General features: G+C 52.9%; 109 protein-coding genes and 1 riboswitch (1 of these 110 running past the window's edge). Of the genes, 55 read left to right on the top strand and 54 right to left on the bottom strand.

Going from position 1 to position 115343, the window contains the following annotated elements; translation table 11 throughout:
* Positions 1 to 163: 163 nt before the first annotated feature.
* Both mobB and mobA read right to left on the bottom strand, forming a co-directional pair.
* Entirely contained in the window at positions 164 to 688 is a 525-nt protein-coding gene (gene mobB / locus F3J29_RS20480) for a molybdopterin-guanine dinucleotide biosynthesis protein MobB (RefSeq protein ID WP_166868860.1), read from the bottom strand.
* Positions 670 to 1254: a molybdenum cofactor guanylyltransferase MobA gene (gene mobA / locus F3J29_RS20485; RefSeq protein WP_166868861.1), complete on the bottom strand. Its 585-nt coding sequence runs from the start codon at positions 1252 to 1254 to the stop codon at positions 670 to 672. Before mobA ends, mobB begins: the two co-directional genes overlap by 19 nt.
* A gap of 73 nt (positions 1255 to 1327) precedes the next feature.
* Between mobA and F3J29_RS20490 the strand changes: the two genes are divergently transcribed.
* The 3 genes from F3J29_RS20490 (at position 1328) to dsbA (ending at position 3320) form a co-directional block, all read left to right on the top strand.
* Complete coding sequence (locus F3J29_RS20490) at positions 1328 to 1597, top strand: YihD family protein (RefSeq protein WP_039289114.1); 270 nt, start codon at positions 1328 to 1330, stop codon at positions 1595 to 1597.
* Positions 1598 to 1682: 85 nt separating this feature from the next.
* Entirely contained in the window at positions 1683 to 2669 is a 987-nt protein-coding gene (locus F3J29_RS20495) for a serine/threonine protein kinase (protein WP_166868863.1), read from the top strand.
* A 27-nt stretch (positions 2670 to 2696) separates the two neighbouring features.
* A complete protein-coding gene (dsbA, locus tag F3J29_RS20500) occupies positions 2697 to 3320 on the top strand; it encodes a thiol:disulfide interchange protein DsbA (protein WP_039299051.1) in 624 nt (207 codons plus the stop codon).
* A gap of 15 nt (positions 3321 to 3335) precedes the next feature.
* Here the strand turns inward: dsbA and yihG are convergent, their stop codons facing one another.
* Positions 3336 to 4244 carry a 1-acylglycerol-3-phosphate O-acyltransferase, YihG family gene (yihG, locus tag F3J29_RS20505; protein ID WP_166868865.1) on the bottom strand — a complete coding sequence of 303 codons (909 nt, stop codon included), beginning with the start codon at positions 4242 to 4244 and terminating at the stop codon, positions 3336 to 3338.
* 446 nt (positions 4245 to 4690) lie between these two features.
* On the opposite strand from yihG, the gene polA reads away from it, so the two are divergent.
* Together polA and spfP are read left to right on the top strand one after the other, a co-directional pair.
* Entirely contained in the window at positions 4691 to 7480 is a 2790-nt protein-coding gene (polA, locus tag F3J29_RS20510; RefSeq protein ID WP_166868867.1) for a DNA polymerase I, read from the top strand.
* Between the two features lie 165 nt (positions 7481 to 7645).
* A complete protein-coding gene (gene spfP / locus F3J29_RS22970) occupies positions 7646 to 7693 on the top strand; it encodes a small protein SpfP (protein WP_071892919.1) in 48 nt (15 codons plus the stop codon).
* 120 nt (positions 7694 to 7813) lie between these two features.
* Here the strand turns inward: spfP and yihA are convergent, their stop codons facing one another.
* Positions 7814 to 8449, bottom strand: a complete 636-nt coding sequence (gene yihA / locus F3J29_RS20515) for a ribosome biogenesis GTP-binding protein YihA/YsxC (RefSeq protein ID WP_166868869.1) — start codon at positions 8447 to 8449, stop codon at positions 7814 to 7816.
* A 449-nt stretch (positions 8450 to 8898) separates the two neighbouring features.
* Here yihA and yihI point away from each other — a divergent pair, with 449 nt between their 5' ends.
* Both yihI and hemN read left to right on the top strand, forming a co-directional pair.
* Positions 8899 to 9414: a Der GTPase-activating protein YihI gene (gene yihI / locus F3J29_RS20520; RefSeq protein ID WP_166868871.1), complete on the top strand. Its 516-nt coding sequence runs from the start codon at positions 8899 to 8901 to the stop codon at positions 9412 to 9414.
* A gap of 190 nt (positions 9415 to 9604) precedes the next feature.
* Positions 9605 to 10978: an oxygen-independent coproporphyrinogen III oxidase gene (gene hemN / locus F3J29_RS20525; protein WP_166868873.1), complete on the top strand. Its 1374-nt coding sequence runs from the start codon at positions 9605 to 9607 to the stop codon at positions 10976 to 10978.
* A 28-nt stretch (positions 10979 to 11006) separates the two neighbouring features.
* Here hemN and F3J29_RS20530 read toward each other — a convergent pair whose 3' ends face one another.
* The 4 genes from F3J29_RS20530 to glnA all read right to left on the bottom strand — a co-directional run bounded on the left by F3J29_RS20530 (position 11007) and on the right by glnA (position 15384).
* Positions 11007 to 11129, bottom strand: coding sequence for a YshB family small membrane protein (locus tag F3J29_RS20530; RefSeq protein WP_008457389.1), 123 nt, complete (start codon positions 11127 to 11129; stop codon positions 11007 to 11009).
* 112 nt (positions 11130 to 11241) lie between these two features.
* Positions 11242 to 12657, bottom strand: coding sequence for a nitrogen regulation protein NR(I) (glnG, locus tag F3J29_RS20535; RefSeq protein ID WP_166868875.1), 1416 nt, complete (start codon positions 12655 to 12657; stop codon positions 11242 to 11244).
* 8 nt (positions 12658 to 12665) lie between these two features.
* The gene (glnL, locus tag F3J29_RS20540) at positions 12666 to 13715 is read right to left on the bottom strand and encodes a nitrogen regulation protein NR(II) (RefSeq protein WP_008457392.1); all 1050 of its coding nucleotides are present in this window, start codon (positions 13713 to 13715) and stop codon (positions 12666 to 12668) included.
* A gap of 259 nt (positions 13716 to 13974) precedes the next feature.
* Positions 13975 to 15384, bottom strand: coding sequence for a glutamate--ammonia ligase (glnA, locus tag F3J29_RS20545; RefSeq protein WP_039289129.1), 1410 nt, complete (start codon positions 15382 to 15384; stop codon positions 13975 to 13977).
* A gap of 376 nt (positions 15385 to 15760) precedes the next feature.
* On the opposite strand from glnA, the gene typA reads away from it, so the two are divergent.
* From typA to fabY, 5 genes are all read left to right on the top strand, one after another.
* Positions 15761 to 17587, top strand: a complete 1827-nt coding sequence (gene typA, locus F3J29_RS20550; RefSeq protein WP_166868877.1) for a ribosome-dependent GTPase TypA — start codon at positions 15761 to 15763, stop codon at positions 17585 to 17587.
* A gap of 148 nt (positions 17588 to 17735) precedes the next feature.
* Positions 17736 to 18332, top strand: coding sequence for a glucose-1-phosphatase (gene yihX / locus F3J29_RS20555; RefSeq protein ID WP_166868879.1), 597 nt, complete (start codon positions 17736 to 17738; stop codon positions 18330 to 18332).
* Positions 18329 to 19201, top strand: a complete 873-nt coding sequence (locus tag F3J29_RS20560) for a virulence factor BrkB family protein (RefSeq protein ID WP_166868881.1) — start codon at positions 18329 to 18331, stop codon at positions 19199 to 19201. Before yihX ends, F3J29_RS20560 begins: the two co-directional genes overlap by 4 nt.
* A complete protein-coding gene (gene dtd, locus F3J29_RS20565) occupies positions 19198 to 19635 on the top strand; it encodes a D-aminoacyl-tRNA deacylase (RefSeq protein ID WP_008457399.1) in 438 nt (145 codons plus the stop codon). The genes F3J29_RS20560 and dtd overlap by 4 nt, the downstream gene beginning before the upstream one ends.
* 37 nt (positions 19636 to 19672) lie before the next feature.
* Positions 19673 to 20614, top strand: a complete 942-nt coding sequence (gene fabY, locus F3J29_RS20570) for a fatty acid biosynthesis protein FabY (protein WP_166868883.1) — start codon at positions 19673 to 19675, stop codon at positions 20612 to 20614.
* A gap of 13 nt (positions 20615 to 20627) precedes the next feature.
* Here fabY and F3J29_RS20575 read toward each other — a convergent pair whose 3' ends face one another.
* Both F3J29_RS20575 and F3J29_RS20580 read right to left on the bottom strand, forming a co-directional pair.
* On the bottom strand, positions 20628 to 22310 hold the full coding sequence (locus tag F3J29_RS20575; RefSeq protein ID WP_166868884.1) for an AsmA family protein: 1683 nt from the start codon (positions 22308 to 22310) through the stop codon (positions 20628 to 20630).
* A 120-nt stretch (positions 22311 to 22430) separates the two neighbouring features.
* Positions 22431 to 23822, bottom strand: coding sequence for a nucleobase:cation symporter-2 family protein (locus tag F3J29_RS20580; RefSeq protein ID WP_166868886.1), 1392 nt, complete (start codon positions 23820 to 23822; stop codon positions 22431 to 22433).
* A 228-nt stretch (positions 23823 to 24050) separates the two neighbouring features.
* On the opposite strand from F3J29_RS20580, the gene gltS reads away from it, so the two are divergent.
* The gene (gene gltS / locus F3J29_RS20585) at positions 24051 to 25253 is read left to right on the top strand and encodes a sodium/glutamate symporter (protein ID WP_166868888.1); all 1203 of its coding nucleotides are present in this window, start codon (positions 24051 to 24053) and stop codon (positions 25251 to 25253) included.
* Here gltS and recG read toward each other — a convergent pair.
* The 5 genes from recG to gmk are packed head-to-tail and all read right to left on the bottom strand — an operon-like array spanning position 25250 to position 31121.
* Entirely contained in the window at positions 25250 to 27331 is a 2082-nt protein-coding gene (recG, locus tag F3J29_RS20590) for an ATP-dependent DNA helicase RecG (protein WP_166868890.1), read from the bottom strand. The two genes, gltS and recG, sit on opposite strands and share 4 nt — an antisense overlap.
* A 3-nt stretch (positions 27332 to 27334) precedes the next feature.
* Positions 27335 to 28024, bottom strand: a complete 690-nt coding sequence (gene trmH / locus F3J29_RS20595) for a tRNA (guanosine(18)-2'-O)-methyltransferase TrmH (protein WP_166868892.1) — start codon at positions 28022 to 28024, stop codon at positions 27335 to 27337.
* A 4-nt stretch (positions 28025 to 28028) separates the two neighbouring features.
* Positions 28029 to 30149, bottom strand: a complete 2121-nt coding sequence (gene spoT / locus F3J29_RS20600; protein WP_166868894.1) for a bifunctional GTP diphosphokinase/guanosine-3',5'-bis pyrophosphate 3'-pyrophosphohydrolase — start codon at positions 30147 to 30149, stop codon at positions 28029 to 28031.
* A gap of 18 nt (positions 30150 to 30167) precedes the next feature.
* A complete protein-coding gene (rpoZ, locus tag F3J29_RS20605; RefSeq protein WP_008457417.1) occupies positions 30168 to 30443 on the bottom strand; it encodes a DNA-directed RNA polymerase subunit omega in 276 nt (91 codons plus the stop codon).
* A 54-nt stretch (positions 30444 to 30497) separates the two neighbouring features.
* A complete protein-coding gene (gmk, locus tag F3J29_RS20610; protein ID WP_039299088.1) occupies positions 30498 to 31121 on the bottom strand; it encodes a guanylate kinase in 624 nt (207 codons plus the stop codon).
* A 257-nt stretch (positions 31122 to 31378) separates the two neighbouring features.
* On the opposite strand from gmk, the gene ligB reads away from it, so the two are divergent.
* A complete protein-coding gene (gene ligB, locus F3J29_RS20615; protein WP_166868895.1) occupies positions 31379 to 33070 on the top strand; it encodes an NAD-dependent DNA ligase LigB in 1692 nt (563 codons plus the stop codon).
* Here the strand turns inward: ligB and F3J29_RS20620 are convergent.
* Complete coding sequence (locus tag F3J29_RS20620) at positions 33064 to 33681, bottom strand: trimeric intracellular cation channel family protein (protein ID WP_061276271.1); 618 nt, start codon at positions 33679 to 33681, stop codon at positions 33064 to 33066. The genes ligB and F3J29_RS20620 overlap by 7 nt on opposite strands.
* A 186-nt stretch (positions 33682 to 33867) precedes the next feature.
* On the opposite strand from F3J29_RS20620, the gene F3J29_RS22795 reads away from it, so the two are divergent.
* Complete coding sequence (locus tag F3J29_RS22795) at positions 33868 to 34023, top strand: hypothetical protein (protein ID WP_286175462.1); 156 nt, start codon at positions 33868 to 33870, stop codon at positions 34021 to 34023.
* 279 nt (positions 34024 to 34302) lie between these two features.
* On the opposite strand, the gene F3J29_RS20630 is transcribed toward F3J29_RS22795, so the two are convergent.
* Complete coding sequence (locus tag F3J29_RS20630; RefSeq protein WP_166868897.1) at positions 34303 to 35166, bottom strand: YicC/YloC family endoribonuclease; 864 nt, start codon at positions 35164 to 35166, stop codon at positions 34303 to 34305.
* Between the two features lie 125 nt (positions 35167 to 35291).
* Between F3J29_RS20630 and rph the strand changes: the two genes are divergently transcribed.
* Positions 35292 to 36008, top strand: coding sequence for a ribonuclease PH (rph, locus tag F3J29_RS20635; RefSeq protein ID WP_166868899.1), 717 nt, complete (start codon positions 35292 to 35294; stop codon positions 36006 to 36008).
* Between the two features lie 65 nt (positions 36009 to 36073).
* The gene (gene pyrE / locus F3J29_RS20640; RefSeq protein ID WP_166868901.1) at positions 36074 to 36715 is read left to right on the top strand and encodes an orotate phosphoribosyltransferase; all 642 of its coding nucleotides are present in this window, start codon (positions 36074 to 36076) and stop codon (positions 36713 to 36715) included.
* A 37-nt stretch (positions 36716 to 36752) separates the two neighbouring features.
* On the opposite strand, the gene slmA is transcribed toward pyrE, so the two are convergent.
* The 3 genes from slmA to coaBC form a co-directional block, all read right to left on the bottom strand.
* Entirely contained in the window at positions 36753 to 37349 is a 597-nt protein-coding gene (gene slmA, locus F3J29_RS20645; RefSeq protein ID WP_016538879.1) for a nucleoid occlusion factor SlmA, read from the bottom strand.
* A gap of 120 nt (positions 37350 to 37469) precedes the next feature.
* Positions 37470 to 37928 (bottom strand): dUTP diphosphatase, encoded by a 459-nt coding sequence (dut, locus tag F3J29_RS20650; RefSeq protein ID WP_034808728.1) that lies wholly within the window; start codon positions 37926 to 37928, stop codon positions 37470 to 37472.
* A complete protein-coding gene (gene coaBC, locus F3J29_RS20655) occupies positions 37906 to 39117 on the bottom strand; it encodes a bifunctional phosphopantothenoylcysteine decarboxylase/phosphopantothenate--cysteine ligase CoaBC (protein ID WP_205246872.1) in 1212 nt (403 codons plus the stop codon). Before coaBC ends, dut begins: the two co-directional genes overlap by 23 nt.
* Positions 39118 to 39282: 165 nt before the next feature.
* Between coaBC and radC the strand changes: the two genes are divergently transcribed.
* The 4 genes from radC to mutM all read left to right on the top strand — a co-directional run bounded on the left by radC (position 39283) and on the right by mutM (position 41477).
* On the top strand, positions 39283 to 39960 hold the full coding sequence (gene radC, locus F3J29_RS20660; protein ID WP_166868905.1) for a RadC family protein: 678 nt from the start codon (positions 39283 to 39285) through the stop codon (positions 39958 to 39960).
* A gap of 214 nt (positions 39961 to 40174) precedes the next feature.
* Positions 40175 to 40411: a 50S ribosomal protein L28 gene (rpmB, locus tag F3J29_RS20665; protein ID WP_008457442.1), complete on the top strand. Its 237-nt coding sequence runs from the start codon at positions 40175 to 40177 to the stop codon at positions 40409 to 40411.
* Positions 40412 to 40431: 20 nt separating this feature from the next.
* Positions 40432 to 40599, top strand: coding sequence for a 50S ribosomal protein L33 (gene rpmG / locus F3J29_RS20670; RefSeq protein WP_002436700.1), 168 nt, complete (start codon positions 40432 to 40434; stop codon positions 40597 to 40599).
* A gap of 68 nt (positions 40600 to 40667) precedes the next feature.
* Positions 40668 to 41477 (top strand): bifunctional DNA-formamidopyrimidine glycosylase/DNA-(apurinic or apyrimidinic site) lyase, encoded by an 810-nt coding sequence (gene mutM, locus F3J29_RS20675; protein ID WP_166868907.1) that lies wholly within the window; start codon positions 40668 to 40670, stop codon positions 41475 to 41477.
* On the opposite strand, the gene coaD is transcribed toward mutM, so the two are convergent.
* Both coaD and waaA read right to left on the bottom strand, forming a co-directional pair.
* Entirely contained in the window at positions 41478 to 41957 is a 480-nt protein-coding gene (coaD, locus tag F3J29_RS20680) for a pantetheine-phosphate adenylyltransferase (RefSeq protein WP_166868909.1), read from the bottom strand.
* Between the two features lie 8 nt (positions 41958 to 41965).
* Positions 41966 to 43243 carry a lipid IV(A) 3-deoxy-D-manno-octulosonic acid transferase gene (gene waaA / locus F3J29_RS20685; RefSeq protein ID WP_166868911.1) on the bottom strand — a complete coding sequence of 426 codons (1278 nt, stop codon included), beginning with the start codon at positions 43241 to 43243 and terminating at the stop codon, positions 41966 to 41968.
* A gap of 433 nt (positions 43244 to 43676) precedes the next feature.
* Here waaA and F3J29_RS20690 point away from each other — a divergent pair, with 433 nt between their 5' ends.
* From F3J29_RS20690 to F3J29_RS20705, 4 genes are read left to right on the top strand one after another with little or no spacing between them, the layout of a single operon-like run.
* A complete protein-coding gene (locus F3J29_RS20690) occupies positions 43677 to 44801 on the top strand; it encodes a glycosyltransferase family 4 protein (RefSeq protein WP_166868913.1) in 1125 nt (374 codons plus the stop codon).
* Complete coding sequence (gene rfaP / locus F3J29_RS20695; RefSeq protein WP_166868915.1) at positions 44794 to 45591, top strand: lipopolysaccharide core heptose(I) kinase RfaP; 798 nt, start codon at positions 44794 to 44796, stop codon at positions 45589 to 45591. Before F3J29_RS20690 ends, rfaP begins: the two co-directional genes overlap by 8 nt.
* 43 nt (positions 45592 to 45634) lie before the next feature.
* Positions 45635 to 46657, top strand: a complete 1023-nt coding sequence (locus F3J29_RS20700; protein WP_166868917.1) for a glycosyltransferase family 8 protein — start codon at positions 45635 to 45637, stop codon at positions 46655 to 46657.
* Positions 46658 to 46699: 42 nt separating this feature from the next.
* The gene (locus F3J29_RS20705) at positions 46700 to 47701 is read left to right on the top strand and encodes a glycosyltransferase (protein ID WP_166868918.1); all 1002 of its coding nucleotides are present in this window, start codon (positions 46700 to 46702) and stop codon (positions 47699 to 47701) included.
* A gap of 47 nt (positions 47702 to 47748) precedes the next feature.
* Here the strand turns inward: F3J29_RS20705 and F3J29_RS20710 are convergent, their stop codons facing one another.
* From F3J29_RS20710 to rfaD, 7 genes are read right to left on the bottom strand one after another with little or no spacing between them, the layout of a single operon-like run.
* Positions 47749 to 48693, bottom strand: coding sequence for a glycosyltransferase family 8 protein (locus tag F3J29_RS20710; RefSeq protein WP_166868920.1), 945 nt, complete (start codon positions 48691 to 48693; stop codon positions 47749 to 47751).
* Positions 48686 to 49747 carry a lipopolysaccharide core heptosyltransferase RfaQ gene (gene rfaQ, locus F3J29_RS20715; protein ID WP_166868922.1) on the bottom strand — a complete coding sequence of 354 codons (1062 nt, stop codon included), beginning with the start codon at positions 49745 to 49747 and terminating at the stop codon, positions 48686 to 48688. The genes F3J29_RS20710 and rfaQ overlap by 8 nt, the downstream gene beginning before the upstream one ends.
* Before the next feature lies 1 nt (position 49748).
* Entirely contained in the window at positions 49749 to 50759 is a 1011-nt protein-coding gene (locus F3J29_RS20720; protein WP_166868924.1) for a glycosyltransferase family 2 protein, read from the bottom strand.
* Positions 50752 to 52044 (bottom strand): O-antigen ligase family protein, encoded by a 1293-nt coding sequence (locus tag F3J29_RS20725; protein ID WP_166868926.1) that lies wholly within the window; start codon positions 52042 to 52044, stop codon positions 50752 to 50754. The genes F3J29_RS20720 and F3J29_RS20725 overlap by 8 nt, the downstream gene beginning before the upstream one ends.
* A 19-nt stretch (positions 52045 to 52063) precedes the next feature.
* A complete protein-coding gene (gene rfaC / locus F3J29_RS20730; protein ID WP_166868927.1) occupies positions 52064 to 53032 on the bottom strand; it encodes a lipopolysaccharide heptosyltransferase RfaC in 969 nt (322 codons plus the stop codon).
* Positions 53032 to 54081, bottom strand: coding sequence for an ADP-heptose--LPS heptosyltransferase RfaF (gene rfaF, locus F3J29_RS20735; RefSeq protein WP_166868929.1), 1050 nt, complete (start codon positions 54079 to 54081; stop codon positions 53032 to 53034). Before rfaF ends, rfaC begins: the two co-directional genes overlap by 1 nt.
* A 16-nt stretch (positions 54082 to 54097) precedes the next feature.
* Complete coding sequence (gene rfaD / locus F3J29_RS20740) at positions 54098 to 55030, bottom strand: ADP-glyceromanno-heptose 6-epimerase (protein WP_166868931.1); 933 nt, start codon at positions 55028 to 55030, stop codon at positions 54098 to 54100.
* Positions 55031 to 55245: 215 nt separating this feature from the next.
* Between rfaD and kbl the strand changes: the two genes are divergently transcribed.
* Positions 55246 to 56442 (top strand): glycine C-acetyltransferase, encoded by a 1197-nt coding sequence (gene kbl, locus F3J29_RS20745; protein WP_166868933.1) that lies wholly within the window; start codon positions 55246 to 55248, stop codon positions 56440 to 56442.
* Between the two features lie 10 nt (positions 56443 to 56452).
* Positions 56453 to 57478: an L-threonine 3-dehydrogenase gene (tdh, locus tag F3J29_RS20750; RefSeq protein ID WP_166868935.1), complete on the top strand. Its 1026-nt coding sequence runs from the start codon at positions 56453 to 56455 to the stop codon at positions 57476 to 57478.
* Positions 57479 to 57517: 39 nt separating this feature from the next.
* Here tdh and F3J29_RS20755 read toward each other — a convergent pair whose 3' ends face one another.
* Genes F3J29_RS20755 through gpmM form a run of 3 tightly spaced genes read right to left on the bottom strand, consistent with a single transcriptional unit; the run spans position 57518 to position 61276 of the window.
* Positions 57518 to 58408 carry a divergent polysaccharide deacetylase family protein gene (locus F3J29_RS20755; protein ID WP_286175465.1) on the bottom strand — a complete coding sequence of 297 codons (891 nt, stop codon included), beginning with the start codon at positions 58406 to 58408 and terminating at the stop codon, positions 57518 to 57520.
* Positions 58409 to 58456: 48 nt separating this feature from the next.
* Positions 58457 to 59719 (bottom strand): murein hydrolase activator EnvC, encoded by a 1263-nt coding sequence (gene envC / locus F3J29_RS20760; RefSeq protein WP_166868939.1) that lies wholly within the window; start codon positions 59717 to 59719, stop codon positions 58457 to 58459.
* A gap of 9 nt (positions 59720 to 59728) precedes the next feature.
* The gene (gene gpmM / locus F3J29_RS20765) at positions 59729 to 61276 is read right to left on the bottom strand and encodes a 2,3-bisphosphoglycerate-independent phosphoglycerate mutase (RefSeq protein WP_166868941.1); all 1548 of its coding nucleotides are present in this window, start codon (positions 61274 to 61276) and stop codon (positions 59729 to 59731) included.
* A 247-nt stretch (positions 61277 to 61523) separates the two neighbouring features.
* Here gpmM and F3J29_RS20770 point away from each other — a divergent pair, with 247 nt between their 5' ends.
* The 5 genes from F3J29_RS20770 to cysE all read left to right on the top strand — a co-directional run bounded on the left by F3J29_RS20770 (position 61524) and on the right by cysE (position 64665).
* Positions 61524 to 61955 carry a rhodanese-like domain-containing protein gene (locus tag F3J29_RS20770; protein ID WP_166868943.1) on the top strand — a complete coding sequence of 144 codons (432 nt, stop codon included), beginning with the start codon at positions 61524 to 61526 and terminating at the stop codon, positions 61953 to 61955.
* A 21-nt stretch (positions 61956 to 61976) separates the two neighbouring features.
* Positions 61977 to 62228: a glutaredoxin 3 gene (gene grxC, locus F3J29_RS20775; RefSeq protein ID WP_008457480.1), complete on the top strand. Its 252-nt coding sequence runs from the start codon at positions 61977 to 61979 to the stop codon at positions 62226 to 62228.
* A 56-nt stretch (positions 62229 to 62284) separates the two neighbouring features.
* Positions 62285 to 62752 (top strand): protein-export chaperone SecB, encoded by a 468-nt coding sequence (gene secB, locus F3J29_RS20780; RefSeq protein WP_008457481.1) that lies wholly within the window; start codon positions 62285 to 62287, stop codon positions 62750 to 62752.
* Positions 62752 to 63771: an NAD(P)H-dependent glycerol-3-phosphate dehydrogenase gene (gene gpsA / locus F3J29_RS20785; RefSeq protein ID WP_166868944.1), complete on the top strand. Its 1020-nt coding sequence runs from the start codon at positions 62752 to 62754 to the stop codon at positions 63769 to 63771. The genes secB and gpsA overlap by 1 nt, the downstream gene beginning before the upstream one ends.
* A 78-nt stretch (positions 63772 to 63849) precedes the next feature.
* Positions 63850 to 64665 carry a serine O-acetyltransferase gene (cysE, locus tag F3J29_RS20790; RefSeq protein ID WP_008457483.1) on the top strand — a complete coding sequence of 272 codons (816 nt, stop codon included), beginning with the start codon at positions 63850 to 63852 and terminating at the stop codon, positions 64663 to 64665.
* Here cysE and trmL read toward each other — a convergent pair.
* From trmL to cpxR, 3 genes are all read right to left on the bottom strand, one after another.
* A complete protein-coding gene (trmL, locus tag F3J29_RS20795) occupies positions 64662 to 65135 on the bottom strand; it encodes a tRNA (uridine(34)/cytosine(34)/5-carboxymethylaminomethyluridine(34)-2'-O)-methyltransferase TrmL (protein WP_166868946.1) in 474 nt (157 codons plus the stop codon). The two genes, cysE and trmL, sit on opposite strands and share 4 nt — an antisense overlap.
* Before the next feature lie 102 nt (positions 65136 to 65237).
* Positions 65238 to 66608, bottom strand: coding sequence for an envelope stress sensor histidine kinase CpxA (gene cpxA / locus F3J29_RS20800; RefSeq protein ID WP_008457485.1), 1371 nt, complete (start codon positions 66606 to 66608; stop codon positions 65238 to 65240).
* Positions 66605 to 67303 (bottom strand): envelope stress response regulator transcription factor CpxR, encoded by a 699-nt coding sequence (cpxR, locus tag F3J29_RS20805; protein ID WP_008457487.1) that lies wholly within the window; start codon positions 67301 to 67303, stop codon positions 66605 to 66607. Before cpxR ends, cpxA begins: the two co-directional genes overlap by 4 nt.
* Before the next feature lie 151 nt (positions 67304 to 67454).
* Here cpxR and cpxP point away from each other — a divergent pair, with 151 nt between their 5' ends.
* The 9 genes from cpxP to F3J29_RS20850 all read left to right on the top strand — a co-directional run bounded on the left by cpxP (position 67455) and on the right by F3J29_RS20850 (position 77088).
* On the top strand, positions 67455 to 67964 hold the full coding sequence (gene cpxP, locus F3J29_RS20810; protein ID WP_008457489.1) for a cell-envelope stress modulator CpxP: 510 nt from the start codon (positions 67455 to 67457) through the stop codon (positions 67962 to 67964).
* A gap of 123 nt (positions 67965 to 68087) precedes the next feature.
* The gene (gene fieF, locus F3J29_RS20815) at positions 68088 to 68990 is read left to right on the top strand and encodes a CDF family cation-efflux transporter FieF (RefSeq protein ID WP_166868950.1); all 903 of its coding nucleotides are present in this window, start codon (positions 68088 to 68090) and stop codon (positions 68988 to 68990) included.
* A 182-nt stretch (positions 68991 to 69172) separates the two neighbouring features.
* Positions 69173 to 70135: a 6-phosphofructokinase gene (gene pfkA, locus F3J29_RS20820; RefSeq protein ID WP_008457500.1), complete on the top strand. Its 963-nt coding sequence runs from the start codon at positions 69173 to 69175 to the stop codon at positions 70133 to 70135.
* Between the two features lie 151 nt (positions 70136 to 70286).
* On the top strand, positions 70287 to 71276 hold the full coding sequence (locus tag F3J29_RS20825; RefSeq protein ID WP_039299158.1) for a sulfate ABC transporter substrate-binding protein: 990 nt from the start codon (positions 70287 to 70289) through the stop codon (positions 71274 to 71276).
* Between the two features lie 363 nt (positions 71277 to 71639).
* Positions 71640 to 72974, top strand: a complete 1335-nt coding sequence (locus F3J29_RS20830) for an MFS transporter (protein WP_166868952.1) — start codon at positions 71640 to 71642, stop codon at positions 72972 to 72974.
* A gap of 10 nt (positions 72975 to 72984) precedes the next feature.
* Positions 72985 to 73962: a PfkB family carbohydrate kinase gene (locus F3J29_RS20835; RefSeq protein ID WP_166868954.1), complete on the top strand. Its 978-nt coding sequence runs from the start codon at positions 72985 to 72987 to the stop codon at positions 73960 to 73962.
* Positions 73952 to 74992 carry an ADP-ribosylglycohydrolase family protein gene (locus F3J29_RS20840; protein ID WP_166868956.1) on the top strand — a complete coding sequence of 347 codons (1041 nt, stop codon included), beginning with the start codon at positions 73952 to 73954 and terminating at the stop codon, positions 74990 to 74992. The genes F3J29_RS20835 and F3J29_RS20840 overlap by 11 nt, the downstream gene beginning before the upstream one ends.
* 59 nt (positions 74993 to 75051) lie before the next feature.
* A complete protein-coding gene (locus tag F3J29_RS20845) occupies positions 75052 to 75774 on the top strand; it encodes a GntR family transcriptional regulator (protein WP_166868958.1) in 723 nt (240 codons plus the stop codon).
* 9 nt (positions 75775 to 75783) lie between these two features.
* The gene (locus F3J29_RS20850) at positions 75784 to 77088 is read left to right on the top strand and encodes an SLC13 family permease (protein ID WP_166868960.1); all 1305 of its coding nucleotides are present in this window, start codon (positions 75784 to 75786) and stop codon (positions 77086 to 77088) included.
* Between the two features lie 48 nt (positions 77089 to 77136).
* Here F3J29_RS20850 and tpiA read toward each other — a convergent pair whose 3' ends face one another.
* Together tpiA and F3J29_RS20860 are read right to left on the bottom strand one after the other, a co-directional pair.
* The gene (gene tpiA, locus F3J29_RS20855) at positions 77137 to 77904 is read right to left on the bottom strand and encodes a triose-phosphate isomerase (protein ID WP_008457509.1); all 768 of its coding nucleotides are present in this window, start codon (positions 77902 to 77904) and stop codon (positions 77137 to 77139) included.
* A 108-nt stretch (positions 77905 to 78012) separates the two neighbouring features.
* Positions 78013 to 78612 (bottom strand): DUF1454 family protein, encoded by a 600-nt coding sequence (locus tag F3J29_RS20860; protein WP_166869002.1) that lies wholly within the window; start codon positions 78610 to 78612, stop codon positions 78013 to 78015.
* A gap of 117 nt (positions 78613 to 78729) precedes the next feature.
* On the opposite strand from F3J29_RS20860, the gene F3J29_RS20865 reads away from it, so the two are divergent.
* On the top strand, positions 78730 to 79149 hold the full coding sequence (locus F3J29_RS20865; protein WP_008457512.1) for a DUF805 domain-containing protein: 420 nt from the start codon (positions 78730 to 78732) through the stop codon (positions 79147 to 79149).
* A 1-nt stretch (position 79150) separates the two neighbouring features.
* Here the strand turns inward: F3J29_RS20865 and fpr are convergent, their stop codons facing one another.
* The 4 genes from fpr to F3J29_RS20885 form a co-directional block, all read right to left on the bottom strand.
* Positions 79151 to 79897 (bottom strand): ferredoxin--NADP(+) reductase, encoded by a 747-nt coding sequence (gene fpr, locus F3J29_RS20870; protein WP_166868962.1) that lies wholly within the window; start codon positions 79895 to 79897, stop codon positions 79151 to 79153.
* Positions 79898 to 79996: 99 nt separating this feature from the next.
* Entirely contained in the window at positions 79997 to 81007 is a 1011-nt protein-coding gene (glpX, locus tag F3J29_RS20875) for a class II fructose-bisphosphatase (RefSeq protein WP_166868964.1), read from the bottom strand.
* 105 nt (positions 81008 to 81112) lie between these two features.
* Positions 81113 to 82627 carry a glycerol kinase GlpK gene (glpK, locus tag F3J29_RS20880; protein ID WP_166868966.1) on the bottom strand — a complete coding sequence of 505 codons (1515 nt, stop codon included), beginning with the start codon at positions 82625 to 82627 and terminating at the stop codon, positions 81113 to 81115.
* A 21-nt stretch (positions 82628 to 82648) separates the two neighbouring features.
* A complete protein-coding gene (locus tag F3J29_RS20885) occupies positions 82649 to 83503 on the bottom strand; it encodes an MIP/aquaporin family protein (RefSeq protein ID WP_045780930.1) in 855 nt (284 codons plus the stop codon).
* A 436-nt stretch (positions 83504 to 83939) separates the two neighbouring features.
* Between F3J29_RS20885 and zapB the strand changes: the two genes are divergently transcribed.
* Positions 83940 to 84179 (top strand): septal ring assembly protein ZapB, encoded by a 240-nt coding sequence (zapB, locus tag F3J29_RS20890; protein ID WP_008457532.1) that lies wholly within the window; start codon positions 83940 to 83942, stop codon positions 84177 to 84179.
* 63 nt (positions 84180 to 84242) lie between these two features.
* Here the strand turns inward: zapB and rraA are convergent, their stop codons facing one another.
* The 7 genes from rraA to priA all read right to left on the bottom strand — a co-directional run bounded on the left by rraA (position 84243) and on the right by priA (position 92318).
* Complete coding sequence (gene rraA / locus F3J29_RS20895) at positions 84243 to 84728, bottom strand: ribonuclease E activity regulator RraA (protein WP_008457535.1); 486 nt, start codon at positions 84726 to 84728, stop codon at positions 84243 to 84245.
* 95 nt (positions 84729 to 84823) lie between these two features.
* A complete protein-coding gene (gene menA, locus F3J29_RS20900; protein WP_166868968.1) occupies positions 84824 to 85750 on the bottom strand; it encodes a 1,4-dihydroxy-2-naphthoate polyprenyltransferase in 927 nt (308 codons plus the stop codon).
* 77 nt (positions 85751 to 85827) lie between these two features.
* Positions 85828 to 87162 carry an ATP-dependent protease ATPase subunit HslU gene (hslU, locus tag F3J29_RS20905; protein ID WP_008457542.1) on the bottom strand — a complete coding sequence of 445 codons (1335 nt, stop codon included), beginning with the start codon at positions 87160 to 87162 and terminating at the stop codon, positions 85828 to 85830.
* A gap of 9 nt (positions 87163 to 87171) precedes the next feature.
* Positions 87172 to 87702, bottom strand: a complete 531-nt coding sequence (gene hslV, locus F3J29_RS20910) for an ATP-dependent protease subunit HslV (RefSeq protein WP_166868970.1) — start codon at positions 87700 to 87702, stop codon at positions 87172 to 87174.
* 89 nt (positions 87703 to 87791) lie between these two features.
* Positions 87792 to 88835, bottom strand: coding sequence for a cell division protein FtsN (gene ftsN, locus F3J29_RS20915; RefSeq protein ID WP_166868972.1), 1044 nt, complete (start codon positions 88833 to 88835; stop codon positions 87792 to 87794).
* A gap of 88 nt (positions 88836 to 88923) precedes the next feature.
* The gene (gene cytR, locus F3J29_RS20920) at positions 88924 to 89958 is read right to left on the bottom strand and encodes a DNA-binding transcriptional regulator CytR (protein ID WP_166868973.1); all 1035 of its coding nucleotides are present in this window, start codon (positions 89956 to 89958) and stop codon (positions 88924 to 88926) included.
* Positions 89959 to 90119: 161 nt separating this feature from the next.
* The gene (priA, locus tag F3J29_RS20925) at positions 90120 to 92318 is read right to left on the bottom strand and encodes a primosomal protein N' (protein WP_166868975.1); all 2199 of its coding nucleotides are present in this window, start codon (positions 92316 to 92318) and stop codon (positions 90120 to 90122) included.
* Between the two features lie 206 nt (positions 92319 to 92524).
* Between priA and rpmE the strand changes: the two genes are divergently transcribed.
* Positions 92525 to 92740, top strand: coding sequence for a 50S ribosomal protein L31 (rpmE, locus tag F3J29_RS20930; protein ID WP_008457552.1), 216 nt, complete (start codon positions 92525 to 92527; stop codon positions 92738 to 92740).
* 105 nt (positions 92741 to 92845) lie between these two features.
* Here rpmE and metJ read toward each other — a convergent pair whose 3' ends face one another.
* On the bottom strand, positions 92846 to 93163 hold the full coding sequence (gene metJ, locus F3J29_RS20935; protein ID WP_008457553.1) for a met regulon transcriptional regulator MetJ: 318 nt from the start codon (positions 93161 to 93163) through the stop codon (positions 92846 to 92848).
* Between the two features lie 276 nt (positions 93164 to 93439).
* Between metJ and metB the strand changes: the two genes are divergently transcribed.
* The 3 genes from metB (at position 93440) to metF (ending at position 98155) form a co-directional block, all read left to right on the top strand.
* Positions 93440 to 94600 (top strand): cystathionine gamma-synthase, encoded by a 1161-nt coding sequence (metB, locus tag F3J29_RS20940; RefSeq protein ID WP_166868977.1) that lies wholly within the window; start codon positions 93440 to 93442, stop codon positions 94598 to 94600.
* 2 nt (positions 94601 to 94602) lie between these two features.
* Positions 94603 to 97035, top strand: a complete 2433-nt coding sequence (locus F3J29_RS20945; RefSeq protein ID WP_039289183.1) for a bifunctional aspartate kinase/homoserine dehydrogenase II — start codon at positions 94603 to 94605, stop codon at positions 97033 to 97035.
* A 229-nt stretch (positions 97036 to 97264) separates the two neighbouring features.
* A complete protein-coding gene (metF, locus tag F3J29_RS20950) occupies positions 97265 to 98155 on the top strand; it encodes a methylenetetrahydrofolate reductase (protein WP_166868979.1) in 891 nt (296 codons plus the stop codon).
* 70 nt (positions 98156 to 98225) lie between these two features.
* On the opposite strand, the gene F3J29_RS20955 is transcribed toward metF, so the two are convergent.
* From F3J29_RS20955 to argE, 3 genes are all read right to left on the bottom strand, one after another.
* A complete protein-coding gene (locus F3J29_RS20955) occupies positions 98226 to 99959 on the bottom strand; it encodes a phosphoethanolamine transferase CptA (RefSeq protein WP_166868981.1) in 1734 nt (577 codons plus the stop codon).
* A gap of 340 nt (positions 99960 to 100299) precedes the next feature.
* Positions 100300 to 102951 (bottom strand): phosphoenolpyruvate carboxylase, encoded by a 2652-nt coding sequence (gene ppc / locus F3J29_RS20960; RefSeq protein ID WP_166868983.1) that lies wholly within the window; start codon positions 102949 to 102951, stop codon positions 100300 to 100302.
* 235 nt (positions 102952 to 103186) lie between these two features.
* Positions 103187 to 104338, bottom strand: a complete 1152-nt coding sequence (gene argE, locus F3J29_RS20965; protein WP_166868985.1) for an acetylornithine deacetylase — start codon at positions 104336 to 104338, stop codon at positions 103187 to 103189.
* Positions 104339 to 104524: 186 nt separating this feature from the next.
* On the opposite strand from argE, the gene argC reads away from it, so the two are divergent.
* The 5 genes from argC to oxyR all read left to right on the top strand — a co-directional run bounded on the left by argC (position 104525) and on the right by oxyR (position 110182).
* Complete coding sequence (argC, locus tag F3J29_RS20970) at positions 104525 to 105529, top strand: N-acetyl-gamma-glutamyl-phosphate reductase (RefSeq protein ID WP_166868988.1); 1005 nt, start codon at positions 104525 to 104527, stop codon at positions 105527 to 105529.
* A gap of 16 nt (positions 105530 to 105545) precedes the next feature.
* A complete protein-coding gene (gene argB, locus F3J29_RS20975) occupies positions 105546 to 106322 on the top strand; it encodes an acetylglutamate kinase (RefSeq protein WP_166868990.1) in 777 nt (258 codons plus the stop codon).
* Between the two features lie 30 nt (positions 106323 to 106352).
* A complete protein-coding gene (locus F3J29_RS20980) occupies positions 106353 to 107570 on the top strand; it encodes an argininosuccinate synthase (protein WP_039289189.1) in 1218 nt (405 codons plus the stop codon).
* Between the two features lie 78 nt (positions 107571 to 107648).
* Positions 107649 to 109022, top strand: coding sequence for an argininosuccinate lyase (argH, locus tag F3J29_RS20985; protein ID WP_166868992.1), 1374 nt, complete (start codon positions 107649 to 107651; stop codon positions 109020 to 109022).
* 242 nt (positions 109023 to 109264) lie between these two features.
* Positions 109265 to 110182, top strand: a complete 918-nt coding sequence (oxyR, locus tag F3J29_RS20990) for a DNA-binding transcriptional regulator OxyR (protein WP_166868994.1) — start codon at positions 109265 to 109267, stop codon at positions 110180 to 110182.
* On the opposite strand, the gene sthA is transcribed toward oxyR, so the two are convergent.
* Positions 110165 to 111565, bottom strand: a complete 1401-nt coding sequence (gene sthA, locus F3J29_RS20995; protein WP_061276369.1) for a Si-specific NAD(P)(+) transhydrogenase — start codon at positions 111563 to 111565, stop codon at positions 110165 to 110167. The two genes, oxyR and sthA, sit on opposite strands and share 18 nt — an antisense overlap.
* 196 nt (positions 111566 to 111761) lie before the next feature.
* Between sthA and fabR the strand changes: the two genes are divergently transcribed.
* Both fabR and F3J29_RS21005 read left to right on the top strand, forming a co-directional pair.
* Positions 111762 to 112403 carry an HTH-type transcriptional repressor FabR gene (gene fabR / locus F3J29_RS21000; RefSeq protein ID WP_039289193.1) on the top strand — a complete coding sequence of 214 codons (642 nt, stop codon included), beginning with the start codon at positions 111762 to 111764 and terminating at the stop codon, positions 112401 to 112403.
* Positions 112404 to 112414: 11 nt separating this feature from the next.
* Positions 112415 to 112771: a YijD family membrane protein gene (locus tag F3J29_RS21005; RefSeq protein ID WP_166868996.1), complete on the top strand. Its 357-nt coding sequence runs from the start codon at positions 112415 to 112417 to the stop codon at positions 112769 to 112771.
* Between the two features lie 40 nt (positions 112772 to 112811).
* Here the strand turns inward: F3J29_RS21005 and trmA are convergent, their stop codons facing one another.
* A complete protein-coding gene (gene trmA, locus F3J29_RS21010) occupies positions 112812 to 113912 on the bottom strand; it encodes a tRNA (uridine(54)-C5)-methyltransferase TrmA (RefSeq protein ID WP_166868998.1) in 1101 nt (366 codons plus the stop codon).
* Between the two features lie 124 nt (positions 113913 to 114036).
* Positions 114037 to 114224: riboswitch (cobalamin riboswitch) on the top strand.
* A 69-nt stretch (positions 114225 to 114293) separates the two neighbouring features.
* On the opposite strand from trmA, the gene btuB reads away from it, so the two are divergent.
* Positions 114294 to 115343, top strand: the 5' portion of a protein-coding gene (btuB, locus tag F3J29_RS21015) for a TonB-dependent vitamin B12 receptor BtuB (RefSeq protein ID WP_166869004.1). 792 nt of this gene lie beyond the right edge of the window; the window shows 1050 of its 1842 coding nt (coding positions 1-1050); it begins with the start codon at positions 114294 to 114296; its stop codon lies beyond the right edge, outside the window.

A 115343-nucleotide genomic window follows, 5' to 3' on the forward strand; every position in this document is an offset into this window, starting at 1 on the left:
TCGGGAACGGATTTGCACAGCCGGAGGCTGCCCGAAGGGTGACGGGCAGGACAGCCCGGCATACAACTGCCAGGCATCAAATTAGCATTAACCCCGACCGAAAGGCCGGGGTTTTTTGCTTTTTGTAGATTAAAACATGCCGCAAGTGGCATGTTTCTCCCCGTTACTGCAAATTTACCCATTCATAGATAAAATCAGCAATATCCTCTACATTATTAAGATCCAATACAGGGACAGAAGCCGTGAGCGGAGTATCGCTGGCTATCGCAATGACATGCGGATCGATCTCTAATGCTTCAGCTTTATGGCCAGTTTCCTGCCTGAATAAAAGAATCTTCGCCACGGCTTCATGTTTGAAACCTTCGACCAGAATTAAATCCAGTTTGCGGTTATCCATTCTTGAGGCGAGATAATGCAAATCCACATTAGGTTCTTCAGGGGTTTCCGTCATTAATGCCCAGCGTTTTCGGCTGGCGACAATGGTCTGTGCGGCGCCAGCTTTACGGAGCTCATAGCTATCCTTCCCTGGTTTATCCACATCCATATCATGATGCGTGTGCTTAATGAGTCCGGGCCTGATACCTTTGTCCAACAGAAGCGGAATAAGCTGCTTCAATAATGTGGTTTTTCCTGTCCCGCTCCAGGCCGCAATAGCCAGTAAAGGCGGCGTTATTCTTTTTTCTGCCATTGTGAAAGCTCATCGAGAGTATTTATATTGGTAAAACAAGCAGCCTGGCCATCAAAAGTGACTGAATGCCCCCCTACGCTAAGTAAGAAATGCATCACTCGCCTTTCGCCAGCGAGAAGATATTTTCTTAGCGGTAAATGAAGTGAATGATGAAGCAAGGCTACGCCAGGATGATCCCGTAGACCATCATTTGCCCATATTGCCAATGCGTTCCCACGCGCTTGCCAGAGCGTGTGGGCAAGATCGACGGGAATATTGGGGGTATCGCAAGGGCAGAATAGCAGCCACTCACTTTCAGTTTGTTCCATCACGGCTAACATACCGGCCAGCGGTCCCTGGTAATCACTCATTGAATCCTGAATAACCGAAATCCCGCTTTGCTGATAAATTTCAAGGTTCCTGTTGGCACTGATTACAATATCACCGACCTGAGGTTTTAATGCTTTGAGGACGTGCTGGAAAAGTGGCTGACCGTTAAGCAGGGCTAACCCCTTATCATTGCCGCCCATCCTGCTTCCCCTGCCACCTGCTAATACAACGCCGGTGACTTCTGTTAATCGCTGCACGAATATCGCCTCTTTTAATGTGGGTTTGAGCCTGCTAACGTGTTGCCTTTCACATGTGATAAGGAACACCAACATGAAATGTAAGCGCCTGAATGAACTTCTTGAACTGCTTCAGCCTGCATGGCAGAAAGAACCTGATCTCAACTTGATACAATTCTTGCAGAAATTGGCCGCTGAGTCAGGCTATCGCGGTGAACTGGCCGATCTCACTGACGATGTACTGATCTACCATCTGAAAATGCGCGATTCTGCAAAGGATGATGCGATCCCGGGCCTTAAAAAGGATTATGAAGAAGACTTCAAAACGGCATTGCTGCGTGCTCGCGGTGTCATTAAGGAGTAAAAGAGTAAAAGCTTGTAAGCCGAAACACTTAAGCGGCTTTGAAATGTTATCCTGAAAGCATTCGTATTTACTTCCGGTTGCCGGGATGACAGACACCGCATTTAATTTCCAGACGCTACATCCGGATACTATCCTCGATGCTCTTTTTGAACAGGGTATACGGGTGGATTCGGGGCTGACGCCGTTAAACAGTTTTGAAAACCGCGTTTACCAGTTCCAGGATGAAGAGCGCCAACGTTTTGTCGTGAAGTTTTATCGCCCTCATCGCTGGTCAGCGGCGCAAATTGAAGAAGAGCATCAATTTGCGCTGGAACTGCAGGCCGATGAGGTGCCTTTAGCCGCACCTCTTCACTTTGCAGGAAAGACCCTCCTCCATCATCAAGGGTTTATGTTTGCCGTGTTTCCTAGTTTGGGTGGGCGACAATACGAAACCGATAACATCGATCAAATGGAATGGGTGGGCCGTTATCTTGGCCGCATTCATCAAACGGGTCGTCAGCAGCTCTTTCAGCATCGCCCAACCTTTGGCCTGGATGAATATCTTTTCCAACCGCGCGAGTTATTTGAATATAGCGAGCTTATTCCCCGCGCCCTTAAGAAAGATTTTCTGGCGGCAACGGATGCGCTGATAGAGGAAGTTAAACGCACCTGGCACACTGATTTTGAACCACTGCGTCTGCACGGCGATTGTCACCCTGGCAATATCCTCTGGCGCGATGGGCCGCTGTTTGTTGACCTCGATGATGCCCGTAATGGTCCAGCTGTGCAGGATATCTGGATGTTGCTTAATGGCGATAAAGCCGAACAGCGCATGCAGTTAGAAACCATTATTGAAGCTTATGAAGAATTTTCATCATTTGATACCAGTGAGCTAACTCTGATTGAACCGCTGCGCGCTATGCGCATCGTCTATTATCTCGCGTGGCTAATGCGACGCTGGGATGATCCCGCATTCCCCCGAAATTTCCCGTGGTTTAATGAAGAAGATTTCTGGAGAAGACAGACTGTAACTTTTACAGAGCAGGTCCGGGTTCTGCGAGAACCACCATTACAATTAACGCCAATGTATTAATCAGTAAAATTCAGGAGAGAGTTGATTATGAAGAAGATTTGGCTGGCGCTGGCGGGTATGATCCTGGCATTTAGCGCTTCTGCTGCACAATTTACCGACGGTAAGCAGTATGTCACCCTGGATAAGCCGGTTGCCGGTGAACCACAGGTATTGGAATTTTTCTCATTCTATTGCCCACATTGCTACCAGTTCGAACAGGTTCTTCATGTTTCTGACAACGTGAAGAAAAAGCTGCCGGAAGGCACCAAAATGACCAAGTACCACGTTGAGTTCCTCGGCCCATTGGGCAAAGATCTGACTCAGGCGTGGGCCGTCGCGATGGCTCTGGGTGTAGAAGATAAAATATCATCCCCAATGTTCGAAGCGGTTCAGAAAACACAAACCGTGCAGAATGATGCCGACATCCGCAAAGTGTTCATCGACGCGGGCGTGAAACCGGAAGAGTATGATGCGGCCTGGAACAGCTTTGTGGTGAAATCTCTGGTTGCTCAGCAAGAGAAAGCGGCGGCCGATCTTCAGCTGCAGGGCGTGCCGGCTATGTACGTCAACGGTAAATATCAGCTGAACATGCAGGGAATGGACACCAGCAGCATGGATATCTTCGTGCAGCAGTATGCTGACACGGTGAAATACCTGGTTGAGAAGAAATAAGATTAAAAAAGCCGGTCATTGACCGGCTTTTTTGTCCCCAGCGAGCAGCGTTTCCAGTTGTTTATCTTTCTCGCTCCACAGCATATTTAGCCAGAGCTGGAAACGGCGCTTAAAGCTTTTATCGTTCACATAATCCCCATGCAGTTCTTCAGTAATTGGCACTAAAGAAACCCGCACAACGATTTTTGTCATTTTGCCTGAAAGCATATCGTAAAACGGCAGAAGACTATTCTCCGGGTAACACAGCGTGACGTTCAGCATCTTATCAAACTGCTTGCCCAGCACATTCATCGCCATTGCTATACCGGCCGCTTTCGGCGGTAGCAGGTAGTTAAACGGCGAGCGGGTCTGCTTCTTTTTCTCTGGGGTGAAGCGTGAGCCCTCAACGAAATTCACAATAGTGGTAGGGTGAGCACGAAACTTCATACATGAACGACGCGTCGTTTCGACATCTTTACCCCTGCGTTCCGGATGACGCAGCAAATAAGCCCTTGAATAGCGTTTCATAAACGGCATATCCAGCGCCCAGCAGGCCAGTCCCATAAAAGGAACCCAGGCGAGCTGCTGTTTAAGAAAATACTTATTCATGGGGATATGTTTGCGGAATAACACGCAAAGGATCACGATATCTGCCCAGCTCTGATGGTTGCTGATTAACAGATACCAGTTCTTTTTATTCAGACCGTCTAATCCTTCGACATCCCATTTCAAATAAGGATTGAGGCGTAGTAGCAGTGCGAGTCCTTCGCACCAGCAATACATCATGAAATCAGCAAATACCGAGATAGAGCGCCAGATAGCCGGAACGGGCAGCATTAGCTTAACGATCCCGGCCAGAATGATAGGAACAGAGCAGGCGATCGTGACCAGAATAGTCAGTGCAATACTTAACACTAATGTGATCGCGGCGAGTAATCTCGACATAGGTAATGTTTTTGCAGGTTAGGGTGTATGGAATGCTGGTATTAACGGCAATAAGGGGCGGATCTTATCAGAAAACCTATAATGACGACTCGCCAAATGAACAGGATTTTCACCGATCGCATTTATGGGGAGAACGGTAGCCCGTTTTTCTTACTCGTCTGAGTATATATCCACATCAAACGATCGTTGGTTAATTCAGTAAGGCTAAACTAACATTCATTTAACTTACTGAATTTAAAATGTATTTAATAGACTAATGATAAAAATAATGCCATAAAATTAGTTAGTTAAAAAAATATACACAAAGTTATCCACAAAAACGATCTCACGTAGGATCTCCCGATCCTGGAATTCTTTTCAGCATATTGCGCCCAATAGTTCATGTTTTTGGCCAGGCTATGGCATCCTTTAGCAATACATTAATCACAGGCATGGAACGGAACATTATGGTCCAGATCGCAGACAACCCGCTTATCCTCGTTGATGGCTCTTCCTATCTTTATCGGGCATATCACGCCTTCCCACCGTTGACCAACAGCCGTGGCGAGCCAACAGGGGCGATGTATGGCGTACTGAACATGCTGCGTAGCCTGATTTTGCAATATCAGCCGACGCACGCTGCAGTGGTGTTTGATGCCAAAGGCAAAACGTTCCGTGATGAGCTGTTTGAGGACTATAAATCGCACCGCCCCCCAATGCCGGACGATCTCAGAGCGCAGATTGAGCCGCTGCACGCGATGGTTAAAGCGATGGGGCTGCCTTTACTGGCTGTGTCAGGCGTTGAAGCTGATGACGTTATCGGTACGCTGGCGCTGGAGGCTGAAAAAGCCGGCCGTCCGGTATTGATCAGCACCGGTGATAAAGACATGGCGCAGCTGGTGACGCCGGGCGTGACGCTGATTAACACCATGACCAACACCATTCTCGGGCCGGAAGAGGTACTGACCAAATACGGCGTACCTCCGGAGCTGATTATCGACTTCCTGGCGCTGATGGGTGACTCTTCGGACAACATCCCTGGCGTACCGGGCGTGGGTGAAAAAACGGCTCAGGCGCTGCTTCAGGGGCTGGGTGGGCTGGATACGCTTTACGCCAACCCTGAAAAAATTGCCGAACTCACCTTCCGTGGCGCGAAAACGATGGCCGCTAAGCTGGAGCAAAGCAAAGAGCTGGCCTACCTCTCCTATAAGCTCGCCACCATTAAGACCGACGTTGCGCTGGAACTGGGCTGCGAGCAGCTTGAAGTCCAGCAGCCGGCGGCAGACGAACTGCTGACACTCTTCAAGCAGTATGAATTCAAACGCTGGATAACCGACGTAGAGGCCGGGAAATGGATGCAGGCCAAAGGGGCTAAGCCGGCCGCACAACCGCAGAAAGCCAGTGAGGTTGAAGCCGAACCTGAAGTGCCAGCCAGCCAGCTCTCTTATGACAACTACGTCACTATCCTGGATGAGAGCGTACTGCTTGAATGGATTGAGCGGCTGAAAAAAGCGCCGCTGTTTGCGTTTGATACCGAGACCGACAGCCTGGACAACGTCAGTGCCAATCTGGTCGGGCTTTCCTTTGCGACAGAACCGGGTGTGGCCTGCTATATCCCCGTTGCGCATGACTATCTCGATGCGCCGGAGCAAATTTCTCGCGAGCGTGCGCTGGAGCTACTTAAGCCGCTGCTGGAAGATGAGAAGGCGCTGAAAGTCGGGCAAAACCTGAAATACGACCGCGGCATCATGCAAAATTATGGCATTGAGCTGCGGGGCATCGCTTTTGACACCATGCTGGAATCCTACGCGCTGGAAAGTAAGCCGAATCAGAAATTTGATATGGATAGCCTTGCCGATCGCTGGCTGAAGCACCAAACGATTTCGTTTGAAGAGATTGCCGGCAAAGGCAAAAAACAGCTGACCTTTAACCAGATCGATTTAGAAACTGCCGGGCGCTATGCGGCAGAAGATGCCGACGTCACCCTGCAGCTGCATCTGAAGATGTGGCCGAAGCTCGAGAAGGTTGCAGGCCCGTTGAACATCTTTAAAAACGTCGAAATGCCGCTGGTGCCGGTGATTTCACGCATTGAACGCAACGGTGTGAAAATCGACCCGGCTATTTTGCATGCGCATTCTGGCGAGTTAACTAAGCGCCTTGCCGAGCTTGAATCTGAAGCACACGAAATTGCTGGTGAGAAATTCATGCTAACCTCCACTAAGCAGCTGCAAACCATTCTGTTTGAAAAAATGGGGATAAAGCCGCTGAAGAAAACGCCTGGCGGCGCGCCTTCTACCTCTGAAGAAGTGCTGAAAGAATTGGCATTAGACTATCCGATCGCAAAAATTATTCTCGAGCATCGTAGTCTGGCAAAGCTCAAGTCAACCTATACTGACAAGCTGCCGAAAATGATCTCGACTAAAACACAACGCGTTCACACGTCTTACAATCAAGTTGGTGCAGCTACGGGGCGTTTTTCTTCCTCCGACCCAAACCTGCAGAACATTCCTGTTCGCAACGAAGAAGGGCGCCGTATTCGCCAGGCCTTTATTGCACCTGAGGATTACGTGATTCTTTCTGCGGACTACTCGCAAATTGAACTGCGCATCATGGCTCACCTCTCCCGCGATAAAGGCCTGTTAAGCGCCTTTGCCGAAGGGGAAGACATCCACCGCGCCACCGCTGCGGAAGTGTTCGGCGTGTCGCTTGAAAGCGTCACCGGTGAGCAGCGCCGCAGCGCGAAGGCGATTAACTTTGGTCTGATCTACGGCATGAGCGCACATGGCCTTTCCCTCCAGCTCAACATTCCGCGTAAAGAGTCACAAAAGTATATGAATCTCTACTTCGAGCGTTATCCGGGCGTGCTGGAGTATATGGAAAGCACTAGGGAGAAAGCAAAGGAGGTAGGCTTCGTTGAAACACTGGAGGGGCGCCGCCTATATTTGCCGAATATTCGTTCCGAACAGGCCAAATTACGTGAGGCAGCGGAACGTGCCGCGATTAACGCCCCGATGCAAGGTACCGCCGCCGATATCATCAAACGCGCGATGATCGCCGTCGACGCATGGCTGGAGACAGAAAAGCCACGCGTGAAAATGATCATGCAGGTGCACGATGAACTGGTGTTCGAAGTGCATAAAGATGATGTGGAAGCGGTGTCTAAAAAGGTGCATGAGCTGATGGAAAGCAGCATGAAGCTCGACGTGCCGCTGCTGGTGGAAGTGGGCAGCGGCAAGAATTGGGATGAGGCGCATTAACAGACAGTTGCTCAGGTCATGTTTTTGTAACTAAGCAACATAAGTCATAGCTTTTTGTGATGATGCTTCAAGAATGTGATGCAAAAAGTGAAAAAAAACTACAAAAAATGCTTTTTTGAGCGATTAAAAAGGAGTAAAGTTATTCACGTAGGGTACAGAGGTAAGATGTTCTATCTTTCAGACCTTTTACTTCACGTAATCGGATTTGGCTGAATATTTAGCCGCCCCAGTCAGAAATGACTGGGGCGTTTTTTATTGCGCGAAAGAAAAGAAAAACGCGGCCTGAGCCGCGTTGTGAGCTGAGAGTGACTGGGCGATCCTTGAAGGGGCGAATTACTCTTCAGCCGCTTCTTCTTCCACCGCAGGTGGAAGATCGTTGTACCAGCTATCCAGCTTCAGGCGCAGTTTATCCACGCCGGTTTTCTTCAGGGAAGAGAACGCCTCAACCTCGATATTTCCGCCAAACGCCAGAATCGCTTCACGCACCATGTTCAGCTGCGCTTTACGCGCGCCCGATGCCAGCTTATCGGCTTTAGTCAGCAGCAGCATGACTTCGATATTGCTGGCTACGGCCCACTCAATCATCTGCTGATCGAGATCTTTCAGCGGATGACGGATATCCATCAGCACAACCAGGCCTTTCAGGCTGTTACGCTTTTGCAGGTATTCGCCCAGCGCGCGCTGCCATTTGTGTTTCACCTCTTCCGGGACTTCGGCGTAGCCGTAGCCCGGTAAGTCTACCAGGCGTTTGCCTTCGGCAACTTCGAACAGGTTGATGAGCTGAGTACGGCCAGGCGTTTTACTGGTACGCGCCAGGCCTTTCTGATTGGTCAGCGTATTCAGCGAGCTGGATTTCCCCGCGTTAGAGCGGCCTGCGAAAGCAACCTCAATACCGGTATCAGAAGGCAGATGGCGAATGTCCGGTGCGCTGAGCACGAACTTAGTCAGTTGATAGTTCCAGTTTTTCAAAACGGTTGTCTCCGTCAGGTAAGCATTTGCCGGGGATTATACCTGAACGCGCAGAAAACGCCGTGTTTCTCGCCAGAAGCAGAAGGCTTACAGCGGAGTGGATCGATTTTGTAAGCCATTTGCCACAGGAAATGGCAGATATTCCGGTGAATGTTGGCAGCTATTTTTTTAAGAGTACTTTATTTTCAAATAATTAAATGATTGGTTCATCGCGGGGGAAGCCGCAAGCGTCAGCGGCTACCTTGTTAACGACAAGCGTAGCGGTAAAGTGAGTACGTCGGCGAGGGAAGGACAGGGTTGTCTCAGGCTAACATGGAAAATTTGCCCCTTTGCGGGGGCCAGAATAAGAAAAAGGCGGCGGGTTAACCTGTCGCCTTTTTTCTTTGCTTGCTTTCTGCTAGATTCCGCCGCAATTCTATACTGAATAAAATGGCTTAAGACGACTTATCATGAAGCAACCAAACTCGGCACCACAAGGTAAAAAACCGGCAAAAGCACGCCGTAAATCGCGCGAAGAAATAGATCAGGAAGCGCGTGAGCGTAAGCGCCAGAAAAAACACCGCGGCCACGCAGCGGGGAGCCGTGCGAATGGTGAAAGCCAGGCAAAAGGCGGCAAATCATCGGGTCAGGCGAAAGACCCCCGCATTGGCAGTAAAAAACCAATTCAACTGGGCGTAACCGATGCAGCACCGGTCGCTAAACAGCACAAACCGAAGAGCGAGAAACCTATGCTAACCCCACAGGCTGAGCTGGATATGCTGGAAAACGATGAACGCCTGGATGGGCTGCTGGAGCGTCTGGAAGCGGGCGAAACCCTGAGCAAGGAAGAGCAGTCCTGGGTGGATGCGAAGCTCGATCGCATCGACGCGCTGATGGAACAGCTCGGCATCGCCTGGGAAGACGATGAAGAGGAAGAAGAGGAAAAAACGGATGATTTGATGCGTCTGCTGAAGGGCGGTAACTGACGTTTACTCCTATGGGATTACCTGTTCTTCTTATGGTTATTCCGCTGGTGTGTTATCTGCTGTGGTTATTCGTTAAACTACGGCGGCTGTCGCGGCTGCAGAATTCGCTGCGGCGAAGGGTTATGGCTCGTGGAATGAGCGGGCCAGCTTCGCTTCGTCGACGCCGGCGACAACACCGCAAGGAGTGAGTATGTCTGAGCAGTTAATCGACTGGGATCTGGCTCTGATCCAGAAATATAATTATTCAGGGCCGCGTTACACCTCTTATCCAACCGCGCTGGAATTTTCTGAAGCCTTTGGCGAACCGGCATTTTTGCAGGCGGTTGCCCGTTACCCGGAGCGGCCGCTGTCGCTTTACGTGCATATCCCGTTCTGCCACAAGCTTTGTTATTTCTGCGGCTGCAATAAAATTGTGACCCGCCAGCAGCACAAGGCCGACCAGTATCTCGATGCTCTGGAGCAGGAAATCATCCACCGTGCGCCGCTGTTTGCGGGCCGGCAGGTTAGCCAGCTGCACTGGGGAGGCGGAACGCCAACTTATCTGAGCAAAGCGCAAATAAGCCGCCTGATGGCGCTGTTGCGTGGCAATTTCCATTTTAATGATGACGCGGAACTGTCTATTGAAGTTGACCCGCGTGAAATTGAACTGGATGTGCTCGATCATCTTCGGCAGGAAGGCTTTACCCGCCTTAGCATGGGCGTTCAGGACTTCAATAAAGAAGTACAGCGCCTCGTCAACCGTGAGCAGGACGAAGAATTTATCTTCGCGCTGATCGCGCGTGCACGTGCGCTAGGATTTACTTCTACCAACATTGACCTGATTTACGGCCTGCCAAAGCAAACGCCGGAAAGCTTTGCCTTTACGCTCAAGCGCGTGGCCGAGCTAAGCCCGCATCGCCTCAGCGTTTTCAACTATGCGCATCTGCCAACATTATTTGCCGCCCAGCGTAAGATCAAAGACGATGATTTACCGAGCGCGCAGCAGAAGCTGGATATTCTGCAGGAAACCATCGCTTCGCTGACCGGTTCTGGTTACCAGTTTATTGGGATGGATCACTTTGCCCGCCCGGATGACGAACTGGCGATTGCTCAGCGGGAAGGCAAACTACACCGTAATTTCCAGGGGTATACCACTCAAGGGGATACCGATCTGCTGGGGCTTGGCGTGTCGGCTATTAGCATGATCGGTGACTGCTATGCGCAGAACCAGAAAGAGCTTAAACGTTATTATCAGCAGGTGGATGAGCAGGGCAATGCGCTGTGGCGTGGCCTGGCGCTCACGCGGGATGATTGCATTCGCCGGGATGTTATCAAGGCGCTGATTTGCAACTTCCAGCTTAACTTTGCCGACATTGAACAGGCATGGTCGCTGACGTTTGCGGAGTACTTTGCCGAGGACTTAGGCCTGCTGGCGCCGCTGGCGAAAGATGGGCTGGTGGAGGTCAGTGAGCAGGGGATTCAGGTGACCGGCAAGGGACGCCTGCTTATTCGCAACATTTGCATGTGTTTTGATGCCTATCTGAGGCAAAAGGCGCGCCTGCAGCAGTTTTCCAGAGTGATATAAAAAAGGCGGGGTTTCCCCGCCTTCTCTTTTAGCTAAAGAAGCTCACCAGTAACGCGCACATCACCGCGGCTACTGCCGTCTGCGGCGAATGGCCAGCGGCTGCCCCAGCTTCAGCGCCGCGCGTTACCATATGAATCACGGATTCCAACATAACGGACTCTCCTGCCTGAACGCGCCCGATCATACTTAACCCGGCGCGACAGTAAAGTACAAAATAGCAGCAGTTTATGGGCTAAATCGCTTCTTTACAAAATGGCCGGACGTTATTCCATTCCCAACTCTTTTAGCTTACGAGTCAGCGTGTTCCGCCCCCAACCCAGCAGGCGAGCCGCTTCTTGTTTATGCCCCTGAGTATGCCTCAGCGCAGTGGTTAGCAGCGTGCGTTCCATTTCCGGCTGAGCCTCAGAAAGCAGATCCTGATGACCGGAACGTAACGCCCGTTCCGCCCACTGTGCCAGCAGCATGGCCCAACTGTCCGGGTTGGTCTGCGTGACACCGCCGTTTTCCGCCACCGTGGTTTCAAACAGCTCGCTGGGGAGATCCTGAATCAGGACTTCCTGGCCTGCCGCCATGACCGTCAACCAGCGACAGGTGTTTTCCAGCTGGCGTACGTTGCCGGGCCAGGTGAGGCGGGTTAAAGCGTTTTCCGTTTCCGGGTGCAGCAGTTTTGCTTCTACGCCCAGCTCGCGCGCGGCCACTTGCAGGAAATGGCGTGCCAGACGCGGAATATCTTCCCTACGCTCGCGAAGCGGAGGCAGGTGTACACGAATCACGTTCAGGCGATGGAACAAGTCCTCACGAAACTTACCTTCCTGCACCCGCTGCTCAAGGTTCTGGTGGGTTGCCGCAATGATGCGAACATCCACTTTTACCGCCGCGTAGCCGCCTACGCGGTAAAACTGGCCGTCGGCCAGCACGCGCAGCAAACGAGTCTGAACGTCCAGCGGCATATCACCTATTTCATCGAGAAACAGCGTGCCGCCGTCGGCCTGTTCGAAGCGCCCCTGGCGAATCTGGTTGGCGCCGGTAAAAGCCCCTTTTTCATGCCCGAACAGCTCTGATTCGATCAAATCTTTGGGAATTGCCGCCATGTTGAGTGCGATAAACGGCGATTTCACCCGAGGGCTGTGGCGATGCAGCGCGTGTGCCACAAGCTCTTTACCGGTTCCCGACTCGCCGTTAATCAGCACGCTGATGGACGAGCGGGACAGGCGGCCAATAATACGAAACACGTCCTGCATCGCTGGGGCTTCACCGATAATATCGGTTGTTGGCCCGTTATCCGGCGCATTTCGCGGCTGCTGCTGCTCCTGATAGTGGCTGATAGCGCGTTCAACCAGCGCTACCGCTTCGTCGATATCAAACGGTTTTGGCAGATAATCGAAAGCCCCCTGTTGATAGGCGCTGACGGCCGCGTCTAAATCCGAATGTGCGGTCATGATGATGACCGGCAGCATCGGGTGGCGCTGCTTAATCTGCTTTAACAGGGCAAGACCGTCCATGCCAGGCATACGAATGTCCGACAGCAGCACGTCCGGAGTTTTGGTCGCCAGCGCGTCCAGCACTTCATTGCCATTCTCAAAGGCGGTGCAGCTTAATCCGGCGCCGGTTAACGCGCGCTCAAGAACCCAGCGGATGGAGCTATCGTCGTCAACGACCCAAACTATCCCTCGTTGCATAATGACCTCTACTTCCGAATAGGCAGGTAAACCGAAAATTCGGTATGACCAGGCCAACTGTTGAATTCGATTTTCCCCGAATGCTGGTCGATCAGGCTACGCGCTATGGAAAGACCCAGCCCGGTGCCGCCTTCTCGTCCACTGACCATCGGGTAGAACAACGTGTCCTGCAAATGTGCCGGGATACCCGGGCCGTTATCTTCAATATCTATGCGTGCCGCGAGGCGATAGCGCGAACCGTGCAGCGTCAGTTGAAAAGCTGTGCGGGTGCGTAAAATAATTTCGCCCCCTTCGCTGCCCAGAGCCTGCAGCGCATTACGAACGATATTCAGTAAAACTTGCTCAATTTGGTCTGGATCGTGGGCAAACTCTGGCAAGCTTGGATCGTAATCCCGTACAAGAGTGACGTTATCCGGCAGCTCCATTGACACGAGTTTCACCACGCGTTCGGCAACTTTATGAATGCTTTCGGTGACGTGCATCCCCGGCTGCTGAGGCCCTAACAGGCGATCGACCAAATTACGTAGGCGGTCCGCCTGCTCAATAATGACTTTGGTGTACTCCGTCAGCGACGGATCGGGGAGCGCTTTACTCAGCAGTTGCGCCGCGCCACGTAAGCCGCCTAACGGGTTTTTAATCTCATGCGCAAGGCCGCGGACTAAATCTCGGGCGGCAATCTGCTGCGCGTGCTGCAGCTGTTCCTGACTCAATCGGCGCTGATTATCCATCGGCGCCATTTCCATCAGGATGTACCCTTCCGGCAACTTTTGCGCCGTCAGAGAAAGAATGTGCGATCGGCCATCAATGACCAGCGTTACCTCGTTGTCGGTAAACCCCTGGCCTGCCATCAGGCTTTCCTGCATGACGCCAATATTCAACGAGAAATAACTCAATAGATCCGGCAAAGGTGTGCCGTACAGCTTGCGTGAACTCTGCGCCAGCAGCTGCTGAGCCGCAGGGTTGGCGTAGTGAACCGCCAGCTCGTCATCCACGAGCAGGATGCTGTTGATGAGAGAATTCAGAATCTGCCCAGCATCGGGCAGCGCGCCAGTTGCCATACAGCAGTCTCCGTGCACCGTTTTAGTGCATTATAGTCTTTGAGTGACAAAAAACAGCGTCACAGGGGGATCCGATGGAGAAAAAAGCCCATCCGAAGATGGGCCAAAGTTTCCACGGCAACAAAAACTCCTAACGCCCTTCGCGCTACAGTTGCGTTGGCTGCCCTCACTCACCCTGGTCACATAGTTATCTATGCTCCCAAGGATTCACTCAGTTGCCGTCTTACTGCAACACGAAACTCGTTGGATTTCTAAATTATTAGACGCTGTAGTACAGCTCGAACTCTACCGGATGCGGAGTCATGCGCACGCGGTCGTTTTCTTCAATACGCAGCGCGATGTAAGCATCGATCGCGTCGTCGGTGAATACGCCGCCCGCAGTCAGGAACTCACGGTCTTCGTTCAGTGCATTCAGTGCTTCTTCCAGAGAGCCAGCAACCTGTGGGATCTCTTTCGCTTCTTCTGGCGGCAGGTCATACAGGTTTTTATCCATGGCTTCGCCAGGGTGGATCTTGTTCTTAATGCCGTCCAGACCCGCCATCAGCAGCGCTGCGAAGCACAGGTATGGGTTAGCCGCTGGGTCCGGGAAGCGCACTTCGATACGACGTGCTTTCGGAGACGCAACCACCGGGATACGGATAGAAGCAGAACGGTTACGGGCAGAGTAGGCCAGCATAACTGGTGCTTCGTAGCCTGGGACCAGACGCTTGTAGGAGTTGGTGGTTGGGTTCGCCAGGGCGTTGATCGCTTTAGCGTGTTTGATAACCCCGCCGATGTAGTACAGCGCTTGCTCAGACAGGCCAGCATATTTGTCACCGGAGAACAGGTTTACGCCGTTCTTGGACAGGGACATGTGGCAGTGCATGCCGGAACCGTTATCGCCAAACATTGGTTTTGGCATAAAGGTCGCGGTTTTGCCGTAAGCGTGAGCCACGTTATGTACAACGTATTTGTAGATCTGAATTTCGTCAGCTTTTTTGGTCATGGTGTTGAAGCGGGTAGCCACTTCGTTCTGACCAGCGGTCGCCACTTCGTGGTGATGAGCTTCAACAACCAGGCCCATCTGCTCCATGGTCAGACACATCGCAGAACGCAGGTCCTGAGAAGAGTCGACCGGTGGCACTGGGAAGTAACCGCCTTTCACCGCTGGACGGTGGCCTTTGTTACCGCCTTCGTATTTGGTGCCGGTGTTCCATGCGCCTTCGATATCATCGATAGCTACGTGGGAGCCGGAGATAGAGCTGCCGAAGCGAATGTCGTCGAACAGGAAGAATTCTGGCTCTGGCCCGAACAGAACGGTGTCTGCGATGCCGGTAGAGCGCAGGTAGTCTTCAGCGCGTTTTGCAATAGAACGCGGGTCACGGTCGTAGCCCTGCATGGTGCCTGGCTCGAGGATGTCACAGCGGATAATCAGGGTAGAGTCCGCGAAGAACGGGTCGATAACCGCCGTCGTTGGGTCTGGCATCAGCACCATGTCGGATTCGTTGATACCTTTCCAGCCACCAATCGAGGAGCCGTCAAACATTTTGCCTTCTTCGAAGAAGTCAGCATTTACCTGATGAGCAGGAATAGTGACGTGCTGTTCTTTACCTTTAGTGTCGGTAAAGCGCAGATCAACAAACTTAACTTCATGCTCATTCAGCATCGTCAAAACGTGTTCAGCGGACATACTTAAACTCTCCCGGATTGGTGTAGTCGTCGTGGTAACGAGGTAATCAAACACTTCTTAATGTGGCTTTTCGCCATAAAATGTTTAAAGCGAAATCTGTGCCAACTTTTAAATCACCCTAAAAAGGCGCTATCATGCGCACCATAGTGCAAAAGGGCTGCACCAGGATGAATAATTTGCACCAATATAGTGCTTCAGTATGAAACCTGAGCACCATATTGGTGCAATTTACGTTATGGCTCCCTTTTTAGCTCCGTGAAAGCGATCACAAACCCTTACTTTCTGCATTGTTTGTAAAGGTTCTTTGTGATCCTGTTCTGTCCTTCGATTAATACGTGTACAATAACGCGCTATTTCTAATGCCTGAGGCAAAGTTGTGATCGAAAATCTGCGTAATATCGCCATCATCGCGCACGTTGACCACGGTAAAACTACCCTGGTTGATAAGCTGCTGCAGCAATCTGGTACTTTCAGTAACGAACGTGCTGAAGCCACTGAACGCGTGATGGACTCCAATGACCTGGAGAAAGAGCGTGGGATTACCATCCTCGCTAAAAACACCGCTATCAAATGGAATGACTACCGTATCAACATCGTTGATACCCCAGGACACGCCGACTTCGGTGGTGAAGTTGAGCGCGTAATGTCGATGGTTGACTCCGTTCTGCTGGTGGTTGACGCAATGGATGGCCCAATGCCGCAGACGCGCTTCGTAACCAAGAAGGCGTTTGCCCATGGTTTGAAGCCGATCGTGGTTATCAACAAAGTTGACCGCCCTGGCGCGCGTCCTGACTGGGTTGTGGATCAGGTCTTCGACCTGTTCGTTAACCTTGATGCGACCGACGAGCAGCTCGACTTCCCAATCATCTATGCATCCGCACTGAACGGCATCGCGGGTATGGATCACAATGATATGGCAGCGGACATGACGCCACTGTACCAGGCCATTGTCGATCGCGTACCGGCCCCGAACGTTGACCTCGACGGTCCACTGCAGATGCAAATCTCCCAGCTGGACTACAACAACTACGTTGGCGTTATCGGCATCGGCCGCATCAAACGCGGCAAAGTGAAGCCAAACCAGCAGATCACTATCATTGATAGCGAAGGGAAAACCCGTAACGGTAAAGTCGGTAAAGTGCTGACCCACCTGGGCCTGGAGCGTATCGAGTCTACCGAAGCTGAAGCTGGCGACATCATCGCTATCACCGGCCTGGGCGAACTGAACATCTCCGACACCATTTGCGATCCGCAAAATGTTGAAGCGCTCCCGGCGCTCTCCGTAGATGAGCCTACCGTTTCCATGTTCTTCAACGTCAACACCTCTCCGTTCTGCGGTAAAGAAGGTAAGTACGTGACCTCTCGTCAGATTCTTGATCGTCTGAACAAAGAGCTGGTTCACAACGTTGCGCTGCGCGTTGAAGAAACCGAAGATGCGGACGCATTCCGCGTTTCCGGTCGTGGTGAACTGCACCTGTCTGTTCTTATCGAAAACATGCGTCGTGAAGGTTTCGAGCTGGCGGTATCCCGTCCGAAAGTTATCTTCCGCGAAATCGACGGCCGTAAACAAGAGCCGTTCGAGAACGTGACGCTGGATATCGAAGAGCAGCATCAGGGTTCCGTGATGCAGGCGCTCGGTGAGCGTAAAGGCGACCTGAAAAACATGAATCCGGACGGCAAAGGCCGCGTGCGTCTTGATTACGTTATCCCAAGCCGTGGTCTGATCGGCTTCCGTAACGAATTCATGACCATGACCTCCGGTACCGGTCTGCTGTACTCCACCTTCAGCCACTATGACGATATTCGTCAGGGCGAAGTGGGCCAGCGCCAGAACGGCGTGCTGATCTCTAACGGTCAGGGTAAAGCGGTTGCGTTTGCGCTGTTCGGTCTGCAGGATCGCGGCAAGCTGTTCCTGGGCCACGGGGCTGAAGTTTACGAAGGCCAGATCATCGGTATTCACAGTCGTTCTAACGACCTGACCGTAAACTGCCTGACCGGTAAGAAGCTGACCAACATGCGTGCTTCCGGTACTGACGAAGCGACCACCCTGGTTCCTGCGCAGAAAATGACCCTGGAGCAAGCTCTGGAGTTCATCGATGACGACGAACTGGTAGAAGTGACTCCGCTGTCCGTGCGTATCCGTAAGCGCCACCTGACTGAAAACGACCGTAAACGTGCGGGTCGTGGTAGCAAAGAAGCTTAAGTTTCTTTTCTGCAGTCTGCTGAAGCCCTGCCTGTAAAGGCGGGGCTTTTTTATTTCTGCCTCAGAATGCGTATCCTCACCTTCCTCTGATAGTCAAAGTCAGCCTTTCCCGCTACAGTTATTTCTCCATGTCGGAAAGGAGGTGCGCATGCTGTATATCTTTGATTTAGGTAACGTCATCGTTGATATCGACTTTAATCGCGTGCTCGGCGTCTGGAGCGATTACAGCCGGGTGCCGTTAGCCAACCTGCAGAAAAGTTTCGCGATGGGAGAAACCTTCCATCAGCACGAACGTGGGCAGATAACGGATGAAGTGTTTGCCGAACGCCTGTGCCACGAAATGGACGTGGCGCTGAGCTACGAGCAGTTCGCCGCGGGCTGGCAGGCTATTTTTGTCGGCCTGCGCAAAGACACCATTGGCGTCATGCAGAAGCTGCGCGAGCAGGGGCATCGCGTGGTGGTACTTTCCAATACCAACCGCCTGCATACCGGTTTCTGGCCTGATGAATACCCGGAAGTAGCGCAGTCGGCCGATAAAATTTATCTCTCCCAGGAAATGGGGATGCGCAAGCCGGACGCGGAAATCTACCTTAAAGTGCTGCAGGAGGAAGGCTTCTCTGCCGATCGGGCCGTATTCTTCGACGATAATGCCGACAACATTCAAGGCGCCCGAGCGTTGGGCATCACGAGTATTCAGGTGATCGACAAGCAGACTATCCCGGACTGGTTTGCTAAACAGGGATGATGAAAAGCGTGCCCCGTAAAACCGCACATCGCCTCAGGCCGCTCTGGGCCTGGGGCAAACTGCTGTGGCAGCGTATCGACCAGGATAACATGACGACCCTGGCGGGTAACCTTGCCTATGTGTCATTGCTGTCTCTGGTGCCGCTGGTGGCGGTTGTCTTTGCGCTGTTTGCCGCCTTCCCGATGTTTGCCGATATCAGCGTTCAGCTGCGCCATTTCATCTTTGCCAATTTTATGCCTGCAACCGGCGACGTGATTCAGCGCTACATCGAACAGTTTGTCGCGAACTCCAGCAGGATGACGGCGGTGGGAGCCATCGGGCTGATCGTCACCTCTCTGTTGCTGATGTATGCCGTAGACAGCGCGCTGAACACCATCTGGCGCAGTAAGCGCGTGCGGCCGAAGGTGTATTCCTTTGCTATTTACTGGATGATTCTGACCCTTGGCCCGCTGTTGGCCGGGGCCAGCCTGGCGATAAGCTCTTATCTGCTGTCTCTCCGCTGGGCCTCAGAACTCAACAGCATGCTTGATGAAGTCCTGCGCATTTTTCCTCTGCTGCTTTCCTGGCTTGCGTTCTGGCTGCTCTACAGCCTTGTGCCGACGGCCAGCGTACGGGCAAAGGACGCCATAATAGGCTCGCTGGTTGCCGCGTTACTGTTTGAACTGGGCAAAAAGGGCTTTGCCCTCTATATCACCATGTTCCCCTCTTACCAGCTGATTTACGGCGTGCTGGCGGTGATCCCCATATTATTTGTCTGGGTCTACTGGACCTGGTGTATTGTGTTGCTGGGGGCGGAAATCACCGCCTCGCTGGGCGACTACCGTAAATTGCGACAGGCTGCAGAGCAGGAAGAACTGGAAGAACAATGATTGCATTAATTCAGCGCGTAACCCGTGCCAGCGTCACCGTGGAGGGTGAAGTGACGGGTGAAATTGGTCCCGGACTTTTGGTGTTGCTGGGTGTCGAAAAAGAAGATAACGAACAGAAAGCGAATCGCCTCTGCGAGCGTGTATTAGGCTATCGAATTTTCAGCGACGAGCAGGGCAAGATGAACCTGAACGTCCAGCAGGCGGGCGGAAGTCTGCTGGTGGTGTCTCAATTTACGCTGGCGGCGGACACGGAACGCGGGATGCGTCCGAGCTTCTCCGGTGGCGCGGCGCCACAGCAGGCTGAAGCCCTGTATGAATATTTTGTCGAGCGCTGCAAACAACAAGGCATCGACGCCCCAACCGGGCGATTCGCCGCCGATATGCAGGTTTCGCTAATTAATGACGGGCCGGTGACGTTCTGGCTGCAGGTGTAACCCTCGCCATCCGGCTCGCGCAACGAGAGAACAATTTATGTATCACCTTCGTGTGCCACAAACAGAAGAAGAACTAGATCGTTATTACCAGTTCCGCTGGGAAATGTTGCGTAAACCCCTGCACCAGCCAAAAGGTTCCGAGCGCGATGCCTGGGATGCAATGGCTCATCACCAAATGGTGGTCGATGAAGAGGGCAATACCGTTGCCGTGGGCCGCCTTTATATCAATGCCGATAACGAAGCTGCGATTCGCTTTATGGCGGTGCATCCGTCGGTCCAGGATAAAGGCTTAGGGACGTTGGTGGCGATGGCGCTGGAGTCCGTGGCGCGACAGGAAGGCGTTAAGCGTGTGACCTGCAGCGCACGTGAAGATGCCGTTCCATTTTTTTCCAAGCTGGGCTTTGTGAATCAAGGGGAAATCACTACGCCGCAAACCACGCCGGTACGCCACTTCCTGATGATCAAGCCTGTCGCTACGCTTGACGATATCCTTCACAGGGGCGACTGGTGCGGGCAGCTTCAGCAGGCCTGGTACGAACATATTCCGCTGAGCGAGAAAATGGGCGTGCGTATTCAGCAATATACCGGGCAAAAATTCATCACTACGATGCCGGAAACGGGAAATCAAAACCCGCACCACACGCTTTTCGCGGGGAGTTTGTTCTCGCTGGCCACGTTAACCGGCTGGGGGCTTATCTGGCTGATGCTGCGTGAACGCCATCTGGGCGGGACAATTATTCTGGCCGATGCCCATATCCGTTATAGCAAACCAATCACAGGAAAACCGGGGGCAACGGCTGACCTGGGGTCGCTGAGTGGCGATCTGGACAGGCTGGCCCGGGGCCGCAAAGCTCGCGTAGCGCTTGAAGTCGAGCTTTACGGCAATGACACGCTCGGTGCAGTGTTTGAGGGTGTCTATCTGGTGCTGCCTGCCAGGCCGTTTGGCCCTCTGGAAGAGGGCGGAAACGAAGAGGAATAGGTCAGGATGCAGGCTATGCGCCGGGAACGTCTCCGTTGCGCATAGTCTGCTGAATCTGTTGCCCGCTGGCGTTGGTGGCCTTCAGGGTGCCGCTCACCGTAGGTTTCAGCGTAGTGCCAGCGGCCATCTGCCCGGTTGCCGAAAACTGCAGATTTCCGTTCCCTTCCAGCGGCAGAGCAGGCCAGCCCCAGGCATGTAACACATTCACCGGCACGCTCTGGCCCTTCAGGTTAACGCTCACCGCACGCTCTGGAGTCTGGCTCACGTTTGCCGTGGCTTCCAGTAAGCCTTCACCTGCGAAGGCACTTAGCTCCGTTATCGCGACCTGGCTCTGGTTCGCCGTTAGGGACAGCGACGGGCGCCGCACGTCAACGCGGTTGAAGGTGGCCGCCGCGGCATTAAACGATGCATTGCCGGACCAAATACCCCATTGATGATCCCTTGCCAGCTGGATATTCGTTGCGGTGCCATCCAGCCCGGTGAGCTGGAACGGCCAGTTCGGATCGATATCAATAATCAGATTTCGGTTAGCGGAGAACTTTTTCACCGTAACGCTGTTCAGCCAGTCAGGAAGTCTCTCCATCCACAGGGTTTTCCAGTTGGAGGGCAGCGTGTATTCCAGCCCGCCAATGACCACTTCATCCATCACCGCTTGATTGCCGTCGCGCAGCCATTGCCCGGAAGCACGAATCAGGCCGCCCTCCCAGCGTGAACTAAATTGCCGAAGGGTAGCCCCTGGTGGGGCAAAATCGACGTTCACGATCGGATCCTGCAAATGCAGCGAGCCGTTAATGAATTCGCTGGCGTTCATCGACAGCTGGCCATCATCGCTTTGCCATCCCCCGTTCGCCAGCGTTAGATTCCGCAGGCTAAGGGCGAGGTCGCTTACCGCCCACTCTTTTCCTTCCAGACGAGCATCGGTTATTTCAAGGCGATCGATAGTTAACGAGGGAACAGAGGTTACTGGCGCAAGAAAATCGGTGAGTGATTTTGCCGTTTGCAGGCGAATATCATTGAGGCGAAGGCTGCCCACCTGCCACGAGCCGTCGGTATTGCGGTGGGCATTGCCCGTCAGGGAGCCGCGGGCAACATCCGCCCCGATCGTGGTCAGCGTGACCTGTTCATTATTCAGCGTTCCTTGCAGCAGGACGTTGCTGGCGTTAATCCCGTTGAGCGTCAGTGAGCCCGCGCTGAAGGCGATATTGGCTTTGTTACCCAGCACTTTCCCGGCCTGAGGCAGCCAGGGGGCTACACCGCCCTCAACGCGCTGGGCGCTCAGATTCCACTCGCTATCAGGGCTGTTAATAGCCATATCCTGCAATTGCAGTTTATCGGCCTCGAGCGGGAGTGGCACGGCGTTTGCGCTGAGATTCAGCGTGCCTTGCTGGAGCAAAATAGTGTCAACGTAGAGAGGCTGGGTGAACTGTCGCGTACTCAGACCGATATCCACACTCTTTGCTACCAGCGTCGCGGGCTGGCCGGTGCGGCCAAAAGTAACGTTATGGAACACCAGATGGGTGGGCGAAGACCAGTCATGCGCCATCTCATTGAAAGCGAGGTGGTAGCTCGTTTTTTCATTCACCCAGCTGCTGATTTGGTCCGCGCCCCAGCGGGTTTGCAGCAGGATGTAAAAGGCAGCCAGCGCCAGTACGACAAGGCCCAGCAGAATAAGAACCAGCTTTCCGAGGAATTTCATTGCCTTCCACCCCTTTCAGTTTCGCTAAGGGTGTTATGCCCGATTTACCGCTGTAGCTCAAGGAAGGGATTGTCAAAGGAGGTTTCGCGCCGGCGAAAATTACTGCCGGCGCGTGAGGAATTACTCTTTTTCTGGCGGGAAGATAAGGTTCAGCACGATGGCCGTGATCCCGCCGGCAGCAATGCCCGAAGAGAGCAGCGTTTTCATCCAGTCAGGCGCGAACTGAAGGATCAGCGGTTGCTGGGACACGCCAAGACCGACGGCGAGTGATAGGGCGATAATCATAATTGCGCGGCGGTTCAGCGGTTCGCGGGAGACAATACGCACTCCGGACGCGGCGATGGTACCGAACATCACAATCGTCGCACCGCCCAGTACTGGCTCAGGAATATGCTGCACAAAGCCGCTAACCGCCGGGAACAGGCCAAGCACGATCAGCATCAGGGCGACAACAAAGCCTACATAGCGGCTGGCAACGCCGGTTAATTGAATAACCCCATTGTTCTGGCCAAAGCAGGAGTTAGGGAAAGTATTAAATACGGCTGAAACGCAGGAGTTCAGACCATTAGCCAGTACGCCGCCTTTCAGGCGCTTCATGTACAGCGGGCCGGAAACAGGTTGTTCGGATACGTCTGAGGTCGCTGTGATGTCGCCGATAGTTTCCAGCGAGGTCACCATAAATACCAGCATCAGCGGAATAAGCAGGCTCCAATCGATGCCCAGCCCGTAATACAGCGGTGTAGGAACCATAATGAGGTCGGTGTTCGCGGCCTGGGTTGTGGCAGGCAGCATATCCAGCGCCCAGGCCAGCAGGTAGCCCACGGCCATCGCGATGACCAGAGACGCTACACGCAGATAAGGATTACGCTGGCGGTTCAGCAGGATAATGACCAGCAGAACCGCGCCTGCCAGCAGCAGATTTTTCGGTGCGCCGAAAGTGTGGTCGGCCATGGCGCCATAGCCACCGCCGATAGAGGTCAGCCCAACCTGAATCAGGGACAGACCGATAATCATGACCACCACGCCGGAAACCAGAGGGGTAATAATGCGGCGAGCAAGATGCAGCCCGCGCGAAATCAGCATTTCCGTGCAGCTGGCAAGCATCAGCGTGCCGAAGAGTGCCGCCATCATCGTCGGCACGTCCGCACCGCCATTTTTCAGCGCCATGCCGCCCATAATCAGCGGAGAGACAAAGTTAAAGCTGGTGCCCTGAATCGACAGCAAACCTGAACCTACTGGCCCCCAGGCTTTGATTTGAATAATCGAAGCCACGCCAGAGGCAAACAAAGACATGCTGATAATGTGCTGTGTGTCCGATGCCGGTAACCCCAACGCCTGGCAAATTAACAATGCCGGGGTAATCACTGCCACAAACATTGCCAGCAGGTGTTGGCAGGCGGCAAAAAGGGTTTGCGGTAGCGGCGGGCGGTCTTCAAGGCGATAAATTAGTTCGCTCTGGCGAGTCTGCGCAACCGGTTGCGCATTTTCTGACTCTACGGCATTGACGGACATCAGTGACGATCTCATGGCTGGAAAAGCGCTGATTTTAACGGACTGAACGGTAAAAGCAAACGATTGCCATCCTAAGGTGATAAGAGCGAAATGTCATAAATTGAGCATTAGTTATAACGAAGGCGCATTTTTTGGTTAAAATGCGCCAGCTGATTTCATTCATGAAGGAAATGCCAGCGAAGGATAATTAAGCGCGAGTGATGGATGCGCAATAAAAGGAGCCCTGCCATGTTTCATCTTGATACCCTTTCTACCCTGGTGGCCGCCACGTTAGTGCTGCTTCTGGGGCGTAAAATGGTCCACTCTGTTCCTTTTCTCAAAAAATACACGATTCCTGAACCCGTGGCCGGTGGATTGCTGGTGGCGATCGCCCTGCTTATCCTGAAAAAAAGCATGGGTTGGGAAATTGAGTTTGATATGAGCCTCAAGGATCCTTTGATGCTCGCTTTCTTCGCCACAATCGGCCTGAATGCGAATATCGCCAGTTTGCGCAAGGGCGGGAAAGTGGTGGGGATTTTCTTGTTTATCGTCGTTGGGCTGCTGGTCATGCAGAACGCCATCGGCATCGGTATGGCCAGCATGCTGGGGCTCGATCCGCTGATGGGGCTGCTGGCAGGTTCGATAACGTTGTCCGGCGGGCACGGTACCGGTGCCGCCTGGGGAAAACTCTTTACCGAACGCTATGGTTTCCAGAATGCGACGGAAGTCGCTATGGCCTGTGCGACGTTTGGCCTGGTGCTGGGCGGTTTAATTGGTGGCCCGGTTGCTCGCTATCTGGTTAAACATTCTTCTACGCCCAATGGCGCGCCTGAAGATAACGAGATCCCCGGCGCGTTTGAAAAGCCAGACGTCGGGCGAGTCATTACCTCTTTAGTGATGATTGAAACCATCGCCCTGATTGCTATCTGCCTGACGGTAGGGCGTGTCGTTGCCGGATTATTGCAGGGCACACCGTTTGAGCTGCCGACGTTTGTCTGCGTGCTGTTTATTGGCGTGATTCTCAGTAATTTGCTCGCGGCCGTGGGCTTTTATCGTGTCTTCGAACGGGCGGTTTCCATACTGGGCAACGTCAGCCTTTCACTGTTCCTGGCGATGGCGTTAATGAGCCTTAAACTTTGGGAACTGGCCTCTCTGGCGTTACCTATGCTGGCTATTCTGGCCGTACAAACGCTGTTTATGGCGCTGTACGCCATTTTTGTGACCTGGCGTTTGATGGGTAAAAACTACGATGCGGCAGTACTGGCCGCCGGCCACTGTGGTTTTGGCATGGGCGCCACACCGACGGCGATTGCTAATATGCAGGCGATTACCGAACGATTCGGCCCGTCCCATATGGCATTTTTGGTGGTACCGATGGTGGGGGCGTTCTTTATCGACATCGTGAATGCGGTGGTGATCAAGCTGTTCCTGATGCTGCCGCTGTTTGCTTAAGCGTTGGAGTAACGCTCGGTTTCCGGCATCCAGCGTTCGATCAGCGCCTTCGCCTGTTCAGGATAGCGTTCGTGGATATGGCGCGCCACGCGCTGAACCTGCGGGATCATCCCCTGGTCCCGCAGCAGATCGGCCACTTTGAATTCTGCGCTACCCGTCTGGCGAGTCCCAAGCAGCTCGCCTGGCCCGCGGATCTCCAGGTCTTTTTGCGCAATTACAAAACCATCATTACTGTCTCTTAGCACCTGCAGGCGAAGCTGTGCCGTTTTGGATAACGGAGATTTATACAGCAGCACGCAGTGAGAGGCTACTGCGCCACGGCCAACACGGCCGCGCAGCTGGTGGAGTTGCGCCAGCCCTAAACGCTCAGGGTTTTCGATGATCATCAGGCTGGCATTGGGTACATCCACGCCAACCTCAATCACCGTGGTGGCGACCAGAAGATGCAGTTCGCCCTGCTTGAAGGCCTGCATCACCGCCTGTTTTTCCTGCGGCTTCATGCGCCCGTGTACCAGGCCAACGTTCAGCTCAGGGAGGGCGGTTTTTAGCTCTTCCCAGGTCACTTCCGCAGCCTGAGCTTCCAACAATTCAGACTCTTCAATCAGCGTACAAACCCAATATGCCTGACGCTTTTCGTCCCGGCAGGCGTTACGCACTCGCTCGATTATCTCGCTGCGTCGGGTGTCCGCTATCGCCACGGTAGTGACTGGCGTTCGCCCCGGCGGCAGTTCATCGATGACTGACGTATCGAGGTCGGCATAGGCGGTCATCGCCAGCGTGCGCGGAATTGGCGTTGCGGTCATGATCAGCTGATGGGGATGGAAACCCTGAACCTGACCTTTTTCCCACAGCGCCAGGCGTTGGTGTACGCCAAAACGGTGCTGCTCATCAATGATAACCAGCGCCAGCCCGGCAAACTGAACCTGCTCCTGGAAAATAGCGTGAGTGCCGACCACCATCGAAACCTGGCCGTTGGCAATGGCTTCCTGTTGCGCAATTCGGGCTTTCCCTTTTTGCTTCCCGACCAGCCAGCCTACCTCGATACCTAATGGGGCAAACCACTGACGGAAGTTATTGGCGTGTTGCTCAGCCAGCAACTCGGTGGGTGCCATCAGACCAACCTGTTTGCCGTGCGCAATGGCGCGAAGGGCTGCGAGGGCGGCCACCAGCGTTTTACCGGAACCTACGTCACCCTGCACCAGACGCATCATAGGCACGTCCAGCGCCATATCGCGCTCTATTTCTGCGACTACTCGTTCCTGAGCCCCAGTAGGCTTAAAGGGCAGGGCAGCAAGCAGCTGGTTTTTTAGCTCGTCGTGATTAACCAACGGTAGCGCATGGTAGCGCTGTGCTCCGGCTCGTAGCGCCAGCATACTCAGATTATGGGCAAGTAGCTCTTCGAGGATTAATCTCTGCTGAGCCGGATGTTTACCGGTTTCCAGATCGGCCAGTCTCATGTCCGGCGGCGGCCTGTGCAAGGTGCGTAATGCCTCCGGCAGGCTCATCATGCCCTGACTCAGTTCGGCGGGCAGAAGTTCGGTAATTGCGCAGGTATCCAGCAGCTCGAGTGCCTGATCGGTCAACTTACGTAGCGTAGCCTGGCGGATTCCCTCGGTCGTCGGGTAAACCGGCGTGAGCGTTTCCTGCAGATCCGGCGTACTGAGGTCGCCCTGAATGCGGTATTCAGGGTGGAACATCTCGGCACCGTATTTGCCGCGTTTGGCTTCACCGTAGGCGAGCACGCGCTTGCCAGCAGAAAGGCTGTTTTTCATCGCCGCGTTGAAATTGAAAAAACGCATCGTGAGAATGCCGGTGCCGTCGCTAATCTGGCAGGTCATCATCCGGCGTCCGCCGAAGGTGATATTGCTGTTCAGCACTTCGCCTTCCACCGTGGCGTACAGGCCCGGCTGAAGGTCGTTAATGGGGTAAAGATGGGTACGGTCTTCGTAGCGAAGCGGCAGGTGCAGCAGCAGATCCTGGAGGGTATGCAGGCCGATTTTGGCCAGCTTGCCGCTCTGGCTGGCGCCCACTCCGGCAAGCGTGCTTAGCGGTATGGCATCCAGCAGGCGGCCTTTCATGGCTTATTTCGCCGACTGCATCGTGGCCCACCATGCGGCATCAGCTTCTATCTCACCCTGCTGATTCACATGTGGGTACGGTAAGCCTTTCCGGCGAGAAACGTTCGCCAGCACGGGATAACCACCTTCAAACAGCAATCTCTGCTGCTCAGCTTCCGGTAAAGTGCTGTTTTCACGCTGATACATGCCTGCGTTTTGGCGCTGGCGCTGGGCTTCGTAAAGAATCAGCGCCGAGGCGACGGACACGTTCAGGGATTGCACCATACCGATCATAGGAATGATGATGTCCTGGTCGGCAAGCGCGAGCGCCTCTTCGGTAATGCCCGTTTTTTCCTGTCCCATCAGAATGCAGGTGGGGAGCGTGTAGTCTATCTCGCGGAAATCGACGGCTTTATCGGAAAGATGAGTCGCCAGAATTTGCATGCCGCTGCTTTTAAGCTGACGGACGGCCTCACCGATAGTTTTGTGCGTTTTAACTTCAACCCAGGAATTACTTCCTGCGGCGGAAGATGCCATGGTGCGCATACGGCTTCCTGGCCAAACGGCGTGCACTTCATGCACGCCAACGGCATCGGCGGTACGGATGATGGCGGAGACGTTATGGGGCTTGTGCACCTGCTCCATACAAACGGTCAGGTCCGGCTGGCGTCTGGCGAGCATCTCGCAAATACGCGCATAACGTTGAGGATTCATAACTCTAGTTTCTGTTGCGGGTAACTTTAATCACATCCGGCATCACGCGAATTTTGCGCATGATGTTCGCCAGATGGACGCGATCCCGGGCGGTCAGGCGAATAAAGGCGCTGTACACGCGACCGTCTTTCTCTTCGGTATTCAGACTTTGAATATTAGAGCCAGCGGTATTGATTGCTGCAGTGAGATTCGCCAATGCGCCCTGGTGGTTAAACATGTCCACTTTGATCTCGGTGATGAACTCCTGCTCGGTCTCTTTATCCCACTCCACGGCCATAAACTTCTCGGGCTCTTTCTGGTAGCCACGAATATTTCGACAGGACTCATGGTGGATAACCAGCCCTTTGCCGGGGCTGACGTGAGCGACGATAGGATCTCCCGGAATCGGGCGGCAGCACTTGGCAAAGGTAATCAGAACACCGTCTGCACCTTTGATTGGCAAGTTGCTGTGATTTGCTGCAGGCACCGTGCCTGGCTGAGCGGCAACCGGTGAGTCTCCTTGCAGATTTTTTGCCACGACGACGCTCATTGCGTTCCCGAGGCCAATCTCAGCCAGCAGGTCGTCAAGGGACGCAAGCTTCATGCGATCCAGTTCACGCTGGAGATTTTCTGCCGGAATTTCAGCCAGTTTACGGCTGCCACCCAGCGCATGATTGAGCAGGCGACGCCCTAAACTGACGGAATCATCACGCTTCAGGTTTTTCAGCATTTGGCGAATTTTGGCGCGAGCTTTGGAGCTGACAACAAAATTAAGCCATGCGGCGTTTGGACGTGCCCCCGGTGCGGTGATGATTTCGATAGTCTGCCCGCTGGTCAACGACTGTGAAAGCGGGTAAGGCTGGCGATCGACGCGAGCGCCCACGCAGGCGTGGCCGATGTCGGTATGTACCGCGTAGGCGAAGTCAACCGGCGTTGCGCCTGCGGGCAGCTCTACAATGCGGCCTTCCGGGGTGAAAACGTAAATCTCATCCGGGAACAGATCGGATTTTACGCTCTCGATAAATTCAAATGAGCTACCGGCGCTTTGCTGCAGCTCTAAAAGGCTCTGCATCCAGCGCTGAGCGCGGATTTGTGCCGTCGTGCTGCTTTCGCCTTGCTCTTTATAAGCCCAGTGCGCAGCAACCCCCATTTCCGCCATTTGATCCATGTCTTCAGTACGGATTTGCACTTCAACAGGGACGCCGTGCGGCCCAATCATTGAGGTGTGAAGGGACTGATAGCCGTTCGCTTTCGGAATGGCGATGTAGTCTTTCACCCGACCAGGACGAGGTTTGTAGAGGCTGTGCATCTGCCCGAGGACGCGATAACAAGTGTCCATATCATGGACAATGACGCGGAATGCGTAGATATCCATGATCGAATGGAAACGCTGTTCTTTGAGCGTCATCTTGCAGTAAATGGAATAAAGATGCTTTTCGCGACCGCTCACGCGACAGGCAATGCCTGCTTCCTGAAGGCGTCCGTCGATTTCAGAGAGGATTTTTTGAATCATCTCTTTGCGGTTACCTCGCGCCGCTTTTACCACTTCTTTAATGACGCGGTAGCGGTTCGGATAAAGCGCTTCAAAGCCAAGCTCTTCCAGTTCGGTTTTCAGATGATGAATACCGAGGCGGTGAGCGAGTGGGCTGTAAATTTCGAGGGTTTCACGGGCAATACGGCGGCGTTTATCCGGGCGCAATGACCCAAGCGTGCGCATATTGTGCGTGCGGTCAGCAAGCTTGATCAAAATGACGCGGATATCCTGCACCATCGCCATGATCATTTTGCGGAAGTTTTCGGCCTGAGCCTCTTTCTTATCGCGGAACTTCAGTTTATCTAGCTTAGAAACCCCTTCCACCAGTTCGGCAACGCTTTTACCAAACAGCTGTTCCATATCCTGATAGGTGGCCGGGGTGTCTTCAATCACATCATGCAGAAGCGCTGCCATTAGCGTTTCATGGTCGAGTTTCATCTCGGCCAGGATACAGGCAACGGCGACGGGATGGGTGATATAGGGTTCACCGCTTGAACGAGTTTGTCCCTCGTGAGCATCACGTGCGACAAGGTATGCCTGCCGGAGGCGCTTAATTTGCTCCTCTGGCAGATAGTTTTGAATCAGCTGATTCAGGCTTTCAAACAGATACAAGGGCTACCCGCAGGCTAATTAACGACGACCTTCAGCAATAGCAGTCACGGCCTGCAGTTCTGCGGCTTCCTGCTCTTGCTGTTCCTGGCGCTCACGAACATCGAGAATCTGGTTGGTGATCAACCCTTCTTCGATTTCACGCAGTGCAATAACGGTCGTTTTATCGTTTTCTTCCGGTACCAGCGGATCTTTGCCGCCAACCTGCATCTGACGAGCGCGACGCGCGGCGACAAGTACCAGGTCAAAACGGTTACCAATTTTCTCTACAGCGTCCTGAACGGTTACGCGTGCCATAATTAAAATGCTCCACAGGTGAAGAAATGACTGGGCATAATACTGAAACTGGTGTCAGTCTGCCAATAGTTTGCTGATTAAAGCGTCATGCCGCATCTTTTGGCGACCCATTCGTAGACGCTCGGCACGAATGATTATCTTTAAATCAGACAGGGCGGTATCGAAGTCATCATTAACGATAAGGTAATCATACTCCGCATAGTGACTCATTTCCGCAACGGCTTGCGCCATGCGTTTTGCAATCACCTCTTCGCTATCCTGACCGCGACCGCGCAGGCGGCGGTCCAGCTCGTCTTTTGACGGCGGCAAAATAAAGATGCTGCGGGATTGAGGCATTTTCTGACGAATTTGCTCTGCACCCTGCCAGTCGATATCCAAAAACACATCTACGCCGGTCGCCAGCACATTTTCGATCGCCTGGCGGGATGTACCGTAGTAGTTACCAAATACTTCTGCGTGCTCAAGGAAAGCGTCTTCAGCGATCATCTGCTGGAATTCGTCTTTACTGACAAAAAAGTAATGTTCCCCGTGATTTTCACCTGGTCGTACACCGCGAGTGGTGTGCGAGATGGAAACCTGAGTGTCATACAGCGGTTGTGTCTTTAACAAAGCCTGGATGAGGCTGGATTTACCCGCGCCACTTGGAGCGGAAACAATATAAAGCGTGCCTTGAGCCATGAGTTCTAACTTAATCGGTATGCATAAAGGGAAGAGCGTCTACCGGCATATTATACACACCGCTGCCTCAGTACGTAGGTTTTGTCATTATCTGACACGTTTTTTCTCGTGTTTTACGCGATGTTTTCCACCTTTTTGTCATTCTTGATGCAACGAGATGAGTTTTTAGGGACGCATCTCGTATGCGGGTTTTTTCATGCTCGCGATTGACGCCGGACACGGTTATACCTCCCCGGATAAAGGAAATGGAGGGTGGTATGAAAGGGGTCGCGTTAGCAGTTTTTGTCATTTTACTGGGGGTTTCATCAACGGTAATGGCATCTTGTCCAGCATGGTCTGATGTCAGAACACAGAAGGAGATTGAACGCCTTACGCACCAGCTATCCCTCTGGGATGACGCCTATTACCAGCAGGGAAAGAGTTTGGTGAGCGATGCCGTTTACGATGACTTAAAGGAGACACTGTCTGCCTGGAGGCGCTGCATTAAACAGGGGCAAGAGGCAGAATCTGCAAGGATGGGAACAGCAGGAAATTCGTCTCACCCAATTGCGCATACAGGGCTGAAAAAGTTACCGGATAAACGTGCTGTCGAGCTATGGACTGCAGGCCGGCAGAACTTATGGGTACAGCCCAAGGTGGATGGCGTGGCTATCACATTGGTCTATCAACATGGACAGCTGGTGAAAATGCTAAGTCGTGGCAATGGCATCACAGGTGAGGACTGGACACACAAAGCTGCCGGTATTGATGCCATACCCCTTCATCTTGCCGGGCCTCTTGCGAACAGCGTACTGCAAGGTGAACTATTCCTGAAACGAGAGGGCCATATTCAAAGCAAGGCTGGCGGAGTCAATGCGAGGTCTAAAGTTGCCGGGGAAATGCTGCGGACTGGGGCGGTTAGCGATCGGAACGCGCTGGACATTTTTATCTGGGCCTGGCCTGATGGGCCCGAAAGCCTTGCTGAAAAAGGCCGTATATTGAGTGAAGCAGGATTTTCCATGTCTGCTTTATGGTCCCGGCGTGTGGCAAACATTGATGACATTGCCCGCTTGCGTGAGGAGTGGTTTCACCAACCGCTTCCCTTTGTCACGGATGGCATTGTGATTCGTCAGGAGCGTGAACCCGAAGCTAAATTCTGGCAGCCGGGGCAGGGGGAGTGGGCCATAGCGTGGAAACATCCTCCTGTTGAGCAAATCGCCGTGGTCCGTAACGTTGATTTTGCCGTGGGGCGAACGGGTAAAGTGTCAGTGGTGCTTGAATTAGAAGAGGTTCAACTCGACGATAAACGTGTTCGACGGGTGAATATCGGTTCACTAAAACGCTGGCAGGAATGGGATGTTGTGGCTGGCGATAAAGTAAAAATAAGTTTGGCTGGACAGGGAATACCTCGGATGGACGAAGTTGTCTGGCGAGTCAGCCAGCGAGATACATCCATACCGGAAATGGTGGTTTTTACACCGGTGACTTGCCTTTATGCTTCATCTGAATGCGCAGAACAATTTATTGCCCGTCTGACGGGGATGAGTCAAAAGCGAGTTCTGGATTTGGCCGGCGTTAGTCAAAGCACCTGGCGCCATCTGCACATGACGTCACGCTTTCAGCACATTTTTTCATGGCTGGATTTGAACGAGACAATGCTGTCAGGTTTACCCGGCGTTTCGGTGAAAAAAGCCGAGTTGTTATGGCATCAATTTTCATTGTCCCGAAAACAGCCGTTTATTCGCTGGGTGTTGGCATTAGGGATGCCGTTGCCGCGAAGTGCGCACGTCGCTCTGAAAGACAAACACTGGCAGCAGCTTGGTGGTTGGGATCAATCTCGATGGCAAACTTTACCCGGGGTGGGGGTTAAGCGGGCAAGGCAGTTAGTCGATTTTATGAAGCATCCGCAAGTGGTTGCCCTTGCCGCCTTCCTTGAGCAGCATAGCATCCCGGGTTTTGGCCATCAGTGATCGGCGTGCTTGTAATGAAATACTGGTAGCCCAAGCCGTAGGCGCAGTGCCAGTAACCGAGCTGTGAATCCGAAGAGTAAGGTTGCAATCACCACGACGTCATGGCTGCTGACGTAGTGCTGCAGCGCGATGTAAAGCACGGCTGAGGCAAAGGCGATACCAGCGTACAGTTCTTTTTGGAACACCAGGGGAATACGTTTGCAGAACATATCCCTCAGCACACCACCAAAGACGCCTGTGACAACGGCGGCAATGGTTGCAATGATTGGGCCTTCGCCCATATCCAGAGCAACCTGTGCACCGATAATAGAAAAGACCACCAGGCCCAGCGCATCCAGCACCAAAAAGAGCTTGCGCAGGTGTGGCATTACCGGAGCCATGATGGTGGTGAGTACCGCCGCAATGGCAACAATCACTACGTACTCAGGATGCTTCACCCAGCCGAGGGGATAATGACCCAGCAGAATATCGCGGACTGAACCGCCGCCCAGCGCCGTGGCAGTGGCGATAATAATGACGCCAAACGTATCCATGCGGCGGCGCCCGGCGGCAAGTGCCCCGGTCATGGCTTCCGCTGTAATACCAATCAGATAAAGGATGTGTAGCAGCATGTTTGTCCCCTCAGAATGCCGGCAGAGGGTAACGTTTTGTGCACTATGTCACGATTGAGATTTTCTAAGTTGAATGAAAATTGATTAGTTTTATTTATCCAAAATATAAAATTTGTTCTTTATATTTGGGTGTTGTTAAGTTCTTTTTGAATTTAATGGATTAGTAAAATTATTGAAGGGAATGCAATGAAGATATCGGCGATGTTAAAAGAGCTAGCAAATGGCATCAATCCAGAAACTGGAGAGATGCCTGACGCTGAATCAACAGCCAATAAGCCGGAAGCAATAAGAATGCTGTTTGCTCTGGCTGAGGAGCTGTCGATGAACCCGGAAAAACAGTAATAATCCAGGCTAACACCCGAGGAGAGGCAGCAACGTAACCTTGCAGAAGGACGTCCGGCTAAGTCTCATTTTCCCTGGGCCGAAGAAGAGAAACGGATCCTCGCAGAGCGCTTGGAGCAAACAGGCGCGATTGAAACTCTGGGGGATGAGTTTGAACGTTCTTCGAGAGCGGTAGCTATTCACCTTGAAAAGATGGGGCTTATCACTGCGGAGCAGCTCCGGGCGTATACCTGTTACGCATCAAAAGAAAAAGCCTGCTGAATGCAGGCTTATGTCACGCTACTCGATATTCTGAATCTGTTCGCGCATTTGCTCGATCAGGACTTTCAGCTCGATAGCCGAATTGGTCACGTCGGCATTGATCGACTTAGAGGCCAGCGTATTCGACTCGCGGTTAAACTCCTGCATCATAAAGTCGAGGCGACGGCCAACGGCTTCTTTCTTTTTCAGGATGTTGTAGGTCTCTTTGACGTGGGCTTCCAGACGGTCCAGCTCTTCCGCGACATCAATGCGCTGCGCCATCAGCACCAATTCTTGTTCAAGGCGGTTGTTCTCAAGCTGAACTTCGGCTTCTTCCAGTTTGTTAACCAGGCGCTCGCGCTGCCATTTCACTACTTCTGGCATTTGAGCACGGACTTTGGCCACTTCGACGCTGACGCCTTCCAGGCGTTGTTCAATCAACCCTTTCAGGGCCTGGCCTTCGGTCTCACGGGCAACAATAAAATCGTCCAGGGCGCCATCAAGAGCGGAAAGTATTTCAGCGGTAATCGCATCAAGATCCTGTTCCTGAGCGGCCATTACGCCTGGCCAGCGAAGAATATCAACCGGGTTGATTTCACCTTCATCGCTTTGCATTTTGACCCAGTTAGCGGCCTCAACCAGCTGTTTAGCCAGCTTTTCATTAAGAATCAGCGATCCTTGTGCGCGGGCATCGGGCTCAAAGCGCAGGTTGCACTCAATTTTGCCGCGGGTGAGGCGGTTGCGAATGCGCTCACGAGCAACGGGCTCAAGACTGCGGAACTGTTCCGGCATGCGGATATACGTTTCGAGATAGCGCTGGTTTACCGAGCGTAATTCCCAGGAGGCGGAGCCCCATTCACCTTTTACTTCACGCCGGGCGTAGGCGGTCATACTGCGGATCATAGTACGTACCCGTTTTCAGCTAATGTATGGGGGGATTATAGCCATCAGGGGTCTTGCAGGATAGGAATAAGCGCCTGAAGTCCGTATAATGCGCAGCCACATTCGTTTTAGCCGGAGAGAAGCCCATGCGTCCATCAGGTCGTAGCGTCGAACAAGTGCGCCCAGTTACCCTGACCCGTCATTACACTAAACACGCTGAAGGCTCCGTGCTTGTCGAGTTCGGTGATACCAAAGTGTTGTGCACCGCGACCCTTGAAGAGGGCGTGCCTCGCTTCCTTAAAGGCCAGGGGCAGGGCTGGATCACCGCTGAATACGGCATGCTGCCGCGGGCAACCCACAGCCGCAATGCCCGTGAAGCGGCAAAAGGCAAACAGGGTGGCCGTACTCTCGAGATTCAACGTCTTATCGCCCGTTCGTTACGCGCGGCGGTGGATCTAAAAGCATTAGGTGAATTTACTATCACCCTGGATTGCGACGTTCTGCAGGCTGATGGCGGTACCCGCACCGCTTCTATCACCGGTGCCTGCGTAGCGCTGGCCGATGCGTTAAACGGTCTGGTCGCCTCTGGCAAACTGAAAACGAATCCAATGAAAGGGATGGTTGCGGCGGTTTCCGTTGGTATCGTCAACGGTGAAGCTCTCTGCGACCTGGAATATGTCGAAGACTCGGCAGCCGAAACCGATATGAATGTTGTCATGATGGAAGACGGGCGCATGATTGAGGTGCAGGGCACCGCGGAAGGTGAGCCGTTCTCCCACGAAGAGCTACTGGCGCTACTGGCGTTGGCTCGAGGGGGAATTGATTCCATCATCGCGTCGCAGAAGGCGGCGTTAGAAAATTAATTTTTTAAAAGCGACTGAGAAGTCGCTTTTTTTATGTCCGTGTCACAATGCTAAGGAGCAAATCCATGAAACCGTATCAGCGCCAGTTTATTGAGTTTGCGCTTAACAAACAGGTACTCAAGTTTGGCGAATTTACGCTGAAATCCGGGCGTACAAGCCCCTATTTCTTCAACGCCGGGCTGTTTAATACCGGGCGCGATCTGGCGTTATTAGGGCGTTTCTATGCTGCCGCCCTGATGGACTCCGGCATCGATTTTGATCTGCTCTTTGGCCCGGCCTATAAAGGCATTCCTATCGCGACAACGACCGCAGTCGCGCTGGCTGAGCACCACGAGCGCGACGTGCCTTACTGCTTTAACCGCAAAGAAGCGAAAGATCATGGCGAAGGCGGTAATCTGGTGGGCAGTGCGCTCCAGGGCCGCGTCATGCTGGTGGACGATGTGATAACTGCCGGGACCGCTATTCGTGAGTCAATGGAGATCATTGCCGCGAACGGCGCGAGCCTTGCCGGGGTTCTTATTTCTCTCGACCGCCAGGAGCGTGGCCGGGCGGATATCTCCGCTATTCAGGAAGTTGAGCGCGATTATCAGTGCAAAGTTATCTCGATCGTTACGCTCAAAGACCTGATTGCTTACCTGGAAGAGAAGCCAGAAATGGCGGACAAGCTTGCAGCCGTGCGTAAATATCGCGAAGAGTTCGGCGTTTAAGCCGGAAAATAAAAAAGGGCCAGTAGGCCCTTTTTTATTAGTAAAGCTGAGCGGCAATCAGCGGCCAGCGGGTATCAAAATCATCCGTGGGCAGATAGCGGAAATCACTTCTCACAAATCTGGATAGCATTCCTTCACAGAAAGCCAGCAGCTGGCTCGCCAGCAGGGCTTCATCGGTCGTAAACCCTTCGCCTTCGCGCATTTTCTTTTCACGCATAACCTGGCGCAGCTGAACCTCAATGCGTTCAAAAAGCTGGTTGATGCGATCCTGCAGGCGATCCTGTTCAAACATCAGCGCGTGTCCGGTGAGGATGCGCGTCAGACCTGGGTTCCGTTCACCAAAACCCAACACTAAAAGTACGATCAACCGCAGGCGGGCCAGCGTGTCTTTTTCATCTTTCAGAATCAGGTTAATGCGGGTAATCAGACTATCTTCGATAAACTCAATCAGGCTATCGAACATTTTCATTTTACTGGGAAAATGCCGATAAAGTGCGGCTTCGGACACGCCAACGGTTGCCGCTAGTTTAGCGGTCGTAATGCGTTGGCTGCCGTCGCTGGATTCGAGCATTTGGGCCAGAGACTGAAGTATTTCCTCGCGACGATTCCTTTTCGCGGTCTGTTTTTCTGCCATGTTCTAAAATACCCCTGAAAAATACCTTGTCAGGTAAGCACCGAACCGCGCCCGCAAACGCCTGGTTTGCGGTCTGTTTTAACGTTATCTGCGCGGTAGGGTTACGTTGATAAAACGGTATTACTGGCGGCCTGAGTGGCCAAAGCCGCCTTCGCCACGATCGCTGGCGTCAAAATCTTCGACCAGGTTAAATTCGGCCTGTACAACAGGCACAAAGACCATTTGTGCAATGCGTTCACCTGGCTGAATGGTGAAGCTGTCCTGGCCACGGTTCCAGACAGAAACCATCAACTGGCCTTGATAATCGGAATCAATCAGCCCCACCAGGTTACCCAGCACAACACCGTGTTTATGACCCAGGCCGGAACGAGGCAGGATGACCGCTGCCAGAGAGGCGTCAGCAATGTGAATAGCCAGGCCGGTTGGCAGCAGCGTTGTAGCACCAGGTGCAAGTTCTACGGCGTCGTCCAGGCAAGCGCGCAGGTCGAGACCGGCAGAGCCTGAGGTGGCGTAAGTTGGTAATGGGAATTGCTGACCAACTCGCGGGTCCAGAATTTTAACGTCGATTTTTTTCATCATAGCGGGTAACGATCTCGTCCAGTAAAAGGTGGCCAAGGAGTGCTTTACGCTCAAGCGGTAAGACTTTGTCTCCCTCCTGCCAGAAAAGGTGCAATGCGTTATTGTCGCTATTAAATCCTTGATTATTCTGAGATACGTCATTGGCGCAGATCAGATCCAGGTTTTTAGCGGCACGCTTTTTCCGGGCGTATTCTTCCACATTATTTGTTTCGGCGGCAAACCCTACAACATAGGGACGCCCTTCTGAAAGTGCCGCAACACCCGCCACAACATCCGGGTTTTTGACCATTTTTAGCGTAATTTCATCGCCTTGCTTTTTAATTTTCTCGTCAGCAACTACGGCTGCTCGGTAGTCGGCAACGGCGGCACAGCCGATGAATATATGCTGCCCGGCGACGCGCTGTTGGACCGCCTCATTCATTTCCAGCGCCGTAGTGATGTCAATGCGGTTGACCCATGCCGGAGTAGGCAGATTTACCGGGCCTGAAATCAGGGTTACGTTTGCCCCGCGCGCCGCCGCAGCAGCAGCGATAGCAAATCCCATTTTTCCAGAACTGTCGTTCGTGATGTATCTGACGGGATCAAGGCGTTCGCGCGTTGGGCCGGCGGTAATCATGACGTTCAGATGTTGCAGATCTTTGACTACAGAGAAATGTTCAACGGCCATATCAACCAGCGTGAGCGGATCCAACATTCGGCCTGGTCCAATATCGCCGCAGGCCTGGCTTCCGCTATCCGGGCCCCAAATCAAAAGACCACGAGCGTTTAGTACGTCCAGATTATGTTGAGTGGCTGCGGCACGGAACATCTGTTGGTTCATTGCCGGAACAACGGCAACGGGTGCGGCTGTTGCCAGGCAAATAGTGCTGACCAGGTCGTTTGCCATGCCTGCCGCGATGCGAGCGATCAGGTCTGCCGTTGCCGGTGCCAGCATAACTAAATCAGCCCATTTACCGAGTTCTATGTGGCCCATGGCGGCTTCTGCCGCGGGATCCAGCAAACTGTCGGACACCGGATAACCGGACACTGCCTGTAAACTTAGTGGCGTGATGAAGGCTTTCGCCGCCTCGGTCATTACCACTCGTACATCCGCTCCGCGATCGCGCAGACGACGAACCAGCTCAGGTGTTTTATAGGCAGCAATACCGCCGCTGACACCAAGAACAATTTTCTTGCCGGAAAGCCCCATCATGATTTTTATCCGTTGGAAGTCACAGTCGAATGGCCATTTTACCACAATCCCTGACCGGCGCCTTTTCGCTGTTTGCGAGACGCTACGCAAGACCGAAACGCGCTCGTCGCCTGGCAGGAAAAAAGTCCGCATTATGCGAGGGATAAGAGAGGGAGATATGTAATGGACAGGGATAATAAGATTGAAAACGCGTATTTACCCAGGGAAAAACTGCTGCAATTCGGTGTGGGTTCTCTCACAGATACTGAGTTACTGGCGCTCTTCCTGCGTACGGGTCACCAGGGAATGCACGTTCTTACTTTTGCGAATAGGCTGTTGCGTGAGTTTGGTTCCCTGCACCGCTTGTTGTCGGCAGATTATTCCCATTTCAAGAACGTAAAGGGGATTGGCGAAGCGAAATATACTCAACTTAACGCGATTGCCGAGTTGGCGAGGCGTTATTACTCGTCTCAGGGTGTCAAAGAACTCTCTTTGCTTACGCCGGGGAAGGTGCGGGAGTATGTTCAGAGTCAGTTGACCACCGAGCAACGTGAAGTCTTTATGGTGCTGTTTTTGAATAACCAGCATCAGGTTATTAAATGTGAGCGTTTGTTCGCCGGAACGCTAAGTCACGTTGAAGTTCACCCGAGAGAAATTATCCGTGAAGCGATGAAATGCAACGCCGGTGCCATTATACTGGCGCACAACCACCCATCAGGTAAGGCCGAACCCAGTAAAGCAGACCGGGCTATCACGGAACGCATTGTGAAAGTTTGCCTGTTTATGGAAATTCGAGTGCTTGATCATCTGGTTATTGGTCACGGAGAATACGTTTCTTTCGCTGAACGAGGGTGGATTTAAGCCATCAGGCGCGATCCATTGGGATCTTTGTCTGTTCGGGACTTGAGCACATGCCTCACACAGCGTATACTACGCCACCTTTGAGAATCTCGGGTTTGGCATTATGCGCCTGGCACTGTGGTTCACATTGAACCGCCAGGGACCAGGCTTGCAGCCTGACGAGGCGCCTAACCCTATACGAAGCTCGAGCTAATTTGATTTTTGGAGAATAGACATGTCCCGAGTCTGCCAAGTTACTGGCAAGCGTCCGGCGACCGGTAATAACCGTTCCCACGCACTGAACGCGACTAAACGCCGTTTCCTGCCGAACCTGCACTCTCACCGTTTCTGGGTTGAGAGCGAGAAGCGTTTTGTCACCCTGCGTGTATCTGCTAAAGGTATGCGTGTAATCGATAAGAAAGGCATCGATACAGTTCTGTCCGAACTGCGTGCCCGTGGCGAAAAGTACTAAGTACTTAGAGGAAATAAATCATGGCTAAAGGTATTCGTGAGAAAATCAAGCTGGTTTCTTCTGCTGGTACTGGTCACTTCTATACCACCACGAAGAACAAACGTACTAAGCCGGAAAAACTGGAACTGAAAAAGTTCGATCCAGTTGTCCGTCAGCACGTTGTATACAAAGAAGCCAAAATTAAATAATTCTGGTAACTTTGTTGAAGAAACCCGGCTCAGGCCGGGTTTTTTTATGCCTGCTTCCCGGAGGAAAGATGCCTGAATTACCAGAGGTAGAAACCAGTCGTCGCGGTATTGAACCGCACCTGGTGGGTGAAACCATCCTGCATGCCGTCGTGCGTAATGCGCGACTGCGCTGGCCGGTTTCTGATGAGATACATGCTCTGAGCGATAAGCCGGTGTTGAGCGTGCAGCGGCGGGCGAAGTATTTGCTGCTGGAGCTACCGGATGGCTGGATAATCATTCATCTGGGAATGTCAGGTAGTCTGAGGATCCTCGCGGAAGAACTTCCCGCGGAAAAGCACGATCATGTCGATCTGATCATGAGTAACGGCAAAGTTCTGCGCTATACCGATCCCCGGCGCTTTGGCGCCTGGCTGTGGGTCAAAGAGCTGGAAGGGAGCAATGTATTGTCTCACCTTGGTCCGGAGCCTTTGAGCGACACATTCAGTGCGGAATACCTGCGTGAAAAATCGGCCAAAAAGAAAACGGCTATCAAGCCCTGGCTAATGGATAACAAACTGGTTGTCGGGGTGGGGAATATCTACGCCAGCGAATCCTTGTTTGCGGCGGGGATCCATCCCGACCGTAGCGCGCAGTCGCTATCAAAAAAAGAGTCTGAAACGCTGGTCGCAGCGATCAAAGCGGTATTGCAACGCTCAATAGAACAAGGCGGGACAACTTTGAAAGACTTCCTTCAGTCCGATGGTAAACCCGGCTATTTTGCTCAGGAACTGCAGGTATACGGCCGGGAAGGAGAGCCGTGCAGGGTATGCGGTACGCCGATTTCCGCCGCGAAGCACGCCCAGCGTAGCACTTACTATTGTCGCCGCTGCCAGCGATAGCTATTTAAGCCTTTCGATAAGCGCTTTACAGACATGCTCTGGCAGGAAGTGGGCGACATCTCCGTGATGACGTGCCACTTCCTTGACAAGGGAAGAAGAGACAAACGACCACTCTTTAGATGGCATCAGGAACACGCTTTCCAGTTCAGGCATGAGATGGCGGTTCATGTGGGCCAGCTGCATCTCATATTCAAAATCAGCCGCTGTACGCAATCCACGCACCAGCACGTTTGCCTGCTGACTACGGGCAAAGCTTGCCATTAAATCGCTAAAGCCGAGAACCTGAACGTTAGGTAAATGGGTAAGCGCCTGCTGTGCCAGCGCAACGCGTTCATCCAGCGTAAACAAAGCGTTCTTGCTTGGGCTTGCTGCAATGGCAAGGATCACCTGGTCAAACATACTGGCTGCACGGGTAACGATATCAATATGGCCGTTGGTGATAGGATCGAAAGTCCCCGGATAGATTGCCCGCTTTTGCATATCTGACCTTAGTGTGTTTTAGGGGGGAGATAAGGTTCCAGTAGCTGCAACAGGCGCTGCAATGCGCCCTGATTCTGGTAAAGCACTTCCACAGCATGGCGCCCGTAGAAGTTACGATAATCCTCATCTGTGAGCAAAGACGCAATCTCTTTTACTAATGACTGCTCGTCCGTCACGGTGATCAGGCCATCTGCCTGCGACAGGCGCGCACAGATATCTTTGAAGTTAAAAGTATGCGGGCCCATTAAGACGGGAATAGCGTGTGCGGCCGGTTCGAGCGGGTTATGACCACCGCGTTCCACTAGCGAGCCGCCAACAAAAGCCAGATCGGCAATCCCGTACAGTAACATTAACTCACCCATAGTATCGCCAATAACGACCTGAGTACTGGAAGAAGGCACCTCTCCAGAAGAGCGAGTGATATAGCTTAATCCTGCATTTCTGACCAGGTTAATGGCATCCGGGAAGCGTTCCGGGTGGCGTGGCACAAGGATCAGCAATAAATTAGGAAATTGTTTTAAAAGCGACTGATGAGCCTGCACGACAATGCTTTCTTCGCCTTCATGCGTACTCGTCGCTATCCAGACAGGGCGATGTGGTGCCCACTGACGGCGAAGCGTCACGGCGCGAGCAGCCAGCTGCGGCGTCACCGAAATATCAAATTTAAGGCTCCCGGTGACCGTCAACTGGCTTCGTTTTGCGCCTAGCGAGATGAAGCGCTCACCGTCTTCTTCGTTCTGGGCGGCGATAAGCGTAATGCGCTGCAGCAGCGTTCGGACGAAGTCCCCGAGTTTCGCATAGCCTTTTGCCGACCGTGCGGAAAGCCTGGCGTTGGCAATTACCAACGGGATATAGCGCTTATGTAGCGCGGATATCAGGTTTGGCCAAAGTTCGGTTTCCATGATAAGCACCAGCTTCGGATCGACTTTATCCAGGAAACGGTTTAACGCGCAGGGTAAATCGTAAGGCAGGTAGACGTGCTGGACGTCTCCCCCAAAAGCGGACATGACTCTTTCTGAGCCGGTCGGGGTCATAGTCGTGACGGTAATCGGTAACTCTGGGTAGCGGTGGCGAAGGGCGCGAACGAGAGGGATTGCGGCCAGCGTTTCACCCACGGAAACCGAATGCAACATAATGCCGCCGGGCTTGAGCGGCTTTTTATAGAAGCCGTAGCGCTCGCCAATGCGTTTGCGGTATGCAGGAGCTTTACGACCGCGCACCCATAATCGCAGCCAGATAAGCGGCTGTATGAGGTAAAGCAGTATGGTGTAAAGCAATTGGAGCATAGGACACGGCTGGCATTATGAATGTGCTGGGGATTCTATGTATTTAGCCTGAGCTTTGCCATTACTTTTGCGGAAATTGCCTGAAATCACCTCTGATTGCTCCTGGTGATATTAATCCTCAGGTTTTTTCAATTTTTATTGAATACATGATGATGAAAGCGAGGTTAGCAAACCGTGCTGGTAAGGGATTGTGTCTGGCGAGAATGGAATTTATTTTCTTGTTTTATAATAAGTTGAGTGTTGTTTTGTGCGATTGATATTCATATCGGATTACCCCCTGATAAATGCTACACTATGCAACGTTTTCAATGGAATTCGGGACGCGTCAGCGTTGGAGAATTAAGCATTTTCCTTCCGGCATCATCGACCTGGCTGAAAGCGTTTTCCCCTATGGTTTGTCTGACTTCGGTTTAGGCCTCTCGGATATGAGTTCATGATCATTGCTTTTTGCTTATACAAATACTTTCCCTATGGTGGCCTGCAGCGCGACTTTATGCGTATAGCCCAAACCGTTGCTGCACGTGGGCATCATGTCAAAGTGTTTACCCAACAGTGGCAAGGGGAGCACCCTAAGCAGTTTGAAATCGTTCTTGTTCCGGTGACGGCTCGTACAAACCATGGCAGGAATGCACAATATCATCAATGGGTTGAGAACGAGTTGAAGGCGCACCCGGTCGATCGGGTTGTTGGATTCAACAAAATGCCGGGTCTCGATGTTTATTACGCGGCTGACGTCTGCTATGCCGAAAAGGTTGAGCGTGAAAAGGGCTTTTTCTACAAATTAACCGCCCGTTATCGACACTATGCACGGTTTGAGAAAGCCACATTCCAGCAGGGAAAAAAAACGCAGCTGCTGATGTTAACGCCAACGCAAATTGCTGATTTCAAAAAACACTATTTAACGGAATCCGATCGCTTCCATATTATGCCGCCGGGAATTTATCCGGACAGAAAGTACAGCAACCAGATTACAGACAGCCGGCGAGTGTATCGCCAGAAGAACGGCATTGATCCGCAGCAATTAATGGTGCTGCAGGTGGGCTCGGATTTTAAGCGAAAAGGCGTATCTCGCTCTCTGGAGGCAATAGCTGCGTTGCCGGAAGCCTTGCGTAAAAGAACGCGTTTTCTGGTTGTAGGGCAGGATAAACCAGGGCGTTACGAAGCGCAGGCGAAGCAGCTCGGCATTGCAGAGAACGTGCAATTCTTTTCCGGAAGGGATGACGTTGCCGAGCTGATGGCGACGGCAGATATTCTGATTCATCCTGCGGTCCAGGAAGCGGCAGGAATTGTACTGCTGGAAGCCATCGTTTCCGGGTTGCCGGTTCTGGTGACGGAAGTCTGCGGTTATGCCCACTATGTCGAGTCTGCCCAGTGCGGTAAAGTCATCCCAGAGCCGTTTAGTCAGGCGACGTTGAACCATGTCCTGCGCAATGCCTTAGAGAATGACGCGCTGCGTAATCAATGGGCCGAGCATGCGCGGCATTATGCCGACAGTGAGGATCTGTACAGTTTGCCTGAGAAAGTGGCCGATATTATTTTAGGTTGTGAACATGATTGAGCTTAAAGAGCCGTTTGCTACGCAATGGCGTGGAAAAGACCCTTTTGCTGAGGTTGTAAAGCTGGAGGGCGAAGTCTTCCGTGCCCTGGAATCTCGCCGGACGATCCGTTTTGAGATGGAAGGTAAAGGCTACTTTCTTAAGTATCATCGTGGCACAACGTTGAAAGAAATCGTAAAAAATCTGGTGTCATTGCGCATGCCCGTGCTGGGTGCAGACAGAGAATGGTATGCTATTCATCGGCTTAAATCGCTTGGCGTCGACACGATGAACGGCGTCGCGTTTGGGCAAAAGGGGCTGAATCCTTTAGAACGAACCTCTTTTATTATTACTGAAGATCTCTCGCCGACGATCAGTCTGGAAGACTATTGTGCTGATTGGGCCGCTAAGCCACCGAAGATTAGCGTGAAACGCGCCATTATCCAACGCGTGGCCGAAATGGTTAGAGGGATGCATCGAGGCGGTGTTAACCATCGGGATTGCTACATATGCCATTTCCTTTTGCATTTACCGTTTGAGTCGGCAGAAGCGCCGTTCAAAATCTCGGTGATCGATTTACACCGTGCTCAAATTCGTCGCGTCGTACCTCGCCGTTGGCGGGACAAAGATTTGATCGGCCTTTATTTCTCGTCCTTGAATATTGGCCTAACTTCACGCGATATTTATCGGTTCTTATGCGTCTATTTTTCTATGCCTTTGCGAGATATCATTAAAAATGAGTCGGCTTTGTTTGCTAGCGCAAGAGCAAAAGCACAGAAAATACAGAAAAGAACCATAAGAAAGTCATTATAATTTATTAAAAGTAAAAGCCCTGTAAGGTATGAGGCAGCAAAGAATGAAAATTGATTTCGATAAAGTGATGCTCAACAAGTTTATTATCGATCGCTCCGAGCATAAAAAAGAAAAAAAACTTAACATTGCTTATGGTATTGATCGTAATTTTTTGTTTGGCTCTGGTGTCTCAATAACCTCCGTACTTATAAATAATCCGGATATTGATGTTAATTTCTATGTTGTCACCGATTTCGTTGATGACGATTACATGGCTTGTGTAGAACGTTTGGCAGAAAAATATCATACGTCAATTACCGTCATTGTGTTCGATAACGAAGCATTTCGTAATCTCCCCAGTACTAAAGCATGGACGTATGCAATGTACTATCGATACTTTGCGTTTGAATATTTAAGTAAATACCTTGATTCAGTCCTCTATCTCGATGCCGATGTTATTTGTAAGGGCCCATTAGATGAATTGACGGATATACAATTTAAAGGCGAATATGCTGCGGTTATTCATGACATTGATGAGGTTCGTCTCAAATCAGGAACACGTCTTGGAATTCCTGAGCTTTCGAATGGGTATTTTAATTCAGGTGTTGTATTTGCGAACCTGGTACTCTGGAAAGAGAAAAAGTTGCTGAGTAGAGCATTTGATATCTTATTAGAAAGACAAGCCGAATTGCTTTACTTTGATCAGGATGTATTAAATATTCTGTTTGTGGGTAACACTATCTCATTACGTAGAGATTTCAACTGTATCTACGGTGTCGATCAGGAGTTAGTGAATAAAAACATTAATGATGATTATAAAGGTTTTATTACAGATGAGACCATCCTTATTCATTATGTTGGCGTGACAAAACCCTGGCACCGTTGGGCTAAATATCCAGTTTCTAAATTTTTCATGGCGGCATATGAAAAATCAACATGGTCAGAAAAAACATTGCTTAATGCAAATACGGCCAAGCTTTATAAACGAAAATCACGGCATGAAAGAATTCAACATAAGTATTTTCTCTCTGTGTTGAGCCATATAATGTACATCAAGAGCAAGCTTTTTGGTTCCAGCTTACGCTGAGTAGCATAAGCCGTTAATTTTTGTGTTAAAAAGGTATGTCAGATGAATTTTGATTGTCGCCAGGCTATAAAGGAAATTGTTGAATTTAACAATACACCTGCTGAATGTAAGTCACAGTTACATGTTGCATGGGGTGTAGATAAAAATTTCATGTTTGGTGCTGCTATCTCCATGACATCGGTATTGCAGAATAATCGTGATATTACCATTCATTTCCATCTATTCACTGACTATATTGATCAGGATTATAAGGCGCATGTTGCTGAGCTCTCCAGAACGTTCGCTACCAAAATCACGGTTTATCTTATTAATTCTAATGAACTGAAAACACTTCCGTTTAGTCATGCATGGTCTCATGCAATGTATTTCAGGTTCGTAGCGTTTGAGTATCTTGCTGAAGAAGTTGATGCTTTGCTCTATATTGATGCTGATGTTATGTGTAAAGGCTCTCTTCAGGATTTAATTGATATTGATTTTGAAGATAAAGTGGCTGCGGTTGTTAAGGATGTTGATGACAGTCCAGCCCGAAGAGTTGGTACTCCGGATTTTAATGAGGATTATTTTAATTCAGGGGTCATGTATACGAACCTTATTGCATGGAAACAATTCAACTTTCTCAATGCAGCATTTGAAATGTTGTTAGATAAAAAACAAAAACATTCATTTCCCGATCAAGATGTTTTGAACTTACTTTTTAAAGGTAAAGTTATTTTTCTGCCACGTATTTACAATGCAATTTATGGTATTAAACAAGAGCTAAAGAGTAAAGATATTAACCGCTATCGGGACTATATAAAGCCAGAAACTATTTTGATCCACTATGTTGGTGTTACTAAACCCTGGAATTCCTGGGCCAATTATCCTTCGGCGCAATATTTTACGAAGGCCTGGCAGGCATCGCCTTGGGCAAAAGTTCCTCTTATTGGACCAAGAACGCCTAAGCAATTTAAGAAAAAATCTCGTCATGAAAGACTGCAGGGAAAAATGCTGGCATCCATTATGAGCTATATCGGTTATCTTATCGCTAAGCTGAAAAGTAAATAGCAAAAAGCTCCCAGTTGGGAGCTTTTTATTTTTTAGCTATCCACGTTTTACTTACGCAGTTTGCTCTGCAAATATTTAATATACCAACCTGCGGCAGCCAGATAGTGTCCTTTACGAGCATGCTGTCGGGCATACACTCGATAATCTGTAGGTCTCATACGCGGCGCATACGAACGCAATGGGGCATTTCGCCATGGCGTAAAGTGATGATAGAAAGCATAGAGCTGTTGGGCCAGGCCTGTGTGCTCCCGGTACCATGGTTTCCTGCCACCGGTGAAGTGCACAATTTTAGGTGTGGTATCAGCGTGATAGAAAAATGTCTCTTTTTGTTCCTCAGTAAACCAGTTGAAGAGGAAGTTCCACTGGTTATCTATAAAGCGTACCTGGCCATCCATTGCAATATTTAAAGCATCCTGATCGAAATAGGGTAGCGTGTTACCTTTTTCGAATAATACCGTGTTTGCTTTATTTTCAACGTCATTTTCTATCCAGTTATTCACGTTGATATAAAGAAAGCCGGCGTTGAAATAATGCTTTGTTTTTAGGCCGAGGCGTTTGGCGTGCTTATCATCCTCGATATCGAGAGAGTCATGGCTGACTGCGCAGATAACCTCGCTGATATCGACATTATTTATGTCGCTGATATCATCAAAACACAGCGTGTCGGCATCAAGATAAATAAAATTATCAACCTTGCCCTGGAGTAGCCGGGGGACCGCAAGCCGCATATAGGTCGAGCGATTAAGGTGCTTGATGGCAAAATCACTGCTGTATTTCTCGATGGCTTCTTTTTCTATTTTGATCACCTGAACGTTATCACAGGTTGATTTAAGCTTTTCGATATCGTCATTGTTCACATCATAAACAAATACGTAAAATGCCAACTTTTGATACAGGTTGTTCATTTTTACGGAGATCATTGATGTTGCAACATATTCTAAATAGTTGGCATCGGTGCACCAGGCTACATTGATTATAGAATGATTAACCATCTATTTTTATCTCATTATTTTGTTCATTTTCATTTTTCAGTATAGCGTCAACAGCTTCAATAACCGCATGCTCGGGGATCCAGGAAAGATATTTTTGTGAACGATCTAAATCCTTTCTTTCAGGCATAGGATGGTAAGCACCGGCCCAAATCAGGGTGGCTTTATCTGACCAGGGCCTCCACTGTTTATAATTTGTGGCACCGAACAGGCAAACCTGAGGTGTATCGAGCGCCGCAGCCATATGCATTGGCGCTGAATCCACGCCAATATAAAGTGCAGCATGATCGATAAGTGCAGCTAGCTGTAAAAATGTGGTTTTTCCGGCAAAGCGAGTATCAGGCTTGGTAATACAGAGAGTAGCAATACGCTGCACCTGCTCTTGCTCACTGTGCGCCGGCCCGCAGGTTAAATAAACTTTCAATCCAGTTGCATGCAGATGGTTAATAACTGAAGCGAATTTATCCTCATCCCAACACTTAAACGACTGGCGTGCGGTAGGCTGAATGACAACATAGGGCTGCTGTTTTAACTCGGGCGCGAGGGCAAGCAATGCCTGAACGTCACTTTCGCGGTAATGCAGCTGCATCTGCGGCTTCAGGTCACTATCGGTAAAGCCGATGCCCTTCAGCAGAGACAGGTTTTGCTCAACAATATGAGTGCCCGTCATCGGCGTGACTCGCGTAAAGAGCCTGTTCCAGAGCTGTTTTTCTCGCTGAAAGGCGATGGAAGATTGGCCTAATGAGGCGATCAGCGCGCCAATAGGCCACTGTTCGGTCAGGTTAACAATCAGGTCGTAGCGATTTTTTTTGAGTTCGCGTCGCAGAGTGAGATAATTTTTGATGGTGGCGAACAGGCCGGGTTTCTTCTCGACCAGATAAAACTGATGAATTCTCTCATCTGCCGCGAGAATGGCTTTCGTATCTTTGTATAACAGAAAATCAATTTTTGCCTGCGGATAGCGGGCCTGCAGGCTCGCTATCACAGGGGTAGTAAGCAATACATCACCATAAAATTTGAGCTTACAAATTAAGATGCGATCTACTTTTTGAACCATCTTAACTTTCCTTGTGGGTGTTTTTTTTGCAAAACTTCAATAGCTGGTGACGGGTTCTGGAAATAAAGGTATCTACCCATGGATGTTTCATTTTATAGAGAACTTTTTTGTTAATAATGCTTTTATCACAATAGGCTATGGCTGTTTTTATATCGTGAAGCATTTGGGCATTGTAGGCATAATAGCCTTTCTTTTTGCGCACAATTTTGCGGCCTTCAAGAAAGCAGTTGACGATCATCAAGGTAGCAACGGAGCGCTTTTCTGGGTTGCTTTTGATATAATCACACATCTTTCTCATGGCGAAAAAGATATGCTGAGCGTCGCTTTCTCGTAGATTTTCTGTGATGCTTTGGCTATTTATCCGATAGTAATAGAGGTTAGCCTTAAGCTTTAAAATCTTACGGCACTTAAAGTACTGAAATGGGCTGAAGATAATGTCTTCGTAACGGCGATTGGCCTCGAACCTGTCCGTTCCCAGCAGGTCCCGGCGAAATATTTTGGTTACCAGATGCCATTGCGCTGCGCTGAACGTCGGCATTAACGGCAAACACTGAGCATCCTGTAGAATGAGTTCACTTCTCTCAATCTTCTCATTGCTGCTATGTTGAGAGGTATGCAGTTTTTCTTCATCTCTGGTTAAACTAAATTCGACAATGCCATATAGCTTTTCACGCAGAATGGGCAGTAAAAGCGTGAAGTAATCGGGACTGATCGTATCATCGCTATCAACAAACGCGATATATGTGCCGGCGGCAATATCCAACCCCCGGTTCCTGGCAACGGCGACACCCTGATTATTTTGATGAATAATTTTTACGTTTTTGCAGGATTCTGACTGATAAAAAGTAGTGATTTTTTCATCCGTGTTATCGGTTGAGCCATCATTAATAATGATAATCTCTACTTCATCGGTGAGTCCCTGTTGCAGCGATGACAGCGTCGAGATGATAAATTCGGCATTATTATACGTTGGAATAATAATACTCAGAAGGTAATCGTTTCTATCACTCATAGGACTGCTCTCTCATTGCACAAGGGAACAAAATGAAGGAAAAGCAAAGGGCCAGCATACTAATTAATGATTCCCCTTTAGAGTACAACACCATATCGTTCAAACCGTAAGCAATTATCGCGCCTGTCACTACCAGCAGCAGAGCATTTTTCTGCTTTAAAGCCACATAGACAGCTGTAGCGTAGAAAAGCAGTAGTAGTATCAGGCCAGGGAAACCTTTCAGGGAAAAGGTATCCATAACTTCGTTATGCAGATGAACATTCAGGTATAACAATGCGCCGCTTAATGAGGGATCGCTTTTTTCCAAATCAATTAACGTTGAGCTACGTTGTTCAAGTGATTCACCCCATGGCTTGAGCTTCCCCGTTTCAAGGCCAGCTTTCTGCATGGCGAATCTCGCCCCAATCGACGTATTACTGTTATCGCCCTGGTACGCGATAAGGTCGTTTTTAAATTCTATATAACGCTGTTCCAGGACCGGTTTTAACGGAATTAGCGCGGCGAGGCTCAGAATGACAAAGCTCGCAAATGCCCCAAAGAGTACTTTTCGTTTGTGGCGATAATTCAGCAGGAACAAGGCAACGCATAATACCGGATAGACCAGGATGGCTGCTCTGGTTTGTGTGGAAACAATGGCCAGCGCGGATAATGCAAAATGTATGAAATAGAAAGGAATAACTAAAATACCACGCAGGTTGAGTATTGCCTGCGATGCCAGGAGCGCAATAAACGTTAAGGCATACGCCGTGCCCGTCGCGAACTCAAAGCCTAGCGGCACCCTGTAGGCGAGAGGATTGGCACTCCCGACGGTATAAAGCTGATATCCAGCCCAGCAATAGAGTCCCAACCCTGTTGCGATAGTCACGTATTGTGCAATTCGGTCTTTGCAGAAGAATAGCGCGTGCCGGGAGCAAATCGCTGCAATCATAAAGGCGGAAAAAATTAAATTTTTACCCCCATTCTGGTAAGAGCGATAGGCGGCCGTAAAAGGTGAGCCCTGTTGTTTAAAGATTGCCACCCAAATAATTTGCATTAGCCCAAACGCAAAAATAGAGAGTGGTAGCATTAGTAATTTTTTATTTTTCAATAAGTTATGTCGATTATTGAAAATAACAGGAAATGAAAGGACGGTGCTGAAAATGAAGACCTTAACTGCCTGATCGGGATTAATAAGCACCGTAGCTAACGAAAGAAGACAACCCACAAGAAACAGGCCATCCACTACGGTGAAAAAGGCATCTTTTCTCTTGTTGTCATGTCGAGAAAAAATTGAGCTATCAGGCATAAGTATACTCTTGAAATAGTTATAGTATGTTCGACTGTTGAAGTAATTTTCGCACGTCGTTTGCTGATGTTGAAGCCATTATATGATCGCTATTTTTTAGTGCCCGCTGGTGTAAACCATACCCTCCAATCAACCCTGGATCAGTCGGTCCGTAAAGCGTCACATTTGGCCGGTCTAATGCTGCGGTAAGATGGCTTAATCCTGTATCAACAGAAACCACATATTTTGCTCCCGCCAGCACATGAGCAACCTCTTCGAGCGTCATCTTCGGCAACACTTCAACAAAAGCGAATCCCTCGGCCAGTCTCTTTGCCCTTGCCTCTTCATGTGGCGCTCCCCACGGAAGCTTAATGCGAATCCCCGACCCATCCAGCAAGCCAATTAGCTCGCGCCAGTGAGCCTCAGGCCAGTGTTTATCATCTCGTGTCGTCGCATGTAAGAATACGGCATATTGGCCGTTATCCGCGTTCAGATTGTTCAGGAAATGTGGAGCGATTGCATAATCGCCCTGGATTTGCGGCTTGCTATAACCCAGGCTTTTGGCAAAAAGCTCACGCACGCGTTCAACCGCATGCTGCTGCCTGGCCACGCTGTGTCTCACGTTGTAGAACAGGCTGGCCAGTGGCTCACGTGCGCTGCTCCAGTCCATGCCATGCTTGATGCCATGCGCTTTTCGGGTCACCAGCGCTGCGCTTTTTACCAGGCCCTGGGCGTCGATAATACAGTCATATTCTCTGGCCTTTAGTGCCTGATAGAATGCTTTGCGCTCGGTGCGGGTTTTAGATGCAAACCAGCTTTTCCGCCAGCGACGGATCGCTACCGGGAATACTTTATCCACGGCCGGGTGCCAGCTCGGGATCTGAGCAAAACCTTCTTCAACTACCCAGTCGAATTTGATAGTCGGGATGGCGTGCATCGCATCCGTCAGCGCAGGAAGTGAATGAAGCACATCGCCCATGGAGGACGTTTTAACAAGCAGAACACGCATCAGTCTTCCTTGCTGCTGGTTAGCAGTTCAGTCAGTGCAACCAACACGCTTTCTGGTGTGATATCGATCAGGCTTTGATGATAGCCCTCAGCGGCATCGCCTTTGCGTACTTTATGGTAGCCGCTCATCAAGCGAATGATTCTTGCTTTGTGGGAAAGTGGTGGCGTGAAATCCGGGCTGCTGGGGCCATAAAGCGCGACTAGCGGACGGTTGAGCGCAGCGGCTACGTGCATCAGGCCGGAATCATTGGTGACAACGCCCTCGCAAGCGGCAAGCAGTATCACGGCCTGTTCAAGCTGGGTATCCCCGGCAAGGTTGCGGCACCATGCCTGTTGCTCAGTGGTAAGGGCAGTAAGAATCTCTTTACCTGCGTCTTTATCCTTGGCAGAGCCAAAGAGCACAACCTGATAGCCAGCATCAATGAGTTTTGCCGCGAGCGCGGCGTAATGATAGTGCGGCCAACGCTTTGCAGGGCCGAACTCTGCTCCAGGACAGAAACCTATCATCGGGCGCTTTGGCTCAAGGTTAAAGGCAGCGCAAGTCTGTGCTTTTTCACCTTCACTAACATGTAGTTGAGGCCACAGCAGCGGCTGCGGAAGATCTTTGGCAGACTGCATTATGCCTTTTTCATAACCTAAGGCGACGTAGCGCTCTACCATCAATGGCCAGGCTTGTTTGTCCAACTTGCGGCTGTCATTCAGCAGGCCATAGCGCATCTCTCCCAGCCAGCCAGTGCGGTGAGGAATGTTGGCAAAAAAAGGGACCAGCGCGGACTTAAACGAGTTCGGCAAAACGTACGCATGGTCATAGCGTTTGTCCCGCAGGCTGTGTCCAAGGCGACGACGCTCTGCTATTTGCAACGCACCGTGGCCCAAAGGCATGGCGATGGCTTCGTTCACTTCTTGCATACGCGATAATAGTGGACGGCACCAGGCGGGTGCCATCACGTCAATGATCGCCTGGGGATAACGCGCCTTGAGCGTGCGATAAAGACTTTGCGACATCATCATGTCGCCCACCCATGACGGGCCAATCACCAGTATTTTCATGCTTTCCCTGTGCAGCTTATGCGTCGCGATTTAGCCATGTCATGTATTCCGCAACCCCTTCGGCTACGGTTTTGAACGGCTTGTCGTAACCTGCAGCACGCAGATTGGTTAAGTCAGCTTCGGTATAAGCCTGGTAGCGGCCTTTTAGCTTTTCCGGGAAAGGAATGTACTCGATGCTGCCTTTGTTGTGATACGCCAACGCTGCGTCTGCCACGGCCTGGAAGGATTCCGCACGACCGGTACCGCAGTTGAAAATACCGGACACACCGTTTTGCCAGAACCACAGATTTACGGCGGCGACATCACCCACATAAATGAAGTCGCGCTTAAAGCCGTCGCTGCCTTCAAACAGTTTTGGGTTCTCACCGTTATTCAACTGAGTATTGAGATGGAATGCCACGCTCGCCATGCTGCCTTTGTGGCCTTCGCGCGGCCCGTAGACGTTAAAGTAGCGGAAGCCGGTCACCTGGGAGTTCGCTTCTGGCAGGATCTGGCGAACATATTCATCAAAAAGGAATTTTGAGTAACCGTAAACGTTTAGCGGCTGTTCATATTCGCGGGATTCGATGAAATCCGCATTGCGCCCGCCGTAAGTGGCGGCAGAAGAGGCATACAGGAACGGAATTTCACGCTCCAGGCAGTAGTGCAGGATTTCTTTAGAGTACTGATAGTTGTTGTCCATCATGTACTTGCCGTCCCACTCGGTGGTGGAGGAGCAGGCACCTTCATGGAAGATGGCGTCGATATCACCGAATTCTTCCCCGGCCATAATTTGGATCAGGAAGTCTTCCTTATCCATGTAGTCAGCGATATCGAGATCAACCAGGTTAGCAAATTTAGTCCCATCCTTCAGGTTATCCACGACAAGAATGTCCCGGTAGCCTTGCTCATTCAGAGATTTAATAATGTTGCTGCCGATCATGCCGGCGCCGCCAGTAACGATAATCATAAGTTTAACCTTTAAAAAGTGGAGCTTTCAGGTCATAGACCTGATGCACTAATGGCTCTTATCATACCATTACAATTAAAGACCCGCCTAATGAGCGGAAGTTTTTCACCCTCGTGATTTATCCTGCAAAAATCATATTCCCTGAAGCGTAATCTCGTCTCCTGGTATAGGTTTGGGTAATATATGCCGAAATTTGCCATGCCTGGAGAATCGCGATGCGCGAAGATTTTTACCAACAGCTGACTTCCCAACTCGAAACCGCTCGAGCAGAAGGGCTTTTTAAAGAAGAACGTATTATCACCTCCGCCCAGCAGGCGGATATCACCGTCGCGGACGGTAGCCACGTTATTAACTTCTGCGCCAACAACTATCTGGGTCTCGCTAACCATCCGCAGCTGATTGAAGCGGCAAAGCAGGGGATGGATAAACACGGTTTTGGTATGGCTTCGGTTCGCTTCATTTGCGGTACTCAGGACAGCCATAAACAGTTGGAAAGCAGGCTGGCCGATTTCCTGGGAACGGACGATGCGATTCTTTACTCCTCCTGCTTTGACGCCAACGGCGGCCTGTTTGAGACGCTGCTTGGGCCGGAAGATGCCATCATTTCTGACGCACTGAACCATGCCTCAATTATCGACGGTGTGCGCCTGTGTAAAGCACAGCGCTATCGCTATGCCAACAACGATATGCAGGAACTTGAAGTTCGTCTGAAAGAGGCTCGCGCTGCTGGTGCTCGCCACGTGATGATCGCCACCGACGGCGTTTTCTCAATGGACGGCGTGATTGCCAACCTGCAGGGCGTCTGCGATCTGGCGGATAAGTACAATGCGCTGGTGATGGTCGATGACTCCCACGCCGTGGGTTTTGTAGGTGCCAATGGGCGCGGTACGCACGAATACTGCGATGTTATGGACCGGGTTGATATTATTACCGGCACGCTGGGTAAAGCGCTGGGCGGTGCTTCTGGTGGTTATACCGCAGGTCGCAAAGAAGTTATCGAATGGCTTCGCCAGCGTTCCCGTCCTTACCTCTTCTCAAACTCACTCGCGCCAGCCATTGTTTCCGCCTCTATCAAGGTACTGGAAATGCTGGCGTCAGGCGAAGAGCTGCGTGAGCGCCTGTGGTCCAATGCTCGTCTGTTCCGTGAAAAAATGAGCGCTGCCGGATTTACGCTTGCAGGTGCAGATCACGCCATTATTCCAGTGATGCTTGGTGAAGCGGTTGTGGCGCAAAACTTTGCGCGCGAGCTGCAAAAAGAAGGTATTTATGTCACCGGTTTCTTCTACCCGGTGGTGCCAAAAGGTCAGGCGCGTATTCGCACCCAAATGTCGGCGGCGCATACCCCTGAGCAAATTGAACGTGCGGTAGATGCGTTTACGCGCATCGGTAAGCAATTAGGCGTTATCGCTTAAGGGAGCGGTCATGAAAGCATTAGCAAAACTGAAGGCAGAAGAAGGCATCTGGATGACGGATGCGCCTAAGCCGGAGATGGGTCATAACGATCTGCTGATCAAAATTCGTAAAACGGCGATTTGCGGGACCGACGTCCATATTTACAACTGGGATGAATGGTCACAAAAAACTATTCCTGTTCCTATGGTTGTGGGCCACGAATATGTGGGTGAAGTGGTCGACATTGGCCAGGAAGTGAAAGGCTTTAAGATTGGCGACCGCGTTTCCGGCGAAGGGCACATCACCTGTGGGCACTGTCGTAACTGTCGCGGCGGGCGTACCCACCTGTGCCGTAACACCACCGGCGTGGGTGTGAACCGTCCCGGCTGTTTTGCTGAATATTTGGTTATCCCGGCATTTAATGCCTTCAAGATCCCGGACAATATCTCAGACGATCTGGCTTCTATCTTCGACCCATTTGGCAACGCAGTGCACACGGCGCTTTCATTTGACCTGGTTGGCGAAGACGTGCTGGTCTCCGGTGCCGGCCCTATCGGGATCATGGCTGCGGCAGTCGCAAAGCATGTTGGTGCGCGTAACGTTGTGATCACCGACGTGAACGAATACCGTCTCGAGCTGGCACGTGAAATGGGAATCACCCGCGCGGTCAACGTCAGCAAAGAAAGCCTGCAGGACGTGATGAGCGAGCTGGGGATGACCGAAGGGTTTGACGTGGGTCTGGAGATGTCCGGTGCGCCGCCAGCGTTTCGTACCATGCTGGATACCATGAATCACGGTGGCCGTATTGCGATGCTGGGGATCCCGCCGTCAGATATGTCTATCGACTGGACTAAAGTTATCTTTAAGGGTTTGTTTATTAAAGGTATTTATGGTCGTGAGATGTTTGAGACCTGGTACAAGATGGCCGCTCTGATTCAGTCTGGCCTGGATCTGTCCCCGATTATCACTCACCGCTTCTCAATTGATGAGTTCCAGAAAGGCTTTGACGCGATGCGCTCCGGACAGTCCGGCAAAGTTATCCTGAGCTGGGATTAATCATTAAACCAGAGGGCATTGCGCCCTCTGGTTTTTCAATCAGGCCTGTTTGCCCCAACCCTGCCACTGATGCTGGAGATATTGCGCCAGCGCGCTCTCGGCAATACTTTCACTGATGACTTTAAAGTAGGTGGTGGCGTACACCGGCTCGATAGGCTGTTTCGGTTTGCATACCTTCACACCGCGGAACGGGTTACGCGGCGGTGGCAGTTTGCCCGGCTGAGTATTATTCGGCGTTGAGGTATCTACCTGTGGCTCATTAAGCAGGCTGCTCGGCCGCACCAGCGTGATGTCCGGAGGCAGGTTGTACACCATCTGCTGGAGGACACGAACGGTTGAAGGGTGAGGGTGACCGATGGCGATCGCTGACCCGGTTTTGCGAGCAAGCTGGATAGCGCGATTGAACTGAAAGCGAATATCTGCTTCGTTCTGAGTATCGTCGAGGAACACTTTCCGCTTAATCACTTTGACACGCGTACCGGCCGCGGCGCGCGTTGCCTGACTGTTGCCGATGGTCATGCTGTCCAGAAAATAGAGATTGTATTGCTCCAGCGACTGCATCACCTTTTGCATGCCGAACAGGCTGGAGGTCATCGCGCTGCCCATATGGTTATTCATCCCAACCGCATAAGGAACTTTGTTCACCGCGTCGCGGATAATGCGTTCGATTTCGCTGCTGCTCATGTCCGGGCGGAGCGTATCTTTCTCAAGCGGCTGTTTGCTGAGCGGCGCCATCGGCAGGTGGATCAGGACTTCGTGCCCGGCATTATGGGCTTTGGTGGCCATTTCGCGAGCGTGTGGCGCGTTAGGTAGCACAGCGACAGAGACGTTAGTCGGCAGGGCCAACACCTGGTTTTCCTGCTGAGGACGATAACCAAAGTCATCAATGACTATTGAGAGCTTACCGGCCCACGCGGAGGTTGCCAGCATTAGCCCGCTGGCGGCGGCGAAAAAAATGGTGCGGAACTGAGGCAAAACTTATCTTCCCAACCACGGTTGTGGATTCACTGCCTGGCCCTGGCGACGAATTTCGAAATAGAGTGACGGACGGCCCTGGCCGCCACTGCTACCGACCAGCGCAATAGGCTGCCCGGCACGCACCTGGGTGCCGACGCTAACCAACGCGCTCTGGTTGTAGCCGTAGAGACTCATATCGCCTTTACCGTGTTCAATAACGACCACAAGACCATAGCCCTGAAGCCAGTCGGCAAGGATCACGCGCCCGTCAGCAATAGCTTTAACTTCCGTGCCTTCCGACGCCGCAATAACGATACCTTTCCAACGTAGTTCACCTTGCAGCTGTTCGCCATAGCGATGCAGCAATGAACCGCGAACCGGCCAGTATGCCTGCCCACGTGGCGCACCCAGGCCACCTGTTCTTGACATCAATGAACGCTCACTTTCGGTTGGCTTGTAGGTTGTGCCTTTGTTGGAGGCTTCCTGCTGCTTATTGCGAACCTGCTCTGCTTCGCGTGCCTCACGCTCGGCTCGAGCTTTTGCCGCGGCTTCAGCACGGGCAATCTGATTTTGTAAGCGCGTCTGGTTCTGGCGCATCTCAGTCAGCTTCTGCTGATCCTGTTGAATGGAGGACTCCAGGCCTGCCAGCGTCTTTTTGCGTTCGTTGCGGGCGCTCTCCAGCCTGGCCTGTTGCGCCTGCTGGTCATACAGCAAGGTTTGCTGCTCGCTTTGCTTACTTTCCAGCTCGGTTTTCTGCTGTGCGGCTTCTGCTTTGGTCTGCTTTAACTCTTCGATAGTCTGCTGACGTGCAGCGTTAAGGTAGCCGAAATAGGCCTGCAGGCGCTGGCCACGTTGGCTTTCTTCACCGCTAAGAATCAACTGAATACCGGTATGCTGGCCCTGACGAAATGCCGCATCCAGCTGTGCCGCCAGGTTACGTTCCTGAGTTGCCTGCTGTTTTTGCAGTTTGGCGAGGGAGTTATTCAGCGTCGCGATTTGATTGTTTAAATCCGCAAGAGTGTTTTGGGTTTCACGCAGTTTACGGCTGGCTGCGGAAATCGCTTCTTCCTGAGCTTTAAGCTGAGCGAGCAAAACGGAACGTTGCTGCTGCTGCTGTTGCACCGCACGCTCTTTGGCAGCGATATCTTGTTGGATGGATTGCAACTGCTGCTTGTCGTCAGCGTGGCTGGAAAAAGGCAATAACAAGACGCCAGCGCTAAACACGCTGGCGTAGATAGCGGGCTTCACAGCCCATGTCTTTGAAAAAATCGCCTTTCCCCTCATGGGGAGGGATTATTCCACGATGAACAGCGGCTTGCCAGTCATCTCGTGCGGGATTTCCATTCCCATCAGGCTCAACATGGTTGGCGCGATGTCAGAAAGCTTGCCGCCAGCGACAGCTTTCAGCTTTTTTTCACCTACGTAGATCAGCGGAACCGGCAGGCTGGTGTGCGCGGTATGGGCCTGGCCGGTAGCCGGGTCGCGCATTTGCTCTGCGTTACCGTGGTCTGCGGTGATCAGCAGCTGGCCGCCAACGGCCTCAACGGCTTTAACGACCTGGGCGATACAGTTATCCAGAGCTTCAACGGCGGAAATAGCGGCATCATAGACGCCGGTATGGCCAACCATATCACCGTTAGGGTAGTTGCAGATAATGGTGTCGTACTTGCCGCTGTTGATGGCACTCAACAGCTTGTCGGTCAGCTCTGCGGAGCTCATTTCAGGCTGCAAATCGTAGGTCGCCACTTTCGGAGAATTCACCAGCACGCGGTCTTCACCAGCGAACGGTTCTTCAACCCCACCGTTGTAGAAGAATGTCACATGCGCGTATTTCTCGGTTTCCGAGATGCGAAGCTGGGTTTTGTTGTGTTTCGCCATCCACTCACCGAAGGTATTGGACAGTGAAGCAGGTGGGTAAGCGCAGGCCGTTTTAATGTCTGCGGCGTATTCGGTCAGCATCACGAAATCGCCAAACTGCACCACTTTTTTGCGCTTGAAACCGTCGAAATCGGCGTTAACGAAGGCGCGCGTGATCTGACGGGCACGGTCAGCGCGGAAGTTCATGAAGATAAGCGCATCACCGTCGTTCATAGCAGATTCGGCTTCACCTGCGGCGCGAATCACGGTTGGCTTAACAAATTCATCGTTTTCGTCACGGGCGTAAGCGGCTTCCAGACCAGCAACCGCATTGTCTGCCTGGAATTCACCTTTGGCCTGAGTCATCAGGTCGTAAGCCAGCTCAACGCGATCCCAGCGGTTGTCGCGGTCCATGGCGTAATAGCGCCCAATCAGCGTGGCGACACGGCCTTTGCCCAGCTCGGCGAACTTATCGGCAAATTTCTTCAGGGAAGACTCAGCGCTACGCGGTGGCGTGTCACGGCCATCAAGGAAAGCATGCAGGTAGATGGCTTCGGCACCTCGTTCGGCGGCCAGCTCAATCATCGCAAGGATATGGTCTTCATGGCTGTGAACGCCACCGGGAGAGACCAGGCCCATGATGTGTACTGCTTTACCGGCGGCAACGGCTTTATCAACCGCTCCAGTCAATACCGGGTTAGCAAAGAAAGTACGTTCTTTAATTTCAACGTCCAGGCGAGTGAGATCCTGATAAACGATGCGGCCAGCCCCGAGATTAACGTGGCCCACTTCGGAGTTACCCATTTGCCCATCCGGCAGGCCGACTTCCAGGCCTGATGCGTTGATCAGGGTATGCGGACGCTGGGCCCACAGGCTATCCATCACCGGCGTTTTAGCATTAAGAATCGCGTTATCCTGCTGTTCTTCGCGGTGGCCATAGCCATCGAGAATGACCAGGACCATAGGTTTTTTAGTAACCGACATTGCAACAACCTCTGAGTCTAAGACAAAATTTGCGTAATTTTACTACAGTCGATCCGGGCGAATAGCCGCAGAAGATCAAAGAAAGAGGTTGGATGGCGATCGGATTTCATCAGTCTGGTTCTTTTTTTTCGTAACAGCCCGCAGAATCCACATAACATTATTCAGACTGGCTGTAATTGCCACAACGCGAAGGTATACTCCCCACCTGGTTTTCTCATCATTACTTAGTCGGGAGTTACTACCCCCCATGCAAGAAATTATGCAATTCGTTGGCCGCCACCCCATACTTAGTCTGGCGTGGGTTGGCCTGCTGGCCGCGGTACTTTTTATGACCTTTAAAGGTCTGGCTTCTAAAGTCAAAGTGATCACCCGCGGTGAAGCCACTCGCTTAATTAACAAAGAAGATGCGGTGGTTGTTGATGTACGCCAGCGTGATGATTTTCGTAAAGGCCACATTGCAAATTCACTGAACGTGCTGCCAACTGAAATCAAAAGCGGCAGCCTGGGTGAACTTGAAAAACATAAAGCGAAGCCCATTATTGTGGTATGCGCTAACGGTGTTTCTTCACAAGAATCAGCGGCTTTGTTGCACAAGGCTGGTTTTGAGCAGGTTGCGCTGCTAAAAGAAGGCATTGCCGGCTGGAGCGGGGAAAACCTGCCGCTGGTTCGCGGTAAATAATCTGGAAAACTGAGGTAAACCATGGCGAATATTGAGATCTACACCAAAGCGACGTGTCCTTTTTGCCACCGTGCAAAAGCCCTGCTGAATGAAAAAGGCGTGGCGTTCCAGGAATTACCTATTGATGGTGATGCCGCTAAGCGGGAAGAGATGATCAAACGCAGTGGTCGCACCACGGTACCGCAGATTTTTATTGACGCACAGCACATTGGCGGTTGCGATGACTTGTACGCACTGGATGCGCGTGGTGGACTCGATCCCCTGCTGAGCTAGTGTGGTTTGTCTGCCGCGTATCGCAGAGTAAGGACGTTTAAATTTAAGGGTTAACAATGTCAGAACAAAACAATACAGAAATGGGTTTCCAGATTCAGCGTGTTTATACCAAGGATGTCTCTTTCGAAGCACCTAACGCACCGCACGTTTTCCAGAAAGACTGGCAGCCGGAAGTAAAACTGGATCTGGATACTGCATCCAGCCAACTGGCTGAAAATGTTTATGAAGTTGTGCTGCGCGTAACCGTGACCGCTACGCTGGGCGAAGACACCGCTTTCCTGTGCGAAGTTCAGCAGGCGGGTATCTTCTCCGTTGACGGTATCGAAGGCACGCAGCTGGCGCATTGCCTGGGCGCATACTGCCCGAACATTCTGTTCCCATATGCGCGTGAATGTATCACTAGCCTGGTTTCTCGCGGCACTTTCCCGCAGCTGAACCTTGCACCGGTTAACTTCGATGCGTTGTTCATGAACTATCTGCAGCAGCAAGCTGGCGAAGGTGCTGAAAACCATCAGGATGCCTGATGAACAGCCTTAATGCTTCAATGACTGTTATCGGTGCCGGTTCTTACGGCACCGCTCTCGCAATCACCCTTGCGAGAAATGGCCACCACGTTGTGCTTTGGGGTCATGATGCCAAACATATCGCCACGCTGCAGGCCGATCGCTGCAATGCGGCTTTCCTGCCCGATGTCGCTTTTCCCGACACCCTACATCTCGAGAGTGATTTAGCCGTAGCGCTGGCTGCCAGCCGCAATATTTTGGTGGTTGTACCGAGCCATGTGTTCGGGCAAGTGTTGCGTCAAATCAAGCCGCTGATGCGCCCGGACGCACGTGTTGTGTGGGCGACAAAAGGTCTGGAAGCTGAAACGGGTCGATTACTGCAGGACGTAGCCCGTGAGGCGCTGGGGGATGATGTTCCTCTGGCCGTTATTTCTGGCCCGACATTCGCTAAAGAGCTGGCAGCAGGTTTACCGACGGCGATTGCGCTTGCGGCGACCGACGACCCGTTTGCGGACGATCTTCAACATCTGCTGCACTGTGGTAAAAGTTTTCGCGTCTACAGCAATCCCGATTTCATTGGCGTTCAGCTTGGCGGTGCGGTGAAAAACGTTATCGCTATTGGCGCAGGGATGTCGGACGGCATCGGGTTTGGCGCCAATGCGCGTACCGCGCTTATCACTCGTGGTCTCGCGGAGATGACTCGCCTTGGCAGAGCACTTGGTGCTTCGCCGGAAACCTTTATGGGGATGGCCGGCCTTGGCGATCTGGTGCTGACCTGTACCGACAACCAGTCCCGCAACCGTCGCTTTGGCATGATGCTCGGTCAGGGAATGGATGTGGACGGTGCACAGCAAAAGATTGGCCAGGTGGTTGAAGGCTATCGCAATACCAAAGAAGTTCGCGAGCTGGCGGCTCGGGTAGGCGTCGAAATGCCAATAACCGAGGAAATTTATCAGGTATTGTATTGCGGAAAAAATGCGCGCGAGGCAGCATTAACGTTGCTTGGTCGTACTCGTAAGGATGAACGAAGCGGCAAATGAAGGATCGCTTAATACACCGCAATAACTGAAACGTCCCGACCCTGGTGTCGGGCGTTGTTTTTATGTCTGGAGAGAGCAATGTCGTCTGAAGAACTGGATTTGGTGTGGAGCAATATTAAAGCCGAAGCGCGAGCGCTTGCGGATTGTGAACCCATGTTGGCCAGTTTTTATCATGCGACGCTCCTCAAGCACGATAATCTTGGAAACGCGCTTAGCTACATGCTGGCCAATAAGCTGGCTTCGCCGATCATGCCAGCAATTGCTATTCGTGAAGTTGTCGAAGAAGCCTACGCTGCCGATCCGCAGATGATTGCTTCTGCGGCTTGCGACATTCAGGCTGTTCGCACCCGTGACCCGGCAGTAGACAAGTATTCAACGCCGCTGCTTTATCTTAAAGGCTTTCATGCGTTGCAGGCGTATCGTATTGGTCATTGGCTTTGGCTACAGGGCCGGCAGGCGCTGGCTATCTTCTTGCAGAACCAGGTCTCCGTCTCTTTCCAGGTTGATATTCATCCTGCGGCAAAAATTGGGTGTGGGATCATGCTTGACCATGCCACCGGGATTGTCATTGGTGAGACTGCGGTAGTCGAGAACGATGTGTCTATTCTGCAATCGGTCACGCTGGGCGGTACCGGTAAAACCAGTGGCGATCGCCATCCGAAAATCCGCGAAGGCGTAATGATTGGTGCGGGTGCCAAGATCCTCGGCAATATTGAGGTCGGCACCGGCGCAAAAATTGGTGCAGGCTCCGTCGTGCTACAGCCTGTTCCCCCGCATACAACGGCAGCCGGCGTGCCGGCGCGAATCGTGGGTACGCCGGGAAGTGACAAGCCAGCGATAGATATGGATCAGCACTTCAACGGCGCAGGCTTTGAATACGGCGACGGCATTTAGCTTCTGAGAACAGCGCCTTGATACCCTAGCTGGCGCCAGGCTTCATAGACCACCACGGACACCGAGTTAGAGAGGTTCATGCTGCGGCTGTCCGGCATCATGGGAATGCGAATCTTTTGTTCGGGTGGCATAGCGTTCAGTATCTCAGCGGGTAGCCCGCGAGTTTCCGGGCCAAACATCAAATAATCCCCAGCCTGATAGCTCACATCACTGTGGGCGGGCGTTCCCTTGGTCGTTAAAGCAAACAGGCGCTGAGGGTTTTCGGCTTCCAGAAAAGCGTTATAGTCGTGATGGCGCAGCACTGTCGTAAATTCGTGATAATCCAGCCCGGCGCGACGCAGGCGTTTATCATCCCAGGGAAAGCCCATCGGCTCAATGATATGCAGGCGGAAACCAGTGTTGGCACACAGGCGGATAATGTTCCCGGTATTGGGCGGAATTTCAGGCTCAAACAAAACGATATTTAACATACAACCCCCATCAACTAGGGGCGAAGAATAGCAAAATAGCTACTGAGCAGAAACGAAAACAGGCTCCGTAGAGCCTGTTATAGCGAATATTTTTCCTGCTTGTCAGCGGTGATAAAGCGGTAGCCAGAGCGTCAGGCGAAGGCCTCCAAGCGGGCTGTCGTCAGCTTTTACCCAGCCACGATGCTGCTGCACGGCAGTTTCGACGATGGCCAGACCTAAGCCTGTACCACCCGACTCACGATCGCGCGCTTCATCCGTACGATAAAACGGACGGAAAATCTGCTCTCTGTCTTCCGGACTGACGCCCGGGCCGTCATCGTCAACGGTGACGGTAATGCCCTGATTATCGACGGAGAAATTCACAGCTATCTTGGTGTGCGAGTAACGCAGAGCATTGCGAACAATATTCTCCAGCGCACTTTCCAGGGCATTTGGGTTACCGTACATCAGCCACGGACCCGGCGGGTAGGTGACTTCCAGCGACTTACCCATTTGCTCTGCTTCAAACGCAGCGTTATCCAGCATTTCTGCCCAGATTTGGTTCGCTTTCATTGTTTCGCTGACCAGCGCATTTTTTTGCTGATTGCGCGACATCACCAGCAGGTCATTAATCATGCCGTCCAGACGCTGGGCTTCTGTTTCTATGCGTCCCAACTCTTTGCTCTCACCGCTGCGGCGACGCAGTAGCGCGGTTCCAAGCTGCAGGCGGGTCAGCGGCGTGCGGAGTTCATGGGAGATATCCGACAACAACCTCTGCTGCGCCGTCATCATTCGCTCCAACGCAGTCACCATTTGGTTGAAGCTCGCGCCCGCGGCCTGGAATTCCTGTGGCCCAGCCTCGAGTTCCGGATGCTGGCGTAAGTTGCCCTGGGCCACTTCATCTGCCGCATTCTTCAGCTTACGGGCGGGTTTCGCAAGGCTCCAGGCCAGCCAAAGTAGCAGCGGAGAACTTACCAACATGGTGACAATCAGCAGCAGCAAAGGGCGGTCGAACAGCAGGTTGATGAAGTCAGATTGCGAGCTACTGGCCGGGCGAATCAGGTAAAGTTGGTAGTTATCTTCACCATCTCGCACCGAAAAGGGCCCAACTAGTTCAACTCGACCATATTTCTTTTTCTGGGGGTGATCGGCGTTATCGGACTGACCGATAAAGTTACGGATGATCTGCATTTCGTTGCGTTGGGCGCCAATGACGCGCCCTTCGCTGGTGACCAGCAGCAAACGCTGGCCTGGAGGTGCCCATTTGTCGATGGCACGGAACAGACGCCGCCACCACATCAAATCGTTCGGTGGATCGGTTGCCAGCTCCGCTTCGACGTGTTGCTCAATCATGTAGCCCTGACGTTGCTCATTTTCCATCAGCTCGGTCATCTGGCGTGAATCCAGCTTCGGCAGCATTAAAACTAACATCAGTACCAGAGCCAGCGTCAGCCAGAAGATGGCAAAAATGCGCGCGGTAAGGCTACTTATCATGAAGCGGAAACCATCAGATAGCCGCGACCACGTAAGGTTTTAAACCACGGATGGCCGTCTTTGCGATCCGGTAATTTACGACGCAGGTTGGAAATATGCATGTCTATCGCACGGTCAAACGGAGTTAAGCGTTTACCCAGAACTTCCTGGCTCAGGTGTTCACGTGAAACTACCTGACCCAGATGCTGAGCAAGGAGATACAGCAGCGTGAATTCGGTACCGGTTAAGTCCAGCGCTTGTCCGTCGAAACTCGCTTCCTGGCGGCCTGGATTGAGACTCAGCCCATCGACTTCTACCGTCGGTGAACTGCTATCGCTGTTTTGTTGCTGTTCGCTCCAGTGTGAACGACGCAGGATGGCACGAATACGGGCGACCAGCTCACGATCGTTAAAGGGTTTTGGTAAGTAGTCATCGGCACCCAGCTCAAGGCCAAGTACGCGGTCAAGTTCGCTACCGCGAGCGGTAAGCATAATAACGGGTGTTTGGTGTGTCTGGCGAAGTTCTTTCAACGTATCAATACCATTTTTCTTAGGCATCATTACGTCAAGCAATAACAGGTCGATGCTGTCGTCCAGAAGCGTCAACGCTTGCTCACCATCATGAGCAACAATCACGTCAAAACCTTCCATGTCGAGCAATTCCTTTAGCAGGGAAGTCAGCTCTCGGTCATCATCAACTAACAGGATTTTATTCATTGTGAAATTACCTCCGAGGCAGAAATTACGTCATCAAGGCGCGCTAATCCATGACTTTACGTTGTTTTACACCCCCTGACGCTAGTTTGCAGCGGGAATCGTAGACTGGCTCTCGTTGAATCGCAGCACACAAAGATTTCGGGAGCAAGTGATGCGCAATGTTACCGCTGTCGTCATGGCCTCAACACTGGCATTTATCTCTTTAGCCAGCTCAGCCGATGATTTGCCGACCGGCGTTAACTGGCCACAAAGCGACAATCTGGCAAAACGAAACAACGCTCAGAATCACATGTTTGACGGCATAAGTTTGACTGAGCAACAGCGCCAACAGATGCGAGATCTTATGCACCGGGCAAGGCATGATAGCCCACCCGTTAATGTTAGCGAAATGGAGATCATGCATCGCCTGATCACCGCAGATAAATTTGATGAAGTGGCAGTAAAAGCTCAGGCTGAAAAAATGGCACAAGAACAGGTTGCCCGCCAGGTTGAGATGGCAAAAGTACGCAACCAAATGTACCACTTACTCAGTCCAGAGCAGCAAGCCGCTTTAAATGAGAAACACCAGCAGCGCATGGACCATCTCCGTGAACTGTCTGAACTGCAGCAGGGCGTTTCGCTGCAGGCAATGAGTAGTAGCAGTACCCGTAGTAACCAGTAACAAACCCTGTTTTCCTTGCCATAGACACCATCCCTGTCTTCCCCGCCTCACCAGGCGGGTTTTTTTTGCCCGACGCTCAGACCTGATCCGCTATACTAGCGGCATTCACCTGCGGGAGCCCCCATGAATCAACAATATGGGCAGCTGGTTAGCCGGGCTGCAATCGCGGCGACCGTCATGGCGTCGTTGCTACTGTTAATAAAAATTTTCGCCTGGTGGTATACCGGCTCGGTCAGTATCCTGGCGGCGCTGGTGGATTCACTGGTCGATATCGCTGCTTCATTGACGAATTTGCTTGTGGTGCGCTATTCGCTCCAGCCGGCAGATGAAGAGCATACGTTTGGTCACGGTAAAGCGGAGTCACTAGCCGCCCTTGCTCAAAGCATGTTCATTTCGGGCTCTGCGCTGTTCCTGTTTTTAACCGGTATTCAGCATCTGGCCGATCCTGCACCGATGAAAGATCCTGGCATTGGTGTGGCGGTGACGATTGTGTCACTGATAAGCACCTTAATTTTGGTGACGTTCCAGCGCTGGGTGGTACGAAAAACACAAAGCCAGGCCGTCCGGGCCGATATGCTTCATTATCAGTCTGATGTTATGATGAATGGCGCAATTCTTATTGCGCTGGCTCTTTCCTGGTACGGTTGGCATCGTGCTGATTCGCTGTTTGCTTTGGGTATTGGCGTGTACATTTTGTATAGCGCGCTGCAAATGGGTTATGAAGCCGTGCAATCGCTGCTTGATCGGGCGTTACCAGACGAGGAACGTCAGGCTATTATTGATATCGTGAACGCGTGGCCTGGCGTCAGAGGAGCACACGATCTCCGAACGCGGCAGTCAGGGCCGACCCGCTTTATACAGCTTCATATTGAGATGGAAGATAATTTACCGCTGGTTCAGGCGCACGTTGTTGCTGAACAGGTGGAGCAGGCGATTCTGCATCGTTTTCCAGGATCGGATGTGATTATCCATCAGGATCCTTGCTCTGTTGTTCCAACGGGACGGCAGGGGCATTTCGAGCTTTAGTTTTACGTTGGAAAGTTGGCGCTGACTGGCAGTTTTTGCATAATGTACCGCCATTTGGCCTGACCTGAATCAATTCAGCTGGGAGCCGTTGTTATACTATTTGGGCAGCGTCGAAGTTTCGGATTGCCCGCAGCGTTTTCCGGCAACAGGATTAATTTTGCTTTCAAAGTTCAGAGGTAGTCATGATCAAAAAAATTGGTGTGTTGACGAGTGGCGGTGATGCGCCGGGCATGAACGCGGCTATCCGCGGTGTGGTGCGTGCAGCGCTGTCAGAAGGTTTGGAAGTCATGGGTGTCTATGATGGCTACCTGGGTCTGTACGAAGATCGCATGGTGCAGCTCGACCGCTATAGCGTGTCCGACATGATCAACCGTGGCGGTACATTCCTCGGCTCCGCTCGCTTCCCTGAGTTCCGTGATGAAAACATCCGCGCCGTGGCTATCGAAAACTTGAAAAAACGCGGCATTGATGCGCTGGTAGTTATCGGCGGCGATGGTTCTTACATGGGGGCAATGCGCCTGACCGAAATGGGCTTCCCTTGCATCGGCCTGCCGGGCACCATCGATAACGATATCAAAGGCACCGACTACACCATTGGTTACTTCACTGCGCTGGAAACCGTAGTTGAGGCGATTGACCGCCTGCGTGATACCTCCTCTTCACACCAGCGTATCTCTATCGTTGAAGTGATGGGACGTTACTGCGGTGACCTTACTCTGGCTGCGGCTATCGCCGGTGGCTGTGAGTTTGTGGTGCTGCCGGAAGTTGAATTCAGCCGTGAAGATCTGGTGGCAGAAATCAAAGCTGGCATTGCGAAAGGTAAGAAACACGCTATTGTGGCTATCACCGAGCACATTTGCGATGTTGATGAACTGGCTAAATACATCGAAACCGAAACCAAGCGCGAAACCCGCGCTACCGTTCTGGGCCACATCCAGCGCGGAGGTTCTCCGGTAGCGTATGACCGTATCCTTGCATCTCGTATGGGTGCTTATTCCATCGAACTGCTGCTGCAGGGCTTTGGCGGTCGCTGCGTAGGTATTCAGAACGAAAAACTGGTTCACCATGACATCATCGACGCGATTGAAAATATGAAGCGTCCGTTTAAAGGTGACTGGCTGGATTGCGCTAAAAAGCTGTACTAAGCCGAGGTGCTGTCAGCGAAAACCGGGCATGGCCCGGTTTTTTATTACCTGTTATATCGCCAAAAGTTATAGCCAATCTTTTTTTTTTCTTTAATCATTGAAATGGTTTCTGGCAGGCTGACTGCATCAAACTTCATAAAGAGAGCGGGCGATGAACAAGTGGGGCGTGGGTTTAACATTACTTTTGGCTTCTGGTGGCGTACTGGCGAAGGATATTCAGTTACTCAACGTGTCTTACGATCCGACTCGTGAACTGTATGAAGAATACAACAAAGCGTTCAGCGCTCACTGGAAGCAGCAAACCGGTGATACGGTCACCGTGCGCCAGTCTCACGGCGGATCCGGGAAGCAGGCAACGTCGGTCATCAATGGTATTGAAGCCGACGTTGTGACCCTGGCGCTGGCCTATGACGTTGATGCCATCGCCGAGCGCGGGCGCATTGATAAAAACTGGATCAAGCGCCTGCCGGACAATTCTGCGCCATACACATCCACCATTGTATTCCTGGTGCGCAAAGGCAACCCTAAACAAATTCATGACTGGAACGACTTGATCAAACCTGGCGTTTCCGTCATCACGCCAAACCCGAAAAGCTCCGGCGGCGCGCGCTGGAACTATTTAGCGGCGTGGGGTTATGCATTGCACCACAACAATAACGATCAGGCGAAAGCGCAGGACTTCGTTAAAGCCTTATTCAAAAACGTAGAGGTGCTGGACTCCGGTGCCCGTGGTTCGACCAACACCTTTGTTGAACGCGGCATTGGCGATGTGCTGATTGCGTGGGAAAACGAGGCGCTGCTGGCGACCAATGAATTAGGCAAAGACAAATTTGAGATTGTGACCCCGAGCGAATCTATTCTTGCGGAACCGACGGTGTCCGTAGTGGACAAGGTTGTTGAGAAGAAAGGGACTCAGGCCGTGGCGGAAGCCTATCTGAAGTATCTTTACTCGCCTGAAGGCCAGGAGATTGCGGCGAAGAATTACTATCGTCCGCGCGATCCGGAAGTTGCGAAGAAATACGAAAAAGTGTTCCCGAAACTGAAGCTCTACACCATTGATGAAGAGTTTGGTGGCTGGACGAAGGCGCAGCAGGATCACTTCTCTAACGGCGGCAGTTTCGACCAAATCAGCAAGCGTTAAACTCTACTGCACGGTCGGTTAATCACCTGCCGGAGAGTGGAAGAAAAGAACCCGGTAGCTAAGGCTGCCGGGTTTTTTTATTGTGTTCGCTCAGATCACGCGGCATCTTAAATTCATATTGGCTTTTTTTGATCAAAATCACACTCTCATGTCTTGTCCGTGCATCTCATATTTAAATAATGTGAAATCGATCTAAAGATATAAAAGCATACCTTTATATCTTTTTAGGTTGACGTACTCTCCTCCCTGACGCTATCCCCGCGCTGTTCGGCTACAGATACCGTTAAAAAATATTTATTTCACGCAGTTATCTCTTCTCCTGTTCGACATTCTTGCGCCTTACGGTGCCAAAGGAATACCGATATGAAACTGTCAATCGTGGAAAAAGTGGGATTTGGCGCCGGGGATATGGCGATTAACGTAGTGATCGTGGCCATGCAGCTTCTGTTGGCCTATTTCTATACCGATATCTACGGCCTTAAGGCCGCGGATGTCGGCGTATTACTGATAGTTGTGCGCATGATCGACGCTTTTATCGACCCGGCAATGGGGATGCTAACGGATAAAATATCGACACGCTGGGGGCGCTATCGCCCGTGGCTGATTTGGTTTGCTGCGCCGTTCGGCTTTGCCGTTTATCTGATGTTTATTACGCCCGACGTTGCCTATACGGCAAAACTGGCATGGGCCTACTTCACCTATATCCTGATGACCGTGGTCTATACCGCGATCACCATTCCCTATATTTCGCTGATCGGCGTGATCAGTAACGACCCGGTCGAACGGCTGAGCGCCAATGGCTACCGTTTTGTCATGACAAAGATAGCCGCGTTTCTGGTCACTATCGTTGTACCTATGCTGGCAGTGTGGCTGGGACAGGGCAGTAAAGCCCACGGCTACCAGCTTTCGATGGGGTTAATGGGCTTGATGGGAACCCTGCTCTTTGTTTTCTGTTTTTTGACCACCCGCGAGCGCAGCGAACCGGAGTTGCCGTCGCTGGGCATAAAGCAGCAGTTTGCTACTTTGCTGCGCAACGACCAGTGGCTGATTTTGGGCGTAGTCATCATGTTGCTGATGTGTGGCTATGTGATTCGTGGTTCCGTGGCGGCTTATTATGCGAAATATTATCTTGGCGGCGGCGATGCCCTGATATCTCCTTTCCTGACCACTGGCGTAGTCGCCTCTATTCTGGCCATGGTGGTTACCACCTGGGTGACGAAATTCTGGGACAAAATCAAAATGTTCCGTTACACCCAATTGATCACTTTTGCTCTGAGCTTCGCGATGTATTTCAGCGTCGGTCAGCAGAACCTGGTTCTCGCATTCATCTTCTACTTCCTGATCAACTTCTTCTGCGACATGCAAATGCCGGTGTTTTGGTCCTCGATTGCTGAGGCGGTGGATTACGGTGAGAAGAAGACCGGATTACGGGTCTCTGGTCTGGCCTTCGGCGGCATCCTGTTCTTCCAGAAATTCGGCATGGGTATCGCGGGCGGTGTACTTGGGTTCTTGCTTAGCCACTTTGGCTATCAGGCCGACGTTCAGCAGAGTGCAAGGTCGCTGGTCGGTATCGCACTGATGATGACGATGATCCCGTCGCTGTTCCACCTGGCCGTCGGGCTATTAATGAAAAAGTATCTGATCAATAACCATTACTACCGTGATATTCAGGCCGATCTGGCTCACCGCCAGGCCTGAGGAGGGCTTTATGCATCAACGCAACAAGGTTTGGGTGATTGGCGATGCTTCGGTGGATCTGATGCCTGAGCAGGTTAATACCTACCTGAAATGCCCCGGTGGCGCATCGGCAAACGTGGCGGTTTGCGTTGCGCGTCTGGGGGGAAACTGCGGATTTATAGGTTGCCTTGGTGACGACGATGCCGGTCACTTTCTGCAGCATACTCTCCGCGATGATGGCGTTGATGTCACGTCATTGCGGCTTGATCCACGGCAAACCAGCGCGGTATTGATTGTGAACCTCACGCCTGAGGGAGAACGCAGCTTTACTTATCTGGTTCATCCAGGGGCTGATGCCTTTGTTTCTCCTCAGGATCTTCCCGAGTTTAGGGCCGACCAATGGTTCTATTTTAGCTCGATAGGGCTGACCGAGAGTCCCGCTCGGGAAGCCTGCCTGGAGGGCGCCCGGCGAATAAAAGAGGCCGGGGGACATGTCATGTTCGACGTTAACCTGCGCATCAACATGTGGCGAGACGCCAGTGAAATCAGGCCTCTACTGGCAAAAGCGATTGGTGAGGCGTCTATCTGCAAAGTGTCTGCGGACGAGCTTTGCTGGCTGGGTGAGGTGGAGCATTGGCAGGATGCCCGTCACCTGATTCGCCAAATGGGCTGCGAGACGACCATTATTTCCCTCGGCGAGCAGGGTGCTCTGCTGGTATCGCCGGAGGGCGAGTTTAGCTTCCCTGCGCCGCAAGTCACCGTGGTGGATACCACCGGAGCGGGAGATGCCTTTGTTGGCGGGCTACTTTACACCCTTTCTCAGTCTGCAGAATGGGATCGCAGGCTGCTTGCGGAGGCAATAGATAACGCCAACGTCTGTGGTGCTATGGCGGTGACGGCCAAAGGGGCAATGACGGCATTGCCTTATCCGGAACAGTTTGCCGCCTTTCGGGCCAGCCATCCGATAAAAAATAACCTCAACCCCTTAGGAGTTATTTATGAACGTTGAACACAACAAAATTCTCGGGTGCCTGATCGGCGCCGCCGCTGCTGATGCTATGGGGGCGGCCACAGAGGTACGAACTCAGCAACAGATTCGCGATTATTTTGGGGGCTGGGTGACCGGCTTCGAAAAGCCGCCTGCCGATACTTTTGGCCGTTGCAATGAAGCAGGGATGTGTACCGACGATTTTATCCAGGCGAAATACATCATTGATGCTTTGCTAAAGCACCAGCGTAAAGTGAGCGATGGCGTAATGCGCGAGGCGTTTCAGCGCTGGCTGGATTACCCGTTCTATGCCAATTTTACCGGCCCCACGACCCGCGCAGCCATGAAAGCTATCTTCAACGATAACCGGGCTTCTTTGCAGGGTGAACTGGAGGGCGAGAAGCAATCCGTCCAGATAGTTAATAAGGGCAATGCGGAAGCGACCAACGGCGCGGCGATGAAAATCTGGCCTGCGGCGGTGCTGCACCCGGGTGATATTGAGGCGGCGATCCAGTCCGCGCTGGACATTACGCGCTTTACCCATAATAACGTGCTGGCGATGTCCGGCGCAGCGGCAATGGCGGCGGCGACCAGCGAAGCGCTGCAAAACGTCACCAGCGCCGAAAGTATTATTGCGGCCGGTATTTATGGTGCAGACCGTGGCTATGCGCTGGCGCAGGAACAAGGGGCGATGATCGTTGCAGGGCCTTCTGTGGCAAGACGCATAGAGCTGGCCGTGTCCATTGGTAAGCGTCACCTGAGCTGGGAAACGGCGATTGTTGAGCTGGCCGATATTATTGGTTCCGGGCTGCATGTCAGCGAAGCCGTGCCCGCCGCATTTGGCCTGTTCGCTTGTTGTCCGGATTCTGCCGTTGATGCTATTATTTCCGGCGTTAACATCGGCAATGATACCGATACCGTCGCCACCATGGTTGGGGCACTTTCCGGCGCTTTCCATGGTGCTGATGCTTTTCCTGCCGATTACTTAACAACCATTAATCGCATGAACCATTTCGATTTGGCAGAACTCGCCAGGCAGATTACAGGCTAACGTTGTGCTCTGTGGGGCGGCTATGCCGTCCCCGTCTGGCAGACTTTGAGGTAAGCAGCTTGCAGGTTGATAAGACGAGTTTTACTCCGCTATACAAACAGTTGTTTTACATCATCTGCCAGCAGATCCAAAGCGGGGCGCTTCCGCTGGGGAGCCAGCTCCCAACGCAAAAGGCGTTAGCCCAGGCCTATAATGTTTCGCTGATTGTGGTCAAACAGGCATGGAGTGAACTGATTGGTGCCGGCATTATCACTTCTCAGCGCGGCAGCGGTTCGGTGGTTAGCGCCGTGCCGGAAGGCGTGAGCTACGGGCACACCTTTCGCGGCATTACCTCCGATCTGCGCGATGCCAGCGTGGCGGTTGAAAACCGTATTCTTGAGATAGCCCCGCGGCGCGCCCGCGATGCTCAGGAAGATGGGCTCAGCTTGCCCGCCCATCATCATTATCTCTATATTTCTCGTATCCGCTGCCTGAACAACCGCCCGTTTAACCATGAGAAAATCTATCTCGATCTCTCTTTCTTCCCCGGCTTAACACTGACGGCAGAAGCCCTGGAAAATGTTTCGCTCTATAGCCTGTTGAAGGTGAAAAGCGATTCAGCGATTGAAAAAGTTGACGCGATTTTGCCGGGGGCCGATCTCTGCGAAAAGCTGCAAATTGAACAGAATAAGCCGCTGCTTTCCGTGTCCCGCCAGACGTTTATGGCCGGAGAAACTCGACCGTTTGAGTATTGCCGCTATTACGTTCTCTCTGACTATTTTGGTGAGATTCACTACCACTAGGAGACAGGTATGTCGCTCTGGTTGTCAGACCCTCTGATCCTGCCCGGCATTATTATCCTTATCACCATTGTCCTTTGGGCCACTTCTGCCCTCCCGGAATACCTGACTGCCCTGTTATTTTTTGCCGCGGCGATGGTGGCAAAGATAGCTCCGGCCGAGGTGATTTTCAGTGGTTTTGCCTCGTCGGCTTTCTGGCTGGTATTTAGCGGTTTTGTGCTGGGGATTGCGATTCGTAAAACGGGTCTGGCCGATCGAGTTGCGCGGGCGCTGTCTGCCCGGCTGACGGACTCCTGGCTACATATGGTTGGCAGCGTCGTGCTGCTAAGCTATGCGCTAGCATTTGTTATGCCGTCAAATATGGGGCGCATTGCCCTGTTGATGCCGATTGTTGCGGCGATGGCGAAAAGAGCGTCCATCGGCGAAGGTACCCGCGCCTGGTACGGCCTGGCGCTGGCCGTGGGGTTTGGCACTTTCCAGCTCTCGGCGACGATCTTACCCGCGAATGTGCCGAATCTGGTGATGAGCGGGGCGGCTGAAGGGTCTTATGGCCTGCATCTTAACTATCTGCCTTATTTGCTGTTGCACACTCCGGTGCTTGGCATCCTGAAAGGATTAGTGCTGATAGGCCTGATTGCCTGGCTATTTCCCGGCAAACCGCTGCCGCCAAAGCAAATTGAGAATCCAAGGCCGATGAGCCCCGAGGAAAGACGGCTGGCGTGGCTGCTGGTCGTTGTGCTCGGGCTGTGGGTGACGGAAAGCTGGCACGGTATTGGTCCTGCATGGATAGGGCTGATTGCCGCCTGCGTGACGCTGTTGCCGCGCGTGGGGTTTATCTCCGGTGAGGAATTTGCCAGCGGTGTAAATGTGCGCACCTGTTTCTATGTCGCGGGCATTTTGGCGCTGGCCACGACCGTAACGCATATCGGCCTTGGGGCCCTTGTGGGCGAGAAGCTAATGGCGATTATGCCCCTGGATGCCAGCAGGCCGTTCACCAGCTTTGCTGCGCTAACCGGTATCACCAGCCTGCTTAACTTCATCGTCACTGCGAACGGCGTTCCCGCGCTCTATACCACTTTTGCCGAGAGTTTTTCGCAGGCGACCGGTTTCCCGCTTTTGTCGGTGATTATGATTCAGGTGCTGGGTTACTCAACGCCGCTTCTGCCGTATATGGCGTCGCCGATTGTGGTGGCGATGGGGCTGGGAAAAGTCCCGGCAAGGGAAGGGATGAAGCTTTGCCTGGTGCTGGCCGTGGTGACGTTTTCGATTTTGCTGCCGCTGGACTATGGCTGGTTCCAACTGCTGCACAAACTCTAAAAAAAACGGCTCCGCAAGCGGAGCCGTTCATCAATATTATTCGCGTAATTACGCTTTTTTCGCTTCAGCTGCTGCTTTAACGATAACCGCGAAAGCGTCAGCTTTCAGGGATGCACCGCCAACCAGCGCGCCGTCAATGTCTGGCTGAGCAAACAGCTCTGCTGCGTTTTTATCGTTAACGGAGCCGCCGTACTGGATGATCACTTGCTCAGCCACTTTCGCGTCAGCTTTAGCAATGTGGTCACGGATAAATTTGTGTACCGCCTGAGCCTGAGCTGGGGTTGCAGATTTACCGGTACCGATAGCCCAGATTGGTTCGTAAGCGATTACCGCACCTTCGAAGGCCGCTGCGCCCTGAGTTTTCAGCACGGCGTCGATCTGGCGTGCACAAACTTCTTCGGTTTTGCCCGCTTCGTTTTCAGCTTCGCTTTCACCGATGCACAGAACTGGCACCAGGCCTGCGGCTTTCAGCACGGCGAATTTCTTAGCGATGAACTCATCAGACTCAGCGTGATAGGTACGGCGCTCAGAGTGGCCGATGATGATGTATTTAGCACCGATATCTTTCAGCATCTCTGCAGAAACTTCACCGGTAAACGCGCCGGACAGATTAACGTCTACGTTCTGCGCGCCAAGAATGATGTGGCTACCGGAAGCAGCGTGTTTCGCCAGGTCCAGATACATGGTCGGTGGGGCGATAGCCACGCCGCAGCCTTCCACGCCAGACAGCTCTTTACGCAGGTTAGCAACAAGCTCGTTAACCATGTGTTTGCTGCCGTTCAGTTTCCAGTTACCCATCACTAAAGGATGTCGCATTTTAATTCTCCACGCGGTAAGCAATAAAAAGAATCACTGCCCGTCGGGCAGCTTGGTCTGTGAAACAGTATAGAGAGTCAGCGGGCGAAAGGCTTTGCTTTTTGTCATTTATTCGCCGCTGTTTAGCGTCTCAGATAGCGTTAGCTTAATCGGTTCAACGGCGAAAGTTAGCCCCTTTTCGCCGTTATCTGCTACGACATAACGAATCGCACCGTCGTTCTGCGCGTAATAGCGTTTATTTTTGCCGTCGCTGAGCAGTTTGGTCAGCTTCTGCTGGCTTTGCGCCTTAGAGAGCGTTGGGGTGAAGCTGCGGATAATCGCGGCCATATACTCCAGCGCTTTGCTGCGGGCAGCCTTTTGCTCCGGCCCCTGAATGGGTAGCCAGGTTATCTGCATCGACTTAATTTTTAGGGTGCCGAGTTCCAGTGCCACAGAAGCATAAAGGTTTTCGTTGATCTTGGTGGCGGCGCGGGTCAGATTGGCTTTGTCGCGGCTCTTCTCCACGGCGCGAAATTCGTTCAGGGGCAGCGACGGATTATCAATATCAAATTTGCCGCGAAACTGGGTAATGGTCAGATCGAAAGTGGGTGCGCCGGGTAGCAAATAAGGCGCCGCCGGAAGTTGAGAAACTGCATCTGACGCAGGATCTGCCCGGCTCACCGCCAAAGGCAGCGCCAGCAGCACGAGGGCAGGCAGCAGATATTTCATCGACACACTTCTCCTGATGGATTCATCATCCCGATTAAATCGGCAATCCGTTGGCTTGTCAAAACGGGCGGTGACCAGGGTACACTACGCCGCGATAAAATAATAAGGACCTTACCCATGACCATACAGCAATGGTTGTTCTCTTTTAAAGGGCGTATTGGACGCCGCGATTTTTGGATTTGGATCGGCGCGTGGATAGTCGGGCTGATTATTCTGTTTACCCTGGCCGGGGCCGAAATCATGCCATATTCCACGGCGGGTTTCTTCCTCACCGGCTCGTTGATTCCGACGGCGGCGGTGATCGTGAAACGCCTGCACGACAGGGATAAAAAAGGCTGGTGGGCTTTACTGTTTATTCCTGCGTGGCTGCTTGTGGCAGGCAACTGGGAAACCTTTGGCACCCTGTGGCAGTGGGGATTAGGGCGTTTTATCCCGACGCTTATTTTCGTCATGGTGCTGATGGACCTGGGCGCTTTTGTTGGCACCCAGGGCGAAAATCGCTTCGGGAAAGAGACCAGCGAAGTTAAATTCCGGTGATTTACCAGTAATGCTCGGCGGTCATATGGCCAGGCCTGCGGCGCAGATGTTTGGTCATTTGCCGGGTATCTTTCAAAAGCTGTTGGGTGTCACGGACCATTTGCGGGTTACCGCACAGCATCACATGGCTGGTTTCGTTTTCCATCGGTAAACCCACGGCGGCTTCCAGCTCACCGCTTTCAATCAGCGCTGGAACACGGCCGGTGAGTGAGCCTGAGACCGTTTCCCGGCTGACCACGGTTTGGATGCGCAGTTTGCCCTGGTAACGCTCTTGCAGCTCGAGCATCAGCGGGAGATAGCTTAAATCGCTGGCGTAGCGGACCGCATGGAGCAGCACGATGTTCTCAAAACGCTCAAGGTCTTTGCCTTCCTGCAGGATAGAAAGATAAGGTCCCAGCGCGGTCCCGGTGGCCAGCATCCAGAGCGTTTTACACTCGGGGATTTCCTCTAGCACAAAGAATCCGGCGGCTTCACTTACCAGCTGCACTTCATCGCCTGGCTTGAGCGCATGCAGACGAGGGCTGAGTTTACCTTCGGGAACGGTAACCAGGTAGAACTCGAGATCGGGATTACTGGGGGCATTCACGTAAGAGTAGGCGCGCTGCACGCGTTCGCCGTCAATTTCCAGCCCAAGCTTGGTAAATTGCCCGGCGGTAAACGCATGTACCGGCGCGTGAACCGTCAGGCTGAAGAGAGAATCCGTCCAGTTTTGAATTCTGGTAACTTTACCTGTAACCCACTCCGCCATGTTGTACTCCCGTCGTTGCTTTTTACCTATCTTCACCAGAATATGGCCGCATTTCCAGCCCAAACGAGCCGGAAAGCTCGAACCAACAAACGAGAAACGTTACAGAATATGCTTCTGTACCTCGGTATCTTTACGATCGAGATAGTGGATAGACTGAATGCGGCGAATCGTGCGAGATTTACCGCGAATCAGCAACGTCTCCGTGGTGGCCATATTGCCTTTACGGGTGATCCCTTCCAGCAGGTCGCCTTTGGTGATGCCGGTAGCAGAGAAAATCACGTTATCGTTACGCGCCATTTCATCAAGCTTGAGCACGCGTTCAGCCTCAATACCCATCGCTTTGCAGCGCGCCAGCTCCTGTTCGCCGATGCGACGATTTTCTTCGCTGTTGCCTTTTACGTGGTGGCGAGCCAGCAGGCGGCCCTGCATGTCGCCGTCCAGCGCGCGGATCACTGCCGCTGAAACCACGCCTTCCGGCGCGCCGCCGATCCCATAGAGAACATCAACTTCGCTGTCCGGCATGCAGGTCAAAATAGAGGCAGCGACGTCGCCATCAGGAACCGCAAATACGCGCACGCCAAGCTTCTGCATCTCTTTGATCGTTTCGTCGTGGCGAGGCTTGGCCAGAATTGTCACGGTCAATTCGCTCAGCGGTTTTTCCAGCGCGGCGGCGATGCGGCGAAGGTTGTCCTCGAGGCTGAGATTAAGGTCGATGACGCCTTTGGCGCCCGGCCCTACAATCAGTTTCTCCATATACATATCGGGCGCATTGAGGAACGTGCCTTTATCTCCCACCGCGAGCACCGCCAGAGCGTTGGCCTGGCCCATCGCCGTCATGCGCGTACCTTCTATTGGGTCAACGGCGATATCTACCGCGTCGCCTTTGCCGGTTCCGACTTTTTCGCCGATGTAGAGCATCGGTGCTTCGTCAATTTCGCCTTCACCAATGACGATCTCGCCGTCGATATTGATTTGGTTAAGGACGATACGCATCGCGTTTACCGCTGCACCGTCGGCGACATTTTTATCGCCGCGGCCAAGCCATTTGTAGCCAGCAAGGGCGGCGGCTTCGGTGACGCGGGAAAATTCGATGGCAAGTTCACGTTTCATAGCAGACTCATTTAGCAAACAGAATTGGCGGGGAGTTTAGCACAGGCGAGGAAAGGGGCGGGAAAGGCAGAGACTGAAAGGCCCCTTTTCTGGGGCCTTGTAGGATTACTTCTCTTCGTGATCTTCCCAGGCAAGGGCGCGTTTAACCGCCTTCTGCCAGCCGGCGTAGCGGTAGTTACGCTCGGTGGTTTCAATGCCGGGACGGAACTCTTTCTCGATGACGGATTTCTCCTGCAGCTCATCGAGGTTCTGCCAGAAGCCCACGGCCAGACCGGCCAGGTAAGCGGCACCCAGCGCGGTGACTTCGCGCACTTCAGGACGCTCAACGCGGGTACCCAGAATGTCGGACTGGAACTGCATCAGGAAGTTATTGGCTACCGCACCGCCGTCCACGCGCAGCGCGTGCAGACGAATACCGGAGTCTGCCTGCATTGCTTCCAGCACGTCACGGGTCTGGTAGGCGATTGATTCCAGCGTGGCGCGAATGATGTGGTTAGCGTTCACGCCGCGGGTCAGGCCGAAAATAGCCCCGCGTGCATACGGGTCCCAATAAGGTGCGCCGAGGCCGGTGAACGCAGGCACAACGTACACGCCGTTAGTATCCTTCACCTTGTTGGCGAAGTACTCGGAGTCGAACGCATCGCCAATCAGCTTCATTTCGTCACGCAGCCACTGAATGGATGCCCCCGCCATGAATACGGCGCCTTCCAGCGCGTAGTTCACTTCACCTTTCGGGCCGCAGGCGATGGTCGTCAGCAGACCATTGGTAGACGCAACGGCTTTCTCACCGGTGTTCATCAGCATAAAGCAGCCGGTTCCGTAGGTGTTCTTCGCCATCCCTTCTTTCACGCACAGCTGGCCAAACAGCGCGGCCTGCTGGTCACCCGCGATCCCGGCAATAGGAATACGCGTGCCGCCCTTACCGCCGATGTTGGTCTGGCCATAGACTTCGGAAGACTTGCGTACTTCCGGCAGCATAGCGCGAGGAATGTCCAGCGCTTCCAGCATGCGGTCATCCCAGTCCAGCTCGTGGATGTTAAACAGCATGGTACGAGAGGCGTTGGTATAATCGGTGACGTGTACACGCCCCTGAGTCATCTTCCAGATGAGCCAGGTATCGACGGTACCGAACAGCAGTTCACCGCGGCGAGCACGCTCGCGCGAGCCTTCGACGTGGTCGAGGATCCACTTCACCTTGGTACCGGAGAAATACGGGTCTACCACCAGGCCGGTGTTGTGACGCACGTACTCTTCCATGCCGTTACGCTTCAATTCTTCACAGATATCAGCGGTACGGCGGCACTGCCAGACGATAGCGTTGTAAATTGGCTTACCGGTTTCACGCTCCCAGACCACCGTGGTTTCACGCTGGTTGGTGATGCCGATAGCTGCGATTTCGTCGGAGTTGATGTCGGCTTTCGCCAGCACTTCGACCAGCGTGGAGCTTTGAGTGGCCCAAATTTCCATTGGGTCATGCTCTACCCAGCCTGGCTTAGGATAGATTTGCTCAAACTCACGCTGTGCAACGCTAATGATGTTGGCGTCATGATCCAGGACGACGGCACGCGAACTGGTTGTTCCCTGGTCGAGAGCGACGATGTACTTTTTTTCTGTAGTCATAATCAAGTCCTGAAGTCAGTATTACAGTGCTTTTTGCTGAGAGGTCACCTTGCTGTCTGGCTTGTCTTCTTCGACAACGCAGACGTCGCATGGCAGGTGGCGACCAATCAATTTACGGTAGCCGAATGCGCCAAGGGAAGCGCCGAGAATAGGCGCAAACAGCGGCACCAGGAAGTAAGGAATATCTTTCCCACCGGTGAAGGCGACGTCGCCCCAGCCAGCCAGCCACGCAAAGGTCTTCGGCCCAAGGTCACGCGCTGGGTTCATCGCAAACCCGGTCAGTGGACCCATGGATGCGCCGATAACCGCGATCAGCAGGCCAATCAGCAGCGGAGCCAGCGGTCCACGCGGCACGCCATTGCCATCGTCGGTCAGCGCCAGAATCACACCCATCAGAATGGCAGTGATCACCATTTCTACGGCGAATGCCTGGACGAAGTTAATGTGAGGGTTCGGATAGGTGGAGAAGATGCCAGCCAAATCTAAACTTTCTACGCTGCCGCGCACCATATGATGCGTTTGTTCGTAGTCGAGGAACAGATTGTAATATAAGCCATAAACCAACGCGGCGGCGCTGAATGCGCCGAGGAACTGTGAAATAATAAACGGCACGACTTTGCGTCCGTCAAAACAAGCGAACAGCCAGAGTGCGATCGTTACTGCCGGATTAAGATGTGCGCCGGAAACCCCTGCGGTCATATAGATGGCCATTGCCACCCCTAAGCCCCAGATGATGCTGATTTCCCACTGCCCGAAGGTGGCACCGGCCACTTTCAATGCAGCAACACATCCCACACCGAAGAAGATCAACAACGCGGTACCCATGAATTCGGCGATGCACTGGCCTTTTAAGGTTGTTGTAGCGGTCTGACTCATAGTGGGGTCCTGAAGGCAAATTGATGATTATTGTTGTCGAGCATCCTTGTCACCTTTATGCCAAGTAGGCATGGTGTTAATTTATCGTTAACGAGCACAAACGAGAAATATCGAACTTAAAATGTGCGTGGTACGTCAAGAAAATGAGCGTTTTCGCGCTAAAAAATGAGCGGTGCCTCATGGGAAAGAAGGGGGGAATTACGCGTTTTGTTAACGTGTTTTTTAACAATTCGAATCGACCATGAACCCCGGCTTTCAGCATAGGCTGAAAAACGTCATGTTACGCAAAGAGCGCGGTAAGCCGCTGGACACGGGCATCCGGGCTACTTACAATCGAGTTACGCTACGTGTTGTGCATACGTTCATAAAGGCGTCGCCGAAGAATCGGGACGAGGATAGCCATCCATCAACGCCTTGCCATTCAGGAGAGTTCGAAATGTCATTTGAAGTGTTTGAGAAACTGGAAGCAAAAGTTCAGCAGGCGGTTGACACGATTACGTTGTTACAGATGGAAATCGAAGAGCTGAAAGAGAAAAATAACGGTCTGGCTCAGGAAGTTCAGCAGGCACAAAGCAATCATGAAGAGCTGGTGCGTGAAAACAGCAGCCTGAAAGAACAACAGCATGTCTGGCAGGAGCGTTTACACGCGCTGCTGGGCAAAATGGAAGAAGTGTAATTCTTGCTTCCGACAAAAAAGAACGGGCGCCTCAGGCGCCCGTTTTGCTATTCATCGACCGGATTACTCAATATCCAGCGGATCTTCGGAGAGAATGATTCCGGTGTTATCGGCATACAGATGGTCGCCTGAGAAGAAGGTCACGCCACCAAAATTGACGCGCACATCGCTTTCGCCGATGCCTTCTCCCGCGGAGCCAGCCGGGATGGCTGCAATCGCCTGGATGCCAATATCCAGCTCTTCCAGATCGTCCACCTGGCGCACCGCGCCGTAAACCACAATGCCTTCCCACTCGTTTTGCAGCGCCAGACGAGCCAGTTCCGCATCAATCAGCGCGCGGCGTACTGAACCACCGCCGTCTACCAGCAGGACTCGCCCACGGCCATTCTCTTCGAGCAGATCGTACAGCAACCCGTTGTCCTCGAAACATTTCACCGTGATGATTTGCCCACCAAATGACGAGCGGCCACCAAAGTTAGAGAACAACGGCTCAACGACGTTGACCTCTTCCTGGTAGATGTCACAAAGCTCAGAAGTATCGTATTTCATAGGATTAAGGTTCATTTGCTGCAGGAGTTGTCAGTATATCTCGTTCTGTTAACTGTTGGCAAAATCATCAATTGTTAATTGATATTTGTCAGTCCTCAGGCGACGGTACTGAGGACGACGCCCAGAGCAAACAGCAGGTTCGTCAGCAACGCGGCTTTGACGGTACGTTCCAGCATCGGGCGCATTGCCACGGGATCCTGTTCTCGCATGACGTAGGCAACTTGCTTGAGCAGCAGCGGCGCGGCCAGAACAAACAGCCATCCCCACAGGCTCTTGAGCCAGATAAGGTTAAACAGCGCGAGGCAGACCAAAGCCCCGATGAGCAGAGCGGCATGATAGCGGCGTGCAACAGTCGGACCCAGGCGCACGGCAAGCGTATTTTTACCGTTCTCACGATCGCTATCTATATCACGCAGGTTATTGATATTTAGCACCGCAGTAGCGAGTAACCCACAGGCCGTGGCCGGAAGAATCACCAGCGCTGACAGCGAATTAGCCTGCAGATACCAGGTGCCCGCCACGCTAATCCAGCCGAAGAACACCAGCACTGAGATATCTCCCAGCCCCATGTAGCCATAAGGACGGGTGCCGACGGTGTAGGTAATGGCGGCGACGATAGACAGCAGGCCAAGTAGCAAGAAGCCCATGAAATCGGAGAAGGTATGGCAGGCAAGGGCGACCAGCGACAGACCCGACAAACAAATGAGGATGACGGTGATGACCAGCGCACGTTTCATCTGCGCCTGAGTAATCATTCCTTTTTGCATCCCGCGCAGTGGCCCGAGACGGTCTTCTTTGTCGCTGCCTTTGACCGCGTCGCCATAGTCATTGGCGAGGTTAGACAGGATCTGCAAAAGTCCGGCGGTCAGCAGCGCCAGCAGCGCCACAGCCGGGTCAAAGACACCTTGCCAGTAAGTCAGGGCCGAACCGCAGACGATTGAAGCAAACGCCAGAGGTAGCGTGCGTGGGCGAAGGCTTTCCAGCCAGGCCTGGGTGACACTTGTAGGTTGCGAATCGCTCATTATTTGGTTGCCAGTTTAGATAAAAAAATGGAGGGCATAAGCCCTCCATTTCAAATGAAGAAAATGCGTTAGCCGGATTATAGGATAAAACGGCTAAGGTCTTCATCTGCAACCAGCTCATCCAGATGTTTACCGACGTATTCGGCATCGATCAGGATGGACTGGCCATCTAACTCGCTGGCGTCATAGGAAATATCTTCCATCAGGCGCTCAAGCACGGTGTGAAGGCGACGCGCCCCGATGTTTTCGGTAGATTCGTTCACCTGCCAGGCAGCCTGGGCAATACGGCGAATACCGTCCTCGGTAAAGTCGATGTTTACGCCTTCGGTTGCCATCAGCGCTTTGTACTGTACGGTCACGGAGGCGTTAGGTTCGGTCAGGATACGCTCGAAATCGTCCACGGTCAGCGCCTGCAGCTCAACGCGGATAGGTAAACGCCCCTGCAGCTCAGGGATAAGGTCTGACGGGCTGGCAACCTGGAATGCGCCGGAAGCGATAAACAGGATGTGGTCAGTTTTTACCATGCCGTGCTTGGTAGATACGGTGCAGCCTTCTACCAGCGGCAGCAGGTCACGCTGTACGCCTTCGCGGGACACATCCGGGCCGGAGCTGTTGCCGCCGCGCTTACAAATTTTGTCGATTTCGTCGATAAACACGATCCCGTGCTGCTCAACCGCGTCGATGGCGTCCTGCTTCAGCTCTTCCGGGTTCACCAGCTTCGCCGCTTCTTCTTCCACCAGCAGCTTCATCGCATCTTTGATTTTCAGCTTGCGTGGCTTCTGCTTCTGGCCGCCCAGGTTCTGGAACATGGACTGTAGCTGGCTGGTCATCTCTTCCATGCCGGGAGGTGCCATGATTTCTACGCCCATCGGTGCAGCAGCGAGGTCGATTTCGATCTCTTTATCATCCAGCTGGCCTTCACGCAGTTTCTTGCGGAACGACTGGCGAGCAGCAGAAGGTTCCTGCTGGGCTTCCGCCTGGCCCCAGTTGTTCTTCGCCGGCGGGATCAGCACGTCGAGAATACGCTCTTCGGCCATTTCTTCAGCACGGTAGCGATTCTTCTCGATAGATTGCATACGCACCATTTTTACCGCGGCATCGGTCAGATCGCGGATAATGGAATCCACTTCTTTACCCACATAGCCGACTTCGGTGAATTTGGTTGCTTCAACTTTGATGAACGGCGCGTTGGCCAATTTTGCCAGGCGGCGGGCAATTTCGGTTTTACCCACGCCGGTCGGGCCGATCATCAGAATGTTTTTCGGGGTAACTTCATGGCGCAGCTCTTCATCAAGCTGCATACGGCGCCAGCGGTTACGTAAGGCGATAGCGACGGAGCGCTTAGCGTTGTCCTGGCCGATAATGTGTTTATTCAGCTCGCTGACAATTTCGCGTGGGGTCATTTCAGACATGGGAGATCCTTACGCTTTAGACGGTAATTCTTCGATGGTATGGAAGTGGTTGGTATAGACGCAGATATCACCTGCAATATCCAACGCTTTCACAGCGATATCGCGCGCACCCATTTCGGTGTTTTCCAAAAGGGCACGGGCTGCGGCCTGGGCGTATGGGCCACCGGAGCCAATGGCAATCAGATCGTTTTCAGGCTGAATGACGTCCCCGTTGCCAGTGATGATAAGCGAAGCATTTTCATCGGCAACGGCCAGCAGCGCTTCAAGCTTGCGCAGCATGCGGTCGGTACGCCAGTCTTTCGCCAGCTCAACGGCGGCTTTAACCAGGTGGCCTTGATGCATTTCCAGTTTGCGCTCAAACAATTCGAACAGCGTGAAGGCATCCGCAGTACCGCCGGCAAAACCCGCGATGACTTTATCGTTGTACAGGCGACGTACTTTTTTTACGTTACCTTTCATGACGGTATTACCCAGCGTGGCCTGGCCATCGCCGGCAATAACCACATGGCCGTTACGACGTACACTTACTATTGTTGTCACGATCGGACCCCTTTTGCATCAGCTAAACAGGAGCCCTGCGCGGTGCGCAGGGCCTAATGCCATTATAAATGGGGGGCAATTTTGGGGTTTCAACCCCCGGCGGCAAGACGAATACAGCTGGTATGTCCAGCCATCTTCAGCCGATTGATAGTGCCATCGGCGTTGTCTTTACCTTTGATTGGCCCAATAACGACGCGGTTCCAGCCGTTATTGGTGGTAATGCGGGAGTCAAAGCCTTCAAATGCCAGCTGAGCACGAACGGTTTCCGCCTGCTCGCTGCCTTTAAACGAACCACACTGCACCATCCAGCGTTTTTCGTCTTTTTTCTCCTGAGCAGCAGGAGCTTGTTTCGCCACTTCCGGCTCACGGGTAATTGGTGCAGGCTGAGCTTCACGCTGAACCGGCTTGGTTTGCTGTGTCGCTTTTTGCTGGCTGTGCGGCGGCGTTTGCAGCAGATCCTGATATGGCTGCTGATTAGTTGCCGTTGACGTTTTCGGCGGCTGCTGCTGCACAGTTTTTGGCTGCTGATAAGGCTGCGTGGTTTGCTGCGTGTTACGCGGCTGCTGGTATGGCTGTTCCGCTACACGCTGCTGAACGCGGGGCTGCTGCGTTTGCGTGTTCCACTGCTGCTGTTGCACAGGCTGGGTTTGCTGCACAATCTGTTTCTGGCGCTGCAGCGTTTGCTGGCGCTGGGCAGGGGTTTGCTCATTCCACGGGACTTCGTTCAGCTGCGTTGGCTGCTGACGCATATCCGCCTGCATTTGCTCCAGCAGCTGGCGCTGTTCGTTGGTTAGCTGGCTCTGGTTCATGACTTCGCCGCCGGCGGTAGGTTCGGTAGGCGCGCGCACGCCCGGCTGGCGGTTCTCCAGTTCTTTAATGTAACGCCAGCGTTCTTCCGGTTTTGGCGGCAGGCCATTGCCGGTCACTTTGTGGCCAGGAAGCACGTCAATCTCTTCTTTCTTATGGTGAGTAATAAAGTAAAGAGCACCGACAAAGGCCACCACGACTGCGGCCGCAATGGCAACCATCGTCGGAGAGACGGAGGGCAGACTACGTTGCTTTTTGCGGGGTGTACTTTTTTTGCGCCGCGTCCCTGCCGATTGCCCGCGGCTTACATAATCTCGTTGTGCCACTATCGTTTCGCTGTCTTTATTCGTTTATCAGTCCGCCATGTTACTTAAGGGGCGGGGCTTTGACCAGTTTATGCAGTCTTAAAACGGCTCAATTTCTGCTGCCGGGCGCGGCAGTGCTGCCTCGCTCAATAAGATCGCAGTCCAGCAAGCGTGAGCCGCTGTTAACGTTTTGGCCGTTCATGTTGTCCAGCAATAGCAGCATAGCTTCCTTACCAATATCGAAACGGGGTTGTGCAACGGTGGTGAGGGGCGGGTCACAGAACTGCGACAGGGCAATGTCGTCGAAACCCATAATCGATAAATCTTCCGGGACTTTCAGCCCACTGCGTTTGGCCTGAGACAGCGCCCCTAGCGCCATCACGTCGCTATGGCAGAAAACGGCGGTTGGGGGTTCGGGCAGAGCAATAAGCTGTGCCAGCGCTGCGGCCCCTGCTTCATAGGTAAAATCACCGCGCGCAATATAGTGAGGATCGACGACGATGCCGTTGCGGCGAAGCGCCTGAACATATCCTTGTAAGCGATAATGGCAAAGCGGCATTTCTTCAGGCCCGGCAATACAGGCGATGCGCTGATGCCCCAACTCTTGCAAATAGTAAACGGCGTTAAAGGCGGCGGTCAGATTGTCGATATGCACCGTGGGCAGCTCCAGTTCAGGAGCAAATTCATTGGCCATGACCATCGGCGGCAGGTTGCGTTGCTCTTCTTTGCTGGCGTCAAACGGCAGGCGTGAGCCCAGAAGCAGCATGCCATCAATTTGTTTGGTGATGATCAGGTCGATGAAGGTTTTTTCCTGCTGATTTTGGTGGGCACAATCGCCAATCAGCACGAGATAGCCGTGCGAAGCTGCAGTGACTTCAATCCCGCGAATGATTTCGCTGAAAAACGGATCGCAGATATCCGGCACGATGACCAGAATAGTGCGTGATTCGCTGCGTTTGATGTTACGCCCCAGAGAATGAGGCAAATACCCCACTTCAATCGCCGCCTGTTCCACGCGATTACGGGTACTTTGTGAAACTTTGTCCGGGTTCATTAAGGCGCGGGATACCGTTGCAGTGGACACTTTTGCCTGCACGGCGACATCTTTCATGGTGGCATTCACCACCGGTTTCTTCGGCTTCACTTCTTCTCCTCACATGCACGCCGCTATCGTCAACACTCCTGTGTGTCTGACAGTCATCACATTCTTAGCAGAAGTTGGCTGTAAGCGGTTACAAATTTTTCACAAGAAATGTGATGAGTATTAGATTTTTCGATCGGCTTCGCATAACCAGCCCTATTGTGCTACCCGTCGATAGGGTCGACATCCAGCATCCATTTCACCTTCCGGGCTTCGGGGAGGGTGTTGATCAGCGTAAGTGAGTGGCTGACCAGCTTTTGCAGGCGCCCGCGAGACGGGTGCTGCAGCAAGATTTGCCAGCGAAAACGGCCGCCGCGTTTTGGTTGCAGCGAAGGAACTGGCCCCATGATCCAGAGCTGCTCATCGCGCAGCGGGCTGGCTTCCAGCAGATTACGCAGCTGCTGCAAGAATAGCGGAGCCTGGTGGTTGTTCTGGTCTTCGGCCCGAATCAATACATGGCTGGTGTACGGCGGCAAAAATACCGTCTGGCGCTCGCTCAATGCCTGGCTGGAAAACGCATCGTAGCCTTTGGTCAGCAGCGTTTGCAGCAAAGGGTGTTCAGGATGGTGCGTTTGCAGCAGGACTTCTCCTTGCTTACCGGCTCGCCCCGCCCGGCCAGACACCTGGACGTAGAGCTGGGCAAAACGCTCGGCGGCACGGAAATCTGCGGAGAAAAGCGCGCCGTCTACGTCGAGCAAGGCCACCAGCGTAACGTCCGGAAAGTGGTGCCCTTTAGCCAGCATTTGTGTACCAATAAGGATCCTTGCTCCACCCCGATGAACCTCGGCCAGCTGTTGTTCCAGGGCGCCTTTACGGCTGGTGGTATCGCGGTCGATGCGGGAAATCGGTACGTTCGGGAACAAAGGCTCAAGGCTGTGTTCAAGCTGTTCGGTGCCCATTCCCACCGGAACCAGATGCGTGGAGCCGCACTGCGGGCACTGCTGCGGGATAGCGCGCTGACTGTCGCAATGGTGGCAACGCAGGTGGCGCTGGCCCTGGTGCAGGGTGTAGTAATGATCGCACCGAGCGCATTCCGCAATCCAGCCGCATTCGTGGCAGAGCAGGGCAGGGGCGAAGCCGCGGCGGTTAAGGAAAAGGATCACCTGGTTATCCGCGGCAAGATGCTCGCCGATCTTTTTGATAAGCGCAGGGGCTAAACCTGCTTTGAGCTGCTGCCCTTTCAGGTCGACAACCTGCTGGTGAGCCGGGCGTGCGTTTCCGGCACGTTTAGTCAGGCGTAGCTGGCGATATTTTCCCACCTGAACATTGTGCAGGGTTTCTAATGCTGGCGTTGCCGAGCCGAGAATGATCGGAATGTTTTCAGCATGTGCCCGGTAAACGGCTAAATCGCGAGCGTGATAGCGCCAGCCTTCTTGCTGTTTATAGGAGCTGTCATGCTCCTCATCAATGACGATGACGCCGAGACGGCAGAACGGCGTAAACAGCGAGGAACGGGTACCAATGACGATGGCTGCCTCACCGCTGCGTGCTTTTAGCCACACGCTGAGCCTTTCGCTGTCATTCAGCCCGGAGTGCAGGACTTCAACCGGCGCGTTGAAGCGCTCCCGGAAGCGGGCGATGGTTTGCGGGGTCAGGCCAATTTCCGGTACCAGCACTAAAGCCTGCTTTCCCTGCGCCAACACATTTTCAAGTACGCTGAGGTAAACCTCAGTTTTGCCGGAGCCAGTGATGCCGGCGAGCAGCCAGGCGGAGAAATGGTCTGATTCGCTGTGGATAGCCCCCACGGCGGTGGCCTGTTCCGTATTCAGTCTCAGCCGTTCACCGGCAACGGCATAGCTTGCCCGCCAGTCTTCTTCCGCAGGCGCTGCGCTTTTTAAATCACACAGGCCTTTTGTTCTCAGCGCCTGCAGCCCCGGTTCACTGATTTCCAGCTCGCCGATTTGATGCCGCCAGACAATATTGTGCCGCAGCGCCGCCAGTGCCTGCTGCTGCTTAGGCGCGCGTTTGAGGCTGTTCAGATCAACGGCTTTGCCTTCTTCTGTAGCAAACCAGTACCAGAGCGGAGCGTGATGTGCGGGTTTTCCCTGACGCAGAAGAATAGGCAGAGCGTGAAAGAGCACTTCGCCAATCGGGTGATGATAATACTCCGCGGCCCACAGCAGCACGCGCCAGAGTGACGGCGTGAAGAGCGAGCGGCCATCGAGCACTTCGCCAACGGGTTTGAGTTTTTCCAGCGGCAGATCGCTCGACTGGCTGACCGACATGACGATACCGACAGCTTCGCGTTGCTTGCCAAACGGCACCTGTACGCGGCAGCCTGCGCCAACCTGCACGCCTTCTGGCAGCAGATAGTCGAAGGTACGGGCCAGCGGAACCGGCAGTGCAACGTGGGCTACGGGCATGAAAGCATCCAGGCTGAAAAAAATGACGTATTAGTGTACACTGTGCGCTTGCAAAATTGCGGATCAGTTTGCACCGGGTGAGCAATTTCTGTATGATTCGCCGCCTTTGATGCGCAGTTTTGGTATCAAAAAACCTAATTTATTAACATCGCGTGGTGTCTGGCGTTAGGGCTGGAAGAGCGACGCGGCCTTTACCGAGGTTTACCATGAAAAAAGATATCCATCCTAAATACGAAGAAATTACTGCAAACTGCTCTTGCGGTAATGTTATCAAGATCCGCTCCACCGTAGGTCACGATCTGAACCTGGACGTATGTGGTCAGTGCCACCCGTTCTACACTGGTAAACAGCGTGATGTTGCTACCGGCGGCCGTGTTGATCGCTTCAACAAGCGCTTCAGCGTACCAGGCGCGAAGAAATAAGTTTCGCACTCTGGAAAGAGAAAGGCGCCTGAAGGCGCCTTTTTTGTGTCTGTTATCCGGTAAAGCAATAAGAAAAGGCGCCCGCAGACGCCTTAACTCCAGGTCTTAATATTCCCACGTATCCGGATCGATCCCCAGTTCACGCATGATGACCTTAGCATCTTCCGGGATTTCATCGCTGCGCTCTTTACGCAGGTCAGCATCGTTCGGCAGCGGCTGGCCGGTGAAGGCGTGTAGAAAAGCTTCACACAGCAATTCACTGTTGGTCGCATGACGCAGGTTATTCACCTGGCGACGCGTGCGCTCGTCGGTGAGGATCTTCAACACTTTCAGAGGAATGGAAACCGTAATTTTCTTTACTTGTTCACTCTTCTTACCGTGCTCAGCGTAGGGGCTGATATATTCGCCGCTCCATTCAGCCATGAGATACCTTAATCCTCTTAATCTATGAAAACGTGCCAAAGCCGGGTAAATCCGCGGCGTTGACGATTATCTCTTTTAGTGTACAACACAGGATAACCCTTTCCTGAGTGCGAAACTCAGACATATACACTCTAAAACGCATAATTTTAACGGCTATTTGCCTTTTGCTCAATCTATACGCAAAGAGGTTTAGATGTCCAGATGTATTGACGTCTATACTGCGGTTGTTTACTCTGAGGCCTGACTTTTATTCGACCAGCAAGGATCGGGCACACCATGACGCGTAAACAGGCAACCATCGCAGTTCGTAGCGGTTTGAATGATGACGAGCAATACGGCTGCGTCGTTCCACCTATTCACCTGTCCAGCACCTATAACTTTACCGGCTTTAATGAACCGCGTGCCCATGACTATTCACGCCGGGGTAACCCAACGCGCGACGTAGTACAGCGGGCGTTAGCAGAGCTGGAAGGCGGGGCTGGGGCAGTAATGACCAATACCGGCATGTCGGCCATTCATCTGGTCACCACCGTATTTCTGAAACCTGGCGACCTGCTGGTGGCGCCTCACGACTGTTATGGGGGCAGCTATCGCCTGTTCGATAGTCTTGCAAAGCGTGGGGCCTATCGCGTTTTATTCGTCGATCAGAACGATGAAGAAGCTTTAAACTCTGCGCTGGCGGAAAAACCAAAACTGGTGCTGGTAGAAAGTCCAAGTAATCCATTGTTGCGCGTCGTGGATATTGCGAAAATCTGTGCCGCAGCGCGTGAAGTGGGCGCAATCAGCGTGGTGGATAACACCTTCCTGAGCCCGGCACTGCAAAACCCGCTGGCGCTTGGGGCCGATCTGGTTCTGCACTCTTGCACCAAGTATCTCAACGGTCATTCGGATGTAGTTGCTGGCGTGGTTATTGCAAAAGATCCGGCCACGGTCACCGAACTGGCATGGTGGGCGAATAACATTGGCGTGACCGGCAGCGCATTTGACAGCTACCTGCTGTTGCGCGGCCTGCGCACCCTGTCGCCACGTATGGAAGTGGCTCAGCGTAATGCTCAGGCAATTGTTGAGTTTCTCAAGCAGCAACCGCTGGTGAAAAAGCTGTATCATCCTTCACTGCCGGAAAACCAGGGCCACGAGATTGCCGCCCGTCAGCAAAAAGGGTTTGGCGCGATGCTGAGCTTTGAGCTGGACGGTGACGAACAAACGCTGCGTCGTTTCCTGGGGGCGCTGTCGCTGTTTACCCTGGCGGAATCGCTGGGGGGCGTGGAAAGCTTGATTTCTCACGCCGCAACCATGACCCATGCGGGCATGGCGCCGGAGGCGCGAGCCGCCGCCGGCATTTCTGAGACGCTGCTACGCGTTTCAACAGGTATAGAAGATAGTGAAGATTTAATTGCCGATCTGGAAAATGCCTTCCGGGTCGCTGCCGAGGGGTAAGCATGAGTGTTTCAGCACCAGCAGGGACGCCGGTTCGTCAACTGCACAAGTTTGGGGGCAGCAGTCTTGCCGATGTGAAATGTTACCTGCGCGTGGCGGGTATCATGACCGAATATTCCAGACCGGGTGACATGATGGTGGTTTCGGCCGCCGGGAGTACCACTAACCAGTTGATTAACTGGCTCAAGCTGAGCCAGAGCGACAGGCTCTCCGCGCATCAGGTGCAGCAAACGCTGCGCCGCTATCAGAGCGATCTTATTAGCGGCCTGCTTCCGCCAGAAGTGGCCGATGGCCTGATTGCCGGGTTTATCCATGACCTTGAGCGCCTTGCAGTTCTGCTTGACGGCAAAATGACCGATGCCGTTTATGCAGAGGTTGTTGGCCATGGGGAAGTCTGGTCGGCGCGTTTGATGGCCGCGGTGCTGAATCAGCAGGGCGTTGAAGCCGCCTGGCTGGACGCCCGTGATTTTATGCGCGCTGAACGTGCGGCTCAGCCACAGGTTGACGAAGGCCGTTCCTGGCCGCTGCTGCAAAACTTGCTTGCCCAACACCCGAATAAACGCCTGGTTGTGACCGGTTTTATCTGCAGCAATGAAGCGGGTGAAACTGTTCTGCTGGGGCGTAACGGTTCTGACTATTCAGCGACGCAGATTGGTGCGCTGGCTGGCGTTTCTCGCGTCACTATCTGGAGCGACGTGGCCGGAGTTTACAGCGCAGATCCGCGAAAAGTGAAAGATGCCTGCCTGTTGCCTCTGCTACGTCTGGATGAAGCCAGCGAGCTGGCTCGTCTTGCCGCGCCGGTACTGCACGCGCGTACATTACAGCCCGTATCCGGCAGCGATATCGACCTGCAACTGCGCTGCAGCTATTCGCCAGAGCAAGGTTCGACCCGTATTGAGCGCGTTCTGGCGTCCGGCACGGGTGCCCGGATTGTGACCAGTCACGACGATGTTTGCCTGATCGAGTATCAGGTGCCGTCGCATCAGGATTTCAAGCTGGCGCAAAAAGAGCTGGATCTGATCCTCAAGCGCGGCCAGGTGCGTCCGCTGTCGATTGGCGTGCACCCCGATCGCAATTTGCTGCAGCTTTGCTACACCTCGGAAGTCGCCAACAGCGTGCTGCAGCTTCTCCAGAATGCCAGTTTGCAGGGCGAGCTTCGTCTGCGTGAAGGCCTGGCGCTGGTGGCAATGGTCGGGGCCGGCGTTTGCCGCAACCCGCTGCATAGCCACCGCTTCTGGCAGCAGTTGAAAGATCATCCCGTGGAGTTTATCTGGCAGTCGGAGGACGGCATTAGCCTGGTGGCCGTCCTGCGCGTAGGCCCAACGGAAAGCCTGATTCAGGGGCTACACAAGTCGCTGTTTCGTGCAGAGAAACGTATTGGTTTGATGCTGTTCGGCAAAGGCAACATAGGCTCCCGCTGGCTTGAGCTGTTTGCCCGCGAACAGGAAATTCTCTCCGCCCGTACCGGGTTTGAATTTGTGTTGGCTGGCGTGGTGGACAGCAGCCGTAGCTTGCTGAATTACGAAGGTCTGGATGCCAGTCGGGCGCTGGCCTTCTTCAATGATGAGGCCGTGCAGCAGGACGAGGAGTCGCTGTTCCTGTGGATGCGGGCTCATCCGTATGATGATTTAGTGGTACTGGACGTGACCGCCAGCGAGCAGCTTGCCGATCAATACCTGGATTTCGCCAGCCATGGCTTCCATGTGATCAGCGCCAACAAGCTTGCCGGCGCGGGGAACGGCCAGAAGTATCGCCAGATTCGTGATGCATTTGAGAAAACGGGCCGACACTGGCTGTATAACGCCACGGTGGGCGCAGGGCTGCCGGTTAACCATACGGTTCGCGACCTGCGCGACAGCGGTGATGCTATTCTGGCTATCAGCGGTATTTTCTCGGGGACGCTTTCGTGGTTGTTCCTGCAGTTCGACGGTACCGTACCGTTTACTGAACTGGTTGATCAGGCCTGGCAACAGGGGCTGACCGAGCCGGATCCACGCGTGGATCTGTCGGGAAAAGACGTCATGCGTAAGCTGGTGATCCTGGCCCGTGAAGCGGGATATGACATCGAGCCGGATCAGGTTCGCGTGGAATCTCTTGTGCCTGCAGGCTGTGAAGGCGGCTCCATTGACCATTTCTTTGAAAACGGTGATGAGCTGAACGAGCAAATGCTGCAGCGGCTTGAGGCTGCGCAGGAGATGGGGCTGGTGCTGCGTTATGTGGCCCGGTTTGATGCGAACGGCAAGGCGCGCGTGGGGGTTGAAGCCGTGCGGGCAGAGCATCCGCTTGCCGCTTTGCTACCGTGTGACAATGTCTTCGCGATAGAAAGCCGCTGGTACCGTGATAACCCGCTGGTGATCCGTGGACCTGGCGCCGGGCGCGATGTTACCGCCGGGGCCATCCAGTCCGATCTGAACCGCCTGGCGCAACTGCTGTAGTTTTTCCCCGCACTCTCTTGCTTTGCAAGAGGGTGCGCTTTCCTGCCTTTTCCTTTCTCCGCTCCTCCTGAAAAAAATTCATCTTATGTGAGAATTCCTCCACATTTTGTGGTGACATTTTCATTGACGGTTCTCGCCTTTTCGGTCATCTTTCTATCTGGACGTCTAAACGTCTGGATAGCAATAAAACGCCACCATACGAAAACGATGCGATTGATGAGGTAAGGGTATGAGCTTTTTTCACGCGAATCAGCGGGAAGCGCTGAACCAGAGTCTGGCCGAAGTGGCCGGGCATATTCATGTTTCCTTTGAGTTTTTCCCGCCTCGCAGCAGTGAAATGGAACAAACCCTGTGGAAGTCTATCGACAGACTAAGCATCCTGAAGCCAACGTTTGTTTCCGTTACCTATGGGGCAAACTCCGGCGAGCGTGACCGTACCCACGGGATTATCAAAGGCATCAAAGAGCGCACCGGTCTTGAAGCTGCACCGCATCTGACCTGCGTCGATGCCACGCGTGATGAACTGCGCGCGATTGCGCAGGACTACTGGAACAACGGTATCCGCCATATTGTTGCGCTACGTGGCGATTTGCCGCCTGGCAGCGGTAAGCCAGATATGTATGCTTCGGACCTGGTGGGGCTGCTTAAGGAAGTAGGCGACTTCGATATTTCCGTTGCGGCCTATCCGGAAGTCCATCCTGAAGCCAAAAGTGCCCAGGCGGATTTACTCAGCCTGCGCCGTAAAATTGAAGCCGGTGCTAACCGCGCGATTACTCAATTCTTCTTCGATGTTGAAAGCTATCTTCGTTTCCGCGATCGCTGTGCGGCGACAGGCATTGATGTAGAGATTATTCCAGGCATTCTGCCGGTCTCGAACTTCCGGCAGGCGAAGAAATTTGCTGACATGACTAACGTACGTATTCCATCGTGGATGGCGCAAATGTTTGAAGGCCTGGATAACGATGCCGAAACCCGCCAGCTGGTGGGCGCGAATATCGCCATGGATATGGTGAAAATCCTGAGCCGGGAAGGCGTGAAGGATTTCCACTTTTATACGCTGAACCGAGCGGAAATGAGCTATGCGATCTGTCACACTTTGGGAGTCAGACCAAAGCTGTAGACATTGATTTCACATAAAAAAAGCCCCGTTCACCTGTGAGCGGGGCTTTTTGCTTTATGGGCTCAAAGCGTTACTGATTACTGCTGCTATCGCCGTAAGGCAGCGAATCGTAATCCCGCAGCGCATTTTTCTCATACGGGTTACCAATCCAGCGTGTCGCTTCGACAAACTGCGGGCTGGCGATAGCGCGTGTCGCGTCGTAACCGTCATAGCTTAAACCGGCCAAATCAGACCAGGTGTGAATCAGTTCTGAGCTGCTGTATTTGCGGTTTATATCTCCCGAGAAGTCACGCGGGTGAGCCTGCTGCCAGGTCGGTGACGTCCAGACGATGAACGGGATGGTGTACATATGACGCGTAGGATTATTTTCGTTACGCCCCTGGGTCTGGTGCGGTGGCGTGTCGTAAACCTCTTCTCCGTGATCAGAGAAATAGAGCAGGAAACCGTTAGGATCGCTGGCCTTGTAGTCTTTGATCAGAGTGGAAACCACATGGTCGTTAAACAGGTTGGCGTTATCGTAACTGTTGTAGGATTCCTGCTGATCTTTGGTTAATCCGGCCGGTAAATCGTCCGTTTTACCATCAAACTTGTTCCAGTTTTCCGGGTAGCGGAAGTCGTAACGAATATGCGTGCCGAGCAGGTGCACAATAATGAATTTTTTCGGTGCAGGGTCGGCCAGAACCTCTTTAAACGGCGCGAGGACATTCGTGTCGTATTCGCGTGCGCTCTGGGTACGCTGCTGGTTCATATAATATTGTTTGTCGGTCTGCTTCGAGAATACGGCCAGCATGGTGTTGCGTTCGGTCATGGTCTGCTGGTTAGTGATCCAGAAGGTTTTGTACCCGGCCTGCTTCATCAGGTTCATTAGTGAAGGCCTGGTCAGGTAGAGATCCGGATCCTTCTCGTCTGCAAACGTCAGTGCCTGCTGCAGAATTTCAATGGTGTAAGGCCGCGAAGTGACGACGTTATTAAATACCGTCATTTGCGGGTCAGTTTTATGCAGTTCATCCAGCTCTGGCGTTGTCTGGCGGTGGTAGCCGTACAGGCTCATGCGGCCACGCTGCGTTGACTCACCAATCACCAGCACCAAAGTGCGTGGCGCGTTACCGGAGGCATCTTTCAGGTTAGCCAACGGCGGCAGCGCATTGTTGGACGTTAACAGTTTATTCAGGCTGTCCAACTGCTGGCGATATTCGGTATAGGCGACGATAAACTGCCAGGGGGCAGCGGGCTCGAGGCGATAAGAAATGCTGGAGAAGGACTCGCCAAGGCTGCGTTTGTTGATAAGCCACTCTTTACCCACCGGATTAAGCACCAGGCCAAACAGAATGGCGAAGGAAACCAACCAGCGCCACGGGTTTGGAATATAAACCGGGCGCAGGCGTGTCCAAAGAAAGATGGCGACCAGCGTATAGGCAACCGCAATGAGCAGCAGCTTCAGGCTGAAATACTGACTCAGGTATTCGCTGGCCTCGCTGGCGTTTGTTTCGAACATCACAAACAGAACGCTTTGTGAGAACTCCTGCCCGTAGACGACGAAGTAACCCAGGGCGGCTATTGAGGCTGCCCAAAGGATAACGCCGATAAAGGCGGCAATAAGGCGCGTACGCTGTGGGAACAGAAATACAGGAATAAACCACAGAGAGCTAAACAGTAAGGAGTCACGAAGCCCCGTTGTACCGCTGTAGCCTGTTGCTAAGATAGCAATCTGCAAAACCGAGGAAAAATACCAAAAGTAGAGCAAAACCCATCCAAGGGCTTTAATGCTGAACTTGCGCTCAGACTGTTTCAATGTGAAGTGCATACTCTTGCCTGTGCTATTAAATTATCATTAACCGTAATGAGAAAACCTTAAGTAAGCCTTAGTTATGAACGCTACGGTGGCTTGTACTCACGAAAAAAGCCACCCATTGCTGGGTGACTTTTGCGCACAATATAGAAAATGTGTCGGAATAATGACAGCGTAATTTCAGGCTTGTTCCGGGGATATTTATGCGGCCGATACTTTTGGTTTTTTGTTGTTTATTTGTTGAATATGCCGGGGGGAATAAACATGTCGAGTACGCTAAATGGCGGTGAGCGTTTTCACTGGTTAGAAATAAATACCCCCGCATTTGCGGGGGTATTTACGAAGGCAGACAATATTAGCCGGTATTACGCATCCCGGCGGCAACCCCGGCGATGGTAACCATCAGGGCTTGCTCTACGCGGGCATCTGGCGCTTCGCCTTTCTCTTCCGACTGACGTGAGCGGTGCAGCAGCTCGGCCTGCAGGACGTTCAGCGGGTCGGTATAGATGTTACGCAGGGTAATTGACTCGGCAATCCACGGTAAATCTTCCATCAGATGCGAGTCGTTGGCGATGTCCAGCACGACTTTGATGTCGGCTTCAAGCTGGTCACGCAGCTGTTTACCCAGCTTCCACAGTTCAGGCTTCACCAGACGCTGATCGTAGTATTCCGCCAGCCAAAGGTCGGCTTTCGCAAACACCATCTCCAGCATGCCGAGGCGAGTGGAGAAGAACGGCCAGTCGCGGCACATTGCTTCCAGTTCGCTTTGCTTTCCTTCTTCCACGACTTTTTGCAGTGCCGCGCCAGCGCCCAGCCAGGCCGGCAGCATCAGGCGGTTTTGGGTCCAGGCGAAAATCCACGGAATCGCACGTAAAGATTCTACCCCGCCGTTTGGACGACGTTTGGCGGGGCGAGAGCCCAGCGGCAGTTTACCCAATTCCAGCTCCGGCGTGGCGGAACGGAAATACGGCACGAAGTCTTTGTTCTCGCGAATATAGCCGCGATACATCTCGCACGACGTCGCGGAAAGTGAATTCATTATCTGAATCCACTCTTTCTTCGGCTCCGGCGGCGGCAGCAGGTTAGCTTCAAGGATCGCGCTGGTGTAGAGCGACAGGCTACTGATGGTGATTTCCGGCAAGCCGTATTTGAAGCGAATCATCTCACCTTGCTCGGTGACGCGCAGGCCGCCTTTCAGGCTTCCCGGTGGCTGAGAAAGCAGCGCTGCATGCGCTGGCGCACCGCCACGGCCGATGGAGCCGCCACGACCGTGGAACAACGTCAGGGCGATCCCGGCTTTCTCACAGGTTTTAATCAGCGCATCCTGCGCTTCGTACTGCGCCCAGGATGCCGCCATCACGCCAGCGTCTTTCGCCGAGTCGGAATAGCCAATCATCACCATCTGTTTGCCCTGGATAAAGCCGCGATACCAGTCGATATTCAGCAACTGGGTCATGACGTCGTCGGCGTTATTCAGATCGTCGAGGGTTTCAAACAGCGGCGCAACCGGCAGGGCGAAGGTACAGCCCGCTTCTTTCAGCAGCAGGTGAACGGCCAGGACGTCGGACGGCGTTTTCGCCATCGAAATAACGTAGGCAGCAATGGAACCGCGTGGCGCTTCGGCCACCACTTTGCAGGTTTCCAGCACTTCCTGAGTGTCAGCGCTTGGCTCCCACTGACGAGGCAGCAGAGGGCGCTTGGAGTTCAGTTCGCGGATCAGGAAGGCCTGTTTATCAGCCTCTGACCAGCTTTCGTAGTCGCCGATGCCAAGATAGCGGGTCATTTCGCCCAGCGCTTCGCTATGGCGGGTGCTTTCCTGACGAATGTCAATGCGTACCAGCGGCACGCCGAAGCATTTCACCCGGCGCAGGGTATCCAGCAACTGCCCGTTTGCGATGATGCCCATGCCGCAGGCCTGCAGGGATTGATAACAGGCATAGAGCGGATCCCAAAGCTGCTCGTTTTGAATGAGCAGACCTTCCGGCTTCGGCAAACGCTGGCCTTTCAGGCGGGCTTCAAGCCAGGCCTGAGTGGCGAGCAGCTGCTGACGCAGGCCTTTCATGATGTGGCGGTAAGGTTCCTGGCCCGCATCCGGTCCCGCCAGTTCGCTAAGCTCCGCCGTGCATTCCACCATCGACAGCTCGGAAACCAGGACCGCGATATCGCGCAGGAACAGGTCGGTGGCTTTCCAGCGGCTGAGGAGCAGCACGTGACGGGTGATGTCGGAAGTCACGTTTGGGTTGCCGTCGCGGTCGCCGCCCATCCAGGAGGTAAAACGTACCGGGACGAAGTCTACCGGCAGTTTGTAATTCAGGTTCTCTTCGAGCTGTTCGTTAAGCTCACGCAGGTAATTTGGCACCCCTTCCCACAGACTGTTTTCTACCACCGCGAAGCCCCATTTGGCTTCGTCGACCGGGGAAGGGCGATGCTTACGAATTTCGTCGGTATGCCATGCCTGAGCAACCAGCTGGCGCAGGCGGCGCATGATCTGGTTGCGCTCGTAGTCGGCGAGATCGCTGTGGTCGAGCTGCTTCAGACAGCTGTTCACTTCGACCAGTTTATGAATCAGGGTACGGCGAGTGATCTCGGTAGGGTGAGCGGTGAGCACCAGCTCCAGAGAGAGAGATTCAACGGCTGCCCGAATGTCAGCTTCGTTGATACCCGGCTGATTTTGCAGTTTTTGCAGCGTTTTAGCGATGACTTCCGGGTTGCTGGCCGCTTCGCCCGTCGCGGAGATGCTGTGGTATTGCTCTGCGGTGTTGGCAAGATTAAGAAACTGGCTAAAAGCACGGGCGACGGGGAGCAGTTCATCATTTGAGAGGTTCTGCAGCGTGCTCAGCAGCTCCTGACGATTGGCTTCATTACCGGCGCGGGAGGACTTGGATAACTTGCGGATCGTCTCTACGCGGTCGAGGATATTCTCCCCCAGCGCATCTTTGATGGTATCCCCGAGCAGTTTTCCGAGCATGCTGACATTACTTCGCAAAGCAGAATAGCGTTCGTTCATATGACTCCAGCCCAATCTATTATGTAACTTAATTTCACCCGTGAAGGTTCAACACCGCCTTTTATAAAGCCACGTCATAAACCATTCGTCAATTGCTACGAAATCGTTTCAGCAAACGAGGAAATGACGCGAATTTATGAAATTTAATTACCAACTTCGCTCATAAGCGTTTCTTATAGGAATAGCGATTATTCCAGATTAAAAAGGGGGTAAAACCCCCTTTTACCGCGATTAATTAGTGCCAACAAAAATGATGCACTACCTGAGTAATGAGCTCCCGAGTTGGCTTGATGAAGCGGGTATCGATGTATTCATCCGGCTGGTGCGCCTGGTTGATGGAACCCGGGCCAAGAACCAGCGTCGGACACACAGTCTGAATAAACGGTGCTTCGGTGCAGTAGTTCACCACTTCCGTTTGTGCGCCGAGCAGCTTCTCAACGACCTGCACGAGCTGGTGGTCCGGCGGACATTCGTAGCCTGGAATCGGCGGATGCAGTTCTGAGACCGTCAGGCGGCCAGGCCAGCGCTGGCTCACCGGTTCTAATGCTTCAGTCAGTAAACCGTTCAGATCGTTTAATGTCATGCCCGGCAGCGGGCGAATGTCCATGTGAAGTTCGCAACATGCACAAATGCGGTTTGCCGCGTCTCCGCCGTTAATGTGCCCAAGGTTGAGGGTCGGGTATGGCACGGTAAAGGCATCATGGTGATAGCGATCTTTCAGGGTGTTGCGCAGCGTGAGGATATGACCGATGGCATCATGCATCAGTTCAATGGCGTTGACGCCGCGCGCGGGATCGCTCGAGTGGCCGGACTGCCCGAGAATACGAATGGCGTTCGACAAATGGCCTTTGTGCGCGCGTACCGGCTGTAGCGATGTCGGCTCACCGATGATAGCGCAGTCCGGACGCAGCGAGGTTGTTTCAGAGAAATAGCGTGCACCCGCCATGGTGGTTTCTTCATCTGCGGTGGCCAGAATATAGAGCGGCTTTTTCAGGGTTGTCACATCCACGTCGCGCAGCGCATCCAGAATGAATGCAAAGAACCCTTTCATGTCGGCGGTACCCAGGCCGTACAGCTTATTGTCGTGCTCGGTCAGGGTAAACGGGTCACGCGTCCAGCGGCCATCGTCGAACGGTACAGTATCGGTGTGCCCTGCCAGCAGCAGGCCGCCAGCGCCCTGGCCGCTGCTCGCCAGCATATTGAATTTATTGCGAGTGCCTGGTACAGGCTGAATTTCGACGTTAAAACCGAGGTCGCGGAACCAGCCGGCCAGTAAATTGATTAAAGACTCATTGCTTTGGTCCAGCGCGCTGTCGGTGGCGCTGATGGAAGGTGTCGCGATCAGGGCGCGGTAGATCTCGATAAAAGGCGGTAATTTCATCTTCACTGTTGACAGGCCTTAGGTTAGGATAGTATCAATATTCATGCATTAATTGTGAATAAAAATACAATAACGTTGAGCGTAAAGGAACAGTTAAGCGTTCCGGTGAATAAAAAACCACGCTAACGGACGTGGGTGAAAGCGTCAGGCTGGCACTCTGAGCAGACCGAAAAGACAAGGTGAACGACCCAGATGTTGAATACGCTGATTGTGGGTGCAAGCGGTTATGCAGGCGCAGAGCTTGTAAGCTATTTGAATCGCCATCCTGATATGAACATAACCGCTTTGACGGTTTCAGCGCAAAGTTCAGATGCAGGAAAATTGATATCTGATTTGCATCCGCAGTTAAAGGGCATTGTTGATCTGCCGTTGCAGGCGATGTCCGACATCAGCGAGTTCAGCGAGGGCGTGGATGTGGTGTTCCTCGCCACCGCCCACGAAGTCAGCCACGATCTGGCCCCGCAGTTCCTGGCGGCAGGCTGCGTGGTGATCGATCTCTCCGGCGCGTTCCGCGTTAACGACCCGGCGTTCTATGAACGTTATTACGGTTTTACCCATCAGCATCCTGAGCTGCTGGAAAAAGCGGTTTACGGCCTGGCCGAATGGCAGGGTGCGAAGCTGAAAGAGAGCAACTTAATTGCTGTGCCTGGCTGCTACCCGACGGCGTCTCAGCTGGCATTAAAGCCGCTGATCGACGCCGGCCTGCTGGATTTGAACCAGTGGCCGGTGATCAACGCCACCAGCGGCGTCAGCGGTGCCGGGCGCAAGGCAGCGGTTTCCAACAGCTTCTGCGAAGTTAGCCTGCAGCCTTACGGCGTGTTTAATCATCGCCATCAACCAGAAATCGCTACCCATCTTGGCGCGTCGGTGATTTTCACCCCGCACCTCGGCAATTTCCCGCGTGGCATTTTGGCGACGATTACCTGTCGCCTGAAAGCTGGCGTTACGCAGCAGCAGATCGCGGAGACGTTTAGCCAGGCTTACGGCGACAAGCCGCTGGTTCGCCTGTACGAAAAAGGCGTTCCGGCGCTGAAAAATGTGGTTGGCCTGCCGTTCTGCGACATCGGCTTTGCCGTGCAGGATGAGCACCTGATTGTTGTTGCCACCGAGGATAACCTGCTGAAAGGTGCCGCGGCGCAGGCAGTACAGTGTCTTAATATTCGTTTTGGCTTCGCCGAAACGCAGTCCCTTATTTAACCGTCGGTCGGGTGAAATGATGAATCCTTTAATTATCAAATTGGGCGGCGTGCTGCTGGATAGCGAAGAGGCGTTGGAGCGCCTGTTTACCGCGCTGGTGAACTATCGCCAGTCCCATCAGCGTCCGCTGGTGATTGTTCACGGCGGCGGTTGCCTGGTGGATGAGCTGATGAAGAAGCTGGCGCTGCCGGTACAAAAGAAAAACGGCCTGCGTGTGACGCCTGCCGACCAGATTGACATTATTACCGGTGCGCTGGCGGGCACGGCCAACAAGACGCTGCTGGCCTGGGCGAAGAAGCATGGCATTAACGGCGTTGGCTTGAGCCTCGGTGACGGGGATAGCGTTACGGTGACTCAGCTTGACGAAGCGCTTGGTCACGTCGGCCTGGCTAAACCGGGTTCGCCAAAACTGATTAATACGCTGCTGGAAAACGGCTTCCTGCCGATTGTCAGCTCCATCGGCGTGACCGCTGAAGGTGAACTGATGAACGTCAATGCGGATCAGGCGGCAACGGCGCTGGCCGCAACGCTCGGCGCGGATTTGATTCTGTTGTCCGACGTGAGCGGTATCCTGGACGGTAAAGGTCAGCGCATCGCTGAGATGACGGCGGCCAAAGCCGAACAGCTGATTGAGCAAGGCATTATTACCGACGGCATGATTGTGAAAGTGAACGCGGCGCTGGATGCGGCCCGTACCCTGGGGCGCCCGGTGGATATTGCCTCATGGCGCCACGCGGATCAGCTACCCTCTTTATTCAACGGTGTGGCTATCGGCACCCGGATTCTGGCATAGACAAAGAATAGTTTTAACAAGGACAAGACAATGCAAAATCACGGCATCAAAAAAATCGTTCTCGCATACTCTGGCGGCCTCGACACTTCAGCCATCATTCCATGGCTGAAAGAAAACTACGGCGGCTGCGAAGTGGTCGCCTGCGTGGTGGATATCGGCCAGGATCGTGAAGATCTGAAAGGCGTTGAGCAGAAAGCGCTGCGCTCCGGGGCGTCTGAGTGCTACGTGGTAGATGCGCGTGAAGAGTTTATCAGCGACTATGTTTACCCTGTGCTGCAGACCGGGGCGCTGTATGAAGGCAGTTATCTGCTCGGCACCTCTATGGCGCGTCCGCTGATCGCTAAGGCGCTGGTGGATGTGGCGAATAAAGTGGGCGCAGATGCGCTCTGCCACGGTGCGACCGGCAAAGGTAACGACCAGGTGCGCTTTGAATCCACCTGGGCCGCGCTGGCTCCTCATTTGAAGGTTGTTGCGCCGTGGCGTGAGTGGAACCTGCGTTCCCGTGAAGCGCTGCTCGACTACCTGAAAGAGCGTGATATTCCGACCACTGCCTCACTGGAAAAAATCTACAGCCGCGACGAAAACGCCTGGCACATTTCTACCGAAGGCGGCGTGCTGGAAAGCCCGTGGAATGCCCCGAACAAAGATTGCTGGGTATGGACCGTTGACCCGCAGGAAGCACCGGATCAGGCTGAGCAGGTGACTGTTACCGTTAAGCAGGGCAAAGTCGTGGCCGTGAACGGGGAAGCGATGAGCCCATTCAAGTGTCTGGAAACCCTGAACGCTATCGGGGCTAAGCACGGTATTGGCCGTATTGATATCGTTGAAAACCGTCTGGTGGGCATTAAGTCCCGTGGCTGCTATGAAACCCCAGGGGGCACCATTATGATGGCTGCGCTGCGTGGCGTTGAGCAACTGGTGCTGGATCGCGATTCCTTCAAATGGCGTGAGCAACTGGGTCTCGAAATGTCCTACGTCGTGTACGATGGCCGCTGGTTTGCGCCGCTGCGTAAATCTCTGCAGGCGTCTGCCGAGTCGCTGGCGGAAGAAGTGAACGGGGAAGTTGTGCTGCAGCTGTACAAAGGCCAGGTGACGGCGATTCAGAAAAAATCCCCGAACAGCCTCTACAGCGAAGAGTTTGCGACCTTTGGCGAAGATGAAGTTTACGATCACAGCCACGCGGGCGGCTTTATCCGTCTGTTCTCGCTCTCTTCCCGTATCCGTGCGCTGAACGAACTTAAGAAGTAATTTTTTACCCTCACGCGTTCCCAGGCCGGGAATGCGTGAGGGGCAAACGAATATCAATATGATGAATGGAGCATGACTATGGCACTTTGGGGTGGGCGTTTTACTCAGGCAGCCGATCGGCGGTTTAAGCAATTCAATGACTCTTTACGCTTTGACTATCGCCTGGCTGAGCAAGACATCGTAGGTTCTGTCGCCTGGTCCAAAGCGTTGGTCACCGTGGGCGTGCTGACTGAAGCTGAGCAGCAGCAGCTTGAGCAGGCCCTGAAAGTCTTACTGGAAGAAGTGCAGGTTAACCCGCAGGCGATTCTGGAAAGCGATGCGGAAGATATTCACAGCTGGGTGGAAGGGAAGCTCATCGATAAAGTCGGTGCGCTGGGTAAAAAGCTCCATACTGGCCGTAGCCGCAACGATCAGGTCGCCACCGATCTGAAGCTGTGGTGCAAAATGCAAATCAGCGAGCTGCTGGCTGCCACTCGTCAGGTACAGCAGGCGTTAATTGAAACAGCTGAAGCTAATCAGGATGCGGTGATGCCGGGTTATACACACCTGCAGCGCGCGCAGCCGGTTACTTTTGCTCACTGGTGCCTGGCTTATGTTGAGATGCTGGCGCGCGATGAAAGCCGTTTGCAAAGTACTCTGCAGCGCCTGGACGTTAGCCCGCTGGGCAGCGGCGCGCTGGCGGGTACCGCCTATGAAATTGACCGCGAGCAGCTTGCCGGTTGGTTAGGTTTTGCTTCCGCGACCCGCAACAGCCTCGACAGCGTTTCCGATCGCGATCATGTGCTGGAGCTGCTGTCCAACGCTTCTATCGGCATGGTTCACCTGTCCCGTTTTGCAGAAGATCTGATCTTCTTCAATACCGGGGAAGCTGGTTTTGTTGAGCTGTCCGATCGTGTGACTTCTGGTTCCTCCCTGATGCCGCAGAAGAAAAACCCGGATGCGCTGGAGCTGATTCGCGGCAAGTGTGGCCGTGTCCAGGGCGCCCTGACCGGCATGATGATGACCCTCAAAGGCCTGCCGCTGGCGTATAACAAAGACATGCAGGAAGACAAAGAAGGCCTGTTCGATGCGCTCGATACCTGGCTTGATTGTCTGCATATGTCCGGGCTGGTGCTGGACGGCATTCAGGTTAAACGTCCTCGCTGCCAGGAAGCAGCTGAGCAAGGCTATGCCAACGCCACCGAGCTGGCGGATTACCTTGTTGCTAAAGGCGTGCCGTTCCGTGAAGCTCACCACATTGTCGGCGAGGCTGTCGTCGAAGCGATTAAACAAGGTAAAGCGCTGGAAGCCTTAACCCTGGCCGACCTGCAGAAGTTCAGCGAGGTTATTGGCGACGATGTGTATCCGATCCTGTCGCTGCAGTCCTGCCTCGACAAGCGCGCGGCGAAAGGCGGTGTTTCACCTAAGCAGGTTGCTCAGGCTATCGCCGACGCGAAACAGCGCCTGGTCTAATCCCCTCGAAATTTGAACAAAAAAAAGCGGACATACTGTCCGCTAAAAGTTCACGTTGGCTTTAATAATTCGTCAGGTTCAGAGAACAGAGAGTCTCTGCAGCCGCGCGTCGTTCTGGGGTAAGTCAGAGCGATGCGCCTTGCTGTTGCTGGCTATTATTCACCAACATTGCTTGATAGGGATAATCGTTCGTTGCTATGCTATCTATCGCCATGAACTATCGTGGCGCAGGAGGATAGAGAATGAATATTCGAGATCTTGAATACCTGGTGGCGCTGGCCGAGCACCGCCATTTTCGTCGGGCAGCGGATGCCTGTCACGTAAGCCAGCCGACATTAAGCGGGCAGATTCGCAAGCTGGAAGATGAACTGGGCGTTATGCTGCTGGAGCGTACCAGCCGTAAAGTGTTGTTCACCCAGGCGGGTTTGCTGCTGGTGGATCAGGCACGGACGGTGCTGCGTGAAGTCAAAGTACTGAAAGAGATGGCAAGCCAACAGGGTGAAGCCATGTCCGGCCCGCTGCATATTGGCCTGATCCCAACCGTGGGGCCTTACCTGCTGCCGCAAATTATTCCTATGCTGCACCAGGCCTTCCCTAAGCTGGAAATGTATCTGCATGAAGCCCAGACCCATCAGCTGCTGGCGCAGCTCGACAGCGGCAAGCTGGACTGTGCCATTCTGGCGCTGGTAAAAGAAAGCGAAGCGTTTATCGAGGTGCCGCTGTTTGATGAGCCGATGGTGTTGGCGGTTTATCAGGATCACCCGTGGGCGAACCGCGACCGCGTGCCGATGTCCGATCTGGCCGGTGAAAAGCTGCTGATGCTGGAAGACGGGCACTGCCTGCGCGATCAGGCCATGGGCTTTTGCTTTGAAGCGGGCGCGGATGAAGATACCCATTTCCGGGCAACAAGCTTAGAGACGCTGCGTAACATGGTCGCTGCAGGCAGCGGCATCACGCTTTTGCCAGCCCTGGCCGTGCCGCATGAACGCCAGCGCGACGGTGTGGTTTATCTGCCGTGTTATAAACCAGAGCCGCGTCGTACTATCGGCCTGGTTTATCGTCCGGGATCGCCGCTGCGCAGCCGCTATGAGCAGCTGGCAGAGGCCATCCGCACGCAGATGAATGGCCATTTCAAATCAGCGCTAAAAAAGGCGATTTAAGCCGTTAAGCGCCGCTACCCGATAGGCTTCCGCCATGGTTGGGTAGTTGAAGGTGGTGTTAACGAAGTACTCAATAGTGTTACCGCCACCTTTCTGCTCCATAATCGCCTGGCCGATGTGAATAATTTCGGCCGCGCGCTCGCCAAAGCAGTGGATCCCCAGAATTTCTTTGGTCTCACGGTGGAACAGAATTTTCAGCGTCCCCACGTTCATACCCACAATTTGTGCCCGCGCGAGATGTTTAAACTGCGCCCGGCCCACTTCGTAAGGCACTTTCATCGAGGTTAGCTGTTGTTCCGTTTTGCCCACGGAGCTGATTTCCGGAATGGTGTAAATGCCGGTAGGAATATCTTCGATCAGATGCCCCGTGGCTTCGCCTTTCACCAGCGCCTGAGCGGCGATACGGCCTTGATCGTAGGCTGCTGAAGCCAGGCTTGGATAACCGATCACGTCACCCACCGCGTAGATATGCGGTAGCGCGGTCTGGTACATGCTGTTGACCTTGATGAGCCCGCGGCTGTCGGCTTCGAGCCCGATATTTTCCAGCGCCAGTGAATCCGTATTCCCGGTACGTCCGTTGGCGTAAAGCAGGCAATCCGCCTTCACTTTTTTGCCGGACTTCAGAGAAACAATCACGCCATCATCTACGCCTTCAATCTTCTCAAACTCTTCGTTGTGGCGAATGACTACGCCGCTGTTCCAGAAGTGGTAGGAGAGAGAGTCCGACATTTCCTGATCGAGGAAAGCGAGCAGGCGATCGCGAGTGTTGATCAGATCAACTTTGACGTTCATCCCGCGGAAGATCGAAGCGTACTCACAGCCGATCACCCCGGCACCATAAATGATCACATGGCGCGGTTCATGATGCAGGCTGAGAATTGAGTCGCTGTCGTAGATACGCGGGTGGGTAAAATCAACCTCCGGCGGACGATAAGGGCGAGAACCGCAGGCAATGACAAACTTCTCGGCGGTGTAGGTTTCGACCGATCCATCGTGGCACAGAAGCTCGATAGTGTGTTCATCCACAAAGTGCGCGTCGCCCTGCAGCATCTCGCAGCGGTTGCGCTCGTAAAAGCCTTGGCGCATGCGGGTTTGCTGGTTAATCACGCTATCGGCGTGGTTAAGGATGTCGGCAAAAGAAGAGCGGAGAAGGTGAGTGTGGTCGCTGTATAACGGGTTTTGATTGAATTCAATAATGCGGCTGACGGCGTGGCGGAGGGCTTTCGAAGGGATGGTGCCCCAATGGGTACAACCGCCGCCGACATTGTGGTAGCGCTCAATCACCGCTACCCTGGCTCCTTGTTTCACCAGCCCCATGGCGGCACCTTCGCCTCCGGGACCGGAACCAATCACTATTGCGTCATAATCGTAGGTTTGTGGCATGGTAAGGCTTACCTGTTTTTATACATAAAGGCAACACGATGGTAACATCAACCAGGAATTTCCCCAATTCTCGTTGTGCTTTTTCCCGCCTGGGTAGGTCAATGTTCCGTAAACAATCATTCACAATACACTATAAAAGCGGTAGCTTGATTCTCTGATATAGTTCCAGCTCTGTTTGAAGGATTCAGGCAATATGATGGGTGTAAGAGCGCAACAAAAAGAGAGAACCAGGCGTTCTTTAGTCGAGGCGGCATTTAGCCAGCTAAGCGCCGAGAGAAGCTTTGCCAGCCTGAGCCTGCGTGAAGTTGCCCGCGAAGCCGGTATTGCGCCAACGTCATTTTATCGCCATTTCCGCGATGTTGATGAACTCGGTCTTACTATGGTAGACGAAAGTGGCCTGATGCTGCGGCAGTTAATGCGGCAGGCACGGCAGCGCATTGCCAAAGGCGGCAGCGTGATCCGTACGTCAGTGTCAACGTTTATGGAGTTTATCGGCAATAACCCTAACGCCTTCCGCCTGTTGCTGCGTGAACGTTCAGGCACATCTGCGGCGTTTCGTGCCGCGGTTGCCCGTGAAATTCAGCACTTCATTGCGGAACTTGCCGACTATTTAGAACTCGAAAATCGCATGCCTCGCAGCTTCACCGAAGCGCAGGCCGAAGCGATGGTCACGATTGTTTTTAGTGCAGGTGCCGAAGCGCTGGACGTTGATATCGAACAGCGTCGCCAGCTCGAAGAGCGACTGGTGTTGCAGCTACGTATGATCTCGAAAGGGGCGTACTACTGGTATCGCCGGGAACAAGAAAAAATGGCACTGGCTCATTTATCCGAAGAGTGAAGGAACGAGCAATGAAACAGTTACAAGATAGAGGTACGCTGGCGCTGGCGTTTATCGCTGGTCTGTCGATTAACGGATCTTTTGCCGCGCTGTTCAGCTCGGTTGTTCCGTTCTCGATATTTCCTATTATTGCTCTGGTGCTGGCGGTTTATTGCCTGCATCAGCGCTATCAGAACCGTACGATGCCGGTTGGCTTGCCAAGCCTTGCCGCGGCCTGTTTTGTGTTAGGCGTGCTGCTTTTTAGCGCAGTGGTTCGCGTTGAATACCCGGCGATTGGTTCTAACTTTGTGCCTTCGATTCTGTCGGTGGTTTTGCTGTTCTGGATTGTGTTTAAAGTTCGCTCCCGCAAATCAGAAGCGGCTGAGTAAGCCCGATAAAAAGCAAAAAGGACGCCGGGGCGTCCTTTTTCTATTTGCGCGTGAGCAGTACGCCGCATTCCATATGATGCGTGTACGGGAACTGGTCAAACAGTGCCAGCCGGGTGATGTTGTGAGTCTGAGATAATGTTTCCAGGTTCTCGCACAGGGTTTGTGGATTGCACGAGATATAAAGGATGTGCGGGTATGCCTGCACCATTTTTACCGTGTCAGCATCCAGGCCGCTACGTGGCGGATCGACAAAAATGGTCTCGCACTGATAGCTTTTGAGATCGATTCCCTGCAGGCGGTTAAACTCCCGCACGCCGTTCATCGCCTGGGTAAACTCTTCCGCCGCCATGCGGATAATCTGCACGTTATCAATATTGTTGGCCGCAATGTTGTACTGTGCCGCAGCCACGGACGGTTTAGCGATTTCGGTCGCCAGAACACGGTCGAAGTTGCGGGCCAGGGCCAGCGAGAAGTTGCCGTTACCGCAGTAAAGTTCAAGCAGATCGCCGCTTGAATTTTCCGTCGCGCTCAGCGCCCATTCCAGCATCTGAATATTCATGGCCGCGTTTGGCTGAGTGAAGCTGTTCTCAACCTGGCGGTAAATCATATCTTTGCCGGCGACCGGCAGACATTCGTCGATAAAATCCTGGTCCAGCTCAATCTTGGTTTTAGTCGCACGACCAATCAGGTGAACGTTGAAGCCGCGGGCGCGCAGGCTGTCGCGCAGCGCCTCGGCGTGCTGCTGCCATTCATTATCCAGTTTGCGGTGGTAGAGCAAAGACACCACGGCCTGATTGCTTAAGGTCGTCAGATAGTCTATCTGGAACAGCTTGTGGCGCAGGGCTGGAATATCACGGACGCCGTCCAGCATGGCTGGCATCAGGGCATTGATTAATTCGCTGGCCGCCGGGAAGCTGTTGACCCGGATGCGACTTTTGGTCTGCTGATCGAACATGATGTGATACAGATCGTCACCTTCATGCCAGATGCGGAACTCGGCTCGCATACGATAGTGGCTTACCGGTGAGCGGAATACCTCCGGGGCCGGTGCGGCAAAAGGCGCCATCATGCCTTCGAGGCGAGTGACTTTTTCCGCCAGCTGCGCGTCGTACTGATCTGTCGGGAGGTGTTCAGGGGTCATGGCTAGCCATCCAGTCGGTCAATGAATACAAACTACGCGGCGATTGTAGGGATTCGACCCGGGATGTCCAGCCCGATCGCGTTAAGAAGTTCGGGCGGAAGTCTGGACATCCGTATAGGCCTGGCGGTAGCATGGCTTTTCCGGCCTCCTGAGAGTTAAAAGGGAACCCAGTGTGATTCTGGGGCTGACGCGCAGCGGTAAGGAATGGCAAGATGAACGCATTATGCAGACACTGCTTTCTTATATAAGTGGGAAGTCCTCATCTTAATTAAGCCCCCAAGCCCGAAGACCTGCCGGAATAACGTCGCAAGTGATATGGCTATCGCGTGCTATTTGCTATATCTGCGGCATCCTGATCGAAAGCGGATGCTTATATAAATGATGATAAAAAAGGTTTCGCTGTTGACGGCTCTGTCCGCAACGGCTTTTTCAGTTTGGGCGCAGGACAGCAATACCGACAATACTCTGGTGGTCACTGCGAACCGTTTTCAGCAGCCGGTGGATACCGTACTTGCGCCGACCTCTGTGGTCACGCGGGAGGATATCGACCGCTGGCAGTCAAAATCCTTAACTGACGTGATGCGTCGTCTGCCGGGCGTGGATATTGCGCAAAACGGCGGCCTTGGTCAGCTTTCCTCCGTGTTTATTCGCGGGACCAACTCCAGCCATGTCTTAGTCCTGATTGACGGGATTCGTCTGAATCAGGCCGGAGTGACCGGTTCTTCCGACCTCAGCCAGATTCCAGTCTCTCTTGTGCAGCGGGTAGAGTATGTCCGTGGGCCTCGTTCCGCGGTCTATGGCTCTGATGCCATTGGTGGAGTCATCAACATTATCACCACGCGTGATAAAGACGGCACAACGCTGACGGCGGGGGTGGGCTCAAACGGTTACCAGAACTATGACGCCAGTACGCAGCAAAAGCTGGGTGATAATACTCGGGTGACTCTGGCCGGCAACTATGAGTACACCAAAGGCTTTGACGTTGTAGCCGATGGCAACACCGGCGGCCTGCGCCAGCCCGATCGCGACGGCTTTATGAGCAAGTCCCTGTATGGGGCGCTTGAGCACGGCTTCTCCGATCAATGGAGCGGCTTTGTGCGAGGCTACGGCTACGATAACCGCACGGCCTATGACAACAGCAGCTATGTCCCAGGTGTGCTGGTAGATACCCGCCAGCTCTACAGTCAGACATGGGATGCGGGCCTGCGCTTTAATAACGATATCTTCCATTCGCAACTGGTCTCCAGCTACGGTCACAGCAAAGATTACAACTTCGATCCGCGCCTCGGCCGCTACGATTCAAGCGCGACCCTCGATGAAATCAAGCAATACAACCTGCAGTGGACAAACTCCATTGATGTGGGTGCAGGGAATGTCGGAGCGGGCGTTGACTGGCAGAAGCAGAGTACCGAACCGGGCACTAACTATGTG

It is taken from the genome of Enterobacter sp. Cy-643, assembly GCF_011752815.1.
Taxonomy (GTDB): Bacteria; Pseudomonadota; Gammaproteobacteria; order Enterobacterales; family Enterobacteriaceae; genus Cedecea.

Coding starts and splice junctions, on each gene's coding strand:
- mobB (WP_166868860.1), bottom strand. CDS start 688: ATGGCAGAAAAAAGAATAACGCCGCCTTTACTGGCTATTGCGGCCTGG.
- F3J29_RS20490 (WP_039289114.1), top strand. CDS start 1,328: ATGAAATGTAAGCGCCTGAATGAACTTCTTGAACTGCTTCAGCCTGCA.
- F3J29_RS20495 (WP_166868863.1), top strand. CDS start 1,683: ATGACAGACACCGCATTTAATTTCCAGACGCTACATCCGGATACTATC.
- dsbA (WP_039299051.1), top strand. CDS start 2,697: ATGAAGAAGATTTGGCTGGCGCTGGCGGGTATGATCCTGGCATTTAGC.
- yihG (WP_166868865.1), bottom strand. CDS start 4,244: ATGTCGAGATTACTCGCCGCGATCACATTAGTGTTAAGTATTGCACTG.
- polA (WP_166868867.1), top strand. CDS start 4,691: ATGGTCCAGATCGCAGACAACCCGCTTATCCTCGTTGATGGCTCTTCC.
- yihI (WP_166868871.1), top strand. CDS start 8,899: ATGAAGCAACCAAACTCGGCACCACAAGGTAAAAAACCGGCAAAAGCA.
- hemN (WP_166868873.1), top strand. CDS start 9,605: ATGTCTGAGCAGTTAATCGACTGGGATCTGGCTCTGATCCAGAAATAT.
- F3J29_RS20530 (WP_008457389.1), bottom strand. CDS start 11,129: ATGTTGGAATCCGTGATTCATATGGTAACGCGCGGCGCTGAAGCTGGG.
- glnG (WP_166868875.1), bottom strand. CDS start 12,657: ATGCAACGAGGGATAGTTTGGGTCGTTGACGACGATAGCTCCATCCGC.
- glnL (WP_008457392.1), bottom strand. CDS start 13,715: ATGGCAACTGGCGCGCTGCCCGATGCTGGGCAGATTCTGAATTCTCTC.
- glnA (WP_039289129.1), bottom strand. CDS start 15,384: ATGTCCGCTGAACACGTTTTGACGATGCTGAATGAGCATGAAGTTAAG.
- yihX (WP_166868879.1), top strand. CDS start 17,736: ATGCTGTATATCTTTGATTTAGGTAACGTCATCGTTGATATCGACTTT.
- F3J29_RS20560 (WP_166868881.1), top strand. CDS start 18,329: ATGATGAAAAGCGTGCCCCGTAAAACCGCACATCGCCTCAGGCCGCTC.
- dtd (WP_008457399.1), top strand. CDS start 19,198: ATGATTGCATTAATTCAGCGCGTAACCCGTGCCAGCGTCACCGTGGAG.
- fabY (WP_166868883.1), top strand. CDS start 19,673: ATGTATCACCTTCGTGTGCCACAAACAGAAGAAGAACTAGATCGTTAT.
- F3J29_RS20575 (WP_166868884.1), bottom strand. CDS start 22,310: ATGAAATTCCTCGGAAAGCTGGTTCTTATTCTGCTGGGCCTTGTCGTA.
- F3J29_RS20580 (WP_166868886.1), bottom strand. CDS start 23,822: ATGTCCGTCAATGCCGTAGAGTCAGAAAATGCGCAACCGGTTGCGCAG.
- gltS (WP_166868888.1), top strand. CDS start 24,051: ATGTTTCATCTTGATACCCTTTCTACCCTGGTGGCCGCCACGTTAGTG.
- recG (WP_166868890.1), bottom strand. CDS start 27,331: ATGAAAGGCCGCCTGCTGGATGCCATACCGCTAAGCACGCTTGCCGGA.
- trmH (WP_166868892.1), bottom strand. CDS start 28,024: ATGAATCCTCAACGTTATGCGCGTATTTGCGAGATGCTCGCCAGACGC.
- rpoZ (WP_008457417.1), bottom strand. CDS start 30,443: ATGGCACGCGTAACCGTTCAGGACGCTGTAGAGAAAATTGGTAACCGT.
- gmk (WP_039299088.1), bottom strand. CDS start 31,121: ATGGCTCAAGGCACGCTTTATATTGTTTCCGCTCCAAGTGGCGCGGGT.
- ligB (WP_166868895.1), top strand. CDS start 31,379: ATGAAAGGGGTCGCGTTAGCAGTTTTTGTCATTTTACTGGGGGTTTCA.
- F3J29_RS20620 (WP_061276271.1), bottom strand. CDS start 33,681: ATGCTGCTACACATCCTTTATCTGATTGGTATTACAGCGGAAGCCATG.
- F3J29_RS22795 (WP_286175462.1), top strand. CDS start 33,868: ATGAAGATATCGGCGATGTTAAAAGAGCTAGCAAATGGCATCAATCCA.
- F3J29_RS20630 (WP_166868897.1), bottom strand. CDS start 35,166: ATGATCCGCAGTATGACCGCCTACGCCCGGCGTGAAGTAAAAGGTGAA.
- rph (WP_166868899.1), top strand. CDS start 35,292: ATGCGTCCATCAGGTCGTAGCGTCGAACAAGTGCGCCCAGTTACCCTG.
- pyrE (WP_166868901.1), top strand. CDS start 36,074: ATGAAACCGTATCAGCGCCAGTTTATTGAGTTTGCGCTTAACAAACAG.
- slmA (WP_016538879.1), bottom strand. CDS start 37,349: ATGGCAGAAAAACAGACCGCGAAAAGGAATCGTCGCGAGGAAATACTT.
- dut (WP_034808728.1), bottom strand. CDS start 37,928: ATGATGAAAAAAATCGACGTTAAAATTCTGGACCCGCGAGTTGGTCAG.
- coaBC (WP_205246872.1), bottom strand. CDS start 39,117: ATGGGGCTTTCCGGCAAGAAAATTGTTCTTGGTGTCAGCGGCGGTATT.
- radC (WP_166868905.1), top strand. CDS start 39,283: ATGGACAGGGATAATAAGATTGAAAACGCGTATTTACCCAGGGAAAAA.
- rpmB (WP_008457442.1), top strand. CDS start 40,175: ATGTCCCGAGTCTGCCAAGTTACTGGCAAGCGTCCGGCGACCGGTAAT.
- rpmG (WP_002436700.1), top strand. CDS start 40,432: ATGGCTAAAGGTATTCGTGAGAAAATCAAGCTGGTTTCTTCTGCTGGT.
- mutM (WP_166868907.1), top strand. CDS start 40,668: ATGCCTGAATTACCAGAGGTAGAAACCAGTCGTCGCGGTATTGAACCG.
- coaD (WP_166868909.1), bottom strand. CDS start 41,957: ATGCAAAAGCGGGCAATCTATCCGGGGACTTTCGATCCTATCACCAAC.
- waaA (WP_166868911.1), bottom strand. CDS start 43,243: ATGCTCCAATTGCTTTACACCATACTGCTTTACCTCATACAGCCGCTT.
- F3J29_RS20690 (WP_166868913.1), top strand. CDS start 43,677: ATGATCATTGCTTTTTGCTTATACAAATACTTTCCCTATGGTGGCCTG.
- rfaP (WP_166868915.1), top strand. CDS start 44,794: ATGATTGAGCTTAAAGAGCCGTTTGCTACGCAATGGCGTGGAAAAGAC.
- F3J29_RS20700 (WP_166868917.1), top strand. CDS start 45,635: ATGAAAATTGATTTCGATAAAGTGATGCTCAACAAGTTTATTATCGAT.
- F3J29_RS20705 (WP_166868918.1), top strand. CDS start 46,700: ATGAATTTTGATTGTCGCCAGGCTATAAAGGAAATTGTTGAATTTAAC.
- F3J29_RS20710 (WP_166868920.1), bottom strand. CDS start 48,693: ATGGTTAATCATTCTATAATCAATGTAGCCTGGTGCACCGATGCCAAC.
- rfaQ (WP_166868922.1), bottom strand. CDS start 49,747: ATGGTTCAAAAAGTAGATCGCATCTTAATTTGTAAGCTCAAATTTTAT.
- F3J29_RS20720 (WP_166868924.1), bottom strand. CDS start 50,759: ATGAGTGATAGAAACGATTACCTTCTGAGTATTATTATTCCAACGTAT.
- F3J29_RS20725 (WP_166868926.1), bottom strand. CDS start 52,044: ATGCCTGATAGCTCAATTTTTTCTCGACATGACAACAAGAGAAAAGAT.
- rfaC (WP_166868927.1), bottom strand. CDS start 53,032: ATGCGTGTTCTGCTTGTTAAAACGTCCTCCATGGGCGATGTGCTTCAT.
- rfaF (WP_166868929.1), bottom strand. CDS start 54,081: ATGAAAATACTGGTGATTGGCCCGTCATGGGTGGGCGACATGATGATG.
- rfaD (WP_166868931.1), bottom strand. CDS start 55,030: ATGATTATCGTTACTGGCGGCGCCGGCATGATCGGCAGCAACATTATT.
- kbl (WP_166868933.1), top strand. CDS start 55,246: ATGCGCGAAGATTTTTACCAACAGCTGACTTCCCAACTCGAAACCGCT.
- tdh (WP_166868935.1), top strand. CDS start 56,453: ATGAAAGCATTAGCAAAACTGAAGGCAGAAGAAGGCATCTGGATGACG.
- F3J29_RS20755 (WP_286175465.1), bottom strand. CDS start 58,408: ATGCTGGCAACCTCCGCGTGGGCCGGTAAGCTCTCAATAGTCATTGAT.
- envC (WP_166868939.1), bottom strand. CDS start 59,719: ATGAGGGGAAAGGCGATTTTTTCAAAGACATGGGCTGTGAAGCCCGCT.
- gpmM (WP_166868941.1), bottom strand. CDS start 61,276: ATGTCGGTTACTAAAAAACCTATGGTCCTGGTCATTCTCGATGGCTAT.
- F3J29_RS20770 (WP_166868943.1), top strand. CDS start 61,524: ATGCAAGAAATTATGCAATTCGTTGGCCGCCACCCCATACTTAGTCTG.
- grxC (WP_008457480.1), top strand. CDS start 61,977: ATGGCGAATATTGAGATCTACACCAAAGCGACGTGTCCTTTTTGCCAC.
- secB (WP_008457481.1), top strand. CDS start 62,285: ATGTCAGAACAAAACAATACAGAAATGGGTTTCCAGATTCAGCGTGTT.
- gpsA (WP_166868944.1), top strand. CDS start 62,752: ATGAACAGCCTTAATGCTTCAATGACTGTTATCGGTGCCGGTTCTTAC.
- cysE (WP_008457483.1), top strand. CDS start 63,850: ATGTCGTCTGAAGAACTGGATTTGGTGTGGAGCAATATTAAAGCCGAA.
- trmL (WP_166868946.1), bottom strand. CDS start 65,135: ATGTTAAATATCGTTTTGTTTGAGCCTGAAATTCCGCCCAATACCGGG.
- cpxA (WP_008457485.1), bottom strand. CDS start 66,608: ATGATAAGTAGCCTTACCGCGCGCATTTTTGCCATCTTCTGGCTGACG.
- cpxR (WP_008457487.1), bottom strand. CDS start 67,303: ATGAATAAAATCCTGTTAGTTGATGATGACCGAGAGCTGACTTCCCTG.
- cpxP (WP_008457489.1), top strand. CDS start 67,455: ATGCGCAATGTTACCGCTGTCGTCATGGCCTCAACACTGGCATTTATC.
- fieF (WP_166868950.1), top strand. CDS start 68,088: ATGAATCAACAATATGGGCAGCTGGTTAGCCGGGCTGCAATCGCGGCG.
- pfkA (WP_008457500.1), top strand. CDS start 69,173: ATGATCAAAAAAATTGGTGTGTTGACGAGTGGCGGTGATGCGCCGGGC.
- F3J29_RS20825 (WP_039299158.1), top strand. CDS start 70,287: ATGAACAAGTGGGGCGTGGGTTTAACATTACTTTTGGCTTCTGGTGGC.
- F3J29_RS20830 (WP_166868952.1), top strand. CDS start 71,640: ATGAAACTGTCAATCGTGGAAAAAGTGGGATTTGGCGCCGGGGATATG.
- F3J29_RS20835 (WP_166868954.1), top strand. CDS start 72,985: ATGCATCAACGCAACAAGGTTTGGGTGATTGGCGATGCTTCGGTGGAT.
- F3J29_RS20840 (WP_166868956.1), top strand. CDS start 73,952: ATGAACGTTGAACACAACAAAATTCTCGGGTGCCTGATCGGCGCCGCC.
- F3J29_RS20850 (WP_166868960.1), top strand. CDS start 75,784: ATGTCGCTCTGGTTGTCAGACCCTCTGATCCTGCCCGGCATTATTATC.
- tpiA (WP_008457509.1), bottom strand. CDS start 77,904: ATGCGACATCCTTTAGTGATGGGTAACTGGAAACTGAACGGCAGCAAA.
- F3J29_RS20860 (WP_166869002.1), bottom strand. CDS start 78,612: ATGAAATATCTGCTGCCTGCCCTCGTGCTGCTGGCGCTGCCTTTGGCG.
- F3J29_RS20865 (WP_008457512.1), top strand. CDS start 78,730: ATGACCATACAGCAATGGTTGTTCTCTTTTAAAGGGCGTATTGGACGC.
- fpr (WP_166868962.1), bottom strand. CDS start 79,897: ATGGCGGAGTGGGTTACAGGTAAAGTTACCAGAATTCAAAACTGGACG.
- glpX (WP_166868964.1), bottom strand. CDS start 81,007: ATGAAACGTGAACTTGCCATCGAATTTTCCCGCGTCACCGAAGCCGCC.
- glpK (WP_166868966.1), bottom strand. CDS start 82,627: ATGACTACAGAAAAAAAGTACATCGTCGCTCTCGACCAGGGAACAACC.
- F3J29_RS20885 (WP_045780930.1), bottom strand. CDS start 83,503: ATGAGTCAGACCGCTACAACAACCTTAAAAGGCCAGTGCATCGCCGAA.
- zapB (WP_008457532.1), top strand. CDS start 83,940: ATGTCATTTGAAGTGTTTGAGAAACTGGAAGCAAAAGTTCAGCAGGCG.
- rraA (WP_008457535.1), bottom strand. CDS start 84,728: ATGAAATACGATACTTCTGAGCTTTGTGACATCTACCAGGAAGAGGTC.
- menA (WP_166868968.1), bottom strand. CDS start 85,750: ATGAGCGATTCGCAACCTACAAGTGTCACCCAGGCCTGGCTGGAAAGC.
- hslU (WP_008457542.1), bottom strand. CDS start 87,162: ATGTCTGAAATGACCCCACGCGAAATTGTCAGCGAGCTGAATAAACAC.
- priA (WP_166868975.1), bottom strand. CDS start 92,318: ATGCCCGTAGCCCACGTTGCACTGCCGGTTCCGCTGGCCCGTACCTTC.
- rpmE (WP_008457552.1), top strand. CDS start 92,525: ATGAAAAAAGATATCCATCCTAAATACGAAGAAATTACTGCAAACTGC.
- metJ (WP_008457553.1), bottom strand. CDS start 93,163: ATGGCTGAATGGAGCGGCGAATATATCAGCCCCTACGCTGAGCACGGT.
- metB (WP_166868977.1), top strand. CDS start 93,440: ATGACGCGTAAACAGGCAACCATCGCAGTTCGTAGCGGTTTGAATGAT.
- F3J29_RS20945 (WP_039289183.1), top strand. CDS start 94,603: ATGAGTGTTTCAGCACCAGCAGGGACGCCGGTTCGTCAACTGCACAAG.
- metF (WP_166868979.1), top strand. CDS start 97,265: ATGAGCTTTTTTCACGCGAATCAGCGGGAAGCGCTGAACCAGAGTCTG.
- F3J29_RS20955 (WP_166868981.1), bottom strand. CDS start 99,959: ATGCACTTCACATTGAAACAGTCTGAGCGCAAGTTCAGCATTAAAGCC.
- ppc (WP_166868983.1), bottom strand. CDS start 102,951: ATGAACGAACGCTATTCTGCTTTGCGAAGTAATGTCAGCATGCTCGGA.
- argC (WP_166868988.1), top strand. CDS start 104,525: ATGTTGAATACGCTGATTGTGGGTGCAAGCGGTTATGCAGGCGCAGAG.
- argB (WP_166868990.1), top strand. CDS start 105,546: ATGATGAATCCTTTAATTATCAAATTGGGCGGCGTGCTGCTGGATAGC.
- F3J29_RS20980 (WP_039289189.1), top strand. CDS start 106,353: ATGCAAAATCACGGCATCAAAAAAATCGTTCTCGCATACTCTGGCGGC.
- argH (WP_166868992.1), top strand. CDS start 107,649: ATGGCACTTTGGGGTGGGCGTTTTACTCAGGCAGCCGATCGGCGGTTT.
- oxyR (WP_166868994.1), top strand. CDS start 109,265: ATGAATATTCGAGATCTTGAATACCTGGTGGCGCTGGCCGAGCACCGC.
- sthA (WP_061276369.1), bottom strand. CDS start 111,565: ATGCCACAAACCTACGATTATGACGCAATAGTGATTGGTTCCGGTCCC.
- fabR (WP_039289193.1), top strand. CDS start 111,762: ATGGGTGTAAGAGCGCAACAAAAAGAGAGAACCAGGCGTTCTTTAGTC.
- F3J29_RS21005 (WP_166868996.1), top strand. CDS start 112,415: ATGAAACAGTTACAAGATAGAGGTACGCTGGCGCTGGCGTTTATCGCT.
- trmA (WP_166868998.1), bottom strand. CDS start 113,912: ATGACCCCTGAACACCTCCCGACAGATCAGTACGACGCGCAGCTGGCG.